97 protein-coding genes and 1 riboswitch (2 of these 98 running past the window's edge) are annotated in these 115,343 nt (G+C 54.8%); of the genes, 40 read left to right on the top strand and 57 right to left on the bottom strand.

Annotated elements, in window-relative coordinates; translation table 11 throughout:
* Positions 1-821 carry the 5' portion of an XdhC family protein gene (locus LVD14_RS10160; RefSeq protein WP_237133972.1) on the bottom strand. Its footprint begins 154 nt before the window's first position, so the window shows 821 of its 975 coding nt (coding positions 1-821); its start codon is at positions 819-821; its stop codon lies beyond the left edge, outside the window.
* A gap of 60 nt (positions 822-881) precedes the next feature.
* Positions 882-2,282 carry an MATE family efflux transporter gene (locus LVD14_RS10155; protein WP_237133971.1) on the bottom strand — a complete coding sequence of 467 codons (1,401 nt, stop codon included), beginning with the start codon at positions 2,280-2,282 and terminating at the stop codon, positions 882-884.
* A 397-nt stretch (positions 2,283-2,679) separates the two neighbouring features.
* On the opposite strand from LVD14_RS10155, the gene LVD14_RS10150 reads away from it, so the two are divergent.
* Positions 2,680-3,690: a response regulator gene (locus tag LVD14_RS10150; RefSeq protein WP_272907269.1), complete on the top strand. Its 1,011-nt coding sequence runs from the start codon at positions 2,680-2,682 to the stop codon at positions 3,688-3,690.
* 12 nt (positions 3,691-3,702) lie between these two features.
* Positions 3,703-4,680, top strand: a complete 978-nt coding sequence (locus LVD14_RS10145; protein WP_237133969.1) for a diguanylate cyclase — start codon at positions 3,703-3,705, stop codon at positions 4,678-4,680.
* A gap of 18 nt (positions 4,681-4,698) precedes the next feature.
* On the opposite strand, the gene LVD14_RS10140 is transcribed toward LVD14_RS10145, so the two are convergent.
* Genes LVD14_RS10140 through LVD14_RS10130 form a run of 3 tightly spaced genes read right to left on the bottom strand, consistent with a single transcriptional unit; the run spans position 4,699 to position 9,279 of the window.
* Positions 4,699-5,199 carry a methylated-DNA--[protein]-cysteine S-methyltransferase gene (locus LVD14_RS10140; protein ID WP_237133968.1) on the bottom strand — a complete coding sequence of 167 codons (501 nt, stop codon included), beginning with the start codon at positions 5,197-5,199 and terminating at the stop codon, positions 4,699-4,701.
* Positions 5,196-7,370, bottom strand: coding sequence for a PQQ-dependent dehydrogenase, methanol/ethanol family (locus tag LVD14_RS10135; protein WP_237133967.1), 2,175 nt, complete (start codon positions 7,368-7,370; stop codon positions 5,196-5,198). The genes LVD14_RS10140 and LVD14_RS10135 overlap by 4 nt, the downstream gene beginning before the upstream one ends.
* Positions 7,371-7,416: 46 nt before the next feature.
* Positions 7,417-9,279, bottom strand: coding sequence for a PQQ-binding-like beta-propeller repeat protein (locus tag LVD14_RS10130; RefSeq protein WP_237133966.1), 1,863 nt, complete (start codon positions 9,277-9,279; stop codon positions 7,417-7,419).
* A 278-nt stretch (positions 9,280-9,557) separates the two neighbouring features.
* Here LVD14_RS10130 and ilvD point away from each other — a divergent pair, with 278 nt between their 5' ends.
* From ilvD to LVD14_RS10115, 3 genes are read left to right on the top strand one after another with little or no spacing between them, the layout of a single operon-like run.
* Positions 9,558-11,237: a dihydroxy-acid dehydratase gene (gene ilvD / locus LVD14_RS10125; protein WP_237133965.1), complete on the top strand. Its 1,680-nt coding sequence runs from the start codon at positions 9,558-9,560 to the stop codon at positions 11,235-11,237.
* A gap of 12 nt (positions 11,238-11,249) precedes the next feature.
* Complete coding sequence (gene corA / locus LVD14_RS10120) at positions 11,250-12,200, top strand: magnesium/cobalt transporter CorA (RefSeq protein ID WP_237133964.1); 951 nt, start codon at positions 11,250-11,252, stop codon at positions 12,198-12,200.
* A 50-nt stretch (positions 12,201-12,250) separates the two neighbouring features.
* Positions 12,251-13,627 (top strand): NTP/NDP exchange transporter, encoded by a 1,377-nt coding sequence (locus LVD14_RS10115; RefSeq protein ID WP_237133963.1) that lies wholly within the window; start codon positions 12,251-12,253, stop codon positions 13,625-13,627.
* Here LVD14_RS10115 and LVD14_RS10110 read toward each other — a convergent pair whose 3' ends face one another.
* The 3 genes from LVD14_RS10110 to LVD14_RS10100 are packed head-to-tail and all read right to left on the bottom strand — an operon-like array spanning position 13,628 to position 17,278.
* Positions 13,628-14,752: a hypothetical protein gene (locus LVD14_RS10110; protein WP_237133962.1), complete on the bottom strand. Its 1,125-nt coding sequence runs from the start codon at positions 14,750-14,752 to the stop codon at positions 13,628-13,630. It lies immediately after the preceding gene.
* A gap of 51 nt (positions 14,753-14,803) precedes the next feature.
* On the bottom strand, positions 14,804-15,946 hold the full coding sequence (locus LVD14_RS10105; protein WP_237133961.1) for a beta-ketoacyl-ACP synthase III: 1,143 nt from the start codon (positions 15,944-15,946) through the stop codon (positions 14,804-14,806).
* 36 nt (positions 15,947-15,982) lie between these two features.
* Complete coding sequence (locus tag LVD14_RS10100) at positions 15,983-17,278, bottom strand: serine hydrolase domain-containing protein (RefSeq protein ID WP_237133960.1); 1,296 nt, start codon at positions 17,276-17,278, stop codon at positions 15,983-15,985.
* Positions 17,279-17,732: 454 nt separating this feature from the next.
* On the opposite strand from LVD14_RS10100, the gene LVD14_RS10095 reads away from it, so the two are divergent.
* Positions 17,733-17,939 (top strand): cold-shock protein, encoded by a 207-nt coding sequence (locus LVD14_RS10095; RefSeq protein WP_237133959.1) that lies wholly within the window; start codon positions 17,733-17,735, stop codon positions 17,937-17,939.
* A gap of 108 nt (positions 17,940-18,047) precedes the next feature.
* On the opposite strand, the gene LVD14_RS10090 is transcribed toward LVD14_RS10095, so the two are convergent.
* The 3 genes from LVD14_RS10090 to LVD14_RS10080 all read right to left on the bottom strand — a co-directional run bounded on the left by LVD14_RS10090 (position 18,048) and on the right by LVD14_RS10080 (position 23,803).
* A complete protein-coding gene (locus LVD14_RS10090; RefSeq protein ID WP_237133958.1) occupies positions 18,048-20,915 on the bottom strand; it encodes a TonB-dependent receptor domain-containing protein in 2,868 nt (955 codons plus the stop codon).
* 336 nt (positions 20,916-21,251) lie between these two features.
* Entirely contained in the window at positions 21,252-23,057 is a 1,806-nt protein-coding gene (locus tag LVD14_RS10085) for an acyl-CoA dehydrogenase (RefSeq protein WP_237133957.1), read from the bottom strand.
* Between the two features lie 11 nt (positions 23,058-23,068).
* A complete protein-coding gene (locus tag LVD14_RS10080; protein WP_237133956.1) occupies positions 23,069-23,803 on the bottom strand; it encodes a TetR/AcrR family transcriptional regulator in 735 nt (244 codons plus the stop codon).
* Between the two features lie 231 nt (positions 23,804-24,034).
* Here LVD14_RS10080 and LVD14_RS10075 point away from each other — a divergent pair, with 231 nt between their 5' ends.
* Both LVD14_RS10075 and LVD14_RS10070 read left to right on the top strand, forming a co-directional pair.
* Positions 24,035-25,087 carry an efflux RND transporter periplasmic adaptor subunit gene (locus LVD14_RS10075; protein WP_237133955.1) on the top strand — a complete coding sequence of 351 codons (1,053 nt, stop codon included), beginning with the start codon at positions 24,035-24,037 and terminating at the stop codon, positions 25,085-25,087.
* Positions 25,084-28,095 (top strand): efflux RND transporter permease subunit, encoded by a 3,012-nt coding sequence (locus tag LVD14_RS10070; protein WP_237133954.1) that lies wholly within the window; start codon positions 25,084-25,086, stop codon positions 28,093-28,095. Before LVD14_RS10075 ends, LVD14_RS10070 begins: the two co-directional genes overlap by 4 nt.
* Before the next feature lie 105 nt (positions 28,096-28,200).
* Here LVD14_RS10070 and LVD14_RS10065 read toward each other — a convergent pair whose 3' ends face one another.
* From LVD14_RS10065 to LVD14_RS10055, 3 genes are all read right to left on the bottom strand, one after another.
* On the bottom strand, positions 28,201-29,841 hold the full coding sequence (locus tag LVD14_RS10065) for a long-chain fatty acid--CoA ligase (RefSeq protein ID WP_237133953.1): 1,641 nt from the start codon (positions 29,839-29,841) through the stop codon (positions 28,201-28,203).
* 242 nt (positions 29,842-30,083) lie between these two features.
* Positions 30,084-30,488 carry a hypothetical protein gene (locus LVD14_RS10060; protein WP_237133952.1) on the bottom strand — a complete coding sequence of 135 codons (405 nt, stop codon included), beginning with the start codon at positions 30,486-30,488 and terminating at the stop codon, positions 30,084-30,086.
* A gap of 306 nt (positions 30,489-30,794) precedes the next feature.
* On the bottom strand, positions 30,795-32,366 hold the full coding sequence (locus LVD14_RS10055; protein ID WP_237133951.1) for an FAD-dependent oxidoreductase: 1,572 nt from the start codon (positions 32,364-32,366) through the stop codon (positions 30,795-30,797).
* Positions 32,367-32,836: 470 nt separating this feature from the next.
* Here LVD14_RS10055 and LVD14_RS10050 point away from each other — a divergent pair, with 470 nt between their 5' ends.
* From LVD14_RS10050 to LVD14_RS10030, 5 genes are all read left to right on the top strand, one after another.
* On the top strand, positions 32,837-35,116 hold the full coding sequence (locus LVD14_RS10050) for a winged helix-turn-helix domain-containing tetratricopeptide repeat protein (RefSeq protein ID WP_237133950.1): 2,280 nt from the start codon (positions 32,837-32,839) through the stop codon (positions 35,114-35,116).
* A gap of 202 nt (positions 35,117-35,318) precedes the next feature.
* The gene (locus tag LVD14_RS10045; protein WP_237133949.1) at positions 35,319-37,856 is read left to right on the top strand and encodes a TonB-dependent receptor plug domain-containing protein; all 2,538 of its coding nucleotides are present in this window, start codon (positions 35,319-35,321) and stop codon (positions 37,854-37,856) included.
* A gap of 68 nt (positions 37,857-37,924) precedes the next feature.
* Complete coding sequence (locus LVD14_RS10040) at positions 37,925-38,560, top strand: c-type cytochrome (protein ID WP_237133948.1); 636 nt, start codon at positions 37,925-37,927, stop codon at positions 38,558-38,560.
* 40 nt (positions 38,561-38,600) lie between these two features.
* On the top strand, positions 38,601-39,125 hold the full coding sequence (locus LVD14_RS10035; protein WP_237133947.1) for a RidA family protein: 525 nt from the start codon (positions 38,601-38,603) through the stop codon (positions 39,123-39,125).
* 138 nt (positions 39,126-39,263) lie between these two features.
* Positions 39,264-39,848: a MaoC family dehydratase gene (locus LVD14_RS10030; protein ID WP_237133946.1), complete on the top strand. Its 585-nt coding sequence runs from the start codon at positions 39,264-39,266 to the stop codon at positions 39,846-39,848.
* A 4-nt stretch (positions 39,849-39,852) separates the two neighbouring features.
* Here the strand turns inward: LVD14_RS10030 and LVD14_RS10025 are convergent, their stop codons facing one another.
* From LVD14_RS10025 to LVD14_RS10015, 3 genes are all read right to left on the bottom strand, one after another.
* The gene (locus LVD14_RS10025) at positions 39,853-40,809 is read right to left on the bottom strand and encodes an NAD(P)H-dependent flavin oxidoreductase (RefSeq protein ID WP_237133945.1); all 957 of its coding nucleotides are present in this window, start codon (positions 40,807-40,809) and stop codon (positions 39,853-39,855) included.
* A gap of 71 nt (positions 40,810-40,880) precedes the next feature.
* Entirely contained in the window at positions 40,881-41,885 is a 1,005-nt protein-coding gene (locus LVD14_RS10020) for a zinc-binding alcohol dehydrogenase family protein (RefSeq protein ID WP_237133944.1), read from the bottom strand.
* A gap of 115 nt (positions 41,886-42,000) precedes the next feature.
* Entirely contained in the window at positions 42,001-42,453 is a 453-nt protein-coding gene (locus LVD14_RS10015; protein WP_237133943.1) for an Hsp20 family protein, read from the bottom strand.
* Between the two features lie 440 nt (positions 42,454-42,893).
* On the opposite strand from LVD14_RS10015, the gene LVD14_RS10010 reads away from it, so the two are divergent.
* Together LVD14_RS10010 and LVD14_RS10005 are read left to right on the top strand one after the other, a co-directional pair.
* Positions 42,894-43,505 carry a TetR family transcriptional regulator gene (locus tag LVD14_RS10010; RefSeq protein ID WP_237133942.1) on the top strand — a complete coding sequence of 204 codons (612 nt, stop codon included), beginning with the start codon at positions 42,894-42,896 and terminating at the stop codon, positions 43,503-43,505.
* A gap of 87 nt (positions 43,506-43,592) precedes the next feature.
* Complete coding sequence (locus LVD14_RS10005; RefSeq protein ID WP_237133941.1) at positions 43,593-45,260, top strand: hypothetical protein; 1,668 nt, start codon at positions 43,593-43,595, stop codon at positions 45,258-45,260.
* Here the strand turns inward: LVD14_RS10005 and LVD14_RS10000 are convergent.
* Complete coding sequence (locus LVD14_RS10000) at positions 45,193-46,611, bottom strand: transglutaminase-like domain-containing protein (protein WP_237133940.1); 1,419 nt, start codon at positions 46,609-46,611, stop codon at positions 45,193-45,195. The two genes, LVD14_RS10005 and LVD14_RS10000, sit on opposite strands and share 68 nt — an antisense overlap.
* Before the next feature lie 19 nt (positions 46,612-46,630).
* Positions 46,631-47,803, bottom strand: coding sequence for a formate-dependent phosphoribosylglycinamide formyltransferase (gene purT / locus LVD14_RS09995; RefSeq protein ID WP_317622730.1), 1,173 nt, complete (start codon positions 47,801-47,803; stop codon positions 46,631-46,633).
* Positions 47,804-48,095: 292 nt separating this feature from the next.
* On the opposite strand from purT, the gene LVD14_RS09990 reads away from it, so the two are divergent.
* Positions 48,096-49,058 carry a D-2-hydroxyacid dehydrogenase gene (locus LVD14_RS09990; RefSeq protein WP_237133939.1) on the top strand — a complete coding sequence of 321 codons (963 nt, stop codon included), beginning with the start codon at positions 48,096-48,098 and terminating at the stop codon, positions 49,056-49,058.
* A gap of 17 nt (positions 49,059-49,075) precedes the next feature.
* Here the strand turns inward: LVD14_RS09990 and LVD14_RS15555 are convergent, their stop codons facing one another.
* The 4 genes from LVD14_RS15555 to LVD14_RS09970 form a co-directional block, all read right to left on the bottom strand.
* The gene (locus tag LVD14_RS15555; protein WP_237134648.1) at positions 49,076-50,845 is read right to left on the bottom strand and encodes a PQQ-binding-like beta-propeller repeat protein; all 1,770 of its coding nucleotides are present in this window, start codon (positions 50,843-50,845) and stop codon (positions 49,076-49,078) included.
* A complete protein-coding gene (locus tag LVD14_RS09980; protein ID WP_237133938.1) occupies positions 50,767-50,997 on the bottom strand; it encodes a hypothetical protein in 231 nt (76 codons plus the stop codon). Before LVD14_RS09980 ends, LVD14_RS15555 begins: the two co-directional genes overlap by 79 nt.
* A gap of 52 nt (positions 50,998-51,049) precedes the next feature.
* A complete protein-coding gene (locus LVD14_RS09975; protein ID WP_237133937.1) occupies positions 51,050-53,473 on the bottom strand; it encodes a DUF5916 domain-containing protein in 2,424 nt (807 codons plus the stop codon).
* Positions 53,474-53,541: 68 nt separating this feature from the next.
* Entirely contained in the window at positions 53,542-55,245 is a 1,704-nt protein-coding gene (locus LVD14_RS09970; RefSeq protein WP_237133936.1) for an aminotransferase class V-fold PLP-dependent enzyme, read from the bottom strand.
* A gap of 171 nt (positions 55,246-55,416) precedes the next feature.
* On the opposite strand from LVD14_RS09970, the gene LVD14_RS09965 reads away from it, so the two are divergent.
* On the top strand, positions 55,417-55,887 hold the full coding sequence (locus LVD14_RS09965; RefSeq protein WP_237133935.1) for an Lrp/AsnC family transcriptional regulator: 471 nt from the start codon (positions 55,417-55,419) through the stop codon (positions 55,885-55,887).
* Between the two features lie 21 nt (positions 55,888-55,908).
* Here LVD14_RS09965 and LVD14_RS09960 read toward each other — a convergent pair whose 3' ends face one another.
* From LVD14_RS09960 to LVD14_RS09935, 6 genes are all read right to left on the bottom strand, one after another.
* Entirely contained in the window at positions 55,909-58,149 is a 2,241-nt protein-coding gene (locus LVD14_RS09960; RefSeq protein WP_237133934.1) for a carbohydrate binding family 9 domain-containing protein, read from the bottom strand.
* A gap of 99 nt (positions 58,150-58,248) precedes the next feature.
* Positions 58,249-59,436, bottom strand: coding sequence for a 2-methylaconitate cis-trans isomerase PrpF (gene prpF, locus LVD14_RS09955; protein WP_237133933.1), 1,188 nt, complete (start codon positions 59,434-59,436; stop codon positions 58,249-58,251).
* Positions 59,433-62,039: a Fe/S-dependent 2-methylisocitrate dehydratase AcnD gene (gene acnD / locus LVD14_RS09950; RefSeq protein ID WP_237133932.1), complete on the bottom strand. Its 2,607-nt coding sequence runs from the start codon at positions 62,037-62,039 to the stop codon at positions 59,433-59,435. The genes prpF and acnD overlap by 4 nt, the downstream gene beginning before the upstream one ends.
* A gap of 1 nt (position 62,040) precedes the next feature.
* Positions 62,041-63,171: a 2-methylcitrate synthase gene (gene prpC / locus LVD14_RS09945; protein ID WP_237133931.1), complete on the bottom strand. Its 1,131-nt coding sequence runs from the start codon at positions 63,169-63,171 to the stop codon at positions 62,041-62,043.
* A 53-nt stretch (positions 63,172-63,224) separates the two neighbouring features.
* Entirely contained in the window at positions 63,225-64,112 is an 888-nt protein-coding gene (gene prpB / locus LVD14_RS09940) for a methylisocitrate lyase (RefSeq protein WP_237133930.1), read from the bottom strand.
* A 40-nt stretch (positions 64,113-64,152) separates the two neighbouring features.
* Positions 64,153-64,827, bottom strand: coding sequence for a GntR family transcriptional regulator (locus LVD14_RS09935; protein WP_237133929.1), 675 nt, complete (start codon positions 64,825-64,827; stop codon positions 64,153-64,155).
* A 179-nt stretch (positions 64,828-65,006) separates the two neighbouring features.
* Here LVD14_RS09935 and LVD14_RS09930 point away from each other — a divergent pair, with 179 nt between their 5' ends.
* From LVD14_RS09930 to LVD14_RS09915, 4 genes are all read left to right on the top strand, one after another.
* Complete coding sequence (locus LVD14_RS09930) at positions 65,007-66,584, top strand: M28 family metallopeptidase (protein ID WP_237133928.1); 1,578 nt, start codon at positions 65,007-65,009, stop codon at positions 66,582-66,584.
* Positions 66,585-66,642: 58 nt separating this feature from the next.
* The gene (locus LVD14_RS09925; RefSeq protein ID WP_237133927.1) at positions 66,643-67,077 is read left to right on the top strand and encodes a hypothetical protein; all 435 of its coding nucleotides are present in this window, start codon (positions 66,643-66,645) and stop codon (positions 67,075-67,077) included.
* 92 nt (positions 67,078-67,169) lie between these two features.
* A complete protein-coding gene (gene mrcB, locus LVD14_RS09920) occupies positions 67,170-69,470 on the top strand; it encodes a penicillin-binding protein 1B (protein WP_237133926.1) in 2,301 nt (766 codons plus the stop codon).
* Positions 69,467-69,967, top strand: coding sequence for a tetratricopeptide repeat protein (locus tag LVD14_RS09915; RefSeq protein WP_237133925.1), 501 nt, complete (start codon positions 69,467-69,469; stop codon positions 69,965-69,967). Before mrcB ends, LVD14_RS09915 begins: the two co-directional genes overlap by 4 nt.
* Here LVD14_RS09915 and LVD14_RS09910 read toward each other — a convergent pair.
* Positions 69,948-71,270 (bottom strand): mechanosensitive ion channel family protein, encoded by a 1,323-nt coding sequence (locus tag LVD14_RS09910; protein ID WP_317622714.1) that lies wholly within the window; start codon positions 71,268-71,270, stop codon positions 69,948-69,950. The genes LVD14_RS09915 and LVD14_RS09910 overlap by 20 nt on opposite strands.
* 192 nt (positions 71,271-71,462) lie before the next feature.
* Here LVD14_RS09910 and LVD14_RS09905 point away from each other — a divergent pair, with 192 nt between their 5' ends.
* Both LVD14_RS09905 and secD read left to right on the top strand, forming a co-directional pair.
* Positions 71,463-71,870 carry a hypothetical protein gene (locus LVD14_RS09905; protein ID WP_237133924.1) on the top strand — a complete coding sequence of 136 codons (408 nt, stop codon included), beginning with the start codon at positions 71,463-71,465 and terminating at the stop codon, positions 71,868-71,870.
* Positions 71,871-71,966: 96 nt separating this feature from the next.
* A complete protein-coding gene (gene secD, locus LVD14_RS09900; protein ID WP_237133923.1) occupies positions 71,967-74,285 on the top strand; it encodes a protein translocase subunit SecD in 2,319 nt (772 codons plus the stop codon).
* Positions 74,286-74,374: 89 nt separating this feature from the next.
* On the opposite strand, the gene LVD14_RS09895 is transcribed toward secD, so the two are convergent.
* Positions 74,375-77,251 (bottom strand): TonB-dependent receptor domain-containing protein, encoded by a 2,877-nt coding sequence (locus LVD14_RS09895; protein WP_237133922.1) that lies wholly within the window; start codon positions 77,249-77,251, stop codon positions 74,375-74,377.
* 602 nt (positions 77,252-77,853) lie between these two features.
* On the opposite strand from LVD14_RS09895, the gene LVD14_RS09890 reads away from it, so the two are divergent.
* From LVD14_RS09890 to LVD14_RS09865, 6 genes are all read left to right on the top strand, one after another.
* The gene (locus LVD14_RS09890; protein ID WP_237133921.1) at positions 77,854-78,234 is read left to right on the top strand and encodes an energy transducer TonB; all 381 of its coding nucleotides are present in this window, start codon (positions 77,854-77,856) and stop codon (positions 78,232-78,234) included.
* A 134-nt stretch (positions 78,235-78,368) separates the two neighbouring features.
* Complete coding sequence (locus LVD14_RS09885) at positions 78,369-78,965, top strand: hypothetical protein (protein ID WP_237133920.1); 597 nt, start codon at positions 78,369-78,371, stop codon at positions 78,963-78,965.
* On the top strand, positions 78,955-79,347 hold the full coding sequence (locus tag LVD14_RS09880; RefSeq protein WP_317622713.1) for a transcriptional regulator: 393 nt from the start codon (positions 78,955-78,957) through the stop codon (positions 79,345-79,347). Before LVD14_RS09885 ends, LVD14_RS09880 begins: the two co-directional genes overlap by 11 nt.
* A gap of 4 nt (positions 79,348-79,351) precedes the next feature.
* Positions 79,352-80,899, top strand: a complete 1,548-nt coding sequence (locus tag LVD14_RS09875; protein ID WP_237133919.1) for a DUF4153 domain-containing protein — start codon at positions 79,352-79,354, stop codon at positions 80,897-80,899.
* Positions 80,900-81,008: 109 nt separating this feature from the next.
* Positions 81,009-81,926 carry a YihY/virulence factor BrkB family protein gene (locus LVD14_RS09870; protein ID WP_237133918.1) on the top strand — a complete coding sequence of 306 codons (918 nt, stop codon included), beginning with the start codon at positions 81,009-81,011 and terminating at the stop codon, positions 81,924-81,926.
* A complete protein-coding gene (locus LVD14_RS09865) occupies positions 81,919-82,260 on the top strand; it encodes a DUF503 domain-containing protein (RefSeq protein WP_237133917.1) in 342 nt (113 codons plus the stop codon). The genes LVD14_RS09870 and LVD14_RS09865 overlap by 8 nt, the downstream gene beginning before the upstream one ends.
* Before the next feature lie 35 nt (positions 82,261-82,295).
* On the opposite strand, the gene LVD14_RS09860 is transcribed toward LVD14_RS09865, so the two are convergent.
* From LVD14_RS09860 to LVD14_RS09850, 3 genes are read right to left on the bottom strand one after another with little or no spacing between them, the layout of a single operon-like run.
* On the bottom strand, positions 82,296-82,619 hold the full coding sequence (locus LVD14_RS09860) for a hypothetical protein (RefSeq protein WP_317622712.1): 324 nt from the start codon (positions 82,617-82,619) through the stop codon (positions 82,296-82,298).
* A 2-nt stretch (positions 82,620-82,621) separates the two neighbouring features.
* Entirely contained in the window at positions 82,622-82,981 is a 360-nt protein-coding gene (locus LVD14_RS09855) for a PH domain-containing protein (RefSeq protein ID WP_237133916.1), read from the bottom strand.
* Positions 82,982-83,014: 33 nt separating this feature from the next.
* Positions 83,015-83,968: a cyclase family protein gene (locus tag LVD14_RS09850; RefSeq protein ID WP_237133915.1), complete on the bottom strand. Its 954-nt coding sequence runs from the start codon at positions 83,966-83,968 to the stop codon at positions 83,015-83,017.
* A gap of 123 nt (positions 83,969-84,091) precedes the next feature.
* A riboswitch (cobalamin riboswitch) is annotated at positions 84,092-84,343 on the top strand.
* A 112-nt stretch (positions 84,344-84,455) separates the two neighbouring features.
* Between LVD14_RS09850 and LVD14_RS09845 the strand changes: the two genes are divergently transcribed.
* Positions 84,456-86,390 (top strand): TonB-dependent receptor domain-containing protein, encoded by a 1,935-nt coding sequence (locus LVD14_RS09845; protein ID WP_237133914.1) that lies wholly within the window; start codon positions 84,456-84,458, stop codon positions 86,388-86,390.
* A gap of 82 nt (positions 86,391-86,472) precedes the next feature.
* On the opposite strand, the gene LVD14_RS09840 is transcribed toward LVD14_RS09845, so the two are convergent.
* Together LVD14_RS09840 and LVD14_RS09835 are read right to left on the bottom strand one after the other, a co-directional pair.
* On the bottom strand, positions 86,473-86,769 hold the full coding sequence (locus LVD14_RS09840; protein WP_237133913.1) for a hypothetical protein: 297 nt from the start codon (positions 86,767-86,769) through the stop codon (positions 86,473-86,475).
* 72 nt (positions 86,770-86,841) lie between these two features.
* Complete coding sequence (locus LVD14_RS09835) at positions 86,842-87,894, bottom strand: energy transducer TonB (RefSeq protein WP_237133912.1); 1,053 nt, start codon at positions 87,892-87,894, stop codon at positions 86,842-86,844.
* Positions 87,895-87,998: 104 nt separating this feature from the next.
* Between LVD14_RS09835 and LVD14_RS09830 the strand changes: the two genes are divergently transcribed.
* Entirely contained in the window at positions 87,999-89,936 is a 1,938-nt protein-coding gene (locus tag LVD14_RS09830) for an acetyl-CoA hydrolase/transferase C-terminal domain-containing protein (RefSeq protein WP_237133911.1), read from the top strand.
* Between the two features lie 100 nt (positions 89,937-90,036).
* On the top strand, positions 90,037-91,173 hold the full coding sequence (locus tag LVD14_RS09825) for a peptidyl-alpha-hydroxyglycine alpha-amidating lyase family protein (protein WP_237133910.1): 1,137 nt from the start codon (positions 90,037-90,039) through the stop codon (positions 91,171-91,173).
* Between the two features lie 84 nt (positions 91,174-91,257).
* On the opposite strand, the gene LVD14_RS09820 is transcribed toward LVD14_RS09825, so the two are convergent.
* From LVD14_RS09820 to LVD14_RS09785, 9 genes are all read right to left on the bottom strand, one after another.
* Complete coding sequence (locus tag LVD14_RS09820) at positions 91,258-94,149, bottom strand: TonB-dependent receptor (RefSeq protein ID WP_237133909.1); 2,892 nt, start codon at positions 94,147-94,149, stop codon at positions 91,258-91,260.
* Between the two features lie 148 nt (positions 94,150-94,297).
* Positions 94,298-94,468: a diguanylate cyclase domain-containing protein gene (locus tag LVD14_RS15660; protein WP_411268274.1), complete on the bottom strand. Its 171-nt coding sequence runs from the start codon at positions 94,466-94,468 to the stop codon at positions 94,298-94,300.
* The gene (locus LVD14_RS09815) at positions 94,449-94,595 is read right to left on the bottom strand and encodes a hypothetical protein (protein ID WP_237133908.1); all 147 of its coding nucleotides are present in this window, start codon (positions 94,593-94,595) and stop codon (positions 94,449-94,451) included. Before LVD14_RS09815 ends, LVD14_RS15660 begins: the two co-directional genes overlap by 20 nt.
* A 66-nt stretch (positions 94,596-94,661) precedes the next feature.
* Positions 94,662-95,213, bottom strand: a complete 552-nt coding sequence (locus tag LVD14_RS09810) for a hypothetical protein (RefSeq protein ID WP_237133907.1) — start codon at positions 95,211-95,213, stop codon at positions 94,662-94,664.
* Positions 95,214-95,246: 33 nt separating this feature from the next.
* Complete coding sequence (locus LVD14_RS09805; RefSeq protein ID WP_237133906.1) at positions 95,247-95,663, bottom strand: ACT domain-containing protein; 417 nt, start codon at positions 95,661-95,663, stop codon at positions 95,247-95,249.
* Entirely contained in the window at positions 95,644-95,928 is a 285-nt protein-coding gene (locus LVD14_RS09800; protein ID WP_237133905.1) for a hypothetical protein, read from the bottom strand. Before LVD14_RS09800 ends, LVD14_RS09805 begins: the two co-directional genes overlap by 20 nt.
* A 39-nt stretch (positions 95,929-95,967) precedes the next feature.
* Complete coding sequence (locus LVD14_RS09795) at positions 95,968-96,591, bottom strand: class I SAM-dependent methyltransferase (RefSeq protein WP_237133904.1); 624 nt, start codon at positions 96,589-96,591, stop codon at positions 95,968-95,970.
* A gap of 273 nt (positions 96,592-96,864) precedes the next feature.
* Positions 96,865-97,326, bottom strand: a complete 462-nt coding sequence (locus tag LVD14_RS09790; protein ID WP_237133903.1) for a methyltransferase family protein — start codon at positions 97,324-97,326, stop codon at positions 96,865-96,867.
* 54 nt (positions 97,327-97,380) lie between these two features.
* Positions 97,381-97,683: a hypothetical protein gene (locus LVD14_RS09785; RefSeq protein ID WP_237133902.1), complete on the bottom strand. Its 303-nt coding sequence runs from the start codon at positions 97,681-97,683 to the stop codon at positions 97,381-97,383.
* On the opposite strand from LVD14_RS09785, the gene LVD14_RS09780 reads away from it, so the two are divergent.
* Positions 97,682-97,990: a hypothetical protein gene (locus LVD14_RS09780; RefSeq protein WP_237133901.1), complete on the top strand. Its 309-nt coding sequence runs from the start codon at positions 97,682-97,684 to the stop codon at positions 97,988-97,990. The two genes, LVD14_RS09785 and LVD14_RS09780, sit on opposite strands and share 2 nt — an antisense overlap.
* 15 nt (positions 97,991-98,005) lie before the next feature.
* Positions 98,006-98,203, top strand: coding sequence for a helix-turn-helix transcriptional regulator (locus tag LVD14_RS09775; RefSeq protein ID WP_237133900.1), 198 nt, complete (start codon positions 98,006-98,008; stop codon positions 98,201-98,203).
* A 13-nt stretch (positions 98,204-98,216) separates the two neighbouring features.
* Here LVD14_RS09775 and LVD14_RS09770 read toward each other — a convergent pair whose 3' ends face one another.
* The 7 genes from LVD14_RS09770 to LVD14_RS09740 all read right to left on the bottom strand — a co-directional run bounded on the left by LVD14_RS09770 (position 98,217) and on the right by LVD14_RS09740 (position 104,632).
* The gene (locus LVD14_RS09770) at positions 98,217-98,951 is read right to left on the bottom strand and encodes a hypothetical protein (protein ID WP_237133899.1); all 735 of its coding nucleotides are present in this window, start codon (positions 98,949-98,951) and stop codon (positions 98,217-98,219) included.
* Positions 98,952-99,039: 88 nt separating this feature from the next.
* Positions 99,040-100,200, bottom strand: coding sequence for a fumarylacetoacetate hydrolase family protein (locus LVD14_RS09765; protein WP_237133898.1), 1,161 nt, complete (start codon positions 100,198-100,200; stop codon positions 99,040-99,042).
* A gap of 97 nt (positions 100,201-100,297) precedes the next feature.
* Positions 100,298-102,121 carry a hypothetical protein gene (locus LVD14_RS09760; RefSeq protein ID WP_237133897.1) on the bottom strand — a complete coding sequence of 608 codons (1,824 nt, stop codon included), beginning with the start codon at positions 102,119-102,121 and terminating at the stop codon, positions 100,298-100,300.
* 139 nt (positions 102,122-102,260) lie between these two features.
* The gene (locus tag LVD14_RS09755) at positions 102,261-102,734 is read right to left on the bottom strand and encodes a GNAT family N-acetyltransferase (protein WP_237133896.1); all 474 of its coding nucleotides are present in this window, start codon (positions 102,732-102,734) and stop codon (positions 102,261-102,263) included.
* 13 nt (positions 102,735-102,747) lie between these two features.
* Positions 102,748-103,065, bottom strand: coding sequence for an energy transducer TonB (locus LVD14_RS09750; protein ID WP_237133895.1), 318 nt, complete (start codon positions 103,063-103,065; stop codon positions 102,748-102,750).
* An 83-nt stretch (positions 103,066-103,148) separates the two neighbouring features.
* Positions 103,149-104,204 (bottom strand): S41 family peptidase, encoded by a 1,056-nt coding sequence (locus LVD14_RS09745; RefSeq protein ID WP_237133894.1) that lies wholly within the window; start codon positions 104,202-104,204, stop codon positions 103,149-103,151.
* Positions 104,205-104,206: 2 nt separating this feature from the next.
* On the bottom strand, positions 104,207-104,632 hold the full coding sequence (locus tag LVD14_RS09740) for a hypothetical protein (RefSeq protein ID WP_237133893.1): 426 nt from the start codon (positions 104,630-104,632) through the stop codon (positions 104,207-104,209).
* Between the two features lie 256 nt (positions 104,633-104,888).
* Between LVD14_RS09740 and LVD14_RS09735 the strand changes: the two genes are divergently transcribed.
* On the top strand, positions 104,889-106,469 hold the full coding sequence (locus LVD14_RS09735; RefSeq protein ID WP_237133892.1) for an ATP-binding cassette domain-containing protein: 1,581 nt from the start codon (positions 104,889-104,891) through the stop codon (positions 106,467-106,469).
* An 80-nt stretch (positions 106,470-106,549) separates the two neighbouring features.
* Here the strand turns inward: LVD14_RS09735 and LVD14_RS09730 are convergent, their stop codons facing one another.
* The 4 genes from LVD14_RS09730 to LVD14_RS09715 all read right to left on the bottom strand — a co-directional run bounded on the left by LVD14_RS09730 (position 106,550) and on the right by LVD14_RS09715 (position 110,398).
* Positions 106,550-108,160, bottom strand: coding sequence for a response regulator (locus LVD14_RS09730; RefSeq protein WP_237133891.1), 1,611 nt, complete (start codon positions 108,158-108,160; stop codon positions 106,550-106,552).
* Entirely contained in the window at positions 108,157-108,690 is a 534-nt protein-coding gene (locus tag LVD14_RS09725; RefSeq protein ID WP_237133890.1) for a methanogen output domain 1-containing protein, read from the bottom strand. Before LVD14_RS09725 ends, LVD14_RS09730 begins: the two co-directional genes overlap by 4 nt.
* Positions 108,691-108,756: 66 nt before the next feature.
* Positions 108,757-109,404 carry a DsbA family oxidoreductase gene (locus LVD14_RS09720; protein ID WP_237133889.1) on the bottom strand — a complete coding sequence of 216 codons (648 nt, stop codon included), beginning with the start codon at positions 109,402-109,404 and terminating at the stop codon, positions 108,757-108,759.
* 85 nt (positions 109,405-109,489) lie between these two features.
* On the bottom strand, positions 109,490-110,398 hold the full coding sequence (locus tag LVD14_RS09715; RefSeq protein ID WP_237133888.1) for a helix-turn-helix domain-containing protein: 909 nt from the start codon (positions 110,396-110,398) through the stop codon (positions 109,490-109,492).
* A 207-nt stretch (positions 110,399-110,605) separates the two neighbouring features.
* Between LVD14_RS09715 and LVD14_RS09710 the strand changes: the two genes are divergently transcribed.
* Complete coding sequence (locus LVD14_RS09710) at positions 110,606-111,289, top strand: DUF975 family protein (RefSeq protein WP_237133887.1); 684 nt, start codon at positions 110,606-110,608, stop codon at positions 111,287-111,289.
* 15 nt (positions 111,290-111,304) lie between these two features.
* Here the strand turns inward: LVD14_RS09710 and LVD14_RS09705 are convergent, their stop codons facing one another.
* Positions 111,305-111,721, bottom strand: a complete 417-nt coding sequence (locus tag LVD14_RS09705; protein WP_237133886.1) for a thiol-disulfide oxidoreductase DCC family protein — start codon at positions 111,719-111,721, stop codon at positions 111,305-111,307.
* Between the two features lie 165 nt (positions 111,722-111,886).
* Between LVD14_RS09705 and LVD14_RS09700 the strand changes: the two genes are divergently transcribed.
* The 4 genes in view from LVD14_RS09700 to selB are tightly spaced (at most 21 nt apart) and all read left to right on the top strand, a layout consistent with a single transcriptional unit that may run on beyond the window.
* Entirely contained in the window at positions 111,887-113,323 is a 1,437-nt protein-coding gene (locus LVD14_RS09700) for a thioredoxin family protein (protein ID WP_237133885.1), read from the top strand.
* Positions 113,320-113,871 carry a UGSC family (seleno)protein gene (locus LVD14_RS15455; RefSeq protein ID WP_272907268.1) on the top strand — a complete coding sequence of 184 codons (552 nt, stop codon included), beginning with the start codon at positions 113,320-113,322 and terminating at the stop codon, positions 113,869-113,871. Before LVD14_RS09700 ends, LVD14_RS15455 begins: the two co-directional genes overlap by 4 nt.
* Positions 113,872-113,892: 21 nt before the next feature.
* The gene (gene selA, locus LVD14_RS09685) at positions 113,893-115,296 is read left to right on the top strand and encodes an L-seryl-tRNA(Sec) selenium transferase (protein ID WP_237133882.1); all 1,404 of its coding nucleotides are present in this window, start codon (positions 113,893-113,895) and stop codon (positions 115,294-115,296) included.
* Positions 115,293-115,343, top strand: partial view of a selenocysteine-specific translation elongation factor gene (gene selB, locus LVD14_RS09680; RefSeq protein ID WP_237133881.1) — the start only. It continues 1,845 nt past the right edge of the window; only the first 51 of its 1,896 coding nucleotides appear in the window; its start codon is at positions 115,293-115,295; the stop codon falls past the right edge of the window. Before selA ends, selB begins: the two co-directional genes overlap by 4 nt.

Raw genomic sequence — 115,343 nt, 5'->3', positions numbered from 1 at the left:
CGATTGGCCGAGGTCCGGTCAGAGCCCATGGCTCCAATGTAGAACGCCGGCGTCTTCAGGGCCTCCATCAACGCCATATCGTCAACACGTGGATCATGTGCGAGAGCAATGATGCCGCTGTAGGGATCGCTGAATCCATCACGCACCAGATCGTCCGGCAACTCTGTTGACAGGTGCACCCCCTCAACGTGCCAGTTATCCAGATAGGCGGGGCGTGGATCACAAAGCGTCACCTCATAGTCCATTACCAGCGCCAGTTCTGCCACATAGCGGGCGACATCTCCGGCACCCAGCAACAGCAGTTTGTAGCGGGGACTCAGACTGTGGATCATCTGTTGCTCATCAACCAGCACCGCCTCGTCCGAGGTTTCAGCAAGTGTCGTCACCGCGCCTGACGCCAGGTCAACGCGACGGCTGATGGGGCGATGGTTATTGAGCGCCTGGTCCAGCGCATCGAAAACCTGGCGCTGTGCGTCGTCCGGCGCCAGGAACTCTACCAGCACGTGCAGTTGTCCACCACAGGGAAGGCGCAGGCGCGCCTGCTCTTCAGCGGACACGCCATAATGAACCACAAAGGGTCGGGGATTTTCCTGGTATTGCTGCTTAAGGGTGCCGTCCCGCAGCTGCTGCAAAAAGTCTTCTTCAATACAGCCACCAGAAATCGAACCTACCAGCTCGCCATCAGGCGTGCAGGCCATCATGGCGCCGACAGGACGCGGTGACGAGCCCCAGGTCTTGAGGATGGTACATAACCATACGGCTTTATCCTGACGAAGCCAGGCGGCGACCCGGTTGATGATGTGGTGTTGACTGCTTTGCATAACTATCCTGACTTTTTGAGTTTGAGCGATACTACGTTCAACGCAGCGATGACGGATTCCTCAGACATAGCGCGTCTTCCAGCTGCCCCGCATGAACAGCACAATGCCCAGAACACTCATCGTGGCATCGGCAATAAAGACAGACCAGTATACACCCTCTGGCCCCCAACCGGCTCCCTGAGAAAGGCTCCAGGCAAGTGGAATCTGCACGATCCAGAAGGCGGTTACGTTCATCCAGGTCGGGGTCATGGTGTCACCGGCGCCGTTGAACGCCTGGGTTACCACTGAGCCTATCGCCAGAAAAACAAATCCATAACTGAGGATGCGCAGGCTCTGGATGCCGTTTCTGACTACCTCGGGGTCCTGGCTGAAAAAGCTCATGACCCAGGATGGCATCAGTATCAGCACCAACGCCACTGCCCCCATGTACATCAGGTTGTAACGCGCCACCTGCCAGACTGTGCGTTCTGCCCGATCTGGTTTTCCGGCCCCGAGGTTCTGCCCTACCAGGGTCGCAACAGCATTACTGAGCCCCCAGGATGGCAGGATCACAAAGAGAATGACTCGGATGGCGATCGTGTAACCCGCCACCGCATCGGCGCTGTTAAGCGACACCAGGCGCATTAAAAACACCCAGCTCGCTGTGGCAATCAGGTACTGCGCGATGCCACCAACCGATATCCGGCAAAGTTGCAGCACAATGCCGAGTCTGAGAACAAGATCTGACAAGGCCACCCGAATTCTGCGGTTGTGCGAGCACAGATAATAAAGCTGGTAGGCAACCCCGACGCCACGCCCGATATTGGTGGCCACCGCAGCACCCGTCAGCCCCATTTCCGGGAAAGGACCCCAGCCGTAAATCAGCATTGGGTCCAGGACTATGTTGATACCGTTGGCCAGAACCAGCGAGCGCATGGCGATACTGGCATCACCTGCGCCACGGAAGATGGCATTGTTGAGGAACAGAAAGACGATCGTAAACGCGCCACTGAACATGATGCGCGTATAGGTTTCGCCCGTCGCAATGACATTGTCACTGGCACCCATCAGAGCGAGTATGCGATCGGCGTAAAAGAACCCGAGCACCCCCACCACGCTCGACACAAACAGACCAATCCAGAGTGCCTGTCCGGCCGCCTGGGCAGCAGCGAGTTTGTTCTGTTCACCAATTCGACGGGCCACCAGTGCGGTTGCGGCCATGCTGATGCCAATCGCGACAGCGTACAGCAGAGAAATCACTGCTTCGGTCAGGCCAACGGTAGCAACCGCATCCGCGCCGAGCCCGGCAACAAAAAAGATATCCACGATCGCGAACACCGACTCCATGGCCATTTCCAGAATCATCGGAACGGACAGCAGGAAGGTGGCGCGTGCGATCGAGCCTTCTGTGTAGTTGATGCTGGCATTACCCACCAGCGCTTGTTTGAACAGGCTCAGACCTGCTTTTAATTTTGCAAACATGTTTCAAATCCGGTAGTCGGACGCAGTCATGTCAGCCGCTGCCGGCATCATTCCGATGTGCTGAAAGCTCTGACTGGTCTGGAATACAAAAGGTCGGGTGCGTGGAACCCGGGTTTAATACCGAAGGTGAAACAATGAGGCGGGGTTTAATGAGAAAGTGAAATGCGTCGATGCGGAGCGATCACATTAAATTCACAACACTCCTTGTCTCACCAGGCTGCTGCTATCTTTAGTCGTACCAGCTTCATGGAAATCTACTCCTGTGTAGTTACTCAATAGAGTTCATCGAAGTATAATCCCGAATTCTGTCGCTTGTCTTTACCTAAATTTGTCACAGTGTGTTACAGTAGAGGGCTTTTGACAGCGATCTCCAGCAACGTATCGGAACCACCCACGGATGACCTTACCCGTATTAATATGTGACGACTCCAGACTGGCACGACGCCAGATGGCGCGTTCACTCCCGGAAAACTGGGATGTTGAAATCACCTTTGCCGAGAACGGCCAGGAAGCCATCGACATGATCCGCCAGGGCAAGGGTGATCTGCTGTTTCTGGATCTCAACATGCCGGTAATGAATGGCTACGAAGTGCTGGAAATCATCCGACAGGAAGACCTGCCAACACTGGTACTGGTGGTTTCCGGCGATATACAGACAGAGGCTCGACGGCGCGTCATGTCCAAGGGGGCACTGGACTTTATCAAAAAGCCCGTAACCGCTGATCAGATTCAGGAATTGCTCGAGCGCTATGGCATCTATGATGCCGCTGCCAATGAAGACGCCCACGCCCACATTGTTGACGGTGACGCGCTGCAATCACCTGACTTTAAGGAAGCTTTCCGCGAAGTCATCAACGTCGCCATGGGACAGGCTGGCAGCCACCTTAGTGACCTGCTGGACACCTTTATTGGGCTGCCAGTACCTGATGTGCTCGAGTGCGCGTATAAAACACTTCCGCGACACCTCAGCTATGCAGATGGTACCGGAATGAGTGCTGTATCCCACGGTTTCAGTGGCAATGGCATCGCTGGCGAGGGTGTGCTGCTGATGAGGACCGACCAGATGAGCGAACTGCGCACACTGGTCGCCAGCGACCTGCCAGCCAAGGCCGATACCGATGCCGGCATTCTGACAGATCTTTCTGAGCTTCTGGTCGGGGCCTGTCTAAAAGGCATCAGCCAGCAGCTCGATCTGGATTTCAACCACAGCTACCCTGCTGTGCTGGGCCACAACCTGCAATGCGCTGAATTACTGGACAGTGAGCACAACGAACAGGATGTGCTCGCTGTCACCATCACCTATCAGATGATGCATCCGGTTCTGGAGTGTCACCTGCTGCTGTTGCTGACTTCCGATTCCATACCCGCACTGACCAGCCGTGTTCAGCTGATCAGTGCGTCTGACTGACGAGACACCTGCATGCCACTTCAGACATTGTCATCCGAATCCCCTGACAGCACCCAGCGCCTGCATCTGCTGATGCAGCTTTTGCAGACACTGGACAATGGCCTGATCCTGCTGGACGAGAATTACAATGTACAGCTGTGGAACAGCTTCATGGAGAACCACAGCGGTATCCCCATCAGCGACGCCCGTGATCGCAATCTGTTCGAGCTGTTTCCTGACCTGCCGCGCAGCTGGCTGACCCGGAAAATTGACTCTGTTTTCAAGCTTCAGAGCCGGGCGTTCTGCACCTGGGAGGAACATCCCAGACTATTTGATTTCAAGAGCACACGCCCGCTGACAGGCCACTCTGACAAGATGTACCAGAACGTCACGCTGATCCCGCTGCACGGCCTCAACAACACGGTTTCACAGGTCTGCCTGCTGATCTATGACGTGACTGAAATAGCCACGCGGAAAAAAGAGCTTGAGGCCGCCAATGACACCCTCAAACTTGTCAGCCGCACCGACAAGCTGACAGATGTCTTCAACCGTGGCTTCTGGGAAGAGTGTCTTGAGCAGGAGTTTCTGCGCTGTAAACGCAGCCAGCGACCTGCCTCCCTGATCATGTTCGACATCGATCACTTCAAGACATTTAATGACACACATGGTCATCAGGCCGGAGATGAAGTTCTTCGCGTGGTTGGCCGTCTTCTGAAGCGATTCCGACGTTCAACGGATACTGCCGGGCGTTACGGTGGCGAAGAATTCGGCATCATTCTGCCCGAAACCCATATCGACCAGGCATTGGTATACGCAGAGCGCTTGCGCAAAAAACTCTCCGATACTGTTATCGAGTGGGAAGAAAAGAGCCTGCGCGTCACAATAAGCCTGGGTATCAGTACGCTGAACCCTGACATGAACGCCTATCAGGAGTGGATAGAGAAGAGCGACCAGGCGCTCTATCTGGCCAAGAAAGCCGGACGCAACCAGTCACATGCCAACAGAAGCTAAGCAAGGTCTGTGGAGCAGCTAACCCAGTAAATCAAATGGCGAGTGCTGCTGTTCTAGCACCAGCAACTGCCGCTTGCAAGCCAGCCCTCCCCCAAACCCGGTTAATGAGCCGTCACTGCCAATAACGCGGTGGCAGGGAATGACTATTGGAATGGGATTCTGCCCATTGGCTGCACCAACTGCACGGCTGGCATCAGGCCTGCCTATCTGCCTGGCGATGTCACCGTAACTGGCTGTAGCGCCATAGGGAATCTGTTGCAGGGCCTGCCAGACCTGGCGTTGAAAATCAGTGCCCTGCGGCGCCAGATTCAGATCAAAAGATTTTAACTCCCCAGCAAAGTAAGCCTGCAGTTGTTGCTTGACCTGTTTGAATGCTTCATTGCGACGCATCCAGTCAGGTTGAGGCTGACGCGCAGCCTTGCCAGAGGGAAAACCAATCAGCGTCAGTGCACTGCCATCTCCGGCCAGCAGCAGACTGCCGACCGGAGACTCGTAGACACTATAGTAAGTAGTGCTCACTGTTGTGAGCGCAGCTCATCTGACAGCGCGATTGCGCGGGAAATGACATATTGCCGGATAGCGGCAGAGTCCGACGGTTCCAGCTGACCGGAGAATGAGACCATGCCGCCGTCCGCCAGTTCACCTTCCAGCACTACCGCATTCCACTCTTCCAGGTCATGCAGGCGCTCGGAATAACGCAGATCAGGGAACACGCCGGCGCCATCACTGGCCGCATTGTTACCGTGACAGACGCTGCAGAAGCGACCGTACGTCTGCTCGCCCTGAGCCAGCATCTCATTGTTGGCAACAAGCGCCGGAGGATTCAGCTCCTGCTCTTCCGCTACCGCGATTTCGGTCGGCAACTGGTGATCACCCTGCAGTGCGTAGACCAGCACACGGGAGTTGTTGCTGGATTCACGCGTGGTAGATCCAATCGCACCCGGTCCAACCTGTGGCAAGGCGCGTGAACCTGTCACTACCGCAACATACTGGGTGCCATCCAGCATGTAGCTGATCGGTGCTGCCACGGTGTGGGATTGCGTGATGTGCGACCACAGGCGCTCACCATCGGTATCGCGATAGGCAACAAATTCGCCAGCCGCGTTGCCCTGGAATACAAGGCCGCCAGCAGTGGACATGACACCGGCTGCTGCAGTTGGCACCAGCTGCGGTTGCCGCCACACCTCGCGCTGAGCTACCGGATCCCACGCCAGCAGGTAGGCACTGCGCTGCGGCGCGGCGTCGCCAGCCGCTGCTACCAGACGTGCGCCTTCAGCCATGTCGGTACCGGTGTTCCAGCCGCGCTCAGATCTCTCAAATTCGGGCTGGGCTACGTAACCCATGTAGTTTTCAGTTGCAGGCAGATACACAAGATTGGTTTTCTGGCTGAATGACATGGGATACCAGTTGTGTCCACCCAATGCACCGGGTGACACGATGACTGGCACACCTGTTTCATTGTAGCGTGCCTCAGGAATTTCGACGGGTCGGCCGGTTTCCAGATCAATATGGCTGGCCCATGTTACCGGCACGAAGTTTTCGGCAGACAGCAGACGCCCCGTCAATGCATCCAGGACATAGAAAAAACCGTTCTTGGGCGCCTGCATCACAACCCGGCGTGTTTCACCGCCGATATTCAGGTCAGCTACGATGATCTGCTGGGTAGCCGTGTAGTCCCAGGTCTCGCCAGGTACGGTCTGATAATGCCAGACGTAACTGCCGTCATCAGGATTGACCGCCACAATTGACGTCAGGAACAGGTTGTCACCGCCGCCGGGGCTGCGCAGTGACTGGTTCCAGGGAGAGCCGTTGCCCACGCCGATGTAGAGCAGGTTTGAATCGGGATCGTAAGCCATGGAGTCCCAGACGGTGCCACCGCCGCCCATGACCCACCACTCGCCGGTCCAGGTATCGGCCGCCCACTCCAGCTCCGGCTGTTCAAACCCATCCTCAGGGTTGCCCGGTACCGTGAAGAAGCGCCACATTTCGTCGCCATTGTTGGCATCATAGGCGGTGATGTAACCACGTACGCCGTATTCACCACCGCCATTACCTATAATGACCTTGCCATCGATGATGCGCGGCGCGCCGGTAATAGTATAGGGCTGGCTCTGATCCGTGGTCACCACACTCCAGACCTGTTCACCAGTATCGGCGTCCAATGCAATCAGGCGACCATCCAGCGCGCCGAAAAAGACTTTGCCATCCCATACTGCAACGCCACGGTTGACCACGTCACAGCAGGCGTCTACGCCTCGTGCACGATCCACTTCCGGATCAAATTCCCAGAGCAGCTCGCCAGTACGCGCATCATAGGCTTTCACCATGCTCCAGGCAGTGGTGACGTACAGCGCACCATCCACCATGATGGGTGTTGCTTCCTGACCACGGCTGGTATCGAGGTCTGCTGACCACACCAGACCCAGGTCAGAGATAGTGTCTTCGTTGATCTGATCCAGCGGTGAGTAGCGCTGTTCCCAGTACGAGCGTCCAGTGGACATCCACTGGCCGGGTTCGTTATCCGCATTAACCAGTCGCTCGGTAGTCACCGACGCCTGATAGGCCGGATAGGATGGCGTCTCTACCGGCGCGCTTTGCGTTTGCGTGGGAGCAGTCTGCTCTGCAGGACCGCAGGCTGCCAACAGTAAGGCGGCAGCGGCCACCAGACCCAAGTGTGTTTGTTTGATCATCTATTCCCCCTGCTCACAGCAGACTGTTTTGTTATTTTTCGAGTTATTATTCAGATCGCAGCTTGAAGACCAGAATCGCATTGCCTGGCATCTGGCTGAATGTTGCGTAACCAGAACTCACTACCATATATTCGCCAGAGAGCACCGGACCGGTGGCATCGATGGAACCACCTCGTGTCTCCACATTATTGATGGTCTGATAGTCCTGAACCGTGTTGAATTCCCAGACCAGCTCGCCGGTCTGCGCATCGTGTGCAAACAGATAACCATTCAGTGAGCTGGCAATCACAACATCGTCACTGCTGGTAGCCGGGCCAGAGTAGGCCTCCATGCAGCCCTGCTGTCCTTCCTGACAGCGCTCAGGTGCCGGTGCATACCAGAGCACTTCACCGGTTTTCATATCTACAGCGTGCAGGCCGGGCATCGGGGTGATGCCGTTGCTGTTCAGACCACCGCGATCAGAAACCGGCACATACAGCACATCACCATCAAAACTCATACCCCAGTGGATGCCACCCAGCGCGCCACCACGTCCCACTCGTGTTGACCACAGCAATTCGCCATTGTTATCGGGATCCAGTCCGACCAGGACTGCACCCTTGGTACCGGCGACCACGATATCCTGCCCGTTGGACAGGGTTGTTGTCACGATAGGTGCACCGATGTCGACATCCGGACCAGCGTCCGGGCAGTTGGGGTGCTCACGCCCCAGCGCACAGGCCATGGTAAAAGCATCATCGGCTGTGGTCTGATGGATCCATTCGATATCACCACTGTCCATATTAAATGCAATCACCGAGTCGCTGCTGTTGCTGGCCGGGCGACTGTAGTTCTGCCCGGTGCCGGCATAGACGATGCGGCGCTCGGGGTCGATACTCGGGGCCTGCCAGATAGGCGCGCCCGACGGAGCATAGAATGGGTTGCCGAGACTATTCTCACCTGCCAGTGTTGCCTCTTCCATGACATAGGTATGCCATAGTTTGATACCGGTATCGAGATCAAACGCCGCAACATTACCGCGGAACGTACAGCAGTGATGGTCAGGTCGACCGGCAGCACTGACTTCAGCCGAAGACACTGGCACAAAGATTTTGTTGTCATAAACAACGGGTGAACCTGTGCTGACCGCGTAAGGATGCGGGTCAACTTCGGCGCTCCACTTCAGCTCTCCAGTCCGCGCATCCAGTACATGCAGCTGGTTCGACACGTCGGCGATCACTGCCAGCCAGGTGTCATGTGTACTGGAGAAAGCGATGGTGACCGCGGCCCGCACTTCGCGTGGTGCTTCAAAGGTCCAGTAGTCACAACCAGTTTCCAGGTCCATGGCGCGCACTTCACCACTGGTGCTGCCCAGGATCATCACATCATTAATGATGGTTGGCTGGGCGCGTGCGACGGATGCGTTTTCCAGCCCGTATGCCCAGACCAGCTCCAGTTGATCAATATTGCTGGCGTTAATGGCGGTGCCCGTCGCAGCCTGGTGGCGGGGATTGCTCAATCCGTTCCCCCAGCCATTCCAGTTACTGGCAAGTGACAGGTCAAATTCTGGCATGGGCAACTCGCAGCGGGACGATGCGACGGACATTTCAGTGCTCTCCTCGCGCATCGGTTCGCCGGCCAGATACTCGGACAGGGCAATACGCTGTTCAGCCGTCAGCGCGGCGCCCTGCGGTTGCATGATACCTTCTGTCAAAGCACGAAAAATGCTGTTCGCGGTATAAGTTGTCAGAGAGTCGCGAGGTGGAGTCCGGTCATCCTGTGGGGCGGTATGACACATGGCACAATACTGGGTATAGAGACTGTCACCATCCAGATTTTCCGCAGCCTGAACACCAGCCACCAATGCGGCATTAACCAGCAATGAGCCAACGAATAGCGATGCGAGCAAGCGCCGACTGTGTTTTAACATACCACTCCCCTATCAACATAAAACGTCATATTAGGCGTACACATTCTTGGTTTACTGTAATCAGTAATGCCCTTCTGAGAACGACCGGCAAGGCATCTGATTTTTCCTTCGATGTTACCGCAATCGCCCATCAAAGCGAACACATGATCGATCTGCCGAGTGTTGGATACGGCAAAGTCATACGCTTCTGGCCCTCGGACAGCCCGATGGTGTATAGTTCGCGGCAAGAAAGTCCCTGCCATAACAAGCACATGCAAGCCCTGAAGGAGTGACAGCCGATGAGTAACGATAAGACACGCAAATACTCCAGCCAGGTTGTCGATGGTGTCGAGCACGCGGCAAGCCGCGCCATGTTGCACGCCGTCGGTTTCACGCGCGAAGACTTCCGCAAACCCCAGGTCGGAATTGCCTCCACCTGGAGCATGGTGACGCCGTGCAACATGCATATCAACGACCTTGCCGAGCACGTCAATCGAGGCGTCGACAGTGCCAGCGGCAAGGGTGTCATCTACAACACGATCACCATATCCGATGGCATATCCATGGGTACCGAAGGCATGAAGTACTCTCTGGTGTCCCGGGAAATCATTGCCGACTCGATAGAAGCGGTATCCGGCTGCATGGGGCACGATGGCATCATCGCTATTGGCGGCTGTGACAAAAACATGCCTGGCTGCCTGATGGGGCTGGCAAGGTTGAACCGCCCTTCTCTGTTCATTTATGGCGGCACCATCCTGCCAGGCAAAAACCACACTGACATCGTCTCGGTTTTTGAAGCGGTGGGCGGTCATGCAGCTGGCAATGTCTCCGATATAGAACTGCGCCAGATCGAGGAAACCGCCATCCCTGGCCCCGGCTCCTGTGGTGGCATGTATACAGCCAACACCATGGCCTCTGCAATCGAAGCTCTCGGCATGAGTCTGCCTAACAGCTCAGCCCAGAATGCCATCTCCAAAGAAAAACAGGACGACTGCCTGAGGGCGGGTGCGGCCATCATGAATCTGATCGAACGGGACATCAAACCCTCCGACATCATGACACGGGCAGCCTTTGAAAATGCCATCAAGGTCGTCATTGCGCTGGGCGGATCCACCAACGCTGTGCTGCACCTGATTGCTATGGCACACACGATCGGCGTGACCATCACGCTGGATGATTTCAGCAGAATCGGAAAAACCACACCAGTGCTTGCCGACCTTCGCCCCAGCGGTCAGTACCTTATGTCCGAGCTGATCGAGATTGGCGGCATCCAGCCATTGATGAAGCGCATGCTGGATGCCGGCATGCTGGATGGCAACTGCCTGACTGTAACGGGTAAAACGCTGGCGGAAAATCTGGCTGATGTGGCGCCCTACCCGGAAGATCAGAAAATAATCTATCCTTTCGACAAACCCATCAAGAAAGACAGCCACCTGGTGGTCATGAAGGGCAACCTGGCCCCCGAAGGTGCCGTCGCCAAGATCACTGGCAAGGAAGGCCTGACCTTTACTGGACGAGCACGCGTGTTTCAGTCGGAAGAAGACTCTCTCAAGGGTATCCTTGATGGCAGCGTTGTCTCAGGTGACGTGATTGTTATTCGTTACGAAGGCCCGCGCGGCGGACCCGGTATGCGTGAAATGTTGAGCCCCACATCCGCCATCATGGGGCGTGGCCTTGGCAAGGATGTGGCACTGATCACAGACGGCAGATTCTCTGGTGGCAGCCATGGGTTCGTGGTCGGTCATGTGACGCCGGAAGCCTTTGCCGGTGGCCCCATCGCCATCGTAGAAGATGGCGACCAAATTACCATTGACGCAGAGACGTGCCAGATCACACTACATATTGACGACAGCGAAATAGAAAACAGATTGAAGAGTTGGCAGCCCCCAGCCCCTCGCTACAAGCGTGGCGTGCTGGCAAAATACGCGCGCACCGTTGCCTCGGCGTCCGAGGGCGCTGTCACTGATCGCGATATATAAAGGGGCTCCAGTATGCTGATTCGATACCAGCTCGATAAACAGCGACATCTGATACCCAGCCAGGGCGAGATTACCAGTGACTCATTGGCCGCGGCGATGTGGCTGGACCTGGTCAACCCGGATGATGATGAACGCAACCTGATCGAAAGCCTGCATAGCCAGCCGCTGCCAGACACTGAAGACGTTGAGGAGATCGAGGCCTCCGCACGCTCCTATCAGGACGAAGCCGGCCTGCACGTTCACTCGCTTTTTCTGCACAAGAGCGATGAGCGCCATCGCAATACCAGCGTTGCGTTTACCCTGACAGACACACAGCTTATTACTCTCAGGGAGCGCGAGATTCCTGCGTTCCGTCTGATGCGTATGCGTGGTCGCCGTCTTCGCGGACTGGCTGAAGATCCGGTAGCCATTCTGCTCAGCCTGTTCGAAATCAAGATCGATGACCTGGCGGATACGCTGGAAGAGGTTTATACCCAGCTTGAGGAAACCAGCAATCTGGTACTGGAAGACAACGACACTGATATCGAGGATGCACTGGACGAACTTGCCCGTCAGGAAGATACCAACGGCAAGGTCCGCCTCTGCCTGATGGATACCCAACGGGCGCTGAGCTTCCTGCTGCGTCGGGGCAAACTGTCAGCGGTCCATGCTGAAACCGCACGCGAACTGCTGCGTGACATTGATTCACTGCTGCCACATAACAGTTTTGTATTCGACAAAATCAACTTTCTGATGGACGCTGCTCAGGGTTTTATCAGCATCCAGCAGAACCAGATCATCAAGACCTTCTCTATCGCCGCTGTGGTGTTTTTACCACCGACTGTGATTGCCAGCATCTATGGCATGAACTTCGACTTTATTCCGGAGCTGGAATGGAGCATGGGCTACCCCTGGGCACTTGGATTGATGGTGCTGTCCGGTGTCGCGCCGTATGTGTTTTTCAAACTGAAAGGCTGGCTGTAACGTAAGAACCTGACGCTATAAATAACAAAAACATATGTGATGGGGTCATCATGAAGTCTACGTGGCACGCGCTGGTCAATCGATCCATCAACATCCGTCAGGGCGAAGGCCCTTCGCTGTTTCTTTCAGCCCTGTATTATTTCCTGCTGCTCTGCGCCTATTACATTATCCGCCCCATTCGCGATGACATGGGCGCTGCTGGCGGTGTCGAGAACCTCGCCTGGCTGTTTACCGGCACGCTGATTGGCATGATGCTGTTGCACCCCGTGTATACCGCCATGGTGGCGCGTTTTACCCGACGGCAGTTCATTGCTCTGGTTTATCGCTTTTTTATCGCCCAGCTGATCATATTCTATTTGGCCTTTCAGGCGCTTGATGGCATCAGTGAAGTCTGGGCCGGCCGCGTGTTTTTTATCTGGGCCAGCGTATTCAATCTGTTTGTAGTGTCGGTGTTCTGGTCGCTGGTCAACGACCTATTCCGCCCCTCGCAAAGTAAACGGCTGTTCGGAGTCATAGCTGTCGGCGGCACCGCAGGTGCCCTGATGGGGTCAACAATTACCTCCATCCTCTCTTCAGCACTGGGGCCGGTAACTCTGCTGCTGGTATCCGCCGCCCTGCTCGAGATCGCTGCGCGCGTCTCACGTTATCTCAGCGACAACGAACAATCCCTTGCCATGGCTGCCATCGATGATGAAGCAACAGGTCAGGACAAAGACATGCGGGATATCGAGAGACCCGATGCCGCCACCCTCACACAACAGGTCAGCGACAAACAGAAAGAAATCATTGGTGGCGGTGTCTGGGAGGGACTGACGCATGTGATGCGCTCACCTTACCTGCTCGGTATTGCGCTATTGATGCTGATGTTTACCATCGTGTCGACCTATCTGTATTTTGCGCAGATCGCCATCGTCAATGAAGCTTTTGGTGATGACCGGGTAGCCCGTACACAGCTGTTCGCTAACCGCGATGTGATTGTCAACTCAATTACACTGGTCGTGCAGATGTTTCTGACCGGTCGCATTCTGCGCTGGTTGGGCATTGGGGTGAGTCTGGCTCTACTGCCACTGGTCAGTTTCGTCGGCTTCGGCATGCTCGCCGTTGCACCGGTGTTACTCGTGGTCATTGCTTTCGACGTGATCAGACGCGCCGGCAATTTTGCCATTCAGCGACCGGCCCGTGAGTCGCTGTACACGGTCGTGTCACGCACTGACAAATACAAGGCCAAAAACTTCAATGACACCTTTGTCTATCGGGTCGGCGATCAGGTCGGCGCCTGGTCATACACCGCGATGGCATGGTTTGGCATGGGACTGACAGGTCTCGCCCTGACCATGCTGCCAGTGTCACTGTTATGGTTTTTCCTTGCGCTGTGGCTTGGTCGCAAATACAAAGATACCTATCAGGAGCAGACTGAAAGTCGCTGATCAGAAGTCGATGACCCCGATCAGCGAAACATTGCTTCTTGAGCGGCGATCGCGTGTGTGATGGTAGTAGTCGTAGAACACCTGCACACGCTTGCCACGTGCCAGCTGTCTGACAATTCCTACCGTCCCTGTCACAACAGAGCGGTCATCAATCGGAAAGGCCATATTGGTATCAAACTGATAGTCGTAGGCCAGCTCGCCAAACATGCTCCAGTCACTTCCCTCACGGAAAGAGCGGCTGACATTAAAGCCGCTGCGCAGCAATGACAGACGCTCGTGGCGACCGAAGGGCTCGGAGGTCTGTCGCCCGAGGCTGTCGGTAAACTGCTCGTAGCGATTGTCCAGCACCTGCAGACTCGTGGTCCATCGCAGCACTGAACGCTCAGGTAGAAATGCCAGTTGATTGGGGTAAAAACGTCCGATCAGGTCTGCTTGCAGATACTGCCGTGTGTATTCATTGTCCCGAGCGATATTAAGGCGGCCAGCAGGTGTATTTACATTGACCTCGCTGTCACCCTGATACTTCAGATGGTCGTATCGAATACCGGCTGACCACACGGGCCCAAAAGACATGCCTGCATCGAAACGTGGTCCGAAAGACTGCCCCCGGGAACGGCCATCGGCGTATAGAATATCCGCTGTCGTCTCTTCGGCGCCCATGCCAATACTGACAAAGGACTGAGCGGTCGGCGCATACACAATACCCAGGTCCAGACGATCACTGCGGCTCTGTACCCTGCCCGGCTCGTCGCGGCCAGCCACTCGAACCAGTACGCGCCCGAACACAGGCCTGGCCACATTATCAAAAATCGGAATCAGGGAATCATTCTGGGTAACCCAGGTATTGCTTCGCGAGCGCATGTCATCAGCGTCAGGTGCCCCAGGACGACCCTGCGCTCCCTGATACAAACGTTGAGCGGTCTGATAGCTGACGGCACGGTTGACGATTTCGCCAAAATCACTGCCGGATGAGTAAAAAGCCCGCAGGCCCGACTCACCCATGGCGGCCATCCATTGACCCCGCTCCTGGGGAGTCGACGCATGGCCTGACATGGCAGAAACACTGGCGAGGCCCACTGCCACCACCAGTCTAAAAAATCTTCTTGCAAACTGTCTCTGGTACATAACAACTACCTGTAGAAAAAAACACCTGTGCAACATGTCATCAGACAGACTTTATGCACACTTTTTCAGAAGCAGGCTTCCAATCGAGTAGCCGGCACCAAAGGAACACAATACACCCAGCTCTCCAGGCAACATGTCCTGATGATGCAGGTTGAACGCTATGATCGACCCCGCCGACGCTGTGTTTGCATAGCGGTCCAGTACGATGGGAGCTTCGTCGCCATCAGGCATGCGTCCAAGCAGTTTCTTTGAAATCAACTGATTCATATTGATGTTTGCCTGATGCAGCCACCAACGGCGGACATCATCCGGCTGGTAACCGTAAAGGCGCAGATGCTCGGCCAGGTGCTCAGCAGCCATCGGACAGACTTCCTTGAACACTGAGCGGCCTTCCTGATGGAAGAGTTTGTCAGCCGTGAAGGGATCCCCGTCGTAGGCGCGTGACATATAACCAAAATTGGAACGTATGTTATTGGAATACAGCGTTTTCGCCTGCGTGCCCAGCACCTCAAACTGATGTTCACTGCTAGCCAGGTCCTTGCGCTCCACAATGACCGCCGTGGCCACATCACCGAAGATGAAGTGACTGTCACGATCGCGATAGTTAACCTGCGGTGACACCAGTTCAGGATTGATAACCAGCACTGCACGCGCGGTACCGGCACGGACCATTTCGTAGGCACGGTGCAGGGCGAAGGTAGCCGCTGAGCAGGCAACCAGCATGTCAAAACCAAAGCCGTTTATACCCAGTTCGTGCTGAACTTCGATAGCAATCGCCGGGTAGGCACGCTGTGTGTAGGCGCAGCTGACAACCACTGCGTCAATATCTGCACCGGTTTTGTTGGCTGCTGTCATTGCCCTGCGCGCGGCATGCAGGGCAATCTCCGCCTGGTGACTGAGCTCGCCGTCAGCGCGTTCTTCTATCCTGGGACGCATACGATCGATATCCAGAATCCCGTCCTTGACGTAGACGTAGCGTTGCTTGATACCACTGGCCTTCTCTATGAAGTCTGCATCCGATTTCATTACCGGTTTGACTTCACCTGCTTCGATACCAGCGGCATGCTGCTGGTTGAACTTGTCGGCATAGGCATTTAGTGCCTCGACCAGCTCTTGATTGGTTACGACGTGTTCAGGTGTCCATAGACCAACACCACTGATCACTACCTGCTCACTTGAGTTAAGCAAACGCATCAAGCTATTCCTTTGTATCTGTTTGGCAAAATTGAATCAGTCGGTGATCGCTGCGTAGGTCAGTGCCTTGAACGTGGCACGCAGAGGAACACGGACATTCATATGCTGGATCATGACAATGCCGATCAGGTCTTCGACAGGATCGATCCAGAAAATGGTACCTGCGGCACCGCCCCAGTAATACTCACCGTCGGAGCCAACTCCACCTGCGGCTGTCTGATCTTCCACCACTGCAAAACCGAGACCGAAACCAGTACCGTTCACAAATCCTGGCAAGGTCTGCGGGTCATGTGCACCCTGATCTCCAAAAATGCCTGGCAGATGGTTCTGTGTCATGTACTCCAGAGTCTTGTTGCCAATGATGCGCGCACCATCGAGCTCACCGCCATTAAGGACCATTTGGGCGAAACGCATGTAATCCTCTGCAGTGGACAGCAGACCGCCACCACCGGATTCAAAGGTCATGCGGTTTACAAAATTGCTATTGGCGGGACTGTCAGCGATTTCCAGCTGACCAGATTGCGGATTGTAACTATGGTTGGTACCGAAGCGGTTCAGCTTTTCCTGTGGTACCTGGAAAAAGGTATCCTGCATCTGCAGCGGCTCGAAGATGCGGGTCTCAAAGAACTCGCCCAGTGTCATGCCTGATACCGCTTCGACAAGCGCACCGAGAACGTCAGTTGAAACACTGTAATGAAAACGAGTACCGGGCTGATACTGCAATGGTATCTGTCCCAGTCGCTCAATGAAGGTATCCAGATCCGGCGCCGCCATGACGTTGGCTTCACGATACTGGCGGTCAACCATGGTGTCGCCGAACACGCCGTAAGTCAGACCTGAGGTGTGCGTCATCAGCATCTGTACGGTCATCGGACGCTGTGGTGCAACCAGAGCACCACCTGGTCCCGCCACGCGAACATTGCGGAAAGCTGGCAGATATTTCTCCACCGGGTCGGTAAGCAGCAGCTTGCCTTCCTCGTACAACATCATCACTGCCAGCGTGGTGATCGGTTTGGTCATTGAGTAGATACGGAATATGCTGTCCTGCTCAACATCCTGACCAGTCTGCTGATTGATATCACCATAGGCATCAAAATGAACGATTTCACCGCGACGGGCAATCATGCTGACGACGCCTACCAGCTCGCCATCGTCCACATATTGATTCAAAACCGGTGCAATACGCTCCAGGCGCTCTGAAGACATACCGACCGATTCAGGCGAACCATAGGAGAGATTGTCGGCTGCTGCTGTGGAAACCAGCGCCAGAGCCGCGCCCAGAAATGCTGCAGCCCTCAGAACCTGTCGGCCCGAGAATGTCTTCAATTGCATACCCCACCCCTTTTCTATTGTGATTCTTGTACGTCGTTATTCGTTTTTTATGAACAGGTTCAGATGATAACTCAGCACCCCGGATATTGTAATACTCTGCTGCAGGCCGGCTGTTCCGACAAGGGAACGCACGGACTACCGCCACACTGAGCCTGAGGAAGTCTTGGTCAGTGAGAAACAGTCAAAATACTCGTTGACATTCCAGGAACCTGCTGTAGACTGCGCGATAAGCCAGAATACCGGCTATATTTATGTCTGCAATACGAAGTGCCGCAATCAGTCCCTCGTTCTGTATCTCATATTTGTAATCGTATTTGAGCTTCGTGCTTTTAAGCTTGATGCTTTAGGTGCGTTTATCCACTTTGACGCCGGGCGTGACCGCCAGGGTCGGACAAAGTGTTATTAATACCTATTTAATACCGCTGCAACATTTGCAGCAACAAGGAAATTCAGTATGTCTACAGTTACCGGCCAGGTGAAATTTTTCAACGAAACCAAAGGTTTTGGCTTCATTCAGCAGGACAATGGTCCTGATGTCTTCGTTCACTACAGCGCCATCAAATCAGACGGCTTTAAGACTCTGGCAGAAGGCCAGCGTGTTGAGTTCACAGTTTCGCAAGGCGCCAAAGGCCTGCAGGCTGAGAACGTCATCGGCCTGTAAGGCATACGCACAGCTTTAGCAGTTCCTTCAGGGGCCAGCCCCTGACAAAAAGGCCCGGATCGCAAGATCCGGGCCTTTTTCGTTTCAATCACGCCTTGTCGGCGAAAATCAGAAGCGTGGCTGCCAGTCTACTGACATCCAGAACTGACGTCCCCACGGTGCGTGCAGACGGCTTTCGAAGCCACCCAGGATCGGCAGCAGTTGCGGCTGCTTGTCGAACAGGTTGCTGACACCGAGACTCAGGCTGATGTCGCTATCGAAATAATCGTCGAACAGATAGGTGTACTGCGCGTTCACCGTATCCCACGCATCGACCTTACCATCAGCGGGTGGCGGTGTACCGGTCAACAGATTGTTGACGGCGTCATCGAAGATCACTTCGTCCTGATAGTTGTAGGTTACAGAGGCGTTATGGTTCTCACGCATCCAACCTACACGCAACTGCGACTTCAGTTCCGGCACGGGCGCTACGATACCTGTGCGAGCATTCTGGAAGCCAAGCGCGTCCACGACATCACCGCCATCAGCGTATTCATACTTGGTGTTGTATGTGGCACTCAAAGTGGCAGAGAAATTACCCAGGCTGGTGTCGAACGAGTAGTTAGCGCGGGCATCGAACAGATCCACCCATACCGTACTGACGTTCTGCGCCTGGCTCACAACACGAGACACGCGCTGAGAGCCCGCTTCACGGGTCACACTTGCCTTGGGTGTACCACCAGCCGCGATCCAGGCATTCGCTGCCTGACGAGTCGCCGAGCCCGGTGTAGGATCGTAGGTGCCTGGGGTCGAACCAATCGCTGCCAGCATTTCTTCAAACTCGATGGCCACGATATCCAGCGTACCCAGGGTACGGATACGGTCAGTGTACTCGATAGACTGGTAATCCAGGCTCACACTCAGATCATCCAGCGGTTCCCAGGTAAAACCAACGTTCCAGATGTCGGATGTTTCCGGTTTCAGGTTAGGGTTACCTGACGAACAGGTTGCACCACCATTGAGTACACCACCCGTGATCGGGTCAGCACCGAAGAAGATCTCACCGCAGTTCTCGTTTGGATCAAACGGACGTGCGTTGGCCGGTGTTGGTGCCAGGAAGCTTTCGCCAACAGAGGCACGGAAAGCCAGAGTGGGCAGCGCTTCCCAACGCAGCGCCACCTTAGGCGTAGTTGTTTCCAGACCAAATGTAGTGAAGTTTTCGTGGCGCACGGCAATCTGGGCATCCAGCGTTTCCAGAATCGGTACTTCAAATTCCAGGTAGGCTGCCTGAACACGACTACCGTAGTTGCGCGAGGTAGGTGGCGTATCAATGATGCTGGTGTTGTAATCAATGCCAGCTGCAGACAGCGGGTTGGCGTAGTTCCATTCCTGGATATCCCGCATCTGATAACCAACCGCCATTTGCGCCATACCGGCCGGCAGCTCATAAAGGTCACCGGTTGCGTTCACTTCGAACACTGTCAGCTCCTGCTCCGAGGTACGGAACGGCACGGTAGGCGCAATCCAGTCGATCAGTTCCTGGCTGTTTGCTGTCACGCTGGCATTGTAGAACGGCGAACGTGGGTCCGCAGAGCCGAAGGGGTTAAACCACTCATTGCCGCCGGGACCACCCTGTCCGATCAAAGCGTTTGCCAGATTGGGCATATTGATCATACGCGCCGTGTAGTCTCGATGGGTGTGCTGGAATGAGTAAGAAGTATTCGCAGTCCAGGTATCGGAGACATCAAATCGTGCTCCCACCTTGTAGCGCTGAATCTTGTCCTCGTAGGTCTGCTTGCGAGCACCCGTCGCTTCATCGGCATAAGACGGCAACGTGCCGGCAGCAGCAAATGGACGCCACAGGAATGGACCGACGTCGCGATTAAACGGGTTAGCCGGGTGCGCAGCGGGTACAACCAGTGCCTCGCGGTTGTTGGCGTTTAGCTGGTAAGTCAGCGTGTTGTGGTTTTCGCTTTCACGGCTGGCCAGTGACATCTGCGCTTCCAGCTGCACGCGTTGATTGAGCTGATAGGTCAGGTTCTGGAATACGTTCGCCTCAGTCTTGCCCTCAGCCAACGGCCATTGCTGCGAATATGGGAAGTAGCAATTGCTGCCCAGCCGAATGCCACTGGGGTTATTGTCGCCCTGGCCAAGATCCGTTACATCATTAAACGTGCCACAGCTTGGATCGACCAGGTTGGAACCAACCTGCCTGCCGCCATGTACCTGGCCTGGGTTGGCGGTGGCACCCTGCAGTTCGCGCCAGACACCTGGATTACCAGAGGTCGCCCAGCCGTAGTCGGCGCGCAGTGTGCGTGGACGCTCAAAGGTCATCAGGGGCGTGGTGCGCGCGTAGTCTGCAGCGACTACCCAGTTGAGGCCATTACGGAAGTTGCGGCCAAACAGGATGCCGATCTTGTTGTCTTCAAACGCGCCGGGATCGTCTCGCTGGTGATAGACGCGCGTGCGCAGACCGTCAAAGTCTTTAACAGGGATCAGGTTGACTACACCGGCTACCGCGTCGGAACCGTAAAGCGCGGAACCACCGTCCAGAACGACTTCCAGACGATCAATGGCGATTTCTGGCAGCAATGTGTTGATACCAGCATCAACAGATCGGGTGCCATCCATCAATGTCAGCGTGCTGTTCTCACCCAGACCACGCAGGTTAAACGTAGTGCCAACACTTGACTGTGTACCACTGTTGCCGGCGTTAACGTTGGCGACCGTGTTGGTGTTCTGGGTATAGGTCAGGTCACGGATGTAGTTGCCCATGTTTGGTGCACCAGACTCAAGAATGTCTGCCTGGCTGACAGTGTCTACCGGGTTGTTCTGGGCAAAGGCACTATTGCGGATAAAGGAACCGGTAACGATTACTTCTTCGATTTCAGCGGGCTCTTCCTGCTGGGCGACCGCCATGGCTGGCAGCGTCAATGTCCCCGCCAGGCAGGCGTGTATGAGATATCGCAACGATTGAGTTTTTCGATGACTAGTCATTACTTTGTATCACTCCGTTTATAATTTTAATTAGTACTACAGTGTTGGCTCTTGATGGCCGCAAAGCAGACGAGTAGCGACAAACGTCCGCTTTCGCACCGCTGGACTATACTTAAGTAATTAGAACTTGAGCGCACTGGTAAAAAAAATCACAATTGCTGTTACAACTCTGATACAAATGACCATGATTCTTTCTGACCGACAGAACGCTCGCGCTATCTCAGCAGACGCCTGAATTTCGGGCACCCCAAACAACTGACCCCTGTGCGCCTTATGGGCTGCACAGGGGTCGTCGGGAAGATTAGTGACACCTTGTGTCACAAATTGGAAACGTCCTCAGAACCAGTTGTCCCGCATATCCAGGCAGGTGCTGTCCAGGGCTGACAGTGTGTCGAGCCAGGGGCCGGTCCGAGTCAGCTCCCACCGAAAGAAGTACTGGCCAGCCTGCAGCTTGCCAAGATAGAAGTCATCGGGTTGCCCAGCCAGTTTGTGACCTTGTGCTACCAGCATCTGCTCCAGCCAGATCCACGCTAAAACAATGTGCCCCATGGTCTCCAGATACAAAGAAGCGTTGGCCAGCGTCAATTCCAGAAAATCCGCCGCATGGAGTTGTCCGGTAACATCCAGCAGTCGATATAGGGCAGCATCCAGCTCAGCAGCATATTCAGCGAGTTCCGGCTGGGCGGCGGCCCTTTGACTGCTCTGTAATATCAGCTGGGTCAACAATTCGAGCGCCGCACCATTGTGCATCACTACTTTGCGGCCCAGCAGATCCAGTGCCTGAATTCCATGCGTTCCCTCATGGATGGGATTGAGCCGATTGTCACGATAAAACTGCTCAACGTTGTAGTCGCGTGTGTAACCGTAACCACCGTGAACTTGAATTGCGAGGTTATTGGCTTCCAGGCACCACTGTGATGGCCAGCTTTTGGCAATCGGGGTCAGAATATCCAACAGCAGTGTGTGCTGATCGCGCTCTTCGTCCAGCGCTTCGCGCTCCAGATCCACCAGTCGGGCGCAATACAGGTTGAGCGCAAGCCCACCTTCCACGTAGGCTTTCTGTGCCAGCAGCATGCGCCGCACGTCTGCATGATCGATCAGTCGAACAGGTTCTTTAGAGGGATCCTTGTTGGTAACAGAGCGACCCTGACGGCGCTCACGCGCGTAGTCCAGTGCGTGCAGGTAACCCGTGTAGCCCAGCGCTGCAGCCCCCAGGCCGACCCCAATGCGGGCTTCATTCATCATGTGAAACATGTACACCAGGCCTTTATGTTCCTGGCCAACCAGGTAGGCCACTGCCCCGGCTTTGCCCTGCGGCTGGAATTTCCCTTCGCCAAAATTCAGCAATGTGTTAGTCGTGCCACGATAACCCATTTTATGATTCAGTCCGGCAAGCACCACATCATTGCGCTCGCCCAGAGAACCATCAGCATTGACCAGCTGACGCGGCACAATAAACAGCGAGATACCCTTGACGCCTGCCGGCGCCCCTGGCGTTCTGGCCAGCACCAGATGCACGATATTTTCGGAAAGGGAATGCTCTCCGCCAGAAATCCACATCTTATTGCCCGTCAATCGATAACTGCCGTCTTCCTGAGGCTCTGCCAGACAGCGCACATCTGCAAGCGATGACCCTGCCTGCGGTTCAGACAGACACATCGTGCCGAAAAAACGACCTTCCATCATGGGTTTCACCCAGGTTTCTATCTGCTCCCTGCTGCCATGCGCCAATAGCAGATTGGCATTACCTATGGTCAGGAAGGGATAGGCTGCCGTGCCCACATTGGCAGCGAGAAACCAGGCAAAACAGGCTTTTTCGACCACCGTCGGCAGTTGCATTCCACCCAGTTCATAGTCCTGCCCGGCTGCGACCAGACCCGCTTCTCCAAACGCATCAAGTGCCACTTTTACTTCTGGAATCATGTGCACGCGTTCGCCGTCAAACCAGGGTTCGTTACTGTCATTGAGTTTGTTGTGATTGGCGAAACGCTCGCTTGCCATCTGCTCACTCAAATCCAGTACGGCGTCAAATGTCTCTCGATTATGATCCCGATATCGGGGCAGCTCGGTGAGCTTTTCAGCATCAAGCCACTCATACAGCATAAATTCAATGTCACGTCGGTTGAGTATCAGAGAGGACATAATGATCAGTACTACCTCTTATCAGAACGGGTCTTCGACTTGGTGGATGCAACAGCCGAACCATCACTATCCGGCAATAAGCTGGCGATGGAGACTGTCAGGCGGTGTATGGTGTAGCGAATCAGCTTATCGGAATCTTCTGAGGTACTCAGCCTGGATTTACCAGAGCGTGTCTGCATGATGACACCGTGCAGTGCGCCCTGAAGGTAAAAAGCGGTCTGCAGGGGATCATCAATGCGTTGCCTGCTGAGGGTTCCGTCTTCCAGGCCATTGACCAGGGCCTGCACCATGCATTGATTGATATGCTCACGGCAAACATCCATTTCTGCGGCCTGCGGGTCTGGTTGATCAGGCTCTGGCAATGTCGAAACGCTGGTCAGCACATCGAAGTATTCAGGGGATTCGCAGGAAAACATGTAATAGGCCTCCCCGATTGCCATGATCTGGCCAACTCCTGAATCGCTGCTGGCAAGTGCACGCTCGAAACGAAGTCGCAGAGCCGTCCCGGCGCGCAGCACGATACCACGCCAGATAGCCAGTTTGTCGGCAAAATAGACATACAACAAGGCTCTGCTCAAGGCCGCGGCCCTGGCTATATCATCCATGGTTGTCTGCTCAACACCCTTTTTGAAAAAAACCTCTTCGGCGGCGTCCAGAATATCGTTATGTCGGCGCAGCCGGTCTCGCTCACGTCGCTTGGCTGCAGCGCTCTGGGGCTCCGCGGGCTCAGAAACTGACTTGGTCATTTTATCCTCAATAATCCTTTCTTCGACATATTGACATTATGTCAATGTCTGACAAACTGTCAATGAAATCGCAGGCCAGTATCCGACCTGTCTGTAAGCAAACCATTATCAAGCAATCGTCGGGGCACAAATACTCTGCAGCCCGACCAAGAGGTGACTTGAATGTGTCATTCTAACTTGTCCCCCCAGCAACAGCGATGTTTGCCGGTAATTGTCAGGATCAAAGCCTTTGTGTTGCCGGCCCTGATGCTGCTGGCGGCATGCGGCGACAGCAGCGAAATCGAAACTCAGGCGGCAGCGTCGGATCGTGTCAGTGTGCGTACAACTGCCGTGCAAACGGTTGATTCTTTGCCTGAATACTATTTCGCGGGCACCACACGAGTCAGACAAAGGGCCACACTCAGCTTTCAGCTTAGCGGTACGCTGGCAGAGCGCCATGTGGAGATTGGCGACCTGGTTGCCGCGCAGCAGCCGCTGGCAAAACTTCACAACCCTCAACTGGTACCGGCGCGGGACGCTGCGCAGGCCCGCTTTGCACAACTGAGCAGCGATCACTCTCAGGCGAAACGCGAACTGCAACGCATCGACGCGCTACACAGTCGGGGTGTTGTAGCAATTCAGGAGCTGGAACAGCAACAGGCCCGTCTCGATAGCCTGCAGGCAGCCATCGACAATGCCAGGGCTGATCTCTCACAGGCTGAGGATCTGCTGATGGAGACTGAACTTCGGTCACCATTTGCCGGCACCATCGAGAACGTTCTGATTGAACCGGGTGAGTACCTGCAGCCCGGCCAGGCCGTGATGCGCGTGTCCTCTAATGATGGGCTCGAAGTGGAGGTCAATCTCCCTCCGCACCTGATTGGTGATTTGCGTATCGGGCAGACGGTGGATGTCCGCCGCAGTCTGGACGGGCGCCGCCTGACTGGCCAGGTGATGGAACTTGGACAAAACAATACTCGCAGTTCGCTATACCCTCTTGTCGTATCACTGGATGATCCCCATTTGCAGACGGGCGAGGCGGTGGAAGTCAGCATCATTCAGCCGCAAGACAATGCATTGGCGTTGCCGACTACTGCCATCATGCGCTCGGCGGAAGGCCTGTCTGTCTTCCGTCTGACAGACGGTCGCGCTCATCGCGTGCCCGTTGCTGTCAGCCAGATTAAGGGCGAGCTGGCCATTCTGGCACCGACACCTGACACAGTAGCACTGACAGCCGGCGACACTGTGGTTTATGCAGGATTGACACGCCTGACTGACGGGGACCTGGTCGAGGTGCTGCCATGAGCAATATTGTGCTGGCCCGGCCACGTCTGGTCATGTTGATCATGGTCATGCTCTGCCTCAGCGGTCTGGCATCCTATGGCAGCATGGCACGTCAGGAAGACCCGCAATTCCCGTCCCGCAATGGTCTGATTACCGTCGACTATCCGGGCGCTACCGCTGATGCCATCGAGCGTCTGTTGCTGGAACCACTGGAAGACGAGCTGGCGCAGGTTGAGGAGATTCAGGAATTCACAGCCACAGCACGCACGGGCGTTGCCCTGCTCTCAATCAGCCTGCAAGAGACTATCTATGACACAGATCCGGCCTGGGATCGGGTCAGACAGGCCATGGATCGGGCACAGAGAGAGTTTCCCGCTGGCACAGGCAGTCCTGAATTAGACGACAGGCTGACCGGTCTGCCGGCAGTCGTGCTGGCCATTGCCGGCTCGCCTTCAATAGTTGAATTGAGTCTCGCTGCCGAGCGACTGAAACGAGGTCTTGCCGGCCTGCCCGGGCTGTCACGGATAGAAATTGAAGGTGATGTTGATGAACAGATCACAATCGCGGTTCACGATGCGGAGTTGCTACGGCTCGGTCTGACACCCGCCTCCATCGCTGGACTCCTGAGCCAGCGCAATGAACTTGTACCAGGTGGTTTTCTTGTCGCAGGTCAGCAGCGTGTCGCACTTCGCAGCAATACCGAGTTTGAGTCAGTAGATGCGCTGCGCCACACTCAGGTCATGCTGGCTGATGGTGGAACACTGCCGCTGGGCAGCATTGCTGATATCTGGCGCGGACCCGTCGAGCCCGCACAACCTGCCACCTACCAGGATGGCGAACGTGTGGTTACCGTCAATATCTATCCCCGCACCAATAGTATCGACGCAATCAATTTCGGTCGTGCGGTCCGGGAGCGAGTGGCTGGGTTGCGCGGGCAGTTGGCCCCTCTGGAAATCCGCGAAATGTTTTTCCAGCCAGATCAGGTTGCCGAGCGTCTGACTGATCTGCAGCAAAACCTGATAGTGAGCATGCTCATTATTACCGGTGTGGTATTTCTGGGCATGGGATGGCGCATGGGACTGCTGGTAGCAACCATGCTGCCAATGGTCACTCTGATCAGCCTGGGCATATACAATCTGGGCAATGGCGTTCTGCACCAGATTGCTGTGATTGGCATGGTCATTTCTCTGGGCATTCTTATCGACAATACAATTGTCATCGTAGAAAACATTCAGGCACGCCTGAACGACGGAGAAACACGAGAGCAGGCGATGCAACAGGCGGTATCGGAACTTGCCGGTCCGCTGGGCGCGTCCACAGGTACAACCCTGGCCGCGTTCACGCCGCTATTGTTATCCAGCGGCGGTACTGCCGACTTCACCCGTGGCATACCGGTCATGATCATGCTGACACTCAGCGTCAGCTACCTGCTGGCAATCAGTGTGACACCACTACTGGCTGGCTGGTTTCTAAAACCAGCGCCCACGCAGCGCAGCCGCTGGTTCGAAACACTGGGCAAACGACTGGGCCAGCTCAGTGAGCGAGCGCCACGTCGCATTATTATTGCAGGTTTGTTGCTTGTCACCGGCAGCTTCATGACTATTTCATTGATCAATGTGCAGTTCTTCCCGAATGCCGACAGACCTCAGGTGGTAGTCGAGTTGTTTCTGCCGGAGGGTACGGACCAGGCCCACACTGACCAGGAGTCGGCGGCCGTCGAACGTCTGATCCGGGAGCAGGATAATGTCACCAGTGTGCATCGTTTTGTAGGTTTCACCGGGCCAGGTTTTTATTACAACCTGCCCAATGCCACACGCGCCCCGAATCGTGCCCGGCTGGTTGTCAACATGACCTCGCTGTCCGCAACCGAACCGCTGATTGAATGGCTGCGCGGCGACCTGGCACCCAGGCTACCGCAGATGGACCTGGTTGCAGGTACACTGGCACAGGGACCACCGAGGGCGGCACCTGTTGAAGTTCGCGTTTATCACGATGAAGACTCCGCGCGTCTGGCCGCCGCCGAACAGGTATTCCGGATGATAAAACAGGCGCCGGGGGCCGCTGATGTTCGCCATGATATAGACCTGGGAACCCCAGTCATCAATTTCACGACTGATGATGCCAGTGCCCAGCGTGTTGGCGCTGACCGCAATGATGTAGCTAGCGCACTGATAGGTCGCAGCTTTGGTATTGCTGCGAGCCAGTATCGTCAGGAGCTGGACCCCATCGCTATTGTTCTGCGTTCCAGTGAAGGTGTCCGCTCCAGTGTGCCGCAGATCATGTCCAGTTATGTCTACGGCTCCAGTCAGGATCCGGTACCAATTGGCATGATTGCAGAACCCAGGGCCGAGTGGCAGGCTGCAGCGATCCAGCATCGCAACGGCGCCAGGTACTACAGTGTGACATCAGGCCTGCAGGCGGACTTCAGTTTCAGCCAGATCCTGGACTCACTAAACCAGCAGCTGGAGGAATCACCGTTGCCAGTCGGCACCCGACTTGAATACGGAGGTGATGCAGAAAGCTCTGGTGAAGCCAACCAGGCAATTCTCAACACGGCTCCGGTTGGTATCCTTCTACTGTTGTTTTTCCTGGTAACGCAGTTCAATTCCTATCGGCGTGTTGCCATCGTTTTGCTGACGGTGCCTCTAGCCGCGGCTGGCATCTTCCCCGGCCTGGTCCTGAGCAATTCACCGTTTGGTTTTCAACCCTTGCTTGGCATCATCGCTCTGGTCGGCATTGTTGTGAATAATGCCATCGTGCTGATAGACGCCATCGATCAACGCTTGAAACAGGGTATGGACATAAACCGCTCCGTGAATGAAGCCGTGACACGTCGCACACGCCCAATACTGCTGACAACCGCCACCACCGTGACTGGACTGCTGCCACTGGCACTGTCCTCTTCAACATTGTGGCCGCCAATGGCCTGGGCGATCATTTCCGGATTGCTGGCATCTACCGTGCTGACGCTGCTGGTTATCCCGGCAGTCTGTAGAATGGTATTGAGGCCGCCAGCTGTGCCCTCATGACTGAAGCAGGTCGGAGGAAACCAGGGGCAAATAGCGGAAACCTGATGGGCAACGGGCAGCTCAATATCGACAAGATACTGTGCTGCCCGCTGAGACCCGATTGGATTATCGCTGATCCGGCAGCTTATAACCGTCAGACTCAAGTTGTGCACGCACAACCTTCTTGTCCATCTTGCCAGTGGCCGTCAACGGGATACTGTCAACAAACAGGACATCGTCAGGCAGCTGCCATTTGGCAAACTTCTGTTCACAGTGGGCAAGCACCTGATCCGCAGTCACATCGACACCGGGCTTCTTGATTACCAGCGCCACCGGCCGCTCATCCCATTTCGGATGCGGATGCGCGACGACACAGGCCTGGGCTACCCCGGCCATGCCGGCAATATGGTTTTCAAGATCCACTGAGGAGATCCACTCACCACCCGACTTGATCAGGTCTTTGGAACGGTCGGTAATGATGATGTAGCCTTCCGGGTCAATCTTGGCAACATCGCCGGTAACCAGCCAGCCATCGTGGAACTTGTCCGGCTGAGGATTGTTGAAATACTCAGAGCAAATCCACGGACCACGTATCAGCAATTCACCAAATGCTTTACCGTCATGTGGCAGAGCATTCCAATTGTCATCAAAAATCTCTATCTCTAGCCCGGGAATCGGCAGGCCGGCTTTAGCCTGATTGGCAGCGCGCTCGGCATCGGACATTTCCAGATGCTTTCGCTTGCCAGTCCGGCGGCTGATGGTCGCCAAAGGGCTGGTCTCTGTCATGCCCCAGCCCTGCACCATTTCAACGCCCAGCTCATTCCAGAACCATTCAATCAATGACGGGGGTGGCGCAGAGCCGCCACAGGTCAGACGAGTCAGCGTCTTGAACTCATATTTGCCAGGATTGGCTTCCATCAGACCTTTAATGCCCTGCCAGATGGTCGGCACACCGGCAGAAATGGTGACATCGCAGTCCCGAATCAGTCGCGCCAGATGATCGGGAACCATGAAACGATGCGGATAGACCTGTTTCATGCCCAGCATTGTGGCAACCCAGGGCAGACCCCAGGCGTTGGCGTGGAAAAGCGGCACAATGCCCAGCAGTGTATCCGTGGCTGAGAGCCCCATGACGTCTGTCATGGCGATGGAGATAGTGTGGAGATAGTTAGCCCGGTGGGTGTACATCACGCCCTTTGGTTTACCGGTCGTGCCGCTGGTGTAACAAAGCCCCATGGGTGAGTTTTCATCAATTTCCGGCCATTCATAGCGGGTCGGCTTGTCTTTGATGAACTCCTCATAGTCGACCGCATTGGGCAGCGAGGTAGACCAGTTTTCAAAGCCTGGCTCAGCGGCGACAACAATTTTTTCAACGCTCGGCATCTTGCCTTCAAGCTTTTCAAGCAAAGGCAGGATGTCCGCATCAACCACAATAATTTTATCCTGGGCATGAGTGATGATGTACTCAAGGTCCACTGGCGAAAGGCGGATATTCAGGGTGTGAACCACTGCCCCCATGCACGCGATGGCGTGGTAGCACTCGAGATGTCTGGCGCCATTCCACATAAATGTGGCAACGCGATCCCCAATCTGGACACCGGCATCATTCAGGGCATGCGCGAGCTGGTGCGCGCGATTACGGGTTTCCAGCATGGTCTGGCTGCGAACGCCAGTTTCGGTGGCCGTCTGCACCTCCACCTCGGGTTGCAGCATGGCGCCCCTGTCCATCAGCCGGTGCATTAATAAGGGAGTCTGTTGCATTGTCATTTATTCTGCTCCTGGTGGCACGATATAGAGATAGCAAGACTAAACCAGGCAGATACGCAGTTCAACAGATTGTGAATCGATTCAATTTGTCATGCAAAACCGCCTGATTCGCTTAAACGCGTCAGACCTCACTTTCGCAGTAACAGCTTGATTTTTTATGCAGTAAATAGCGGCTCTCGCATCAGTCCTGATGCAGAGCCGCCAAAGAACAACCCTCTAAACAGTCAGATGAATAACAACTATCACTGACGCGTATACGTGGAGCTCATCAATACTTCACCGGCCTCATTGGTCTGCACCATCTCCACCTTTGGACTTGTAGGGCCGAACAACCATTTGGCCGTGATATAGACACGATTGAACACGGGAGGAAGGGTCACGTAACCACCGACAAGATTGGTGGACTGCCCCATGCCGACACCATCCCACATGCATGCGGCTTTACCACGTGACTCGACACGATAATAACCGTCGCCAAACTGGGGCTCCGGGATATTGATCTCGGTTATCGTCAAGGTACACTCATCACCTGCATCAGACACATAAACACCTTCGATCTGGGCCAGCGCAACAGGTGCCATCAAGGACAGAGCCACTCCGGCCATTGCACTTCGCCACACGCCGCGCTTGCTTGCATTTTTCATCATGTCTTTCCCCTGCTCTCAGTTGGATCATAAAAATTGCATGGCTTGTCAGGTCTCGCAAAATAATAATTTGCGGACGCACCCGACTGTTTATTCAGTCTTTTTGCTTTAGTTGAAAGGGTGCAGGTGGAATAGTAATCAAGCGCCACGGCAGCGCTTTGATTTAAATCAAATGACGATTGCGACAATTGTACAAGCGCGTAAAAAAGAAAGGCTGCTCCGGCAAACGCCAGAGCAGCCACAAGAGACTACCCATCAAGAGGAACTTCAAGTACTACAGATCTGGCAGGGTTCCCGACCTGCCAGCCATCAAGCGGCGGCTTCCGACCGCACGCGTTGATCCAGGTGTGCCATTGCCCAGTGTGCAGATTGAATCGCACTTTCCATCCAGGCCGACTTACGACTGATTTGATCTCCGATCATGTAGTGACGCCCGGCAGGTTGCTGCAGCAGTGAATACTGCACTTCCCGTTCGGGTGTCATGCTGCCCCAACGCGCAGAACAGCCCAGCATATGATTCATGCGGTGCCAGGCGATGGTGATACCGTGCTCGGCCATCTCGCGATACTGCGGGTGAATCTTTTCACCCTGAGACAGCATCTCTTCAATTCTCTCTTCCTGTGTCAGACGCTGCCAGCGATCACCACCGCCGTAGTCATAGGCAGCGAGCATCACGCCCTTCTGCTTGAGCAGCCCGTGGAAGGGATACCAGATTTGCCGAATCGGTTGATTGGTCCAGGTGATCCCGCCATAAATCTCTTCATCTTCCCAGAAGCGCTGCTTCATCTGGAAGGCACCTTTATAAGCAACACCGCGACGGATCTGTTTCATCGCTTCGCGATATTCTTCAGGGAAGTTATTTTCAATACCAACCATCAGGTGTGCAGGGATACAGTTAAAGACGTAATCAGCAGTGATAGTGTGGCGTTCGCCATTCTGGTCATAGGTCACATCAATGCTGTCGCCATGATCATGCACAGCCATGACCATGGCGTGGTACTGCACTTTGCCCTCAAGCTTGCGCAGGAAGCCTTTGATGATATTGTCCATGCCATGAACCGGCTGCATCAGCATCGGGGCTGTCTCGCCTTCGTTTTCGAGCAGCACGGAACGCAGCAGGCCGGTATCGGCTTTCAGCAGGTCACGGATCTGAATCATTTCTTCCTGCACCGGGTCGGATATAAACCCACCAGAGGCATAGCCACTGCGCAGACTGCCGGTGTAGCGTCCGTCCTGGTCCAGGTCGCCAAACTGACGAATCAGCGTTACGACCTTGCTGGCTTCCTCATCCGTAAAGGGCTGGTCGAGTTCTGCGGCATTAAAGCCCTTGAACATCATCTCGGCCATGAAGCCTTTCAGGTTGGTGCTGATATCGATATTGCGCATGGGCTTGCCGCCATTCAGGTCGGGATCATGCACCAGCGCGTTTTTGTTCTCGTTGATGAACATTTCCAGCTCAACTCCGAGTTCCTTGCAGTAGTTCAGTACATTTTTGTGTGAACTGGGAATTCGGGCAGCACCGCAGTTGAAGTAAAGATGCGGCTCATCATCAAAATTACAGATCTGGGGGTTGCCGATCTCGTCGATCAGGTCTCCGTGGCGAACTGTCATGACTCGTCCACCGCAGCGGTGGGATGCCTCCAGCACGGTGCAGTCATAACCTGCTTTGCCAAGTTCGTAGGCCGTCGTCAGGCCGGAGATACCTCCACCCAGTACAACAACCCGCTTGCTCTGTCCGTTCAGTGGCATCAGGTTCGGCACACTGGCCGAGGTGCTGGCGGGAATCAGACCCAGCGCTCCGCCTACGCCGAGTACGGCAGCGACACCGCCAGTGGCGGCAATTAGATTCAGAAATTCACGACGCGTTACGGGTTTTGACACTTGCGATATCCTCTGCAGTCCATACTTCTACTTCTTGGCCGAGTGGCCGGGCTGGCGTCTATGCACCATTGGCTGATCATCGGTGACACCATTATGCGCATGCCACAGCAAAAAGTCCTGCCCGAAACATACCAAAAACCTACCCGGTTCACCCTGGCAACATTCCAGGCCCAAGCGAAACGCCCTGTTTTAGTGCGCTACCTTGCTATCGGCACCAAATGCTGGCGGCTTGAGTCCGCGCCACACGCGGGACGATCAGAACTCCCGTGTGCAATGTGGCATCATCAATGCGTGGCCTCAATCTTGCATCGTCAGGCGCTGGAGATATTCAGCGCCTGCCTCTCGGCACAGCCATGACCATAGTCACTACGCTGTCAGGGTAAGCCTTGATATAACGCAACATGTGCACGTAAATGCTTGACGTTCGGTGCCGTTTTTGTTTGCATAGATGGATACAAGAAAGATTGCCTATGGCCGATAAAACAACGATAAAAATGCAGGACTATCAACTCGTAAAGGTCGGTGACTGGGAAGTGTCGCCGGGCGCCTGCACTGTCTCGAAAAACACCTCCGGCACCGCTCAAGGCCAGCATAACCCAGCTGGCGAACTCATCGAGAACAAAGTTACGCCACGCAGCATGGATGTTCTGCGCCTGCTCATCGAGAACGCCGGCCAGGTAGTCAGCCCCACTCAGATGCTTGAGAGTATCTGGCGCTCTCCTATCGCCACCGACCACGCTGTCCACAAAGCCATTGCAGAGTTACGCGGCGCATTACAGGACGACGCGCATAAGCCCATATATATCAAGACGATACCAAAACGCGGCTATACTTTGATCGCGCCTGTGACGGCTGTGGCCAGTCACGTTGCCGAGGATGAATCAAGCACTGATAATTCTGACCCACAAACTGCAAATCGGTTCCCGGGCGCGTCTGTTGGCGGGACATCCGCTGACCCGCGATCAATTCACGCCGCACAAAGCACACACACAGAATCTCCCACCGCGGGTGGCTGGTCTGGCGCCCTGTTTGGCTGGCTGGACCATCGCCCGCTCTGGCAACGATTTTTTGCGGCCGCGATGTTGATTGCCATGGTGGTAGCAGCCCCTGTTCTCATCAAGAGCCCGGAATCGACGCCAGCAGCTGACGGCGTTGTGCGACTTGCGGTACTGCCTTTCACCAGCCGCGATTTCAGTGACGAGAATCAGATCCTGGCCGAAGGTATCCGTGAATCTCTGATTCATGGACTGGCAAAACTTGGACATCTGCAGATCCTGTCACGCCCTCGTGGCGCCGAAATGATCAATGCCTCCATGTCTCGGGGAGGCCGCTATGACGATGCCTCGGAGCTATACAATGCAGATCACATCCTGCAGGGCAGTGTCATGATGTCCGAGGGTCATCTGCGCGTTATCGTGCAACTGGTCCGCGCCAGCGATGGGCTGCGCGAATACTCAGATCAGTTCGATCTGCCCATGAACGATATATTCGCTGTCCAGGATCAGATTGTCGAAAATGTGGTCGATGCCCTGCGCATATACCTCAATGACAGCGAACGTGAGCAGATGCGCGATTGGGGTACAACCAACCCTCTTGCCTATGAACGATTTCTGCGCGGCGAGTTCTACAATAACCAGTTCAATCCTGCCGACTGGCAGCGCGCCATGGACTACCACCGTAATGCTATCGAACTGGACCCCGATTTTCTGAATGCCTACCACGGCCTGGCCACAGCCGCCAATAACCTTGCGGTATACAGCGCAGGAGAACGTATTCACGAGCTGCTACAGGTTGTGCTGGACGTTCACCGGGAAATCTCCCGCATAGATCCGGACAGTGAAATACTGGACTCCATCCATGCGATCAAACTACGGATGCGAGGCTCCAGCTATGTACAGCAGGAAATGCAGCTACGCGAACAGATACTGTCCGGCAACCCACCCCGCTTTGCGATGGCGCACTATGCGCTCCTGCTGATTGGGGCTCGTATGTACGACGAGGCCTCCCAGTTTCTGGACCAGGCGTCCGAGGTTGGCCCCTTTGAGATATCTCCCGACGAAGTCTGGAGCTACAGGCACAACGTGATGACACCCTCAGAGGCTGTCATCGCGCGTAAAAACGAATTGCAGCAGCGACCATACCATGTGTCCTATCTGGGATCGGTGGCTGTAAACCTGGCACTGCTGGGGGACTTCAGACAGGCACAGATCTATCTGACCCAGCAGCGCGAGGTCGATCAGGACGGTATCCTGACACACTACAGTGAGTCAGTGATCAACTTTCTGGCAGGCAATATCCGGGCAGATGACAACAGTTATCTAGGCGCCATGCGTGACGAGCCCGACTTCTACTTCAACAACGGCGTGCTGGCCTTTATGGCAGGCGATATCGACACCGGTGTCGCCTACTGGCAAAACCTGCAACCGGTTCATCTGCGTCGTCTCTTCAATGTCACCCACGCGGCGGAAAAGCTTTTTCCCGACCACGTACTTGCATCATCTGACTATCAGGATCTGCTTGAATCCCTGGGAGCGGGTATCAGCTGGCAACACCGGCTGATGGAAGGTGTAATGGCGATGGAATCGATCACAGGCATTTCTCTTAGCCGCCGATCTCGTGACGCCTATGAGAATCAGCAGTTCATGCAGAAAAATAATCTGTGGAATGAGCAACAGTGGGCGGAATACGAGCATCACAAGACCCAGCGTCTGACCCAGGCGTCCACCCTGAACGCTGCTCGAGTCCACTAAGTCAGAATCTCTCAAAAGCCGCGCCATACGTGAGCTGGAGAGTGTTTTAGTAGGTATTGAGAAGGTTTTAGGGAGGACTTTGCACATGCGCTGATCTAATAATCAGACTGCCGTTGGGTCAAAAACCATATAACAACTCCAGCCGGCATGCTCTTACTCGGTTCACGAACAAGACGCACTTACTACATAAAAGGAAATATCAATGAACAAGTCACTAAAACTCTGCACACTGTCATCGTCACTGGTGCTGCTGGGCTCGTTGACTGCTGGCGCTCAGCTGGCATACGGCCAGGAAGCGGCTCCGGAGCTCGAAGAAGTGGTGGTCACCGGTTCCCGCGGTGCACCGCGTACTGCCCTTGAATCAGCAGCGCCCATCGACGTGTTTTCCGCTCAGGACTTCCAGGACCAGGGTACCGCAGACATGAATGATCTGCTGCGCAACCTGATTCCAACATTTAACGTAGACGTTCAGGACATCAACGACTCCAACTCGCTGGTACGCCCGGCGACACTGCGTGGTCTGCCGGCAGACGATACGCTTGTTCTGGTTAACGGCAAACGTCGTCATCGCTCTGCAGCAATCCAGTTCGGCCGTCAGGGAACCCACTTCCCGGACGTCGCCCAGATTCCACCGATCGCCCTGCGCCAGGTAGAAGTGCTGCGTGACGGCGCATCAGCCCAGTACGGTTCTGATGCCATCGCCGGCGTAATCAACTTCCTGCTGAAAGAAAACCGTGACGGCGCCACTTTTGAAGCCAAGCACGGTCGTCTGACTGAAACTGACGACGGCATGCTGAACTACTACGCCGGTAACGTGGGCCTGCCACTCGGCCCGGACGGCTTCGTCAGCCTGAGTTTCGACCTGACTGACCAGCGCCGCAGCGACCGTTCCGTGCAGCGTGGTGACGCGCAGGCGCTGATTGACGCCGGCAACAACGCTCCACGCGTTAACGTGCAGCGCCAGGGTCTGCCCGACTCCGAGCTGGTTAACTTCTTCATGAACTCCGGCATCCAGTTGAGCGCCAACCAGGAACTGTATGCTTTTGCTGGTTATGGCGAGAAAGAAGTTGAGCTGGGTTTCTTCTACCGTAACCCGGAAAACCGGGGTGGCGTATTCACAAGCGGTTCACGTCAACTTTTTGCGGATCTGACCCCCAACGACGGCGTTGGCTGCCCGAATATTCCACGCGGCGTTAATCCGCAAACCGGCGTGACCAGCTCGCTGGCAGCACGTGATGCAAGCGCGGCCAACCCCAACTGCTTCTCATTCGCCGAGTGGTTCCCGGGCGGTTACACGCCTGACTTCGGTGGCACAAACGTTGATACCATGGCAGCTGCCGGTATCCGCGGCGAGCTGGATGATGGCACCCGTTACGATGTCAGCATCAACAACGGCTTTAACGAGATGAAGTACTTCATCTACAACACCGTCAACCCGTCCATGGGTCCGGATTCACCGACTTCATTTGAGCCGGGTATCTACACCACGATTGAGAACACCGTTAACGTCGACCTGGTAAAAGGTTTTGACGTTGGCATGTACTCCGACCTGAACATCGGTTACGGTGCAGAATGGCGCCGTGAGATCTTCAAGGTAAGTAACGAAGATCAGGACTCATACCGCATTGGACCATATGCCAACCAGGGCTTCGGTGTAGGTTCTGACGGCTTCCAGGGTTTTGGTCCGGACCAGCAGGGTTCATGGGATCGTAAGAACTGGGCCTTCTACGTGGATATGGAAATTGACGTGACTGAGCGCCTGTTACTGGGTGCTGCGATCCGTTACGAGGATTTCTACAACACCTTTGGTGACACCACCAATGGTAAGTTGAGCGCCCGTTACCGTCTGACAGATACCATGAACATCCGTAGTACTGTGAGCACCGGTTTCCGTGCCCCGTCGCCCGGCCAGGCCAACATCTCCAACATCTCTACCGGTGTTGTTGATTCCATCCCGGTTACACAGGGTCAGATTCCGCCAACCAACCCGATCTCCCAGCGTTTTGGTGGTACCGAGCTGACACCAGAAGAAGCAACCAACTTCAGTATTGGCTGGACCGCGGAACTCGGACCAGTTGACCTGTCTGTGGACTATTACCGCATCGATATCGACGACCGTATCCTGAACTCCGCGACCTTCGACATTACGCCGCAGATCGCTCAGGAACTGGAAGATTCCGGTATCTCCGGTGCGCGCAGCATCGTGTCGTTCAACTACTACACCAACGACATGTCCACCACCAACGAAGGTGTGGAAGTGGTTGCGTCCTGGGACATGGACTGGCAGAACGCTGGCACCACCAGCTTCAACGCCTCTTGGGCTTATCAGACACAGGAGCTGAAGGAATTCACACCTGGTTTGCTGACCCGCGCCAACGTGGCTGACCTGGAAGACGGCATTCCCAAGAATCGTCTGAACTTCCGCGCCAACCACAACTATAACGACTGGCGTTTCACGCTGCAGGCGAACTACTACGATGAGTACTTCCGTGTGCCAAGCAATGCGAACCCGGCTCGTGACTACTGGGTAGGCGACAAGACCATCTTCTCCAGCGAAGTGGCCTACACCTACGACAACCGCTACACCTTCATCATTGGTGCTGACAACCTGTTCAACACCATGCCAGAGCGGGTACGTCCCGTGGACTTCAGTGCTACCAGCAGTAATATCTACCTGACTGATGGTGCATTCAGCCCGAACGGACGATTCCTTTACGGTCGCGTACAGATCAATCTGTAAGCGTTAAGCGGACCAAATGGGGGGACGGAGCCGTGCTCCGTCCCCTTTTTTAACGAGAGTGGATTTGCATGATGAAAGCCAAAAAAGCAGGATTCTGGGTTAGTCTGGCGCTGGGTGCCGCACTGTGCACAACTGCACAGGCAGCGACAATCGATGGCGTAGAAGTCAGTGACCGGTTCTGTTTGACCTGCCACGGCACCGATGGCCAGGGCAACCAGGGCATTGACGCACCGCGTCTGGCCGGTATGGAGCGCTGGTATCTGAAGCGACAGCTGGAACTGTTCAGGGATGGCCTGCGTGGCACACACCCTGAAGATATCCCCGGCCAGGAAATGCAGCCCATGGCTGAAATCCTGACCGATGAAAGCATAGAGGACATACTGGACTGGGTTGCGACCTGGGAATACAAACCCGCTGAAATTACAATCACCGATGGTAACGCCGAGCGTGGACAGACACTTTATCAACCCTGTGCGGCCTGCCACGGTGCCGATGCCCAGGGTAACGAAGCCATGAATGCACCTGCCCTGGCGGGCCAGAACGACTGGTATATTGTTAATCAGTTAAATGCGTTCAAGAATGGTCACCGCGGCTACGATTCGCGAGACACCTATGGCTCACAAATGGCCCTGATGGCCCGCGCCATTCCTGACGAGCAGGCCATGAAAGACATTGCCAGTTACATCAACACGCTGGGGCGCTGATACAGCTCATTATCCCAGTTATTATTCAAGGAGAACTTCAATGTCAGTGAGCAATCGATTCAAGCGTTCACTTCTGGGACTCTCGCTGGCTATCAGCCTGCCCTTGATGAGCACCCAGACAAACGCTCAAGATGAAAATGTCATCATCCACCCGAACCCCGGCACCTTTCCCATCGCCAATGCCGTTGAAGTGGGTCCTGGCGCGTCCATCATTTTCCATAGTGGTGTCACACCCGCAGCCGCCAACCCCGATGCCGAGCGCGGCACACCGGAGTACTACGGCGACACAAGAACGCAGGCAATCAGCGTCTTCGAGCGTACCAAAGCCAATCTGGAAAACCTGGGTCTGAGCATGGGCGATGTCGTGAAGATGACCGTGTTCCTCGTGGGTGACCCAGCCAACGGCGGCGAAATGGACTTCGATGGCTTCATGGAGGCCTATCGCATGTACTGGGGTACGGAAGAGCAGCCGCGCCTGCCGGCACGCTCTACTGTAGAAGTGGCTCGTCTGGTTGGGCCACTGATGTTTGTTGAAGTTGAGGTCATTACAGCGAAAACCCGCTGATAGTTACAATCAGCTACAACTCGTATACTATCGGGGAATGCGGCATTGTCTGCATTCCCTTTTTAGTGTCCCAACGTATTTTTTCTCAAGCTTGACCTGTTTGTTTAACGCACAATAAAAAATAGAGAATATACAATCATGTCTCTTACAGATTCGCTACAGGACCTGCGTAATTATCTGCATGACTCCGCGCAGATGACTACAGATTCGCAGCTGCGAAATTATGTTAAAACCACGTCGCTAACCCTGGTTGGTGAGGCTCCCCCCTTACGTGTGACACCGGAGCAGGCACAGGCCTATATCGGCCAGGATGTTGGACTGACCAACTGGTTTCTGATATCACAAAGTCTGGTCAATCAATTTGCCGAGTTTTCGGGCGACTTTCAATTTATCCACGTAGATCGACAGCGCGCGGCACGTGAGACCTGTTATGCAGGCACCATCGCGCATGGCATGCTTGTCATGTCCCTGATGCCAACCTTTGCAACCTATGGCAGCCTGAAAATACAGGGAACCCAGCAAAATATCATTTACGGCCTCGATCGCGTCCGCTTTCTCAATCCGGTGCGGATTGGTTCGCGGTTACGCGGCCGCTTCAAACTCCTGAGCGTTCAGGAGCGCAGTGCCAACGAATACCTGTTGCGTCACGCCGTCACTATTGAGATTGAAGGCGAAGACAAACCCGCCTTGATTGCGGACTGGATTGTCGTCGCCGTTCTATAGTGCATTATTGGCAAAGTCTGGAGCGGGCCTCATGGTATTCCCGCTTCAGGCGAGCTACCAGCTCGGCGGTTGATACAACTTCCCGCACGACCCCGATACCTTGACCACAGCCCCAGATATCACGCCAGGCTCGTTTTTCACCGCCACCACCGAAATTCATTTTACTCGGATCCGATTCAGGCAGATTGTCCGGATCCATACCGGCGTTGATAATACTGCCTTTCAGGTAGTTGCCATGAACACCGGTGTAGAAATTGCTGTAGACGATGTCATCGGAGTTGCTTTCGACAATCATCTTTTTGTAGTCATCAACAGCGCGAGCTTCGTGAGTGGCAATAAAAGGCGAGCCGATATAAGCCAGGTCAGCACCCATGGCCTGGGCCGCCAGAATGGCACCGCCGGTGGCAATCGAACCTGACAACAAAACAGGACCATCAAACCACTCACGCACCTCCTGAATCATCGCGAACGGGCTTTTTACGCTGGCGTGCCCGCCTGCACCCGCCGCAACACAGATCAGGCCGTCGGCGCCCTTATCAATGGCCTTGCGGGCAAACACATTGTTGATGACATCATGCAGGGTGATGCCGCCCCAGCCGTGCACTGCCTGATTGACGTCTTCACGAGCACCCAGGCTGGTAATAATGATAGGCACTCTGTACTTCTCGCACAGCGCCATGTCATGGTCCAGCCGGTCGTTGCTACGATGCACTATCTGATTGATCGCAAAAGGTGCCGCAGGATTGTCGGGGTTTTTCTGGTTGTAATCGTCCAGGGTTTCGGTGATTTCTGCCAACCAGTCTTCAAGCTGTTCGGCAGGTCGGGCATTCAGGGCAGGCATGGAACCGATGATCCCGGCCTTGCATTGTTCGATCAGCATGGTTGGATTGCTGATGATAAAAAGTGGTGAACCAACTACCGGTAGCGGCAGATCTCTCAATACAGCGGGCAGGCGTGACATGAACTCTCCCTACGCAAACGAATCAACAGTCAATATTGGTGGTGATGGACGGAATAATCAGAGACTCTTGTTTAGCTCCCTAGCCCCTGCAGAACGACCTTACCCACGGTGTGTTCAGTTTTCATGGCCTGATGGGCCCGCTCCAGATTTTCGGGGCTCATGACACCAAAATTCTCTCCAACCGTGGTTTTTAATTTACCTTGATCGACCAGCTCAGCGACTCGAGTCAGCAGAACATGCTGAGCCTTGATATCTGATGTCGTAAACAGCGGTCTGGTAAACATGAACTCCCAGTGCAGTGACAGGCTTTTCTGCTTCATCAGTTTGATATCAAGCGGCTCTGCAGGATCATCAATCAGCGTCAAACGTCCTTGCGGACGCAGCATGGTGACAAGATCAGCATAATGCTGGTCGGTGCGATTGATCGAGGCCACATCAGTCACATCCTTGAGCCCGGTTGCCTCCAGCTGCGCAGCCAGTGGCTTGCTGTGATCAAGCACGTGATGGGCGCCCAGTTGACTGACCCACTCGCGACTGTGGGCACGCGAGGCCGTACCGATAACGGTGGCAGAGGTCAATTGGCGAGCCAGTTGTATCAGCATGGAGCCGACGCCGCCGCCAGCACCCACGACCAGCAAGGTCCGGTCAGCCGAGGCTTCCCCTTCCTGGATCTGCAGACGATCAAACAGCATTTCCCAGGCAGTAATCGTGGTTAGAGGCATGGCTGCTGCCTCGGCATCACTCAAGGACTTCGGTGCCAAAGCGCAGATACGTTCGTCGACGCACTGAAATTCGGCGTTGCAACCTGCGCGACTGACATCACCGGCATACCAGATTCTATCGCCAGGCTTGAACATGCTCGCCGCACTGCCCACACCCACGACCTCACCGACCGCATCCCAGCCGAGTATCTTTGGCTGGTCATCCGGCGGGGTCACCCGCCCCCGAATTTTGGTATCTACCGGGTTGACAGCAATAGCTTTGACACGCACAAGCACATCATGCGGCCCTGGCTCAGGTTTCTCACATTCAATCAGCGCGAGGGCGTTGGTACCGGTATATCCTACAGCTTGCATAAACGCTTCCTTATTGTCAGATCATCCCCGAGTATACTTGCCTGACAAAAAAAAGGCAGCCCAAAGGGCTGCCTGATAATGGCGAATATTAAAGCATTTAACCTTCCGTGCGGAGTTACTTACCAGCCTCGATCAACTTCTCATTGCTGGCAGAGATCGGGATCTGGCGCGGTTTCATCGCCTCTGGAATCTCACGGCGCAGCTCAATGTGCAGAAGGCCATTTTCCAGCTTGGCACTAATCACACGGACGTGGTCGGCAAGCTGGAAGACCCGTTCAAAGTTTCGGGCTGCAATGCCCTGGTGCAGGTACTGACGTTCGGTGGACTCTTCCGCCTTATTGCCTTTGACCTTGAGAGTCTGATGTTCAGACTCAATATTCAATTCTTCGTTGGTGAATCCGGCCACTGCCATGGTGATCCGGTATTCATCTTTATCCAGCCGCTCAATATTGTAGGGCGGATAACTGGGCTGACTCTGTTCGCGCTGTGCAACAGAATCGAGTAACTGGCTGATATGCTCAAAACCAATGGCTGAGCGGTAAAGGGGTGCAAAATCAATCGTTCTCATAGCTATATCCTCATCAAGCAATATATAAAGTTTGGTTTGTTTGATGCCCATCCTCAGATCTGACATCCGGTCAGCCTCTACGAGCCCTGACCTTAATAACTTATCTGTGGTCAAGGTTTTTTAATTTCAAGGGAGTCTGTGCAAAATTCCGTAAATTTTGTGCAGAGTCAGCAAAGCTGGTCTATAAACAGAATGTGTACAGGGAACGTACACGCCAGTCGTCAGGGAAGGCGGACACCGGAGAAAGCCCCTCGCTTCCTGCTGGATCCGGTGATGCAGTCGGGGTATCGGCCCACTACGGCCGATACCCCGTTTTTTGCCATTTGCCGGGACACCGCCCCCACTCTTCTATACATTCTTCGCTGCATGTATAATCCGTGTCCGTTTATTCAGGTTGTCACGAGCAACCTTCGGTTCAGTATCAAGTACAGGTAAACAGCATGCCACGCAGGACCAAAGAAGAGGCTGAGCGTACCAGACTGCGGATTCTGGAAGCCGCTGTAGATACTTTCTTCGAGAACGGTGTCGCCAAGGCTACGCTGAACGATATCGCGATAAGAGCGCAGGTCACCCGTGGCGCAATTTACTGGCACTTCAAAAACAAGCTGGATGTTTTTGCTGCTCTGCACGAACAGCTGCATCAGTCTGTTTCCGACACCATCCTTGAGGACCTGGAAAACGACCACCCTCACCCGCTCTTGCAACTGGAACGACTGAGTACCGATCTACTCAGAGACCTCGAGAACGATGTCGGACGTTTCAAAATACTGACGATTTTCTTTCTCAAGTGTGACTATTCCGACGAAATGCTGAGCATCCTCCAATACCAGAACAAGAATCGGCGCGAAGGCATCGAACTGTTCTCGCGTTACTTCCAGCGTGCCAAACAGCATGGCCATCTGGCAGCAGACGTTGAGCCTCAGGTTTTAAGTGTTGCGCTTATGGCTTATCTGACAGGGATGGTCTACGAATACCTGACAGACCCTGACGCCATGGCCATGAAAACCGAGGCCAGCAAGTACACACGCCTGTTTTTCCGGAACATTGGCTGAGTTTGCATCAGAGCTTACCGAAGCTGCCGGATTACCCTATAATCAAAACGATTGTTCTGATCCACCAGATTGTCAGGACGGACCTCAGTGTATGCCAGCCGCACACACACAGGGACGGCTCCCAGCCGCTTTTTAATTCTGGTAGCTGTTCCCGCTTCGGCCATTATTCATTTGCTGCTGGCAGCGGCATGGCCGGGTATTGACCTGCGGAACGAGCAGGCTGCGCAATCAGGCCTCAGTGTCGCCATCGATCTGGGAGCCAGTTATTCAGAAATCGCCGCTGTTGCTGGCAACCAGAATTCAAGCGACGCTGCCTCTGCGAGCACACCACCTGCTCCAGCATCCGCGGAATCCCCGCCCATTGAGCTCTCACCTGTAGTTGAAACTTCAAGGCCTGAAACCCTGGCCGAGCCTGTCACTGAGGCCGCAGCCGCCACAGTGACAGCTCCTCAAGAGCAAAACACGCCAACAAGCACTGCTGCCAGTGATCAGCCTGCTGCGATGCAGGTATCAGCGACGCCGATGCCAGCGGAAAGCGCAGAACAGCCAACCATGGAGCCGGCAACAGATCCCCCGCCAGAAATCATGGCGCATCCCGTCACTCAGCCTGTTTCCATGACCACACAGCAGGAACTGGCTGAGGTGATCGGACGACTTCAATCTACCACCGAGGCATCTCTGACAGAGGTGCTGGAGCAGCTGACTACTCAGCCGCCTGAAGGTTATGAAATAAGCGTTTCACAGATAGCAGAATCTGGCCCCACGGCGTTAAGCAGCTACCGGGTGACAATTCAGACCGAACTTGGCGACGGTCTCGCCAGTACGGAGCTTACAATAACTGAACGCCCATTCTCATGGTATGCCAAGTTTATTAATCGCTGGGACAATGATGTGATAATGGCCAACGACCAGATTTTTGGTCGTTTCCACTCGAACAGCCCGGTCAACCTTGAAACTGACTGGCGCGCCAGACCACTCTTCGCAGGCCCTGTCACACTGGCCACGCATCAGTCAATCGGTCGCCGCCTTCGCGAATCGGACATATTCACGGACGAAGTGGAAACCGGCATTGGCCGCATTGATATGCCTGATGCCATTGTGCCAGCAGTTTTCCCGGGACAAGGCAGCGGACTCCAGGTGATCAGCTATGATCAGTACACACAGCTCACCTTCCTGGGTGCAGATGGTTTTAACTGGTATCAGCCCGACACCCAGCTCGGTGGCCACCAGGCATTGACTGATGATGTGCTGATTATTGCCGGCACCGACGACAGCCGGTTTGATGTATCCGGCACCATACATGGGCAGGTCGCCATCTACTCTCCGCACCGTATCACGATTACTGATGATCTGGTTTATGCCGACCAGAGCGCCGGCGCAAATCACCTGCTCAGCCTGACCAGCAACGGCAGCATCGAGATAGCCAATCCCTCAGTCACCGGACCGGGTGATCTGGTCATTCACGGCGCCCTGTTTGCGCGTCAGCGCTTCAGTGTAAGGCGTTATAACACACGCGCGCAGGGGCGCCTGCATATCATGGGCACCCTGGTGGCCGGCTCAATCTCGGCGACCGAGCCTCGCTACACAACGCTGGTTGAATATGACAGCCGTTTCGAATCAATCAGACCACCTGCCTTCCCGACCACAGGCCTGTTCGATATGAGCGAATGGGATCGCGAATGGACGATTACAGCAGTACCTGACGCATTTCCTGAAGGCGCTGATGGCATTGCTCGGCAACCGGCAGACGAATAATGCAGGCCTCAAGAAGAGAAATGGCAACATCCCTTTCTTCGCTCTGCCAGTAGTCGCTGGAGCTATTTAGGTAGGCGGCTTCCAGATTGACCTGAAATACACTGCGGCTGGGGCTCTCCAGATCTTTGCCAAGATACTCGTGATAAACAGATATCACCTGACCCCATTGTTGATTCTCCCAGTGTCTGGCTGCCAGCGACATGTAATATTGCTCTATCGCCTGCAGCGCACCGGCGCGGATCACATGGGCGTCACGCAGTTGATCTGGCGTTTCGGCAAGCAGGGCCTCAGCCAGCCCAAGCCCTTCCTCAACCTTGTTATTGCTCAGCATCCACTCGGCATGATGCGACTGCAAAAGCAGCATGGGCAGCAGCGTATCTCTATCGGTGAAGCGATGCTGCTCGAACAGGGACACCGTTTGCCAGTCAGACAAATAGGGGTCGATTCTCGACATCAGCGCCGTCCAGGCAGCCTCGTCATGTCGCTTCAGGTAGTCAGCCTCCTGGTAGTAATAGACCAGACGGTTATGCTGTGCCACAAGGTCATCCGCCTGCATCAGCCCCTTAAGCTCGGCCATGCGCAGTCGGTCGGCATAGTTCATGCGGTCAACACTGATATGTTGCACCCACATATTCTCAAAGCCTAGTTCAGCAGCGCTGATCTGGCGACGATTTTCATAGTCGCTATAGTCTGCCACCACCAGTCGGCGCTCAGAAAACCATTGCTCGGCCTGCCGCGCAAAAAATTCGGGATCGCGAATTACATCGAATCCGTCTTCGGATGTTGTCTCAACTTCTATTATCTGTCCGTCGTCCAGCATCAGCTGTGCGAAAGCATGGCTGGGCATGATGACGCCACTGGGGTTCAGACCCAGGTATTCCGCCAGCACGATATAGAGCAGCGCCGAACTGATACAGTTATAAACCCCGGTATCCAGGATCTCGGCCATGGCACTCTGATTGGCATCATAGCCGGCGCCAAAAAAATGTCGATGCATCAGCCGCAACAATAGCGCGCCTGTTTCACGCGGACTGTCAGCCTCGATCAGTTCATCGTGGCTGGCCAGGAAACTCAGCAGTTGTTCCCGATAGTGGTGATAGTCGGCTTCTGAGCGGACATTCCCGGATGCCACCAAAAACAGGGCCAGCAGCTCGTCAGCGCTGGCCTGTTGCGCAGAAGCTCCCGTGAACCGGTCAATGACCTGCATCTCAAACGCGGTCAGAGCGGTCCAGGCGGGCTGACCGGGGACAGCAAATGCGCTGCGGTCAATATCGCGCTCATCTGCACTGACGGCCACACTGATCCAGAGCGTCAGCCACAGTGTGCCGAGCAGATACAGTGTTTTTGCCATGGCGACCCGCCTCCAGGTGTCAGACCTTAACCTCGATCGTATTGATAACTCTCAATGCTTTGGCAATAGCTTCATCTACCGACTCACCGTTGGCAAGGGCCACGCCCATCCTTCGCTCACCACGCACTTCCGGCTTGCCAAACAGGCGCAGATCGGTGTCTGGCTCACTCAATGCCTGCGCCAGATTACTGAAGCTCATGCAGTCCGAGTCCCCCGCAACCAGCAGCACTGCAGACGCCGAGGGGCCGCGCTGCCTGATCAGCGGAACCGGCAGGCCCAGAATGGCGCGCGCGTGCAGGGCAAATTCGGACAGGTTCTGTGAAATCAGTGTGACCAGCCCGGTATCGTGCGGGCGCGGTGAAACCTCACTGAAGTAGACCTGATCACCTTTAACAAACAGTTCAACGCCAAAAAGACCATACCCGCCCAGGGCACCTGTTACCGCCTCTGCCACCTCGCGGGCCCGCGCCAGGGCCTGGTCGCTCATTAGCTGTGGTTGCCAGGACTCGCGATAGTCACCACGCTCCTGGCGGTGTCCGATCGGCTCACAGAAACTGGTGCCGTCACGGTGACGCACCGTCAGCAGCGTAATTTCATAGTCAAAATCAACAAAACCCTCAACAATCACCCGGCCTTTGCCGCTACGACCACCGGATTGTGCATACTCCCAGGCTGCATTCATGTCCTCGGGAGTACGGACAATACTTTGTCCCTTGCCCGAGGATGACATGATGGGTTTCACAACGCAGGGAATGCCAACATCCTTGATGGCGTCGAGATACTGGGTTCTGGTGTCGGCGAAACGATATGGTGATGTCGGCAGACCCAGTTCTTCTGCCGCCAGACGGCGGATACCTTCACGGTTCATGGTCAACTGTGCGGCGCGAGCGGTTGGAATAACCTGCCAGCCTTCTGCCTCGAGTAACACCAGCTCCTGCGTCGCAATGGCTTCAATCTCGGGAACAATCAGATGGGGCTTTTCCTGCTCGACGATAGCTCTCACTGCGCGCGCATCCAGCATGTCGATTACATGACTGCGATGCGCCACCTGCATGGCTGGTGCTTTATCATAGCGGTCTACTGCAATTACTTCGCAGCCAAGCCGTTGCAGCTCAATGACTACTTCCTTGCCAAGTTCACCACTGCCCAGCAGCATTATCCGTGTGGCAGATGCCGACAAGGGCGTGCCTATACCTGCCTCACCTGCGCTCGTGCCATGATGTGTGTTGTGTTCTTTGTCTTCAGCTTTGTTCAAAATCGTTCTGCTCTTTCGTTAGTACTATATTGATTCATCAGCGTCACCCAGTGATGCCTGCCCGTCGTCAGCTCACTCGATAGTGGCGCTGTCTTTATCCCTCGCATTCTTCCAGAACGCCTGCTCGGATGGAAGGACTTTGGTTATTGGTTTAAGCTTTGCAGGCAACCTGAAAATCCCGCAGGCTGCATGGACAGCTGCGCATCGCGCTCAAACACGGAAAAACAGCATGACTAGCAGACAGACGAATATCCGGGCCGTTATCCTGGATGCCGCAACACTGGGTTCGGATATCGATTTCTCGCCACTGCAAAACATCACCGATACACTGGAAATACATGATAATACGTCGTCGGATCCGAACTCAGATGAAGTAGTTGCGAGACTGCAGCATGCAAACGTCGCGATAACGAATAAAGTTGTGCTGGACGCACAGGCGCTTGCGGCACTACCCAATCTGCGCTTGATCTGCGTGATGGCCACAGGCACCAACAATATTGACCTGGAGGCTGCTCAGCGCCTGGATATCGAAGTGCGCAACATAACGGCCTATGGAACTGCCAGTGTTGCCCAGCACACCTTCATGTTGATGCTCGCACTGGCCAACCGCCTGCCGCTCTATCAGGACGAGTTGCGACGTGGCCGCTGGCAGTCCAGTGAACACTTCTGTCTGCTGAATCACACAACCATGCAGTTGACAGGCAGACATCTGGTGCTTGTCGGACAGGGCGAACTGGGTTCACGTGTCTCAATGCTGGCCAGTGCCATGGATATGACTGTCAGTTTCGCCGCCCGTCCCGGCAATGAATCGTCAGATAGCCGCCCTCCTCTGGACGCCTTAATTGGCGACGCAGACATTATTTCACTGCATTGTCCCCTGACAGATGCAACTCGTCACCTGATCAATGCCCGGCGGCTTCAAAACATAAAGCCAGGCTGCCTCTTGATCAACTGCGCCCGCGGTGGCCTGATTGACGAACTGGCAGCGCTGACAGCCTTGCGTGAAGGCCGGCTGGGCGGACTGGCTGTGGATGTGCTGCCTCAGGAGCCGCCGCGCGATGGCCACCCGTTGCTGCAGGCGCTGGAGGAGCCTCTCAATCTGATTGTGACACCCCACAACGCCTGGATCTCACCAGAGGCCCGGCAGACCGTCATTGATAAAACCGCAGCCAATATTCAGCGGGGCTGGTAAGCTCTGGCGCCTTGCTGCTATCGGGCCGGCCGAAACGCCAGCAGTATATTACCTGCCTGTTGACGGAAACGGTCATAGCCAGACCCGACGAATAACATGCCTGCGCCTGCCGCAATCGACTGAGCGTCAATCGAACCGCCTCGCGCCGCAACGCCATTGACGGTATCAAAGCCTACCGCCGTGTCATACTCAAACAGTATCTGGCCAGTCTCGGTATCAAAGATGAACAGTCGACCATCGATATTGCCGGCCACCAGCGCGCCATCGATGACCAGTGGCATGGCTGAAAAACCGTAACGCGCGTCACAACCCGGCACGCGTTCATCCCGGCCATTGGCACAGTCCGGTCGCGACAGATAGGACCAGGTCGGCTCACCGTCAGCGAGTTCAAAGGCGTGCACCCCAGCCTTGATGACATCATCGCTGCGACCGCCACCATTCGGATCGCTGATCGGCAACAGCACTTTGTCTCCGGCAACAGCCACACCCCAGTGATTGCCGCCCAGAGCGCCGCCTTCACCGACGCGCTGCTGCCAGACAAGCTCGCCATTGTCCGGGTTCAGGGCCCACAAATGACCTGATTTCTGGCCGGCAACCAGTCGTTCACTGCCATCTGCCAGCGTGACACGAATCGCCGCTCCTCCAAAATCCCAGTCCTTGATAATGCTGTCCTGCTCTGAGGGACAATTGGGTCCGTACTCACGGCCGGTGCATGCCATGTTCCAGACGTCATTGGCGACGGCCTGAAACAGCCAACGCTGCTCGCCAGTGTCCATATCCAGCGCGATGATGGCATTACTGGTTTCAGTCGCCGGCAGTGAGGTATTTTCGCCGGTCGTGACATAGAGCTGTCGACGCTCGGGATCCAGTCCGGGACTCGACCAGATTGGTGCGCCGGACGGCCCACGCAGACGAACGCCAACAGAATTGCGCTCCCCTGTATACTCGGCCGGCGGCATGGTGACATAGGTCCAGATACGCTCGCCACTGGCTGCATCAAGAGCCAGCACCCCGCCGCGCCCATCACAGCACTCGTGAGTAGGCTCGCCACCTCGCTGAACGCCAGAGGCAGAGACCGGTACATATAGACGCTGATCATGGTACATGGGCACACCGGTGAGCCGGGTATGCACACCTTCGTCGATCGTGCCATCAATCAGCCAGCGGCGTTCACCAGTCAGCGGATTCACCGCGTGCAGCCGCGCCCGTTCGTCGGAGACATAAAGAAGTTGTGAGCCATCGTCCAGTGCACCACTGAGCACGGCAGAACCACGTAGCGCGGCACCGGCATCGTAACTCCATTGAACACAACCGGATTCAACGTGTAGTGCCAACACTTTGCCGGAGGCCCCGGCGGGATAGAACAGTGTGTCACCAGCAATGGCCGGGGAGGAGCGCAGACCACCGACACCAGGGATGCCCAGCGCCCAGGCCAGCTCCAGATTGCCCAGATCCTCATGACTCAAGCCGCTTTGTGCAGCGGACAGCTGGCGTGAAAAAGCCAGATCACCTCCGGCATGACTCAGATGCACAGGGCTCAGGCTGATGGTACTGTCATCGGCGGCACACAGATTACTGCTGATCCACTCATCAGACACTTCGGCAATCGCCAGGTAGTCAACCAGAGTATCTCGCTGTTCGCCTGTCAGTTGCTGGCCTTGAATGGCCATGGGGCCTGAAGTCAGTGTGTAGTGAAGCGCCTGCGCAGTCATTGACTGCAGTGCTTCAAAACTGGCGGCACGTGGATCACCACCCTCATGGCAGGCAGCGCAGTAGGTCTGATAGATGTCCTCACCGGGGTGAAATCCATACTGCTTTCCGCCGCAGGCTGAATGACCGGCTCCTGAGCAAGGACAGGCGCCACGCCGGGCAACTCGAGACTTGCACTGGCCAGGAAAACCAGCAGCGCAGCAGCCACTGGCAGTGATAAACGTCGCATATCAGTGATCTCATTATTGTTTTGGTAATGACATCACTGACATTAGCGCAGATCACGAACCGAGTCGATACCGCAGCTTGACGACCAACGTGTCGACCACCGGATCCTGCCAGGACTCGCTTAACAGTCCAGTGTATTCGTCAAAAAGTCCACCCGGTACGTTACCACCGCGCGTATAAACGACGAAGAGATCAGACAGAGGCGCAATTTCCCAGCGATAACGTGCCTGGAAGGTCAATCGGCTGATGACAAAGCTGTCACTCTGGGCATCAGGCTTGGGTACTTCGCGCAACTCTTCCAGACGATCTGGATTCACCTGCAGAAACTTGTTCTCAAACGCCTTCAGACCAGTCCATTGCAGCCCAACCCGGAACTGTTGCCGGGCGCTGATGAAGTAGTCCAGTGTCACTTTGGGAGACCATTGAGTCGCCTCGAAGCTGGTGTAGCGACCGCCACCCTGATAGACGAGCAGGCCCTCACGATCGGTATATGATGCTTCCACATCCAGCGAGAAATTGTCGACAGGTCGATAGCTGATACCGGCTGTGGTTGTCGTGTTTCGTTCACCAAGATCTTCGGTGTTGGCATCGATACCAAGCTTGTAGCGTATCTGTTGCGAGGGGTCAGATTCCCAGGTGCTGACAAATTGCCAGCGTCCCGGGATCTTGTAGTCGCCAGAGCCGCGACCCAGCCGATCCTCAACACGACGCGCGTAATAGCGCAGACTGCTGTTCAGCGAGTGGTTGTTCAAAAATGTCAGATTGAGAGAATTAAATACGCCCTGGCGTACCCAGTCGTTGTTGCCATTCCAGTGATTGAAGACAAACATTGAATACTCACGCGAGCGCAGTCCTTCGACATTTGAACTGTTGTTTGTATAGTTGTAATCAAAGTGACTGAGATCATTACGCGTCAGGAAACCAAGAGTATTCAGATCCAGCGTGTCATCATGATATCCCGCAGCAAAACGGTGCATGACACCGCGCTGAGGCATATAGATGAGATCGCCAATAACACCGTTACCCTCTACACCATCCACATCACTGCGCAGCACCTGTCCGTCGAACAGCCAACGGTTGTTGCCGGAAAAATAGTGGACGTCCACGCCATTGACCGTAGCATCAATATCAGAATGCGAGACGTCGGTCCCCATCCAGCCGATCGATCGACGCCCTGCTGGGCCCGTGGTTTCGTACAACAGGCGGCCTACCGTAAAATCACGGCCTTCAGACTCGAGTGTGACACGTGTCCCGTCATTGAGTGTGCCACGGATTTCCATATCATCTTCCATGGCTGCCAGCGTGCCATAGCGCCAGTTACCACTTTGCCCTGTAAACTTTACTGCACCCAGCAGATCGGTCGGTGCACTCAGGTCTGTGTCCGCAACACGGACGCCAGCCGGCACATCAAAGGAGGCCGAACTGCCGATACGACGTGTGTTGAGCATGGATGTAGGGCCACCAGGGCCACGCGCACTCTGGTTTCTTGGCGAAGTATTAAACACATCCTGCCCTTCCAGGAAGAAAGCCCGTTTTTCAGGAAAAAAGGTTTCATAGGCGGTCAGGTTAACAACGACGTCATCCGACTCGACATTTCCAAAATCCGGGTTCAGGCTCAAAGAGAGCTGCGTATTGGTACTGGGACGCCAGAATACTTCCGCCCCGGCGCGCATTTCAGTCTCATCATCAACACCATCGTAGGTGCCAGAGACGTATGGATAGTAGGTTATCTGGGTTCTTGGCTCGATATCTTCGAGTTCGAACTTCTGAAAGGCAGACAAAAACTGGTTCACTGTAGATGGAAGTGCTGGATTGGACCAGGTTTCGTTAAGGTGTCCTACCTGACGCTCCATGTAGATGCCAATCTGACGATTGTCACCTGAAGCCTGGGGCAATGCGATCATCGACCAGGGGATGAAATACTCGGCCACCCAGCCACCCTCAACAACACTGGTATATGCTTCCCAGGGACCATCCCACTGCATGTTGAACTGGCGCTCAGCCAGAATAGTGCCATCGGTTTTTGAATCGCCAAGATTGACTCGCATCATGTAGCCGTAGAGGCCATCGCCTGAGGCATCAATACTGATCACCACACCATCACGCTCAAGCCTTGTGTCACGCGGCGTCATTCGGGCAACCAGCGTGTCGGTATCCTGGTGATTCATCACACCTACATAAATCCCGCGTTCGGTATAAAAAATACGGGTTTCGGTGCGCAGCGAACTCTCGGCAAGGGTATCGGGAGTCACAACCCGCATTCCGTCAAAGGCGGGTATCTGCTGCCATACTGCCTCGTCCAGGCGTCCGTCCAGTTCGATATTGGCCTGGCCATCAATACGAGTCAGACGGGGAATGACTTCCTGGGCTGCAAGCTGTGATGCAGTCAACTGTGACGCGACGACAGCTGCGACAGTAAATTGCAAACGGGAAGAGCGCGCACGGTTCGCGAGGCGCGAAAAAAGAACTGCTACCATGTGGGTGATCTCTGAATTCTAGTTGTGCCCGGACTATAACCGTAAGTTTCAGAATCACCGATAGCTGGCTACAATTCGTTGCAAAACACCTCGGAGGGCCAGAGAAACCAGCGAATTGCTTCTTGTTCTGGCGGGAGTTTTACCGCTTCCCGATCTTGCTGCAGCGCTTTCGGATCGCGCGATTGTGCCGCAGCTACCGCCGCTTCTATCTGTTTTTTAGCGTTGCTCAGCGCGACTTGTAAACCCGGGCGCTGCGAATTTAATGAACATTCCACATTATCTTCAAACCAGTTGATACCTGCAAACCGGTCACGTGGCACTGCCTCGGAATCACAATGTCGCCATACACCATGCACGGCATCATAATGGTAATACACCAGCATCTGTTCAGCGTGGCGAGCAACCAGCTCTATCGCTGTCATCAGGTAGTCGAATTCTTCGTCAGAAATAAAATAATTAAAGCTCAGACGCACCCAGCCTGGCCTGAGCACACTGGCACCCAGCAACACTGCACTCTCTACCTGGCGACTGTAGTTTCTGTCCATGTGCAACAGATAGTGCGCATAGGGCCCCGCGCAGGAACAACCGCCGCGCGCCTGAACACCAAAAAGATCATTCAACAATGCAACAACAAATCCGTAATGCAGATCCCGCCCTTTTCCGGGCCCTTCCTGATTACTACGAAAGCGCAAAGAAAATATTGGTAGCCGCTCGTTCTCACAGCCACCGAGTATTTCAATATTGTCGATTTTTTTCAGTCGTGCCATGACGCGAGCGGCCATCTGTTGTTCCAGTTCGGCAATTCGCTCAGCCCCAACCTGCTGCTGCAGCGACATGACCAGGCCAGCACGAATCGACTCTACGATGCCGGGTGTGCCGGCCTCTTCACGGCGCTCAATATTCGTCACATAGGCATGGCTGTCCGGACTGACATACACCACGGTACCCCCGCCTGCTGTCGCGGGGACCGGATTGACAAACAGTGCAGCTTTGGCCACAAGTACACCACTACTGCCGGGACCACCCACGAACTTGTGCGGCGACAGAAAAACTGCATCAAGTTCGCTCATGTTAATGGCAGAGTACGGGCCTGCTGCCGCATAATCCCAGCATGCCAGCGCCCCATAGCGCTTCAACAGTCTGGTCACAGCTACGACATCGGTACGCAGACCTGTGACATTTGATGCTGCCGAGAAGCTGCCAATCACACGACTGGCGGATTGATAACGCTGCAATAACGACTCCAGCGCCTGCAGATCCATCTGGCCACGAGAGTCCAGGGGCACAACAACCACTTTGGCGAGACTTTCACGCCACGGCAACTCATTGGAATGATGTTCGTAGGGCCCAATCAGCACTATCGGGCGCTCTTCGGGGGCGGTCAACTCCAGCACCTGGTGCCGTTTGACCGGGTCGGTGGGCAGACGCAGATTCAGCACTTCAACAAGCTTGTTGATCGCGGCTGTTGCACCGTAGCCGCAGAAAATGACCTTGTCGTCTTCGCTACCATTGACCGCCTGCCGTATCGCCTGGCGTGCTGACTCGCGCCATGCGGTAGTATTGGCACCGGTCAGCGTTGTTTCAGTATGGGTATTGGCATAACAGGGCAGCACCTGCTGCTGAATCAGTTCCTCAATGAATTTAAGGCTGCGACCCGATGCAGTGTAATCCGCGTAGACCATGGGTTTGAGCCCAAACACCGTGGTCATGGCGCCATCGCAGCCAATGATATTGCTGCGTATTTTTTCAATCAGACTATCGGGCAAATGCATCGTGAACCTCTAAATCCGGTATCAGCTTTTGATGCGCGTATAGTAACCCTGGATCAAGTAAACATTGTTCCTATTTGATTCACATATGATTAATGTATTGCAACAATGTTTCCCAATATCGTATATTTTCGGCACGATAATCCTTCATGCGCAAAATAATGAGATTACTTCATGGACAAGCTCGACAGAAAACTGTTGCGACTGATGCAACCGGATGCCAGTCTGTCCGTCGCCGAACTCGCGGATGCGCTGGGCATGTCAAAGTCGGCCTGCTGGCGTCGCATTCAGAAACTTGAGGAGTCAGGCGTCATACGTCAGCGCGTCACCCTGCTCTCCCCTGCCAAGCTCGGACTGGGCCTGACCGTGTTTATCAGCATCCGGACAAATCAGCACAATCAGGTCTGGGCGGACAAGTTTCGCGAGGTAGTGCAGTCGATCGCAGGAATACAGGAAGTGTACAGACTGGGTGGCCAGATCGATTATTTGATCAAGGCTGTCGTCACTGACATGGCCGGCTACGACCTGCTTTATCAGTCCCTGATTGAGGCCGATCTGTTTGATGTTACAGCCAGCTTTGTCATGGAGGAGATCAAGTCCACCACAGTGTTGCCGATTGGGCCCGGACAGGCTTTGACTTCCTGACCAGGCCCCACGCGGCAGGAATCAGAATCGAATGGTATAACGGAACTTCACACTCAGATCTGAGGACAGTGCTTCAAAGCGATTGTTCTTGTCGTAATCCTGCACGTTGTAATTGAGTACGATAAAACCTTCCTGGCCAGCGCGCGGTATCCACTGCAGCCGGGTGTTGATGCCTATCTCCTCGGACAGATTGTCGTACTGCACCAGATTGATCCAGTACAGCGTGGATGAGAACGCCACCTGCGTCGACACACTGGTCAGACGCGTAATGAAGTCACCCTGCGGCAAGGAAATATTGTTCCAGTCAAAACTGGTACTCAGCACAAAATTACTGGACTGATTCCAGCTCAACGAAGCACGGATATTGTCGCGCTCACCATTATAGAAATCACCCGTCAGATAAGCCACGCTGCCAGCCAGTTGACGTTGACCACCGGTGGAAACTTCGATCTCCTGCTCCGTGAAGGAATAATCGCCTGGCGCAATGCTGACCTGGCGATCGGGGCTGGAATAGATCGTAAAGGGGCGCTGCACGACTTCCCGGTTATCTATCACGGACACTTCCATCGAATCGCGGCTGTTTGTCTCCAGCTCCAGCAGCCGATAGGTCAACACCTGGGTCTGCAAGCCACCGTCGATGACTTCGATTCGCTGAGCGTCAATACCGGCAAACGCGCTTTGCAGCAAGCCACCACCTGTGAAGAAATGCGTATAACCGACATCCGCTGTCAAATCGCGGATGTTTGATCGATTCACATAACCCATGGCCGGATTAAAGTTGCGCTGAACTTCCTTGAAGCCCATGCGTGACCGCCAGCCAGTGCTGTTGGGCATACGCAGACCAAAACCCCAGGCCACATCATCGCCATGCAGACCAGGTGTATCAGATTGCTGATACCAGGCGTCAGCCTCGAAAGTCCGCCCCTGTGCCAGCTGATTATTGATGTAACGGAAATCGACGCCCGCAACAGAGTTGTCAATGTTGGATGCCGGGTCACCGTCAGTATAGATAAAACCGATTGCCGAGTCCTCCAGCACATTGGCCGAGACCCTGGCGACAAACAGATCCGATGCATCCACAGCGCCAAACTCATCCTGACGAATGGCCAGCGTGCCGATATTCCAGCGCCCTACCCGGCCACTGATCCGGCCACCGTAGTTTATGTCCACCGGCGCACCCGTCTGGCTCAACCCAATCCGACGTGAAAAGAACGGGCGGGCGTTCTCGCGGCTGCCACCCGAAGTAGCATTGTTGCCGCCGGCCATGCCACTGATGTTGCCGAACTGAAACAGGTCCGAGTCGTTCAGAAAGAAGTCCCGCTTCTCAGGGAAAAACAGACTGAAGCGCGACAGATTTACCTGGCGATTGTCGACTTCAGTGGCGGAGAAATCGGTATTGACCGTCAACGCTGCATTCAGCGATGGAGTGAGGCGATAAAACGCATCAAGCGATGGTTCCCAATTCACTTCCGACTCACCTTGCGGTCCGTATACACGTCGGCGATTGACTGCAAGCGATGGCACAATATCCAGGCCGGCCCCGGCGCTCAACCCTTCAAGCTCGGTAATCTGACCCATCACGGTGGGATTATAGGTCCGGTTGCGCGACACCCATGCCATTTCCTCACCACGTCGGCGAATCGCACGTCCAAAGTTGAAACCCCAGTTTTCGATGGCAGGGTCAAACGGAATGGACTTGAAGGGGATTTCGATCTCGGCAACCCAGGCGTTGCCGTCGACATTGGCTGCCACATCCCAGATAGTATTCCAGTCCAGCGAGAATGAGGTTGGACTGGTATACAGGGAGTCATGGCGTGCTGCGTTCAGATTGGTTTCGAAACGGTAACCCGCGCGGCCGGCATTAAAGGGGTCGAGAATCACAACCAGCCGGTCATCAGAGGGCATGCCCTGCCCGTGTCGAATGACTGGTGCTGCAATACGGTCAGGCTCGCTGTCAAACATGCGCGCACCAATGTAGAGCGCGTCATCATCATACAGAACATAAACTTCGGTGCGTTCGGAGGTCGGCGTGCCATTGCCGGGACGAGTCTGGTGAAAATCGGTGATGACTTCAGCCTGCTCCCATACGGGGTCATTGAGATTGCCATCAATGACCGGTGGTACGCTAATGCGGACAGCACGCACCTGTTTCGGTGCATCAGTGACAACAACTGCCTCTGAAGCATCCTGTGCAGAAGCAGTGTGCGCCAGGAACATCCAGGGTGACAACATGGCCCAGCAGGCGGTGACAGCAGATCGCATCGCAGTTCCTCAAATTTAATTGAACGGCGATTTTAATGCCTCATTGATACTTTGTAACGTAATTAAGATATCGACTTTTTGGCAATCTGTGTCAACTCTTTACAAATCCACCGGAGGTACGTAGACCCAGCCGTCCATCAAGGTCCGTGCGCTGCGACTCATGATGGCTTTGGCAACGGTCCACTGCCCGTCTCGCTGCTCGGCGCGGGCCCCCACGCGCAATGTTCCGGACGGGTGACCGAACACGACAGACTCTCGATCACCGCCACCTGCCGCAGAGTTGACCAGAGTACCAGGTATCGCCGCCGCAGTACCGATTGCCACCGCCGCCGTTCCCATCATGGCATGGTGCAACTTGCCCATGGACAGAGCACGGACCAGTAGGTCGATTTCACTGGCAAGCACGCGCCTTCCACTGGAAGTGGTGTAATCAGCCGGCGGTGCCACAAAGGCGATTTTGGGCGTATGTTGCCTCGCCGCCGCTTCTTCAACAGATTTGATCAATCCCATTTTAACCGCAGCCGCAGCGCGTATCCGTTCGAAACGCATTAACGCATCAGTATTATTGTTGATGGCCTCCTGTAATTCCGTGCCACTGTAACCCAGGTCGCTGGCATTCAGAAAAACAGTCGGGATTCCGGCGTTAATCATGCTTACAGCAAAACGACCAATGCCTGGCACGTCCAGTTCGTCGACCAGATTGCCCGTGGGAAACAGCGCACCACCCTCATCAGAGTCGTCAGCCGGATCCATAAACTCAAGCTGTACCTCTGCGGCAGGAAAGGTGACACCATCCAGCTCAAAGTCCCCGGTTTCCTGAACCACACCGCCACGCATGGGGACATGTGCAACAATCGCCTTCCCTATATTTGCCTGCCAGATATTCACACGACAGATACCGTCCTGCGGTATCCTGTCGCTGTCAATCAGCCCTTTTGATATGGCAAAACCACCCACGGCCGCGGAGAGATTGCCGCAGTTGCCGCTCCAGTCGACAAAGGCGCTGTCGATCGAAACCTGTCCAAACAGATAATCGACGTCAAAGCCTGGCCTGGAGCTGCGCGACAGAATGACTGTCTTGCTGGTACTGGACGTGGCGCCACCCATGCCATCAATCTGCTTCTGATAGGGGTCAGGACTACCTATCACGCGCAGCAGCAGCTTGTCCCGGTAGACACCTGGCTGCTGCGCTTCAGCAGGCAGGTCCTGCAGTGCAAAAAAGACACCCTTGCTGGTGCCGCCGCGTATGTAAGTGGCTGGTATGCGTATTTGATGTGGAAAGCTCATGCTGCGCCCTCTGCCTGCAGGAAGTCCTGTGCGAAGCGCTGCAACACACCGCCAGCCTGATACACAGAAGTTTCCTCATCACTATCCAGTCGACAGCGTACCGGCACGGTTAGCTCAGTCCCATCGCGGCGGTGAATGACCAGTGTCAGCGTCGCCCCAGCCCTGGGCTCGCCGCGAACATCATAGGTTTCGGTACCATCCAGCTTCAGAGTCTTGCGTGTAGTGCCTGGCTCAAACTCCAGCGGCAATACACCCATGCCAATCAGATTGGTCCGATGGATCCTTTCAAAACCTTCAGCCACAATTGCCTCGACTCCGGCCAGGCGCACCCCTTTGGCGGCCCAGTCACGAGAAGAGCCCTGTCCATAGTCCGCACCCGCGATTATGATCAGTGGCTGCTTGCGTTCCATGTAGGTTTCTATAGCTTCCCACATCCGGGTAACCTTTCCTTCCGGCTCAATACGCGCCAGTGATCCCTGCTTAATCTCGCCATCCACAATGGCCATTTCATTAATCAGCTTGGGATTCGCGAAGGTGGCGCGCTGTGCCGTCAGATGATCACCCCGATGCGTTGCATAGGAGTTGAAGTCTTCTTCCGGAACGCCCATTTTTGACAGGTACTCACCAGCAGCGCTATCTGCCAGGATGGCATTAGAGGGCGACAGGTGGTCTGTGGTGATGTTGTCACCCAGAATTGCCAAAGGGCGCATTTCCTTCAGGCTGGGCTCGCCCGCCAGCGCGCCTTCCCAATAGGGAGGACGCCGGATATAGGTGGACATCTCGCGCCAGTCATACAAAGGGCTGACCTTGTTGGCTTCGTCACGCGAAATATCAAACATCGGGATGTACACATCACGAAACTGCTGCGGTTTGACGCTGGCCTTGACCACCTCGTTGATCTCTTCGTCCGTCGGCCACAGATCCATCAGGCGAACAGGCTTGCCATCCACCTCTGCCAGAACATCCTTTTCTATGTCAAAACGAATCGTACCCGCAATGGCATAGGCAACAACCAGGGGTGGTGAGGCCAGGAAGGCCTGTTTGGCGTAAGGATGAATGCGTCCGTCAAAATTGCGATTGCCAGACAGCACCGCTGTCGCATACACATCGCGGTCGACGATCTCCTGCTGTATTTCAGGGTCCAGAGCGCCGGACATGCCATTACAGGTCGTGCAGGCAAACCCGACAATTCCAAAACCCAGCTTTTCCAGCTCCTGCTTGAGCCCCGACTCCTCAAGATAAAGCTTTACGGCCTTGGACCCTGGCGCCAGGGAAGTTTTCACCCAGGGCTTGCTGACCAGACCCAGCCGGTTGGCATTACGCGCCAACAGCCCCGCGGCGATCACATTGCGCGGGTTGCTGGTATTGGTGCAACTGGTAATCGCCGCAATGATGACAGCACCGTCAGGCAGCAGTCCCTGAGCCTCTTCGGCACGTGCCTGTTCAAGACCAACGGCGATACCTTTGCTCGCCAGATCAGCCGTTGCAACGCGTGCGTGAGGATTGCTGGGCCCCGCCAGATTGCGCGTGACACTGGAAAGATCAAACTCAAGTGTTCGCTCGTATCTGGCCGTAACCAGATCGTCAGCCCACAAACCGGTATGACGGGCATAGGTCTCAACCAGCTGCACCTGCTCATCATCACGACCAGTCAGGGTCAGATAGTCGATGGTCTGCTGATCTATAAAAAACATCGCGGCGGTGGCACCATACTCGGGCGCCATATTGGAGATGGTTGCGCGATCACCCAGCGTCAGGGCAGCGGCACCTTCGCCATGAAACTCCAGGTAGGCACCCACCACACGTTGCTTGCGCAGGAATTCAGTCAATGCCAGCACCATATCCGTGGCAGTGACACCAGGCTGTAATTTACCTTTCAGTTCCACACCAATGATGTCGGGCAGACGCATCCACGATGCACGGCCCAGCATGACATTTTCTGCCTCCAGGCCACCCACGCCGACGGCGATAACACCCAGGGCATCGACATGTGGCGTGTGGCTATCCGTGCCCACACAGGTATCAGGAAATGCCACTCCCTTGTCGACATAGATGACCGGTGACATTTTTTCCAGATTGATCTGGTGCATGATGCCGTTACCTGGCGGTATCACATCAACATTCTTGAAGGCATAACGTGTCCAGTCGATAAAGTGGAAGCGATCCTCATTGCGGCGCTCTTCGACCGAACGATTGCGCTCAAACGCATCAGGAACATTACCTCCGCACTCAACAGCCAGTGAGTGGTCGACGATGAGCTGCACAGGCACGACCGGATTGACTTTGGCCGGATCACCTCCCTGCTCAGCGATCGCATCGCGCAGCCCCGCCAGATCAACCAGCGCCGTCTGCCCGAGAATATCGTGACACACCACACGCGCAGGGAACCACGGGAAGTCCAGGTCGCGGCGGCGCTCGATAAGCTGATTCAGAGACTCAGTCAGCATATCCGGATCACAGCGGCGCACCAGGTTTTCGGCCAGCACTCGTGAGGTGTAAGGCAGTGATGCCCAGGCACCGCTCTGAATATCTTCTACTGCCTGGCGGGCATCATAAAAGTCCAGCGATGTCCCCGGCAGAGGCTTGCGATACAGTTTGTTCATGTCATCCCCGATTATCTATGGGTGTTACCTGGCGCGGTGCAGGGCCGGTGTATTCAGCGCTGGGTCGGATGATCCGATTGTCGGCGCGCTGTTCCATGACATGCGCTGCCCAGCCAGTCACTCGACTCATGACAAAAATGGGTGTAAACAGTTTGGTCGGAATACCCATGAAGTGATAAGCCGAGGCATGGAAGAAATCGGCGTTGCAGAACAGTTTCTTCTCACGCCACATGACTTCCTCGCAACGCACCGATACCGGATACAGCACCGTGTCACCGACGTCGTCGGACAGCTTTTTCGACCAGGCCTTGATAATGTCATTGCGCGGGTCAGATTCTTTATAAATCGCATGACCAAAACCCATGATCTTTTCCTTGCGCTCCAGCATACCCAGCATTTCCTGTTCGGCATGATCCGGATCCCGGAATTTCTCGATCATATCCATGGCCGCTTCGTTGGCGCCGCCGTGCAGGGGACCACGCAGCGAGCCGATGGCACCGGTGATACAGCTGTGCATATCAGAGAGGGTTGATGCACAGACACGCGCGGTAAATGTGGACGCGTTGAATTCATGTTCGGCATACAAAATCAGGGATACATTCATCACCTGTTCGTGCAGCGGTTTGGGTTTTTCCCCCAGCAACAAGTGCAGGAAATGCGCACCAATCGACTCATCAGTGGTCACCTCATCGACGCGCACACCATCGTGACTGTAGCGATACCAGTAGCAGATGATGGAGGGTAAAACTGCCAGCAGTCTGTCTGCGGCATGCCCCTGATCAGCAAACTTTTCTTCAGTTTCCAGGTTGCCCAGCATGGAACAGCCCGTTCGCATTACATCCATGGGATGGGCTTCTTTGGGGATTCGCTCCAGAACTTCTTTAAGAGCGTTTGGCAATCCACGCAGCGATTTCAAAGTAGACTGATATTCAGTGAGCTCAGCGCGGCTTGGCAGCTCCCCTTTCAGAATCAGATAGGCCACTTCTTCGAACAGGCAGTTCTCAGCCAGATCCTTGACGTCATAGCCCCGATAAGTCAGACCGGAACCGGACACTCCCACGGTAGACAGCGCTGTTTTTCCTGCAACCTGTCCACGCAGGCCGGCACCGCTCAGAATTTTTTTGTCAGACATAATTAAGTTTCCTCCCTGCTATTAAAACCATAGCTGGCATTTGGATGAAAAAGTCAGGATTTTTTCTGCTTGGCAAACAGCGCGTCCAGGTGCTCTTCGTAAACATGGTAATCAATACGATCGTAGAGCTCGGCACGTGTCTGCATGGTATCGACGACGTTCTGCTGCGTGCCGTCGCGCCGGATGGCGGTATAAACATTCTCGGCTGCCTTGTTCATGGCCCGGAAAGCTGACAATGGATACAGGACCAGCGAAACATCCACGCCCGCCAGTTCCTCTGTCGTGAACAGCGGCGTGGCACCGAACTCGGTAATATTGGCCAGTACCGGCACGTTCAATCGGTCTGTGAACCTGGCGTACATTTCCAGCTCGGTAATCGCCTCCGGAAACACCATGTCTGCACCCGCTTCGATGCAGGCCTCGGCGCGATCCAGAGCCGCTTCAAGCCCCTCTACCGCCAACGCATCGGTTCTCGCCATGATCACAAAACTGTCATCGGTGCGTGCATCCACAGCCGCCTTGATACGATCCACCATCTCTGCCTGTGTAACGATTTCCTTGTTAGGCCGGTGACCACAGCGCTTGGCACCCACCTGATCTTCGATGTGCATGGCAGCCGCGCCGAATTTAATCATCGACTTCACAGTTCGAGCCACGTTGAATGCACTGGCGCCAAAACCGGTATCGACATCGACCAGCAGCGGCAGATCGCACACATCAGTGATACGTCGCACGTCTGTCAAAACATCATCCAGTCCGGATATACCCAGATCAGGCAGCCCCAGTGACCCGGCAGCGACGCCACCACCGGAAAGATAAATGGCCTTGAAGCCGGCCCTTTTTGCCAGCAGCGCATGATTGGCGTTGATCGCACCAACAACCTGCAGCGGATGCTCCTCTGCGACTGCTGCACGAAAGCGTTGACCGGGTGTTGTCTGCATGTCCAGGACTCTCCTTTTGAGTTCTTTAACTGATTTTGTCTTATGGCTTTTCCAGATGCTGTTCGATATTGCGACGTGAGGCGCTGATGTGCCGACGCATCAGCAGTTCCGCCAGTTCACCATCGCGGTCGGCAATCGCCTCGATAATACGATGGTGCTCGGAAAACGCCTGCTGTGGGCGATCCGGAGTTGTCGAAAAACGATACCGGTACATGCGTACCAGATGATAGAGATCACTGCAAAGTAACTCATGCAACATGTGATTGCGGCTACCCTGTATGATCAGATAGTGAAGATCCAGTTCCCCTTCCTGCTGATAGTAGGATTCGTTGGTATGCAGGCCCGCGTGCTGCTCGTGTCTGGCCAGCACCTGACGCAGCCCCGCAATTTCCTCCTCGGTCATATGCTGAGCTGCAAGTCGACAGGCCATGCCTTCCAGCGCCTCCCGGACGTAGTACAGTTCAATCAGCTCAGCCACACTCAGCGATGCGACGCGAATGCCCGCGTGCGGAATCCTGACCACCAATCGCCGACCTTCCAGCCGCCGAATGGCTTCCCGCAGCGGGCCACGACCGATCCCGAAGGTATCACTCAGGTACTGCTCACTCAGGCGCGTTCCCGGCGCTATATCCCCTTTGACAATCGCAGTCTGGATGCGTTCAAAGGCACCGTCCGACAGGGTCTGGGAGCTGGATTGATGGGAACTGGAAACCATAGATTGTAGATAATCCTAATCTATTCTGACGATTATTGGCGTTTTCATGGCGAATACTGCGCCTGTTAGCCATCATTGTCAACAATCTGCCAATTGCGCAGTTGTATCACGCCAAGCAAGATAAGCGCTACAATACGCCTTACACGGAAACAATAATCACAATAACAGGATGAACTCCAATGAACCGGTACATTCACGCTTGTTCACCACTGCTCACTCTGATTTGCGTCGGCCTTGTCGGCACAGCACTGGCGCAGGAGGCATGGTACGGTCTGCCACTACCACCGACTTTCGCCCCTCATACCACCCCCGCCATAATTGGTATTCGCGGCCCGGCCCCGGCCGTTGTCCCCACCGAAGAACTCCAATTCAGCGAACTGTCAGGAGACCAATTGGCTTCGGACCTGAAGGCCATTGTGCAATTTTCAAAACAGAGCCTTATTGATCAGGAACTGGGCGGCAATCAGATGTGGGGACGCGTTGCCGGTTTCCCATCACTAACGGCAACTGCCAACTGGGTTTCAGACCAGTTCCAGCAATACGGGATCGAAGATGTCGAGGTACAGCAGGTCTCGCAGAATCCCGACAGCAGCCTGTGGCTGCCGCAACGCTGGGAGGTTCGCCTGCTGGCCAATGAGCATACTGTCGGTGATGATGTGGTGATGTCGACTGCAGTCGCACTGTCTCCATCATATATAGCGGGCGGTTCACTGCAGGCACCGCTGGTATACACGGGCAATGCGCGCCCTGCCGTATTGGAACATATCGATGTGCGCGGCAAAATCGCAGTGCAGCACATCACCCCGCAGGCCCACCTGGTATTCGAGCGCAGTCATGCCGTGCCGCGGGCTCAGGACCTGTTTGCCCGCGGCGCAGTTGCCGTTCTTAACATTATCGATCAGCCTGGCAATGAAATGGCGCGCGATCTGGCCAACTGCGGCGGCCCCTGTTTCAACGTGGGAGGCCGAGATGGTGTTTTCCTCAGCGCCGCACTCGACGCGGCAGCCTCGCAGGGACACAGCGGCACGCTACAGGCCCGGTTAAGCCTGCAGGCACAGGAATACAGCGGACTCGAGGCTGAAAACGTGATTGCTGTCATACCGGGCCAGTCAACCGAGACAATTGTAATCAATGCCCACATGGATGCCTGGTATGACGGGGCCGGTGACAATGGAGATGGACTGGCGGTGCTGATGGCTCTGGCGCAACACTTCTCCCGCGACGATGTCACACTGCAGCGCACACTGGTGCTGGTGGCCAGCGCTGGTCACCATACCCCCGGACTGAATGGCCCCAGTAATGCGGTCGCCATGAACCCGGACCTGTTTGACGAAGCGCTACTGATCTTTAATCTGGAACATGTTGCACAGCGCAACTTCTCGCCGGCCCGCAGCGTCCTGCCCGATGGCTATCGTGAGTTTATTGCTGACTCAGGTGAAGCGCCAATAGTCGCCGGCATCACCAACGAATCGGCTTTTCTTCAATCACTGTTTGATGCTGGCGTACAGCGTTATGGTGTCAACTTTGTGTCTGGCAACTCGGATATGGCCAGCGGCGAAGGCGGCGGCTACCGGCGCGCTAACGTGCCGATTGTCACCACCATGCAGGCACCACCGCTCTATCACACCAGCGGTGAGGTTGAGGAGGTCATTTCAGTGCCCGGCATGGAGCGAATGGCTCGCTTCATGGCCTGGTTTATCAAGCAGGTCGATACCGCCGATCGTGCCCGGATAAACCCGACAGGCAGCGGGGAATAAAGCCCCAGCTGTTCCGTTGACCTCTGGTAACTGACAATTCCAACCTGAGGTCAATGGTATGCAGCAGGAATTTCAATTTAAACGCGCCGAGTCAGGCGTTTATCAATGGCACCACTCGCGCTGGAGGCGGATATGCAGCCCGCTGGAAATCGTCTCATGTATTCGCCTGAATCTGCCGATGGCAACGCCACAGACCTGGCTAACCATCCGTTTTGAACTGCCAGATGGCAGCAGTCGACAGGCGCTGGTGCTCAAACATGTGATTGGCGACGATCACTTCTGGCCATTGCTGGGCGACTTTTATCAGGATGGATTCCAGGTGCAGAAGGGATGTGAGGAGTTGGTACAGCAATACCTGCTGCAGGCAATGGAAAATGTTCATCAATTTGAGCTGAATCACTCACTGCCCAGCAATCCCATACACTTGAGCAGTAACAACGGCCCGGCATGGGCTGGACTGTATCGACAATTTGTTGCTCCAAACTGCAGTTAATAGCGCTGGCTGACCGCCACCTTCAAAAAAATCCCATGGAACGAGTCCGAGCTGCATCGGTTTGCCCCATAGCACTGATATAATGAGCGTCTATGAGCCGTCTCAACACCAAACTCCCCTCCCTGCGCCGCCTGACCTTATGGACGCTTTTGATAGCGACCATTGTGTTTGTACTTTGGTGCATGTGGATTGATCGACAGATTCGCGAAAGCTTCAGCAGCCTGCAGTGGGCGCTGCCAGCGCGAATTTACGCGCGCCCAATGGAGCTTTATCCCGGCGCCAGTCACGCGCTTGATGAAGTACAGACTACGCTGCAGCAGCTGGGGTACCGCGAAGTTTCACAACTGAACAGACCCGGCGAATTTCGCCGCCTTGGACAGAGCCTGCAGATTCAGACGCGCGGCTTTGACTTCTGGGATGGCCCAGAGCCCACGCAGACACTGGCTGTGTTTTTCGCCGGCGACCGCATCACTTCACTGGAGCGCATTGGCGGCGGCGCTGTGCCCCTGGCCCGACTTGAGCCAGTTGAAGTGACACAGTTTAATCCTGATACTGGCGAGGACCGCCTGCCACTGGCGCTTGGAGACGTGCCTCTCGTTCTGATTGAAGCCGTGATAGCCGTCGAGGACAGCCGATTTTACGAACATCATGGTGTCGACCCCAAGGGCATTGCCAGGGCCATGCTGGCCAATATTCGTGCCGGTGGCATCGTCCAGGGTGGCAGCACACTGACCCAGCAGCTGGTGAAGAACCTCTACCTGCATCGCGACCAGACATTCAGGCGCAAGATAGAAGAAGCGTTGATGGCCGTAGCTCTGGATTTGCGATTCAGCAAAAATCAGATTCTGGAAGCTTATTTGAATGAAGTTTACCTGGGCCAGGATGGCAACCGGGCCATTCACGGCTTCGCTCTTGGCGCCCAGCATTATTTCAGCCGCCCCCTGACCCAGCTCAGTCTCGACGAACTTGCCCTGCTGGCAGGCATGCCGCGAGGCCCTTCTCTGTACAATCCGCGCCGCAACCCGGAGCGTGCAGTCAGCCGTCGCAACACCGTGCTGGCAAGAATGATGGAGGCCGGATATATCACCGAGGAGCAGCGGACGCAGGCGTCTCAGGCAGAGCTGGCGGTTACGCCACGACCAGCATACCGGGGCAATGGCTACCCCGCCTTTATGGAGCTGGTACAGCAGAACCTGGCCCGTGACTACGATTCAGCAGCACTGCGCACCGAAGGCCTGCGCATCTTTACCACGTTGGATCTTGCCATGCAGACCACGCTGGAAGCGCGTCTGGACAAAGCCGTAGCCGCAGTGCAACCAGCTGACGGCGACAATGGCCCGCTGGAAGCCGCTGTGGTGATTACGGATGCTACCAACGGTGATGTTCGGGCACTGGCGGGCGGACGCCGGGCGGGATATACCGGCTTCAACCGCGCGCTTAACGCTCGCCGTCAGATCGGCTCGCTGGTAAAACCGGCAACTTATCTGGCGGCACTTGAATCCGGTGCCGGTGACTATTCGCTGGCAACTGTGCTGTCTGATGCCAAGCGCGAGATCGAACTGGACAATGGCACTTACTGGTCGCCCAGCAATTATGAAAATCGCTACTACGGCGACGTCTATCTGTTTGACGCACTGGAGCGCTCTCTAAACCAGGCAACTGTCGACCTGGGGCTGAAACTGGGTCTGCCGGCAACCATAGACATGCTGCGCAGGCTTGGCTACAACGGCGACGTGGCAGCCTACCCCTCGCTACTGCTGGGCGCTGTGGATATGACTCCGATTGAAGTCGCACAGATGTACCAGACACTGGCCAGCGGCGGTTTCCGCACGCCCCTGCGCGCGGTCGAGGCCGTCATGACCGGCGACGGCCAACGCCTGCAGCGCTACGGTCTGGCGATTAAACAGGTCGCCAGCCAGCGCAGTATGTTCCTGCTGGAGCATGCCCTGCAGGGTGTGTTCAGTCGCGGCACTGCACGGACTGCTCAGAACACCATGCAGGCAAACCTGCCGCTGGCCGGAAAAACAGGTACGACCAATGACCTGCGTGACAGCTGGTTTGCCGGTTATGGTGATGATCTGGTGGCGGTAGTCTGGCTTGGTCATGATAACAACGGCACTACAGGACTCACCGGCGCCACAGGCGCGCTAAAAGTGTGGAGCGATATCATGAGCTCCCTGCGCATAGAGCCCAGAACAACAGCGCCACCTCCGGACATTGAGTGGCGCCAGGTCTCTCAAAATGCGGTACGCGACCCTGCCTATCGCCAGTGTCAGGACAGTGTGCTGCTGCCCTTTGCTGAAAGCCGCCCACCGGACCGTGCGGTTGATTGCGAGGATAACGGATCTTTGTTTAACAGAGTGCTTGATCGCTTCAGGGTGTTCAACCCATGAACTTACGTTCTGGCCTGTTGATCGGCACCCTGTTACTCGCAGCCTGTGCATCACCCCAAAGGCAATCGCCTGCACCTGTGGAGCGCAGTCAGCCATCATTGACGGGGGCATCGGCAGCAGATTCGATATCTGAGTCACCCGGCCCGGTCCGTTCAGGAGACGGCCAGGCAGATTCCCAGGGTGGTTTTGTTGGTCCCACACCCCCTGCCCCGTCAGACACTCGTGCCACTCCCACATCCACACTGATGGCCGGCATTAACAGCGCAGTAGACACGGGAGAACTTGAGCGTGCCGCAGCGATTGCAGAGCGCGGTTTAAGAATTGATCCGCGCGACGCCAGCATTTGGCTGAGTCTGGCAAATGTCCGGTTACTACAAAACCGGACTGCCGAAGCAACTGCACTGGCGCAAAGAGCGCTTCGCGAAGCCGGCAACGATATCCGCCTGCGTCGCGAGATTCAGGACTTTCTGGATCGGGTCACTGACGATCGTCGTTGAGTGACTGCTTATTTAACACGCGCACTTCGCGCTGCGGGAACGGTATGACAAAGCCATGTTCGCGCATGGTGTCATAGATCAACAGCATCAGATCGCCACCGACACGGTTTCTGCCGTCGTCGATTCCTTCCATCCAGAACTCAACAAACATGTTGACGCCTGAGTCTCCAAAGCCATCAATCTCACAATCGGGTCGCTCTTCAAGTGGAATGTCGTCACCACTGAGAACCTGAGGATGACTGGCCACTGCCGCCTTGATGACCTCCACCAGCTTGTGAATATCGGAGTCATAGGCAACCGAGAAATCGACCCGGTATCGCTGTTTCTGATTCTTGTGCGTCCAGTTGGTGAAGCTTTCGGTAACGAACTTTTCGTTGGGCACCATGATGTCTTTGCCATCATAGGTTTCCAGTGTGGTTGACCTGAGTGTCAGCTCACGAACCACACCGGTACGTCCGTCTTCGAGTTCAATGTAGTCACCCAGTGAAATCGAGCGATCCAGCAAAATGATGATGCCGGAGATAAAGTTGGAAGCAATGGCCTGCAGGCCGAAACCGAGACCCACACCTACCGCACCACCGAACACCGCCAGCGCAGTCAGGTTGATGCCCATGATCTGCAGCAGCAGCAGGAAGATGACAAAGAAGATGGTCACCTGCAGCAGTTTGGCAGCGACTTCCTTGGCCCGGAAATCAAGCTTCTCCTGACGGCGGATGATTTCCTGTCCGGTATTGTTGGACAGACGTCCCAACCAGAACAGAATGGAACCGAATAGCAGCACGCGGACGACGCCGTAGGCAGAGATCTGAATGTTGCCCAGCGTTACCTGCATGGATTCAAGAATCGAAATCAATGGCCCCAGCCACTCCACTGAATACAGGAACACCAGCGGCAGTCCGGCCCAGCGGAACACAAAGGCAATGAATTCATTGCGAACATGATCACGAATGATGGCGTTGTAGACCAGCAGCATGGCAATGACCAGTGCCACTTTTACCAGCCAGGATTGACCAATCAGCGACGCACTGAGCTCAACAGCAAATCCCAGTGCCAGGATGCTCAGCAACGGGAACATCAGGTTACCGATATGGCCTGCAGCGCGACGCAACGGGCTCAGTGGAGCATCTGGTGGGGCTTCCGCAAATGCAGGTAAATAGGCACGCAGACGGTTGGCAAAAAAGAATGCAAATGCATAGATCAGCATCACCAGCGCGAGCTGCGCATAGGTTTCTGTTTGCAGAAGAACCAGCAGTATCTGGTCACTAAGCGTGATCAGACGCTGATAGATTGATTCGAGATCCAAACGATAGGCCCCATCAGTATGTACGAGAGATTAAAATCGACAATGAAATCTAACCAACCTGGCTCAACTAATCAATCGCCAGCGCAGCGAAAGCCATTGGCGAAGGCAGCTGTACAACCAGGTGTGCGGCGACAAAAATTCCGACCATGGCTCTTGCTGTTCCTTCGTGACAGGCGTATAAGGAGGCTGCAAGTGTCCGTGATGTCTGGCATTGTGCCAGTCGGTCAATGGCAACCTGCAATTCAGGATATTCGTGCTGTGACTTTGCTCCGCCACATGTTGTCTGTTCAGCTGTTGATCTGCTCGCTGCTATTGTCAGTGGGAATCAGCCTGCCTGCTGCCGGCAGTAACTCGATCGAACGCCAGAGTGGCGACACCCTGGAGCGGCTGACTTCGACACAGCTGGCGATCTCGCCAAACGCTCGTACTGTGCTGTCCGGCATGCCCGGCGATACAGACAGTGACGACAATCCGGCCACGCTCGACCAAGCAGCACTCAGCTATCTGAGAACCACTACTGCTGGTTTCGTCGCTACCACTGCTGCCGATCGTAGTCGTAACTCCTCTTCTCAACAGGCGCGCGCGCCGCCAATCCGATAACCCTGTAAACATCTTTTTCTTCTTTGATGTAACCGGCTGCCGTCACAGTTGTTGATTCAGTTCAACTGCGTTTCGCGTCAGCCACAGGAGTTATCCATGACTACTTCGCTTCACAAGCGCACCCTGTGGTACGCATTTATCATCATACTGGGCCTGCTCAGTGCCCTGCCCAATGTATTGCCTGAGTCGGTGAGTAATAGCCTGCCGACTGCTTACCAGAACAACACAGTCAAACTCGGCCTGGACCTGCGCGGCGGCTCTCAGCTGCTGCTGGTAGTGGACACCCAGGAGATCTACAGCGACCGCGACGAGCTTAGCGCTGATGCGCTGCTCGATGATGTCGTTAACCAGAGCATTGAGGTCATTCATCGTCGGCTGGATGAGACCGGCATGGTTGAACCCAGCATCACCCGACAGGGACGTGATGGCATACTGGTGCAGCTGCCGGGCGTTGAAGATCCGCAACAGGTCCGTTCGCTGCTGGGTACGACGGCACAAATGAGTTTCCATTGGGTGGCCGAGCCGGGCAATAGAAATGTAATGACGCTGCCTGATCAGGCGGATCCCGCACAGAACTATCGCCTGGAACGCAAAGTGGCGATGGAAGGCAAACATGTGCGCGATGCGCGCATGGCCATGCAGCCACAGACCAACCTGCCAGTTGTCAACTTCACACTGGACCAGGAAGGCGGCCGCATATTCGGCGACATGACACGTCAGAATGTTGGCCGGGCTCTGGCCGTTGTGCTCGACGGTGAGGTTGTGACTGCACCCGTCATACGCTCCCCCATCACGGGTGGCAGCGGGGAGATCAGCGGTCAGTTTACGGCCGTGGAGGCGGGTGAACTGGCCATGCTGCTGCGTGCTGGCGCCTTACCCGCGGCGCTGGAAATTGTCGAGGAACGCACTGTAGGCCCCAACCTGGGCAGTGACGCCATCAGCATGGGTATTGTTGCTGGCATCTTCGGTGCCGCACTGGTGCTGGTGTTCATGTTGTGCAGCTACGGCAGCTGGGGTCTGATTGCCTGGCTGGGACTGGGCATCAATATGGGACTGGTGTTCGGCATTCTCAGCCTGCTGGGAGCCACACTTACGCTGCCCGGTATTGCCGGCCTGATTCTGGTGCTGGGCATGGCTGTCGATGCGAATATTCTGATCAACGAACGGATCCGCGATGAGGCACGTCAGGGCAAAGGTGCCTGGCTGTCTCTGGATAATGGCTTCCGTCGCGCCTACGGCACCATCCTGGATTCCAATATCACAACGCTGATCGCCATCAGCCTGCTGTTCATGATGGGCTCTGGCCCGATACGCGGATTTGCGGTCACCATGGGCATAGGTCTGCTGACATCGCTGTTTACTGCTGTCGCTGTAAACCGCGTCATGATGGAGTGGGTAGTGCGACGCAGGGCGCGACAAGCTTTGATCATTCGCGGACTGCCGATGCTGGATAAATTTGGTGATCAGTTCAGCAGTGGCCGTCGTGTCATCCGCTTCATGAAGGCTGGTACCACCGGACTGATAGTGTCAGCCGTCCTGTCCATTGCCTCTCTGGGGCTGATGGCCAAACCTGGCCTGAATTACGGTATCGATTTCAGCGGTGGTGCATTGCTGGAAATCCGAACTCCGGACACCTCCATCGAAACCCTGCGTACGCAGCTGGCTGACGCCGGCCTGGTGGATATCAGTGTTCAGGCACTATCGGGAGACCGTGAACAGTCGTGGCTGCTGCGACAGGCGATACATGAAAATATCGACGGCGGCAGTCAGATGGAAACACTACGGGGCACCGTCAATTCAGTCCTGCCTGAGGCAAGCATTGACCGAGCGGAACTGGTGGGCCCTCGCGTCAGTGGCGATTTCACTGACATGAGTATTCTCGCGGTAATGCTGGCAGGTGCCGGCATGTTGCTGTACCTGTGGTACCGCTTTGAAAACCACTTTGCCATGGCTGCTGTGCTGACAATTGCGCTGGACCTGACCAAAACTATCGGCTTTTTTGTACTGACTGGCATTGAGTTCAACCTGACGGCTATCGCTGCCCTGCTCGCTCTGATCGGCTATTCGGTCAACGACAAAGTGGTGGTCTTCGACCGGATGCGTGAAAGTATGCGTGCCCGTCCTGATCAGCCGCTGGAGCAGATTGTGAACCGCAGCATCAGCGCAACGCTGACCCGGACTACTTACACCTCACTGAGCACACTGGTGGCTGTTCTGCCGATGGCAGTAGCAGGTGGCAGTGCAGTAGCCAGTTTTGCGGTGCCCATGCTCTTCGGTATTGTTGTCAGCACCAGCTCATCAATATTTATAGCAGCACCTATCGTGTTGTTGCTGGGACGTCGCAGACAGCGATTGGGTCTGCCGCAGCTACGTCCACTGGAGTCGGCACGCACACAATTGCCGCATCAAGTCTGAGTGGCTCGACCTGTCATGTAAGGGCCCAGAACGGTAAAAAAAAACCCCGGCAGTGCCGGGGTTTTTTTTGCTTACTGGATGCGATCCGCTTAGAAGTTAGGCGTCCAGTCCAGGCTCAGCCAGAATTGACGGCCGAACGGTGTCTGCAAACGTGTTTCCATACCACCGAGTTGCGGCAGCGGCTGGGCACGCTTGTCGAACAGGTTGGTAACACCCAGGCTGAGAATCACTTCACTGTCGTAGAAATTGTCAAACGCATAAGAGTACTGCGTGTTGAACAAGGTCTGCGAAGAAATGTAATCCGGGGCTGTCAGGCCCGTGGTGTACGCGAAGAACGAACCATCGGTGCTGACACGGTCCTGGAAGTTGGCTGTCAGGGACGCACTGTGTGCTCCCAGGAACCAGTTCAGTCGCATATTGGCTTTCAGCTTGGGCAGTGGTGGCACAATACCGCTGTCACCGTTCTGACGACCACGGGCATCGCTCACCTGACCAGACAGATCCACGTACTCATACTTGGTAAAGTATGAAGCGGTAGCCGTGGCAACAAAGGTACCGAAGTCGTCCGTCGGGATGCGGTAGCGCCCTTTCACGTCCACCAGATCGATCATCACCTCTGCTACGTTTGCGGCGTTGCGAACGGTCTTGACGATCTGCTGGTTGTTCGGATCACGCTGGATGCCAGGACCAGTCAGCGAACCCTGTGCGGCCAGCCATGCATTGGCAGCCTGACGCGTTGCAGAGCCAGGTGTCGCATCGTAGCTGCTTTCAGTTTCGCCAATCGCATTCAGCATCTCGGCAAACTGCAGCTCAACTGCATCTACTGTGCTCAGCTCACGAATACGGTCTTTATATTCGATGGTCTGATAATCCACACTCAGGCTCAGCTCATCAGTTGGTTCCCAGGTAAAGCCTGCGTTCCAGATTTCTGATGTCTCAGGACGAATGGCCGGATTACCTGATGAGCACGACTGCGTGCCTGCCAGACTGTTACCAGTGATCGGGTCAGTTCCGGCAAAAACTTCACCACAGTTCTCGTTCGGGTTGAACGGACGATTGGTGCCCGGCTCTGGAGCCAGGAAACTTTCGCCCCAGGACAGACGGAAAGCCAGATCGTGACGTGCTTCCCAGCGCAGTGCCACTTTTGGAGTTGTCGTCTCGATGTCCTGATCTGTAAACTCTTCATGACGGGCAGCGATCTGAGCGGAGATGGTCTCGTAAAGCGGTACTTCAAACTCTACGAATGCTGCGTTTACGCGATCATCGTAGTCAGTCGGCTCAGGCGGTGCATCCGTGATAGAGCTGTTATAGTTCTGCCCCAGCATTGAGAAGGGGTTCGGAGTTGTGCGGACGCGCGCGTCACGACGCTGCAGGCCGACCGCCGCCTGTGCAGGACCGAATGCCGTCTGGAATATCTCGCCTGTCGCCATGGTCTCAAAGATTTCCAGGTTGTTGCGGCTGACTTCACGCTGATTCTGGATCTCATACAACCAGTCAACCAGTTCCTGACTGTTATCTGTGACACCTGCCTCATAGAATGGCGATCGTGGATCAGCTGAACCGAAGGGGTTGAACCATTCATCACCATTTGGACCACCCTGCCCCAACAGTGCTGCCTGCAGACGTGGCAGAACCATGGTACGGGTATCCACACTGCGACGCGTTTCCTGGTGCGTGTAGTAGGTATAACCTGTCCAGGTATCGGTCATGTCATAACGCGCGCTGAACCGGTTGGAGTCCGTGTAGTAACGGTAATCCTGCACCTCACGACCGTCGTCTTTCAGGAAGGAAGGCTGTGTGCCGGCCAGACCATTGAAAGGACGCCAGTTGCGCGGTACCACATCAAAACCCCATGGGTTGGCCGGGTGACTTTCTGGCACCAGCAGTGCAAACCGGTTGTTGGTGGTGTTTGCCAGGCTGGCAGAGGTGTTATAACGCGACTCACGGTAGTTGTAGCTGGACTGCCACTCGAGCTGAAGCCAATCGTTGGCGTCCCAGGTCAGGTTGTTAAACAGCGTGTAGTCGACATTGCCACGGGCATAGTCATGCTGAGGACCGTAGTGGTAGAGACAGGTGGTTGAACCCAGCGGCTGACCACTCGGGAACGCACCAGGCTTGGTCTTGTCGGTATTACCCTCATTGAAGGTACCACAAGACGGATCACGCAACAGTCCACCAACACCGGCATCACCGATCCCACCTGCAGCACGCTGGAAGGAGCCAGGTGTACCTGTGGATGTTTCCGAAATGTCGTAGTACAGGTATTCAGGGCGTTCGGTGCGCAGAACTGGTGTCTTTTTGGATGCTTCGAAGGCCGCTACCCAGTTGACATCATTTCGGAAAGAACGACCAAACATCAGTGCCAGCTTGGGCTCTTCGTAGGAGGTTTCTTCGTCAGTCTGGTAGTAACTGCGAACGCGCAGACCATCAAATTCTTTGATCGGAATCAGGTTGACAACGCCCGCCACGGCATCAGAGCCATACAAAGCGGAACCACCGTCGAGAACGACTTCCAGTCGCTCCATGGCAATGTCGGGCAGCAAAGATGCTACAGCACCATCGTTTACAGAGCGTGTTCCATCAACCAGCGTCAATGTGCTGTTCACGCCCAGGCCGCGCAGATTGAAGCGCGCAGCATTGGAATCCTGCTGACCGTTTTGAGTTGAGTTGACGTTGGCGACAACGTCAGTATTTTGAGTATATGGCAGGTCTCGAATGTATTGACCCATGGCCGGTGCACCGGACTCAAGCAGGTCAGCCTGAGTAACAGTGTTGACAGGAGAGGCGCCTGCAAACGCGCTGTTCCTGATATAAGAGCCAGTTACCACAACTTCTTCAAGTTCCGGTGCGTCAGACTGCGCCGATGCCATCAGAGGCAATGCAGATGACGAAGCAATACATGCAGCGATCAAATGCCGGAGTGCATTTTTTTTGCTGCGCTTGAAATCATTCTTGAAATTATACATGGCTTCTCCCTAGAAAGATGACTCCGACTGCTTATGGGACAATGACCCATTTCCAATCGAAGCGCGGGATTTTAGCCAGAGAGCAAATCTTTTCAAGCAATGTATAAAATCGTAACGAATTCTCCTGAAAATGGGTAGATTTTGCCACTTATACCGACACAGAGAGTATGTCCAGACACTGACTGACTCGGTCTACCGTCGTGTAAAAGGTATATTGACAAACGCCTGATAAACGGCTAAACAGATAGAAAAAGTCCAAAGGAGACTGGACCTTGAACAAGCCAAGGAAGTCAGGCCGGGGACGCTACATCCTCACTCTGGCGCTGCTATTCGCGGCACAAACGGTAATGTCGACGACCTCTTCAGCTGACGCTGATCAAAACGTCACATCTCCAGCTCACATCGGTGAGCACGCTGAGTTGATTGCCACCCGACTCTCCCGTTTAAAGTTTGAGTATGACGAAAGCCTGCTCGTCCGATGCGCTGGGCGCGTGCGTACTTCCGGACAACTCGCGAATCTTGTTTGCTACCCAACCGATGAATCACCGCACACTGCGCGACGAGTGATTCGATTGATAAACACTACCATGCAAAACAGACGCATGACCGCTGCCCGTTTGAATGGGCAGCTTGTAGAGGTGTGGGTGAACTTTTCAGTCCTGCTGGAGAAGACCGGCAATAATCAAAGCGCTCGGATTTATAACCACCATTTTCTAAACACCAATACTCTGGGCACTGAATATATCTCGGCCCAGCGGGTTGCCACTGAAACATGGTTCTGTTTTCAAAGGCGTTTCGCTGAAGTCGTCAGGGCACGTGTTGACGCAAACGGCATGGCACATGATATTGATATATCGAATGGTTCTCTCAACGACGCCTGCAAACGCAACGTGCTGTCAGCGGTTGATCAGAGCAGATTCATCCCTGCTTTTGTGGGCGACACAGCAGTTTCCTCCCACTACGTCGAAGTATTTTATAACTAATGGACTGGACAGGATCTCTCAACTGAATCCTGGACCATTCCACAACACTCCCCAGCCCTGATAACAGATAGCTCTTGCGGCCATTAACTTTATACTATAAAGTTCTTTCATAGCTTCCACTCCCAAACGCTATCATGACCAAAACAGTGAAATCCGGTACGCCCACCCGCCTCGCCGACCACGCTGAGGAAAACCTGCGATTCATCCGATCAACTATCGAGCATGCCGGTGTTTTTACCGGCATTTCCGGCATTGGCTACCTGCTGACCGGATTGACAGCACTGGTTGCGACGTGGGTCGCTGCCCCTTATGCGCCAGAACCTCGCGTCAGCATCTGGATGAGTGAACTCCTCATCGCTACCTGCCTGGCGACCACATTCACTGTCGTGAAGACTCGACGTCAGGGCCGCTCTTTGCGCATGGCCACTACACGCAAGCTGTTGGGCGCTTTCTTACCAACAATGATTGCCGGCGGATTGCTGACACTCGCAGGCTATATCCACGGTTTTCATGCGCTGTTGCCAGGCATCTGGCTTACCTTGTACGGCGCTGCGGTGATGACAGCGGGGGCATGGTCCGTGCGTGTACTGCCACTAATGGGCAGCCTTTTTATTGCGCTGGGCAGCGTTGCACTGCTGATACCAGACGCCGGCAATACACTGATGGGTACAGGGTTCGGCGGCCTGCACTGCATTTTTGGTTTTATTATCTGGAGGCGCTATGGCGGCTAATCGAAAACAAAAACCTGTCAGCGATCAAACAATCGGCCCTATCACGACATCCCGTGCCCATTCATCTGCAGCAGGCAACGGCGCCGCTGCAGGACAACTGGACAACCTGATTCATGAGCGCAGTCGTCTGGCCATCATCAGTACACTGGCTGTCCATGACTGCTTGAGTTTCAGTGAATTGAAAGAACTGCTGGAGCTATCGGACGGCAACCTCAGTGTGCAGGCTCGAAAACTTGAGGAGGCTGGATACCTGAGCTGCCACAAGCAGTTTGTTGGCCGTACACCGCGCACCGAGTTTACGCTTACAGACACAGGTCGTACCGCATTAAAGCGCTACGTATCTCACATGGAAGCCCTGATCCGGGCAATGAAACAGGAGTAGCGACATGACAATTCTGGATCCCACAGGTTCAATGTCAGCCAAATACGGCTCTCCGGTCACAGGTGACTCGCGCCAATCAAGAGACGCACGATCATCCACGTCCGACATGGTTGCGCTTCTGAGCGCCGGCCTGGTATGCGGCCTGGCACTTCACTGGCTGGTCTGGGATCAACTCCCGGGTGGACTGGGCCTGCCTGTGTGGAGCGCGCTGGCCAGTGCGACCGTATGCTGGCTCAATCGACACCAGCCAAAGGCGTGGCGTCTGGAGCTTGGCATTTGGTCTGTGGTCATGGTGTCAGCGGCAGGGCTGGCTGTGTTGCGGGCATCCCCTGCAGTCATTCTGCCCATGTATCTGGTCATGCTGCTAAGCCTGGGGCTGGTGTACTACAAGACACATGTTGATGCTCTGGCTAATGCAAGACTGCCAATGCTAATCAAAGCTGCCTGGCGATTTCCGGCACAGATTGTTATGGGCATCCTACCACCCATCGACACGCTTTTGCACCAGTCACATCATAACAACCCGCGTGTTCGGGCTGTGCTGCGCGGCGCACTGTTTGCCGCTCCGTTGCTGATTGTTTTTGTCATGCTGTTTGCCTCCGCCGACGCACTAGTTGGCCAGCAACTGGAAAAGCTGACGGCCCGGCTGGGTCAAATTACACCCGTTACCCCTTTTGTCAGTCTGGTACTGATCGTGCTGACAACTGGCGTTCTCAGTTGCACGCTGTTACGCGATCAAAACAAATCTTCAGGCGCCGCAACGGAATCCGTGCCTGGCACAGCACACAGCTGGTTGCGACTTGGCGCGGAAGAAACAGCAATCATCATGGGCTCCATTGGGCTATTGTTTATCGCCTTTGTGGCCCTGCAGGCGTTCTATCTATTTGGCGGATATGACGTGATTGTAGAACGCGCCGGGCTGACACTGGCCAGTTACGCACGTCGCGGTTTTTTCGAACTGCTGCTGGTTGCAGGTCTGACACTGGCGCTGCTGATGACCATGGCATCAACTGAGTGCCACCAAACCCTGTTTCGTCGTTTCGGCGCAGTGCTCATTGGCTGTGTCCTGCTTATGCTGGTATCCGCACTGCTGCGCCTGTCACTCTATATTGAACATTTCGGGATGACATTGTCGCGTATGATGGCGCTCGCCGCGTTGGGATGGCTGGGGGGAGCACTGATCTGGTTCGCCACGACAGTTCTGCGCGGCAATTCACGGCACTTTCTGTCAGGATTGCTCTATGGCGCCATTACTATCATGTTGCTATTCGCCGCATCCAATCCCGCCGCTCGGGTTGCTCATATCAATATTCACCTGGCCCATGAGCGGCGGGTTCCGCTTGATGACGGCTACCTGATGCGACTCGGCGCAGATGCGTTACCCGCATACACCCGTTATCTGGAGGCGACCATCGCGCCCCGTTGGGCATCCTGCTCAGTTGCGGCTAACTGGCCAGCGTATCTGGATCCGGCGGCTGGTGACTGGCAGGAATGGAATCTGGCACGCGAGCGAGCCCAGGGGATTATCAGGACTGCCCAGAACAATTGCTGAGCCTGTGCGCAACTCAACCCCAGCTAGAGCTATCGAATCCAGTCAAAGTTTGCAAGCCTGCGCGCCAGCCGTCACACTGTAGGCAGCTGGCACGTAAGAGGATGCACCCATGGATACTTTGCGTTATGGCTGGCGGCTGTTGATCGATGCCGGCAAGTTATGGCTGGAATGCAATGCTTTCAGTTACGCCGGTTCACTGGCCTTTTACACACTGTTCTCACTGGCACCCACGCTTATCATCGCTGTATCGGTCGCCAGTGTCGTATTGGGTGAGGCGGCTGCTCAAGGACAGATCGTTGCCGAATTTCAGTCTGTCATGGGCGACGATGCGGCCAGTCTGGTCGAAGAAGCAGTAGCCAATTCACGTATTGAAGCAAGCGGCATATTGCCAACGATTGCCGGTATGGCAGCGTTGATGGTGGGTGCCACAACTGTATTTGCGCAGCTCCAGTATTCGCTTAACGATATCTGGGGCGTCAAACCCAAACCTTCGCGTAACAGTTTTTTCCTGTTTCTGCGCAAACGGTTTTTCTCCCTGATGCTGGTCGTCTCGATAGGTTTTATCCTGCTCGTCTCCCTGGTGCTGGGGGTAGTGCTGCGCGCCATGCTGGATTTTACCGTGCAGCTTCTACCAGCTGTGGAGATGCTGATCAGCAGTGCCGAGGCGGTGCTCTCATTTGTAGTTATCACGCTGCTGTTCGCAGCCATATTTAAAGTTCTGCCTGATGTCGTGCTGGGGTGGCGCCAGGTGTTGATCGGAGCAGTCGTCACTGCGCTGCTGTTTTCACTCGGTCGCTTCGGTATTGCAAGCTACCTGGCCTATCAGGCTCCTGACTCTACTTACGGTGCAGCAGGCGCCATTGTGCTGATTCTGATGTGGGTCTACTATTCCTCGCTGATCCTGCTGTTCGGTGCCGCGTTCAGTCGCGTGCATCTGCTTGCCAGGGGGCAGGAAATAAAGCCGCGCGCGGCCGCCGTGCGCATCAATTCTGATACCAGTCAACCAGGAAGCAGTAGCGATGTCTGAAGCATTTCGCAAGCTTATGGCGGCCCGCCAGCCAGTGCCAACGGCAATCACCGTGCCGGTTGGTGTCATGTCCCTGCACTTTCAGCTTTATGGTGTCAGTGATTTAAAAGAGAAGCGACGCGTGTTCGCGCCAATGCGTTCGATCTGGGGTAAACAGCCCGAGGTGGCCGTTGCCGAAAGCGGCGATTTTGATGCCCTGGACAGCGCAGTATGGAGTGTTGTTACTGTGGGTGGCACTCCCTCTGAAATCAATGCACGCCTCGATCAGATCGAAAAGGCAATTGCCCAGCACATAGATGCACCCGTGCTGGAAGTGCACCGGGAAATTCTTTAGTGTATCGAGCTAATGATGATCGACTGAGAAATGGCCTAGAAAATCCAGGCAATCATCAACCACAAAATGAGGAAAAACAGCAAAAAGCCAGGCATCACAAACTGCACTTCCCCGATCAGTCCATCCCCAGACGACAGTGTAAACACTATCATCAGTACGACCGACACAAAAAATGCAATGATTGCTGCGGTGCGCAGTCCCACACCCGGAGCCAGCTGCGTCGCAACAATATCAGAAAGACTGGGCAGCAGTAACAGCACACCCACGGCCAGCACGATAAGCAATGACACCAGCACAGCAGCAATACGCCGCGACTCCTTTTTATCTTTGTTATCCGTTTCACCCAGAGGCGCTCTCATGATCAGACCAGCTCTCTGACTTTGTTCGGATCGGGCATACCCTTTGCGATGATCTCGGGGTTATCTCCAGCTGTGTAGATAGCGATGGTGCCCACCCCAAATATACGATCGAAGAAACTTTGTTTGACACGCACCGTGCGAATACTGCTGAGAGTGACCTCCGAATGTTCTTTGTTCAGCAACCCGGTTTCATAAATGATCTCGGTATCTGTCACTGTCAGTCGCGCTGCCTTGGTCTGCAAATACCACCACAGCAGAATGAGGATGCCGACGCCAAACACCGGAATCAGCAACACTGAGATTACAAAGCCAATCGGATTATTCTTGAACATTGCCGGATGGCTTGAATATTTCGCGGTCATCTAGGTCTCTCCAAATAAGTTATGACGATCAGCTTAGCGTATGGCGATCGGATTCACCACCACCTGCACAGCACCTTTGAAGCGCGGCTGACCCAGGACAAACATGAACTCCTGCACGCCATCCGCAGCAAGCTCCGCGGTATTCATACTTTCCAGTATGTACACACCTTGCTTGGCAAGCAGCGTCTGATGCACCGCAAAAGCACGGGCCGGGTCTTCAAAGGGAATGACCTCCAGAGCCGGGGTATCCGCCCCTATGGCAACAACGCCCAGACTGGCCAGATATTCCGCACCTTCAACTCCGGGACCGGGCTGGGCAGAGATAAATCGCTGGTCATCCACACCCAGCAGCCGCATCCAGCCAGTGTGAAACAGCACAACATCGCCCTGGCGTATCTCTATGCCCTGTGCCGCCGCAGCCGCCTCGATTTCAGAACGATTGAACGCCGTACCCTCGGTGACCATATCGACGCCAAAGTGCTCTGTCATGTCCAGCAGTATGCCGCGTGTCACGATAGGCGGAACTGTATGGGTGCCCAGTTGCGACAGACCGTCGTCTGCAACAATCTGCTCGGTGGTCAGGCCATTGTAGTACTGGTGGCCGATCCCAAGATGGCCGAGACCATCAAGTTGCGAACCAATACCAAAGCTGGTGCTGACACGTTCATCGTTGGAAGTGACCACATCGGCACCGACCGGAATCTGACTGTTAGCGCTGACGATGTCGATGTTGTAGCTGCGGTTGCCGTAAGCTGGGGAGTTTTCGGCAGTTTCCACACCCAGTGAATAGACTTTCCCCGTACTGACCAGCTCTGCAGCCTGCAGCACCAGTTCATCATTCAGAAAATTGGCAGCTCCAATGCGATCATCGGCACCGAAACGCGACGGCACCCAGTCCTGGGCCATGACGGTGGATGCAGCCATTAATCCCACCAACAGGGCGATTGATCGCGACACGCCATGCATTAAGATGTTGTTATTTTTCATGCTCTCTCCGACAGATAGGTGAACATTCAGTTTCCGATGCCAACCGGATGGACGTCAAGCTTAACGCCTCTGCCAGCGCCAGTGCATCTACGATTCAATTTGCCTAATGCGCCGCATTCACCTAACATTGGCGCCGCTTCAGGTGTTCCGTGGTCCTCAGTGACCCCGGAATTAAACGGGAAGTTGGTGCGACGCACAATCAGGTCTATGCCAACGCTGCCCCCGCAACGGTAAGCAAGTAAGCTGTATCACAATGCCACTGTCAAAAGTGCCAGACGGCGATAATGACGGGAAGGCGATACTGCTTGATAACGTTCTGTTTCGAACGATTATGACTTGCAAGCCCGGAGACCGGCCTGATGCCAACGACACGCTGCGGAGGGCAGTGCTGCGGAAAGACGCTTCCCCCGGCCTGCCCGTGGTTCTTTCTGTTGCCGCCATCTCTGCCTGCGTGATTTCACATGACGCACTCGGGTGAGATTGCACAATGATTTACAAGAACACGCCTAAAAAGACTCCTCAAGACATCACAGCTACCATTCAATCGCCGCGCAGCGCTGCCGCGCTTTTGCGTTACGCTGGTCTGCTGTGTACCGCACTGCCGCTTGCGACAATCGCCTCTGCCAGTCAGGAGACTCCCGCTAACGAGTCCGCTGATCAAAAGACTCAGGAAGTGATAGTCACTGCCAACCGCATGAACCAGCCCCTGAACGAAACACTTGCTGCCAGCACCGTTTTTACGCTGGAAGACATTGAAGCCTCGCAGGCACTCAGCCTGTTTGATCTGCTGAGCGGCTCACCGGGCATCCAGATGGCGCGCACCGGCGGCCAGGGGACACAGACCAGCCTGTTTATGCGTGGTACCAATTCTGATCACACGCTGATACTGATTGATGGGGTCAAGGCCAACACCGCCAGCGAAGGATTCGCCAGGTTGGAGAATATTCCGGTCGCGCAAATTGAGCGCATTGAGATCGTGCGCGGACCACAGTCAAGCCTGTATGGCGCCGATGCGATTGGTGGTGTTATTCAGATTTTCACCAAGCAGGCAGCCAATCGATCCGTTGACCAGGGGCTGCATGGTAGTGTCAGTGTCGCAGCAGGCACGGAATCTACCTTAAACACCAATGGCAGTATCAATACCCGAGTCAACAACACATCGTTGTCACTCAACATTGCCCATCATGAGACTGATGGCATTCGTCCCATCCACACGCCAACGCCGAGCGCCCGTCGTAGCGCTTATGACAATGACGCTGCCGACGTTTCAATCGCCCACGAATTTACCGGCGGCGCCACACTGAGAGGTGGTTATTATTGGACGGAATCTGAGCTGGTCTATGACGGCGGTATCAATAACAGCGATGCCCAGTCCGCCAGCGTCGGACTGAGCCTGCCGGTCACAGAGCAATGGCAAAGTGATGTACAGCTCGCGCGTTTCGAGGATGAGAGCATCAACCGGAGTACGTTTGGCTCGCAAAGCCGCACAGAGCGGGACTCCTTCAATTGGCAAAACCATATTGAGCTTGGTGAACATGCTTTGGTGTTGGGTGCTGACTTTGAGTCAGAAGAGCTGCTGTATCTGTCCAGCGGAGCGACACAAAGCGACACCAGTCGCGACAACAGTGCCGCATTCGCCGTCATTCACAGTGAATTCCCGCGCGACAGCAACAGCCTGCACACAACATTTTCACTGCGCTACGATGACAATGAACAATTCGGAGGCGAGACAACTGGCAAAGCTGCAATAGGCACAGACCTGGGTGCAACGATGCAGCTCTGGGCATCCTACAGTACGGCGTTCAAGGCCCCGACACTGGTAGATCTTTACGTCGATTTCCCGGCGTTTTTCTTCTATGGAAATCCCGATCTGCAGCCTGAGACGTCACGCAACATTGAGCTTGGCCTGCGTGGCGCAAATTCCAGCATGAACTGGTCCGTCAATGCTTTCAGAAATGAAATCAAAAACCTCATCGCAACCGACGCGAGCTTTACAACATTAGCAAATGTTGAACGCGCTCTGATCAACGGACTGGAACTCAGCCTTCAGGGCGAATGGTTGGGCTGGCAGGCCAATGCGGCGCTGACACTGCTGGATCACGAGAACCGCGATACGGGTCAGGAGCTGTTGCGCCGACCCAATCAAACCCTTAGCGCCGGTATTTCACGAAGTTTCCAGAAGCTTGAAGTGGGACTGGACTGGCATCTGCGCGGCAAACAGAAGGACGTTGATCCAGTGACATTTGGCACGTCTTCGGTAGACAGCAATGCCGTTTTTGATCTTGTGATGGAGTATCAACTGATTGATGATCTGCGTTTGCAGCTCAAGATCGGCAATCTGTTTGACAGGGACTATCAGGTCGTCGACGGCTACAATACCTACGGTCGCACTGCCCTGCTGACGACGCGGTATCAGTTCTAGTTTTCAGGCTAATGATTCAGACTCAGCCAGAGCAAAAGATGCTCTGGCTGAGCCGCAGAATTATCAATTCAAACATTGCATATTATCGCGATCTGGCTCCTGCTGCGTTCTCACGGCAGAACTCATCACGCGTCTTGGCAGTACCATCTTCGTTATAAAACGTGTCCATGGCATTGTAGCGCACATAGACGTCACGATTGTCTACGCCGGTACAAATAACACGATAGCTGTCGTTGTCCCACATGGTGGCATAGGATGGCGCCTCAAGGTCGTCACTGGACGAGGCGCAACCGGCTAGACCGACACTCAGAATCAAGCCTGCAAAGGCATTTAAACGATTGCGGTGACTTTCCCAACTCTTTTGCAGCAAGTTGCTCATAACACCTCCTTACTTCATTAATCCTACGCTCACTGTGTAACATATCCATTGCGGCAATGCGAATTAGGAGGATCAGCCGAACTGTTCCAGGTGAATCTGAGCGCCAGGGTTTCCTTTTATTTCCAGGCTGCAGTTGGCCCAGGATGCGGGAATCCGGTATTCCGCACCTTCGCTAAATTGAAAAGTCTGTATGTTATGAAGACATCGCAGTTTGATTTCCGTGATGCCACCGTCAGGGCTTTCAACGTAGAAGCCTCGCTTGGCTAGCATAATATTCCACGAGCCGCTATCCGGCACTACATCTGCGACTGCATAAGCGGAATCATCCCGGGTGAGTGCAAGGATACGATCCGACGCCGTCTCGAACTCACTCACATCCTGCCCTCCCTCCAGCATTAACTCATAAGTCTTCAGTGCCTCGACATAGCGGCGATTGTTGACCTGAAGCATGAACAAATTCCGACGTGCCGTGGCAAGAACATCAACTGGCATGGACTCAGCAGCCAGCTCCATTGAACTGCGCGACCGGTAGCTGGACTCAAAAAACAATGCCGCATCCAGGTATTGCATAAGTTGCAGCTCACTACCGCCGTATCTTCTGTAATAGCTGTAACGAGTGAGATTCAGAAGCACGTGCTCAAAGTTAGTAGCAACGGGGTAATTCTCAAGTTCTTCCAACAACTGCGCCGCCTGTTGCTGATTGTCATCTGCAATGGCGGCTACCACCGCATCATAGCGACGCCGAAATGCAAAATTAACGGAAGGATCCTCATCTGTGTCGTAGAAAATCGCCAAGTAAAACGCTGCGTTCATCACTGGCTGGCCATCTTTTACCGCCGGCCTCCAACGACTGGATGCTACTGCCTTTAACGCTTCCTCCTGAAAGGCGGGGTGGCCTGTCGACCGATAGATGCTTGGCTCAAAAACCTTGCCCTCCTGATCAACCATATATCGTACAAGCACCATGCCCTCCTCATCCTGGTTCTCTAGTGAAGGAGGATAACGAAGTACAGGGCGAAGGGTGGATACCAGCCCGCTATCCTCCTGGGCAAAGATAGCCGCGCTACCAACCGTCAGCAGAATAATAGAGATTAGCTTCAAAGTTTTGTGTATCAGGGCAGACATCCCTCTTTCCTCATTGTTATAGTTCTTAATACAGACGCAAAGATACTCCAAACCAGTCAATATCGGCTACTGGCCAGTCGGCTTATTCAACACGGGAGCACGGAATGACATCAGCAAGGCCCCAATGGTCACAAGATGCCGAGGCCGCTGTCGACGCAGTCCTGGAACGCGTTGGGCATCGCGTCGTGCTCGGGCTGCCACTGGGCATTGGCAAACCCCTGCATTTTGCCAACGCCATCTATCAACGCGCATGCCGTGACTCCAGCATCTCCCTGCATATTGTCACCGGTCTCTCGCTACAGGCACCGAAAGCGTCCTCATCCATGGAGCGCCGCTTTCTCGAACCTTTTTTAGAGCGTCTTTATGGTGACATTCCCGAACTGGAATATGCGCGCGACGCTGCCACGGGCAAGCTGCCGGACAATGTCAGGGTGTCCGAATTCTTTTTCCAGGCGGGCAACTTTGTTGATCAGCCGCAGCAACAACGTGATTACGTGTGTACTAATTACACTCACGCGGTCCGCGACCTGATGGCACAGGGCATGAACGTAATTGCGCAACTGGTGTCACCCGACCCATCAGGCGATTCCGAGGCATTCAGTCTGAGTGGCAATCCAGACCTGACACTGGACCTGATTCCCATGCTTAAACAGCGCGCCCGGGATGGCACGCCGACCGCATTGGTCGCTGAAACAAACCGCGAGCTTCCGTTCATGTCCCGTGATGCTCTGGTCAACCAGGATCAGTTCGATGTTGTAATTGACTCGCCGCAGTATGACTATCCCCTTTTTTCTGTACCCAATATGGCACTCAGTGCCCAGGATCATCTCATCGGTTTTTACGCCAGCACCCTGCTGCGCGATGGTGGCACTCTGCAGCTGGGTATAGGCTCACTGGGGACAGGTCTCATTTACCAGACGATCCAGCGGCACAGTAATAATCAGCAGTGGCTGCAGTTATACCAGACTCTAGAGGTCGACCAGCGCTTCCCCTTTGCCTGCGACGTCGGCAGCAGTCAAGCTTTCACGGCAGGTCTCTATGGCTGCAGCGAAATGATGACGGAGGGATTTTTCGATCTGCTTGATGCAGGTGTACTGAAACGTGAAGTCGCCAGCCGTGAATCTGATGACGCCGGCTCCACGCTAATGCATGGCGGTTTTTTTCTGGGTACCCGTCGTTTTTATCAGCGTCTGCGCGAGCTTCCTGATGAGCTGCGTGAGAAAATCTGCATGACCAGCGTCAACTTCATCAACGATCTTTTCGATCATCGCCTGGGAGATCAGCGGCTGAAGGTGTCGCAGCGCGAACATGGCCGGTTCATAAATTCCGCCATGATGTGCACATTAAATGGCGCGGTTATTTCCGACGCACTTGAAGATGGTCGCATTATTTCTGGCGTCGGTGGTCAATACAATTTTGTTGCGATGGCGCATGAGTTACCCGGCGCACGATCCATCATCACACTGCGCAGTACCAGGCAGCACAAAGGAAAAACAGTTTCAAATATCCTGTTCAACTACGCTCACTGCACAATTCCAAGGCACCTGCGCGACATTGTCATCACCGAATACGGCATTGCTGATCTGCGCGGCCAACCCGAGCAGGATGTCTATACCCGGCTGATCGGCCTGGCCGATGCGCAATTTCAGAGTGAACTGCTGCAAAAGGCCAAAGACGCTGGCAAGATTCACGCTGACTTTACCCCACCACCACATTGGCAGGGTAATACTCCTGAGGCAATCAAGGCACTTGCTGAAGATCAATCCCTGGAAGGCCTGTTCCCACCCTACCCGTTTGGTCATGATTTCACCGATGAAGAGCTGGAGCTAAGTCGAGCGCTGCAGACGCTCAAGTCCGCGACCGATACTACTGCTGGCAAATGGCAAACCATCGCAGCGGCTTTGATGCGACCAGCGAATCGTCCGCACTGGCAGCCACTGTTGCGACGGATGGGTCTGGAAAAGCCACATAGCATAATGGACAGGCTGGAGCAGCGACTGTTGCTATGGGCCCTGGAACATTCCTCAACAGGGCGCCATTGACACGATTGGGTTGACCCGTACACCGGGGATAGTATGCTTGGGACTTCATGGCAGTACCCCACCCAATCAATGCAGGACACGATAATAACAAGGAGCACCCATGACAAACCCCATCAAGCCGGGCCTTGCGGGCGCCGGTCTGGCACTGGCCCTACTCACCGGCTGCACCAATCTCAGCACTAGTTATGACAATGCAATCACTGGCGAAGGTCTGCCCAACCCCAATCCTGTGCTGACGCGCAACTGGGGTGAGTTACCTGCCGGGCGCGAATGGGGGTCTACCGCAGGCGTGGACATTGACCCCTTTGACGGAAACATCTGGGCCTACGAGCGCTGCGGGGCCGGCAGTTTCGGGTCAGGTGTGCCGGTCAACTGCCATACCAATCCGGTCGATCCCATTTTTAAATTTGATCGCCACACCGGTGAAGTTCTTGCCAACTTTGGCGGGGGCATCATGGTAACGCCGCATGGTATTCACGTTGACGATGATGGCAATGTCTGGGTTACAGACTTCGCTACCAACGATGAAGGTACTAAAGGCCAGCAGGTGCATAAATTCAGCCCTGCTGGGGAATTGCTGATGAGCCTGGGTACGCCCGGACAGACAGGCAAGGATGGCCAGCACTTTAACCAGCCAAACGACGTGGTGGTTGGTCCTGATGGCAGCATCTATGTGTCCGATGGACATAGCGGCCAGGGTATGACCACCAACCAGGCCATGGCCGAAGGCAGAGCCAATGGTCAGACAGCACGTGTCATGAAGTTTGCGCCCGATGGCACGTTCATCAAACAATGGGGACAGATTGGGGTTCGCCACGGAGAATTCCGCACGCCACATGCGCTGGATTTTGATTCCCAGGGCCGATTGTGGGTGGCGGATCGCGGCAATCATCGACTCGAGATATTCGACCAGGATGGCAACTACCTGGAGTCCCGATACATGTTCAGTCGGGTCAGTGGTATTTTTATCACCGATGACGACATGCTTTACGCGATTGATTCCGAATCAAGCCCGACCAACCACGTTGGCTGGCGTAATGGTGTCCGTATCGGCCATATCGATCACGATCATGTGACTGGATTCATCCCACCATTTGAGCGAGAAGACCGTGTGTATCAGGGCACAGCAGGTGAAGGTGTGGCAGTCGATGCAGATGGCAATGTCTATGCTGCGGAAGGACCCAACTCATTGAGTCAGGCTGGCGGTGCATTCACCAAGTATTCAGTCAATCCCTGATCAGCCAAATCAAGTAAGCAGCGCCCAGCCATGGGCGCTGCTTTCTTGATGACGGATCAAGGCTGATCTCTCAAGCTGCGACTATCAGAACTCGTAACGCACACCCATGGTGTACTTACGGCCAGAAAAACTGGCATCCTCAACAAACGGACGGTAGCCCTGATAGGAGACCTGAGGCTCATCAGTCAGGTTGCTGCCGGTGAGAAAGGCCTGCAGATTGTCTGAGAAGCGATACTGCAGTTCAGCATCCACGCGATCTTCAGCCGCGTAGAACTCGTCACTTTCGATATCGCTGCCCAGTCCTTCGATGTAGTCATCACGGTAGGTATAGTCCAGTCGCGCACTAAGATTGCCCCAGGCATAGTCCAGAGTGAACGTGTACAGCAACTCTGAAAATCCTTCCAGTGGCAGATCGCGGTTGTCCGTACGATTTGGATAGGTCGCGTCACTTTCAGTCAGTGTGGTACTGGCAGCGATGCTCAGCCCCTGCAGTGCACCAGGGAGGAAAAACAGATTCTGTCGGGCAATCAACTCCAGACCGTAGTTGGTAGCAGATGAGCCATTGACTGGACGCTCGTATTCCAGATCGCCGTTTTCCGCTGGCACCGGAATACCATTACTGCCCAGCGTGTCAAAGTCGTAAGTTTCGGTGTAGGTAAAGTCCTCGATATCCTTGTAGAACACACCTACCGAATACAGACCACCGCGATCGGTGTAGTACTCAAGCTGGACATCAAAATTATCCGAAAGCGCTGGCTGAAGATTGGCGTTGCCATCTTCTATATTACCGTCGTCATCAACCCAGCGCCCACGAGACAGCTCAGTCAGGCGCGGTCGCGCATAGCTGCGATTGTAGCTTTCACGCAGGATAAGGTTGTCAGTAAGCGCGTGACGGAAGTGAACCCCTGGCAACCAGAAGCCATGACTGTCTCCACTAGTGCCTGGTGTCACGGAAGGCTCATCGTTAAGGTAGCTGACGATTTTATTCTGGTTGTCCCATTCGTAGCGCTCGTAACGCACGCCAGCAATCACTGTGTGAATTCCTGTTTCATAGGTACCCATCAGATACGCGGCCGAGACAGTTTCAGTGGCATCGTAATCTTCAACGTTGCTGTCCTCCAGTGAGTCGTCTTCGACAAACTCAAACAGTTCCGGATTGCTTTGCAGCATGGCCAGGCCGATCTGTGGTTGCACATCAAAGTACTTGGGCTTGCGGAAGATGACCTCATTGGTCGGAATCAGCACATCCGCATAAGGGAAAGCATCATCCATTTCATACAGATCAACCGTCATATCGCGGAACTGCGAACTACGGCGATACTTGGCACCAGTCTTGAAGGTAAACGAACCACTGGCCAGTGTCATTTCACGCTGCCAGTCGATGCGACCGCTCAATACTTCATCTTCCTTGCTACCGAACACATCTTCCAGTTCGCCTTCAGTCATCAGGCTAAGATCTGTGGAATCCACACCATTGACCACATCAACGCGGATGTCACCGTTGGGATCAAACACTTCATACTCAAAGATGAACCAGGGATCATCCGGCTCCATCAGCATGTTCAATTCACTGTCGTCATGTATCTGGCTTTTGTTTCGAGAGTAGGAAACATCATAGGTCAACAAGTCTGCATCGTATTCATGTTTTGCACCAACAGACAGTGAGAACAGGTCGTTGTCCTGATCTTCCAGCGTGCCGATCCAGCCGCGAGACGCTTCGCTATCCACCGTGCCACGACCATAAGTGGGAGTCAGTTCGGCGTAGGTTTTGTCGCCGCTTAGACTATTGCCGAACGCAGTGTCGATATCGATATCGGTTTCGTATTTTGTGCCCTGGCGAGAAAATGTGCTGACCATCGGTCGCACATAGAACTCGTGATTGCTGCCTACACGAAAATCAATAGAACCACTCAGCGTATGCGTCTCAGTCGTGCGCGTGTCGTGTTCAAAGTGTGTGGACTCCATGAACCACACTGGCTCGTTATATCCGCCGAGATTTAACTGCGGGTTAGTTTCAGGTGTCACACGCACCCAGTCCTGGTCGGCATTGCGCGAATAGCGATCAGTATCATAGGTGCTCAATGTAAAGCTGATACCCAGATTGTTTTGCTCATCCCCAACGCTGAAAATATCAGAGAATGAGAATTTGCCGCTGTGCCCCCAATTGCCGGGCTCTTCATTCAGTTGTGCTCCGATATCAACACTCATTTCGCGACCCGTACGCTGAAACGCACTTCGCGATAGCAGATTGACGATACCGCCTACCGCATCACCGTCACGGTCCGGTGTTGGCGACTTGATCACTTCAATCTTGGTAACACCATCAGCAGCCAGCTGCCGGGGATCAAAGGTATTGCTGCTGCCAGAGGACGGAACACGATTGCCATCCATCTGCACAGAGTTGAACTCACCGGACACACCACGGATGTTGATGCCACCGTGCGAGCCGTCCTGGGCAAGATCCACACTGAGGCCTGGCAGACGTTGCATAGCCTGACCGATATTGCCATCCAGCATGGCACCGAACATCTCCTCGGAGACCACATTGACGATACCGGCTGCGGTTTTCTGCTCATTAATGGCACGATCGATACCGGTGCGGGCCGCGCGTACAGTGATGGTCTCGATGGCGTCGCTGCGCTCCATAGACACATTCAGGGTAGCGACCTGGTCGGCAGAAACAGTGATGGTACTTTCCACTGGCGCAAGGCCAACGTATGTGATGGTGACAGGATAGGTGCCAGGAGGCACGTCTGCAATCGAGAATCGACCACTGGCATCAGTAAAATCACGGAACCTCTCGTCCGCTACAGTGACGATTGCACCTTCCAGTGAGCGACCGCTGGCGGCCTCGGCAATACGACCAAAAACGGCGCCATCACCACCCTGGGCGAAAACAAGGGTGGCGCTGTTTATGGCAAGGAAAATGCCAAAACAAAGCCTGGTGGAACGACGCTTGAAATGACCGGTGGACATAAAAATCTCTCCAGGGGCTGCTTGTGATTGTTGATTTAAAAACAGGCAGCCTACGCCCAGACTATGACCAGTCGGTGACGATTAGATGAGGGTTTTATGACTTTCGCGTCACATTCGGATGACAGGCAGGGATTGATGGCGAGTCGTGTCAGACCGGTTCTGAGATTAACCTGTTGCGTCCAGCCCGTTTGGCAGCATATAAATGCCTGTCGGCCTCAGTGACAAGCTGATCAGCATTTACGCAGTCCGTGTGACCGCGTGCAAGCCCGGCACTGATCGTAACTCGACCGTGGGCGGACTCAGGGAATGGAATGTTCATTTGCACAACGCCCGCCAGTACGCGCCTGGCCGGCTACAACCAGGGCAGCTGCCAGCATGATGCGCCCCAGCACGCTGCGCATCAGTGACCGGGAAGAGCGCCACTTTGGGAGATCGTTGTTATTCACGGGGAAAATTATAACGACTGAGGGCGACAAGGACACCTTTGCAGGTGCCACATCGGGTGATACATACTAGTCCTCATCCTTGCCTCGAAGCTGCCTGCGACGGCTGACTCTCCGAACCAGTTCTGAAAGGCTATGCAGGCTTTCTGTCTCTCGCGCCAGGTGAATACCAAACAGATATCCCGCATAAGCAACCAGCACCCAGACGACAATCTGCTCGCCGCCCCTTCCATCGGGCCAGTAGCCGAACCACATGAACGCCTGAACGATATTGCCAACCTGTGACACGATGAAATTGACAATCAGCGCCACAATGCCATTGGCAAAAAGCCCAGGGAGATCAAAGTTGGCAATAAAACTGATCAACTCGCCAGTCTCCAGCACCAGCAATGTCCAGAGTACCGCCAGTCCGTAGAAACCGCCGCCAAAAAACAGCCATTGCTTGTACAGGTAATTGCCACTGCGGCTTTTGTTGGTCTTGTGATGCTTCTTTAGCTCCGCAAGGCGATCACGAATCGCCTTGTGCCCGGCATCACGAGGGAGCTGGCCGGCACCATATAACCAGTTAAACATCAGCCAGCTCAGCGCTGCCATTGGCATTCCCAGCTTTATTGCGGCCATTAACCAGACAAGAATAGACATAGTTGTGTAGCGCTAAATGCGCTGGAGTAAACGTAAGGCGACGTCAGCCTTGTCGCGAGGCACAAAAATATGATCGTGATAATAGCCCGCCAGTATGTTTGCAGCAATCCCATGATCAGCCAGCAGGCGCGATACAGCCGCAGTCAGACCAACTGCCTCGAGACTGGAATGCACTGTCAGCGTAATCTGCCGAAAGACGCTGCCAACCTTAAAATTCTCACGCTCTGCGATAGCCAGGGGCAGTACCAGAGTCAGCCCCTCTTCCTCCCGAATCGTGGCCAGAGGTTCTAATCTGATGTATTCAGAAAGGGACCCGGAGACACTGCAGAATACAAACTCGGTACCTGTGAGACTTGGCTGCAGGGACTGCAGCAAGTCATCCAGATCTGCGATTCCCAGCTGGTGTCCGCTACTGTTCTGAGCTTTCATAGCTAATGCCACCAGTACGTCTGGCAACCAGATTATACAGCCAGGCCATCACCGCCACGATAAGGTACGCAAACACGAACTGCATCAATGGCATCACTATCATCATGACAGAGAATACCGAAGCCATACCCTGTCCCTCTGCCTCGACAGGTATGAGTGCGAACATCAGTATCATCGGAATCATCATGACTAGCGATGCGATCGCTACAACTACAGCAACAGTGAACGCAGTTTTATGAGGTGCAATATAAGTAATGGATTTCATTTAATCACTTCCCTGAGTTTATTGGATCTATGCTGGATATCAGTTCACTTTCTTCCTTGCAACAATGAACAACGACGCCTTGGCTGGTTGCCATTCATGGTCAATAGTAAACCCGTTCTTGGTCAGCATGCCGATCAGCTCATCTTTGCTGAAACTGTCTATGTGCGGCGCGAGACCGATAAACTGCATCACCGGTATTAAAAGTCGCCAGTGCAGCGACACTTCTCGCATCAATGCGTTACTGGACACAAAAATGCCGCCCGGCTTCAATAGTTGGTTCACGCGATTGATGGTTTCATCCACGTTGGGCAGCAGGTGCAGAATATTCAGACCAAGCACGGCATCAAAACTTTCGGGGTTCAAAGGCAGGCTGTCGAGCGTGCCCTGCTGAAAGCTGATATTAGTGATGCCCTGAGCCTGGGTTTTCTGTTCGGCAATTGCGATCATCTCATCGGAGATGTCAGTTGCCAGAATCTGTTTGACATACGGTGAGTGTACGATAGCCGTACTGCCGGTACCGCAGCCGAACTCAAATACTGACCAGTCTGGCTTGAAATAGGATTGCGTGATTTCCAGCTTTTTCTGGTAGGTTTTTTCGTCACGCACCGGGCTTTTGGCATAGCGCGGCGCCAATTTGTTCCAGAACTTTCTTGGGTCTTTCATATGATGTCCTTATTCAAATTTTGTGCCCTTTTCAGCTATCGATTCTGCCCCATTAACGGTCAAAATTAAAGTTCCTGCCTGCGGCGCGGCACCATGGTTCACAACGAGTGTCCAACGACGGGAACCCAGTCACCGTCACCATCGGCCCGCTGGTGTGAAACTCTCTGCTTAGGCCAGCTTCGACAATGCTTCGCGCCGCGGCCGACAGCGGTGTCAGGATCACTATTAAAAAAACCATGGATCGCGAGAGCATTGACGAAAGCAAAGAACGCATTAAAGCCACCTCCGAACTCGCGCGCAGTAATTGGTATAGTCATTCCCGAACAGACTGGTCAGCGCACGCTCTTCTGGTAAAATCTGAAAGCGATTCATGTACCAGACAAACACAGGCAGCAATAGCAATACCGTCAGGTTACCCAGCAATAGCGCCCAGGCCGCAAGCAGTAGCAGGAAGCCCAGGTACATTGGATTGCGTGCGACCCTGTAGATTCCAGACACCACCAGCGCACTGGAGCTTTCAGGATTCAGGGGGTTGACCGTTGTGCTGGCTCGCCTGAAAGACGCAACACCTGCCAATATTATCAAGACAGCGAGTGCACTGAGAGTGGCCACCAGCACCTGACGCCACGGCACTGCATAATTTAATCCCGGGGTCAGTCGCGCAAGAAGCCACATCAGGCCTGCGAACAAAACGACCAGTGCCAGAGGTGGTATTTTCAGTTCCAGTGATCGCATGCTTTTTTGCCTCGGACAGGCCCTGCTATTTAGCGGTCAAGATACTACGGTTCGTCATTCAGTAATACTGAGATGAACACACCTCAGGAATATAGTGCAAAGTTTACTTGTCATTATCGCCACATTATGACAAGCTAGCTTTACATTTTGACCAGTATTGTTTTCACCTAACGTCTTATAGAAGAAATTGGAGGTTCCCATGACCACCCTGAATATCCGAAAAATAGGAAGCTGCGCGATTTGGTTATCGCCGGTAATTATCGTACCTGTGACATTTTTAGCTGCAACACCCTGGCTTGAACAACAGCCTGATGCCCTCACGCTGTCTTTAGCCGCAGCCGCCGCATTATTTGTCATGGCCTACAGCCTGTTCCTGTCTGCCCGTGTCAATCGCCAACTGGATGAAGTACAGGTAGCTGGCCAGCGCTTTTCCAGCACCTGGGGCATGACGGTCGGCAGTGTCGCCGCTGTCATTGTCATGATGATTCCGCCATTGATGAACGCCCTTGCCGATGCAGCGTTGCGGCTGGGAACCGAGTCACCTGAGGAGTCCGTCAAGCTGGGCATCACATTCGGGTTTATGTTGGTAGTGGTTCTACAACTCATTGGCACCGGCGCCGTCTCACTCTGGTGGACCCGGCGACTGGGCAAGTCATCAGACTGATGGGCGAGTGCTGACATGAAGAACTTTATTCGCGTGCTACGCGCTGAAAAAGGCTGGAGCCAGGCCGAATTGGCTGAGCGTGTACAGGTTTCCCGTAATTCCATCAACGCCATTGAAAACGGGCGGTTTGACCCATCCTTGCCGCTGGCGTTCAAGATTGCAGATGCGTTCAAACTGTCTGTCGAAGAGGTGTTTGACAAAACGGATGTCTGATTGAGCTAATTAGCTACCGTAGCGCTTGCACCTGTTCATGCACGCGTGCTCTTTGCGCCTCCAGACCGGGTGTATTCTCGGTGAAATCAAGCCAGGCTTCGTAATAGGTAACTGCCGCAGGCGCCTCGTTAACTTGTTGATGTAATTGTCCCAACGCCAACAGAGCGCGCGCATTGATATCCGGACGCAGATCGCGCACCGTCAGCATTTTTGAAAATGCAGTGATCGACTCCTGCCACATCTCCAGCCTGATCAGAGTATTGGTGTAGAAATTCAGCAGCGTCATCTGCTCGAAAGGTGTCAGGTTTTCAAAGCTGGCGTAGAGTGCATTCAGTCCCATCAGCGCCGCTTCCCATTGATCAGCCTGCTGCATCCGCTGCGCTTCTTCAATTACATAATAAACGCGATCGCTCATGGCGGGCGCGTCCGCGTTGTCGCTGATTGTAGAGAGTGTGCGCGTAGATCGTTGCGGCTCGGCTGTACTATCGCCACTTCGATCGGAGGCTCCAGGTTCTGTTGCGTCTGTCGGCGAACTCTCATCTGATACAGACTGAGATTTGGCTGAATCGTTGACCGCCGCAGCCTGACCTGGGCTAGTCGTAAGGCCGTCATCGACCTGCTGCGCCTCCGCCACAGGATCAGCCATTGAATCAGCATTCTGTTCCCGCTGATTAGTCCTGCTGTTGATAAACAACCCCGCCACTACGACACCAATCACCGCAGGCAGTATCAGTTTGCGCATTGTCATGGCCGTTGTTCCTTATCTCACTCAGAATAAAGCCCCGGCACCACTACAGGTGCCAGGGCTCTTTATTCATTCATGCAATCGAAAAGTATTAGTAAGTGCTGGTCGGCGGCAACTGCGAACCTGACAGATCGTCGGGTACACTTTGTTCGCGAACCACACGGTGTGTCAGGGTACCGATACCTTCAATCGTTGCGCTGATGGTTTCACCATCGATCAGATAACCCGACCCTGTCGCACGTTCAACACGGCCGGCACCTGTGCCACCTGATGTACCACTTTGCAGCACATCACCCGGGAACAAGGTGATCAGCGATGAGGCGTATTCAATCAGCTCAGGGATGTTGTGGATCATGTCGCCTGCTTTGGCTTCCTGCACGGTAACACCATCAACAACCGTGATCTGGTGCAGGCGGTCCATAGGGTCACCATAAAACTCTTTGGGCACAATCCAGGGGCCGTGCGGTGCAAAGGTATCGTGACCTTTGCCCACAAACCAGTCCAGACCGGAGCTGAAGCCACCTGGTGGACGGCCACCACGGTCTGAAATATCCATTGCCACCATGTAACCAAAGACATGGTCGTAGGCACGCGAAGCAGAGATGTATTTGCCAGAACGACCAAACACGATGGCCATTTCGACTTCGTATTCGATCTCATCACGACCGTAGGGCATGATCACATTTTCACCGTCACCGATGATGGCACCACGCGTTGGCTTCAGGAACAGATAGGGCACGCCACGGTTTTCGCGACGCTGGCGGGTGCGCTCGGCCAGTTCCGCCTCGGTGCATCCTTCACAGGCATGAGTGTAGAAGTTGACCGCCGCGTTCATGATCTTGCTGGGATACTGGATTGGCGCACGGATATCCACGTCTTCAACAGCATGGATGTAATCAGGCATGTTGCTGCCATTCAGCATGCCGGACTCTACCAGCGCATTGACTATTTCATAGACCCGGAACTTCAGTCCGTATTCGTAGCCTTCAATCAGACCAAGAACATCATCAGGCATGTCAATCGAGGGGTACTCTGGCATCAATTCCAGAGCCTTGTTGGCTTCGACCAGATCCACGATCAGGCTGTCATCGCGCATGACCAGACCGGAGAACTGCTCATTGCCTACCGCGAAGGTGCCGACCTTGAAGGGTTCTGCGGGCTGGATATTGGGTTGGGCCAGCACGCTGGCAGGCATGGCAAGCAGCGACACGAGGGCCGCAACTGCCAGGGTATAGAGCGATCTTTTTCTCATTGTTCGACTCCCGGGACTTGCATTATTGTTGTAATTACAGTGAGACACGTTAACGCCAAATGCGGATTCTGTCCAACATCCTGACTAGCGATGCGCCTTATTCGTCTACCGGTTCAGCACTGATCACGCGGAATCGCATCGGATTACTGTCAGGAACCAGAACCAAGGCCACATCGAAGAAAACCGTATCAGTCGGGAACACAAAGTACGCCAAGCGTGGGATCTGCAGGATCAGGTTTTGCACATCGTAGACAGCAGCCGGCTCGCGGCTGTACTCATCCATGATCGAGACCAGTTCCAGAATCAGCTCGTCCTTGTCAATTACCCGGAAATTGACCTGATAGGTCTGGCCGTCTACATCAACCGAAGCGATGAACAACTGTCCGTAGCGGAAGTCGACCTCGTCTTTGCGGCTCAGGGCCTGGGTGTTTCCAGGTCGCAGCGAACTCCTGACCAGCCAGGTACCCATACCGGCGTACTGGGTCGCATAGAATGAATTGACAGAGAACATGCCAGTCACTCCGAACGGGCTGCCGCTGGTGTTTTGCTGCCAGATGCCGACACTGACGGTCTGGCGTCCAGGCTCTGGGAGCTCAGATACCATACCTCGCGCGTAGCGAGTCGTTCCACCGACATGGATAGCGTCCAATGTCTCGCCCACCAGGTCCAGCAGACTGCCCGTAACGCCATGCAGCGCCTGATTACCTGCAAACAAGGCATAGCGAGGATAATTCAGCTGCGAAGCATGAACATGGTTCATAAACAGTGTTCTGACTTCCTCCAGGCTGGCGACAGAGTAACCTTCAAAGCGCCCGCCCACGCGCGTCTCGGCCACCACCCTGGACAAAGACATGCCCTGACTTTCTGACAAAGGGAGCCAGTATTTGTGAGTGTTCGGGTCCTTGATGACGGTTCTCGGTGTCGGATCGTCAGACATCATACGCACCAGCGGCTCTCTTGACGGGATCGGCGGATAGTCGGCAGGTGTGTTCTCAATGCCCGCGTGCGTGACTGCGACGTGTATGTCGTCGGCATATACGTATGCCCGGCGGCCCAGACTGTCACTGACAATTGCGTGCGGATTCAGTATCTGCAAAGCGCCGGAGAAAAGCGTATCTGCCTCGTAGTACATTTGACGAAACAGCACGTCAACGCTTTCGCCCGCAGACAGTGGGAAAGCCCCGTTATATGAGCACTTGAATTGACAGAAGATCTGATTATAGGAAGTGACATGATTGCCGAGGTGACGACTGGAGCCCAGAGTAAAAATAGAACTGATCTCCGAGCTGTCATGATTGCTCAGCGTACCTGTCACTTCTATGTGGCTGCCAGCGCTAACGGTTGGCGGGTAAGCCAGATTGAGCGAGGCGTTGATATTGGCGGAGCCCGCCTTTGCATTTTGCGTGCTCTGTGCATTGAGTTGCGATATCGAGCCCTGCCCTTCTCTGACCACGATGGCAACAAAGTCACGCTGCAGGTGAACATCATTCAAACGTCGATCGTTTGCGTCGGTCAATCCCAGATTTATATTTGAAGCGCGAATAAGGAGGTTCTCAGGCGCACTGGGACTGACTTTGAGCGTTTGCCAGTAGAATTGTGCCGAGCTCCCGGGGGGAAGTGGAAAGCTCCGCGTCGGGTCAACCGGACAGAATATCTGTTGACATGAAGAAACGTCGGTGAATTCGTAATTGGACTCAGCCAGCGGGGTAGCGCTGTAACCGACACCACTGAATCTTTCGATAGTTCTACCCGAATCGGCAGGATTGGTTATTTCCACCACCAGGGTAATCTGGCCGCCAGGTGCAATAAAACTTCTGTCGGTAAGCAGATCAGCGGTGACAGTGCCCTGAGCATGTGAAAATACTGGCAAGAACACAAGTGCAAAGAAAACACTAAAGCAGTTCCATCTAACAATCGACATAGGACTCCCTCCCTGACACCGTTGCTTTTTGGGGACACTATCATGCAAATACTGGCCGGGAAAGCATTACTCATTCCGACCAACCTTGGACTGGAGCGGCCTGACGCATGCTCTGCTCGCGCGGTTCTGTTCAGCCTCCTCAGACTGAAGAGCAGATATCGCGCTCCATCACCAGCACCTGAATGCCCTTGTTATTGACCTGTTCAACTGGCCGCCAACCCAGACGCCTGTACAGACCGCCATCTAGTTGTTCGGTTTGCAGGTGCAATGTTGGTACTACCAGACGGGCAGCCACCTCTAATGCGTGTTCAATCAATTTTCTGCCGACGCCCCTGCCACGATAATCCGGCCTGATATACATGCCGCCCAGCCAGTGCTCCTTTTCTGGATACATCGCCATTTCGCGGTATTTCAACTCGACCACACCAAGCAGGTTGCCCTGATCCATGGCCAACAGTACCAATGGCAGTTTGTCGGTATTCAGACTTTTCTCCAGATTGGCCGCGATGATGGCAGGACTCAGGTCCGGGTTGGACGCGCCCCACTCCTGGTAATACCAGTCGGCGACAGTGGGGACGGCCTGGGGGAGGTTGGCAAGAAATATGAACTGCATAAACCGGCGCAGCTCACAATTCAAAACGAAAAACGTGCTGGTAATTCGGCATTTCTACGGCGACACCATCAACCACTCTTGGTTCGTATCTAAACTGTTCGATCGCTCTAATGGCGGTCGAATTGAACATGCCCCAGGGGTCAGCGTCAGCGATTTCAATAGAGAGTGGATCAACAGTTCCATCAGCCATGATTGTGAACTTTACCTGAACCCATCCCTCTATACCTCGTGCTACCGCCCGTGCGGGGTACCGCGGCTCAACTTCATGTATCAGCCTGGGCATTCCTTCCAGGTCCAGTTCCAGCGATAGCAGATCAGACTGTGCGAACACATGTGGCACCAAACTAAGAACTAAAATGACAGACAAACTCAGTTTTAATACCTGCATTTTCTGAAAGCGAAATGAAATCACCATTATTCGGTCTCCAGTCTTCGCAATTGCATCTCCCTATCCTGTCGAGCCATGGGTGACTCAGTCTGATCAATGACATCTCTTAGAATTAGCTTGTGCGCGCTATTCAGCGCAGCATCAGCGCTTTCGGCATGATCGGGGATAACACCGGTACCTTCCCAGTTTTCACCCGTGACTGCACTGAACGCACGACCATTCGAAATAAACATATGATAATGATCACCGATCCGAGCGATGGCGCCAGGATGTGCACCGCCACGCGTCGTTTCACCAACAATTGTCGCGCGATTGTTTACCTGCATGGCATAGCTGAAAGCCTCCGCAGCCGAAAAGGTTGCTTCGCTTGTCAGGATGTATACAGGACGCGTCGTGCCATACCAGGCACCTTCAAGATCAGTGCTGGTCCAGAACTCTTCCGTTGTGTCGGTTTTGCGCCAATAAATTGAATCCACGTGGACAGATTCCGGGCCTAGAAAATAGCTCGCCAACAAAGCAACCGTTTCAGGCATGCCGCCGCCGTTCTGTCGCAGATCAATAATCAATCCGCCTGTATGCTGAAACAGATCCATGGCATTGCCGATCGCACGTTTAGCGGGCTCAGCATCTACGAATGCAGCCAACTCAAGATAACCTATATTGCCGTCCAGCCAGCTCACTTCGCGGATGGCATAATTGTCATACTGGAGAAATCGGAGATTCTGCTCCTGCATTTCTTGCGTCGGATTCATCATCTCTTCTTCAGTAGGCAGATCTCCTTCCATGTAAAAGATAAACAGGTGCTGATCATTACTGACCTCCACCATATCTTCGGTCAACTGCTCAGTGAACTGCTCAGAATTCGTCACATCATCGTAGTGCCCGCTTTCCAGCCTGATCATTAGGGCCTGGGCCATGGCCTGTCCGACGTCGGGCAGGACATACTCTTGGGCCAGCCTTTCACTTACCTCAGTAACGACCTGCCGTTTGGATTCAGGCGTCAAATACTCTGCAGAGAAAACCTGAGATGAAAAGGCAAGTACCAGCAAGAACGTAAAAATGGCTTTTGAAAACGTAGTCATGACTACTGCTCCACCGACTCTGAACCTGTTGTCCCATGCGTCCTCCCTCGCCGCAACTCAAACCCACGTACAATCACATAGGCAATCAGCGCAACCACAAATACCACCAGATACATCCAGGCGATGCCCTGCAGACAGGCGATCAGCGTGCGATAGATCTCCAGCACCCAGCGCTCCAATGTCAGTTGCAGGATACCCATGTCGCTGATCTGCGGACTGATATACCGCTCCAGTTCATAGATACGAACGCCAGAGGAGATGCCCACTACGTAGGTGGCAAACATCACGTAGCGCTGCCATGCGGTGCTGATTTCGTCCTGAATGATGCGCGTGAAGATGGCGCCGATGGGCTTGCGAAATACGCGGGCAGCCGTGTAGGAAACGGCCAGGGACAGGCTTAGTGTAAGGGCCAATAGTGTGAAAAACATATTCGCTCCGTGAATCTGTGTTTTGAGGCAACCATACTACGATTACTCGGGACTGGGTAGCCTATTAAATATGCTGTTATCAATATGACCTTTTGCTCTGAGCAATTGAGTTTTTGATCAATAGTCAGCATTGCTGTTAAACTAATCGCATTGGGTGATACCTATCCGCGTTTCTTTCCAACAGTAAGCAGGAGCCAGGCCAATGAAGCAAGCACTCTAAACCCCCATTTTTTCTGGTGTGTTAGAGGAGCTGTTTATGGCCAAGGCCTGTATTTCCGCAACGGGGCTTTCCGTTGCATTCGAACCCAATCCCCCGGTTTTTCACTCTCTTGATCTGCATCTGCCTGACGAGACTGTTGCATTGATCGGCCCCAACGGCGCCGGCAAAACGCTGCTGGGCGAATGCCTGGCAGGGGTTCGCCATCCGCACGCTGGACAGGTACAACACCATGTGCCGGTCGCCTATCTCTCGCAGCACGCCGCAGAGCATCTCACGCGGGACACTGTGGCTGCCTTTCTGGGTGTTGAAGCGGCGCTTGCAGCACTTCAGCGTCTGCTCTGCGGCACCGGCCGGGTCGATGACCTGTCTTTGCTCGATGAACGCTGGACCCTGAAAGAGGATCTGATCGGCGAGCTCGTCCGCTTCGAACTGCCCGCCAACTGCCTAATGGTCCCGATAAGCTCGCTCAGCGGCGGACAGCGTACGCGTTTACATTTGTTGAGACTGTCACGTATCCGTGACGCATTCCTGATCCTGGACGAGCCGAGCAATCATCTGGATCAGGCCGGTCGACGCTGGCTGAGTGAGTGGCTCAGCACGCGGCCCGGTGGTGCATTGGTGATCACGCATGATCAAACGCTTTTGCAATCGTTCGGACGACTGCTTGAACTGCGCAATGGCGCCATTCAGTGGCACGGCCTTGGATTCGCGGCTTATCTGCAAACCCGGGAGCAATTGCTGGAAAAGGCCCGGCATGACCAGCAGCATGCACGTCAGACGATAAAAAATGAGCTTCAACAACAGCAGACAGAAAAAGAGCGTCACGAACAGCGCGTCAAAAAAGGCCGAGCCAAAGCCAGCAAAAAGGACATGCCCAAGATCCTGCTGGACGCTCGCAAACAACGCAGCGAAGCCACCGGTGGGCGAATCGCTCAAAAGCACCAGTCCGTGCTGCAGGAGGAACAGCTGCGCAAAGCCGGCGCCGAATCAGTACTGGGCAGAGAAACTGTTTTGGGTTTCCCGCTTACCGAGCCGACACCCATTTCCGGCCACCTGCTGCACCTGGATAAAGTCATTCTGCCCTGGTTGAGCAGCCCTCTTTCGCTTGATGTTCAAATAAGGAGCGGTGAGCGCTGGTGGCTGCGCGGCAATAATGGCAGCGGAAAATCAACACTGTTGCGAGCGATCAACGGTGACCTTGCACCACACTCGGGACAGATTCATCGCCGTGGCTCGGCGCTCAAACTGGACCAGCACCTGAGCCTGTTGGACGACACGGAAAACGCGCTGGAAAATTTCCGCCGACTTAATCCCGGCTGGACTGAAGGGCAATATCGCGACAGGCTGGCTCTGGTGCGTTTGCCGGGCAATCAGGCTCTGCACCCGGTCGCTCAGCTAAGCGGCGGCGAGCGCCTGAAAGTGGCGCTGGCCTGTACATTGATGGGGCCGAAAGCCGCCCAGCTCATACTGTTGGATGAACCCGACAACCATCTGGACCTGGAGAGCCAGACCCTGCTCGCTCAGGTGCTGAGATGCTATCAAGGCACTCTTCTCGTCGTGACCCACAGTGAGGTTTTTGCCGAACAGCTCGGTCTGGACAAAATCCTTAATCTGTAATCAGTGCCAGTTCTAATACAATACCCGAAATGCCATATCACCTGAGCATCTGCTGTCTTGATCTACAACTTAACCGTCGACTAAGGCTCTACTGCAGCTTTGACCACGTCACGCAGCTCAGCCAGGCGGAATGGCTTTTGCAGGAAGCCGGCCAGCCCCTTGCCGGCAAACTGTGTATCTATAGTCTGTTCGCCGTAGCCACTCATCACAATAACCCGGACTTTCGGATTGATACGACGCAGCTGGGCAAATGCAGCCGCCCCGTCCAGGTGTGGCATGGTGAGGTCGAGCAAAACCAGCGGATTACTGGCGGCCATTTCCCGGTACACCTCGACCCCTTCGCGGCCATCAGATGCTGTGGCGACATCAAAACCCATACGCATTAACATGTGGCGCGCCAGCGCACGAATACTCTCTTCATCGTCGATAACCAGCGCAGTGCCAAACCCCTGCCATTGTTCAGTCTCACTGTCTGACTTGGCTGACTTTGGCTCCACGCCCGGCGCCGCCGGCAACAACACCTTGAACGTAGTACCTCGCCCTGGTTCGCTGTAGACTCTGATCGCTCCCTTATGCCCACGGATTACACCCAGCACTGCCGCCAGTCCGAGGCCGCGCCCGGTAAACTTGGTGGTGAAGAATGGATCGAATATGCGTGTGCGAACATCAGCAGTCATACCTTTACCGGTGTCCGCCACCTCCAGATGCACGTAGAGACCTTCTTCCAGGGTGTCATTAATAAAGTTTTCCGCCAGATAGTCCTGATCGCACCAGGCGGTGCCGGTCGTTATTGAGATGACGCCGCTTCTGTCTCCGATTGCATCAGACGCATTGATGATCAGGTTCATGATCACCTGCCTGAGCTGCGTAGCGTCGGCCATGCACGCCGGCAAATCCTCTGGTAGCTCAAAGCGCATGACACACTTCTTGGAGATCGAAACCTCCAGCAAACGGGTGATATCCTTGACCAGCCGGGACAGCTGCACCGGCTCCACTATACGCGAACCTTTACCCGAGTAAGCCAGCATCTGCTGGGTAAGCTCTGCTGCGCGGCGAGCACCAGTCACAGCCGCGTCAACAAATTCTCCGGCAGCCGAATGCGGTGGCAACTGAGCGCGGGCCAGTTCTGAATAGCCGATGATGCTGGTCAGCAAATTATTAAAGTCATGCGCAATGCCGCCGGCCATGACACCCAGACTTTCCAGTTTCTGGGATTGCAGCATCTGCGCTTCAAGCTCACGGCGTTCTGCCTCTGCACGTTGCTGCCGATGCAGGGCCGCAGTAACTTTTGCTACGCGATCGGAAAGTTCCTTGAATTTTGTTGGTGCGCTGTCTGCGTCACGCAATTGAAGTACCAGCTGCGCGGGTTTTTCTTCAGTGGCGGGCGTCAGCAGGTGCATCGCGCTGCGAACCCGACGCGGCTGACCATTCTCACTTTTTAAAACCAACACGCCCGGCAGACGTTCTCGCGTGCGTGATCCGTCCCGGAGGAGCTTGAGTACGTCCGCCTCAGCACCGTGCGAGAATGTCAACAATGACTGACCATCGATTGATTGACCAGAATTAGTCAACAAGCGTCTTGCAGCACGATTCGCGCCCAGAATCAGGCCATCGCTGGCAACCACCAGCAAGGCATCCTCCAACAGCTCAGCGGCTTGCAGGAAGGATATGTCAGAACTTTTGCTGCTCACCCGCGAAAATACTCTCGGCCAGTAACCTGCTCATCCGCAGGCAGGATGAGGTGGATGACAACTCTGCAGCCCGGGGCGCCATCGGCAATGGTTTCTTCAAGATCGACCCGCGCATAGCCAAGGTTTTCAGCAGTAATATTTCCGAACACATTGGATGTCATCATGCACAGTGCGGGACGACCCTCTACCTTCTCAGCAAAAGGACAGCGGGTATTGCTCAAAACGATGCGTTCGTCGTTCTGCTCGACAATTGAAAAACCGCCATTGATGCGTCGTTTCAGATCGACGAGAACATCCGCGACCTGCTCTCGACTCAAGCGCCGCTGCGAAAGTGCCTCGCGATAGCTATTATTGAGTTGATCACCGATGCGCTGTCCGACCAGGCTGACGAAGCCTGCCGCCTCCTCCATGCCAACAACATCCTGCAGCGCGCCTGCCAGTTCACGCAACATTGAGCGCATAAATACGTCTCGCTCCAGCGGTATCTCAAGCTCTTTCACCGGAATCTTTGACTGATCAGACTGAGTCATAGCTGGCATCCTGCTTGTTTTTGTCAGATAACAATACCACAACTTCGGCCTGTCGGGTGGCCTTCGTCAGGCCACTTCCGCGCTGATATCTTTAAAGGCTTTCACCAATACTTCAGGATCCTGCGCACCGGAAATCAGGTATTTCTGATTGATGATAAAGGCCGGTACTGAGTTCACGCCTGCGCGCTGGTAGGTAGCCTCGTCTTCGCGGACTTCGTCAGCAAATTGCGCCGACGCGAGTACCTTGCTGGCCGCTGTCACGTCCAGGCCGACAGATTTAACGCAATCCAGCAGCACATCATGGTCGGACACATCCAAGGCGCGCCCAAAGTAGGCCTCGAACAGAATCTGTTTCATCGCGGTCTGCTGCCCCTGCTCTGCCGCCCATTTAACAAGACGATGGGCATCGAAGGTATTGGCCGTCCTGCGCTCCTGTAACTTTTCAAAGTTGATTCCCAGCTCTTTGGCAATGCTCATCATATTGCCCTGAGCTTCACGCATTTCGTCCTCACTGCGCCCGTATTTGCGGGCCAGCGCCGGCAGGATGGGTTCGCCCTGCCCGCTCTGCGTGGGGTTCAGTTCAAAGGCATGCCAGTTGACCGTAAACTTGTGCTCGGTTTCCAGCTGGGCCATGGCGCGCTCCAGACGTGCATAACCAATGGCACACCAGGGACAGGCAATGTCGGAAACTATGTCGATCTGGATGTTTGTCATGTCAATATCCTCGCAATTCAGACAATGGCCGTATGCTAACACGGCAACTGGCTTGTCAGAGGATGATGAAAGAGCGGCGGCTGCTTCAGGCTTCCTGACTTTCACGCACCAGCGCCATCAGCTGCGCGCGATTTTTTACGTAAGTCTTCTGATAGATGCGTGAAGAGTGATCCTTCACCGTCTGCAGCGAGATAAACAGCTCGTCGGCGATCTCCCTGTTGGTCTTGCCAGCGTAGATGCCCCTGAGTATGTCAGCTTCGCGCTTGCTGATACCGTGTTTGACCAGAAAATCATCCAGCGACAGCTGAGGCCGCATCAATCCCTCGGTGGCCTGGTAGGTGTAAACCACAACCAGCGCGGTATTCAGCAGATAGAAATACAGCACGAATACCGTGTCGAAGTGCTGGTAGTCAGTCAGCGAACTGAATACGGTCAGATGCATAAAGCCAGCTGCAGCAGCGAGCGCTATCAACAGCCGACGCCCCTTGTCGGTGACTATTGCCTGCTTGCCAGTCGCAAGAGTTGCCGCTACCACCAGCAGACTGACCATTGCCAGCGAGGAGCAAAATACCCGGATTCCGTCCATCAGAGGTCCCGCCCACAGGTACTGCCCAGCAAAAACGGCAGCTCCTCCGGTAATGCTGATGCCCAGCAAAAGCGGCCAGGACCGCTCCTGCACGCGCGCTACCCATAACAGAACCATGATCAGGCTGATCAAAAGAAAAGGGGCACCCATCTGCGCCACCAGGGTGGCCACACTCTCCACGTTGTCCATTTGCAAAAACCCGGACAGCAGAATATCACTCCACAGGCTGTAATAGCCGTACACATACAACAGAATGAGGAAGTACTGCAGATAGTGAAAGCTATTACTGTTGCGGATCTGGCGAAATCGAAAAAGCACCAGCAAACCACCCGCTGTGATGGACAGGCACAGCATAAAGCTGATCCACAGAGGCAGGCTGTTGATGTTGAAGTTATTAAAAAGACTCATTAGCGCTCAAGGAATCTGGCCCGGGCAACTTGTGGTCTGGAATATAGCACCAGGCCATATTTCTGACCCCCTACCAAAGTAGTAAATGGCAAAAAAACACAAATCACTACTTTGGTAGGTTTGCAGTATTGCGCATCAGACCTAGTGTTGGCATCACGAGAGCCCTTTCACTCTCCCTGCAAGACTCAACCAAAGGTGGAGATCGCCATGAACGATGAATTACACGACAACGTGAGCAAAGAGGACTTCGAACTGGGCGTGGGTAATGCACTTGGGCGCGGCTGGTCCGAGATGCGGGAGAACTTCCTGGTATTCCTGCTGGCCGTTCTGGTCCTCACCGTTTTTATGATGCCGGTCAACATTGATGGTGACGACCATGGCGACGTCTCAGCCCTGATAGGTATCCTGGAGACGGCATACCTGGTTTTGCTGTACCCCATCATCAACTACGGCGCTGACATGATTTTCCTGCGAGGAGTGCGCGGAGATCGGGTAGAAGTGAAAAGCATCTTTGATGGCTTCGAGAATTACGTAAATGTCATTCTCGCATCATTGCTGACGGCTGGTCTGATTGGCATTGGTCTGGTGGTTTTTATCATACCTGGCATTTATGTCGCCTGCCGCCTGGCGTTTGTCTCCTACCTTGTGATGGATGAAGACCTGGATCCGATCGCTGCTGTGGAAGCCAGCTGGCGTCTGACCCGAGGACACACCTGGCGGATTTTCCTGCTGGCCATTGTGTCGATTTTTGTATTCGTTCTGGGCCTGGTGTTGCTGATAGTGGGTGTTTTCCCGGCGCTGATCTGGATCAAGGCCTCTTTCGCGGCACTATATCTGGCAATCACCGGCGAAGAGGAATTGCTTGAAACTGTCAGCGAAGACCAGCCTTGACGGCGTTAGCCCCGCCTAGCGCCGCGACGACTGTTGTCTGGACTCGGCGGGGCTGCAGGTGCCAGCCTCGCAATGTTCCCGCCCGGTGAGCAGGCTTGAGATACGGTGCCGGTGTCGGGCGAAAAACAGATACACTCGATCAGCCACGGGACGAACCAACGGCCAGCGCAACCAGTTTACCCGCCAGCCTTTACCCGCCAGGTGCCAGGCTCGCGCAGTCACATCAAGGCCGTACAGCAGGGTCCCATCATCCGTTTCGCCATGCAGAATACGATCGGCCGCCACCGGATCGATATGCGGAAAACGCTCACTGAAGTCCGGCCGGGTAATATCCTGGAGCTCCACCTGGCCGTGGCGATCCGCCGCAGCCAGCTGCTTCATTTCGGCTGCACAAAGCGGGCAACTGCCGTCGTAGAACACACGCAATTTCATGCAAATCTCCGCATTCAGGTCTGTTATGTCATTGTACGTCAGGAACCACGATCCCGATCAGGACGCCAGCCAGCCTGTTGCGGCTGGACAATTCCCCGCGCCGGCGCTACCTTTCTGGGTTATTGAACCCGTAAAAACTATAATTTTTCTTGATAAGGCAGCTCCATGACTTCACTACCAGCCGATGGCCTCGTTGTTGTTGCCAAGGCAGACTGTCCTACCTGCCGACTGATCGAACCACTGCTGACTGATCTCGCCGCCGCTGGCCCGCTTCAGGTGCTCGTCCAGGATGACCCTGCATTTGCCGCCAGCCTGCCGGGCACTCACTTCGACCAGAGCCTGGAACACTCGTGGCGTCTGACCACCGAGTTTGTCCCAACCCTGATTCGTTTTGAAAATGGGCGGGAAACAGCGCGCACTTACGGCTGGGACAAGGCGGAATGGCGGGCGATCAGCGGGCTCACTGACCTTGGTGAAGAGCTGCCAGTCATGCGCCCCGGTTGCGGCTCTAAAACGCTGGAACCTGGCATCGCGGAGAAGCTCGAACTGGCGTTTGGCGATGTAAAGCTGCAATCGCGCGAGATTGATGTCAGCGCCGAAGATGATGCCATAGAAGCCTGTTATGCTCGCGGCTGGAGTGATGGTCTGCCAGTGGTGCCGCCAACAGCGGTGCGCGTCCTGCGCATGTTAAAAGGCACTCAGCGTGACCCACAGGAAGTCATTGGCATCATGCCGCCAGACCTGGTCCCGTGCACCGTTGAAAAAGTCGCCATCAACGCCGTCATGGCAGGCTGCAAACCCGAATACATGCCGGTGCTGCTGGCAGCGCTGGAGGCGGCGCTGGATGATGACTTTGGCCTGCATGGCCTGATCTGCACCACCATGTTCGGCAGTCCCATGATCATGGTCAATGGCCCGATCGCCAAAGCCATCGGCATGAATTCCGGCAATAATGCCCTGGGACAGGGTAATCGCGCCAACGCAACGATTGGCCGGGCGCTACAACTGATCATACGTAATGTCGGCGGCGGCCGACCCGGGGAAATTGACCGGGCCACACTCGGCAATCCCGGCAAATACACCTTCTGCTTTGCGGAGGCCGAAGACAGCGACTGGCTGCCACTGGCGCAGGAACGCGGTATTCCAGCCGGCCGTTCGGCTGTCACCATCTTCCCCGGCGAGGGTGTGCAGGGCATCATTGATCAGAAATCCCGCGACCCCGAGTCGCTGGCCCGGTCTATCGCCGAATCATTGCGGGCGGTGGATAATGTCAAACTGGCCATGGCGGGCGATGCCGTGCTGGTGGTGGCACCCGATCATGCCCGTATTTTTATTGAAGCTGGCTGGTCCAAACAGCGCCTGCGAGAGCGGCTGGAAGAACTGCTGCTGGCACCCGGTGAGAGACTGGTCATTGGTGCCGGTGGCATTGCCGAGGGAATTCCGGAAAAATTCAAAGATAAACAGGTCCCCAAGTTTCGACCGGGTGGCCTTTTGATTGTCCGCGCCGGTGGCACAGCCGGCCTGTTTTCTGCGATCATCGCTGGCTGGGCCGCCTCTGGCCCGGTAGGCTCTTCACCTGTCACACGAGAGGTCACATTATGAACGATACCATCCTGCTGGATCCGACGGCCGAGAACGCCCCGGCCGAGCGGGCGAGACTGCCAAGACCTGATAATCTGGAAGGCAAAGTCGTTGGTCTGCTGGATATTTCCAAGCCGCGCGGCAATGTCTTTCTTGATCGTATCGAGGAACAGCTGGCGGCAATCGGCGTTTCGGTAAAACGCTACAGTAAACCCACGTTCACCCGCCCCGCCCCGACTGAGCTCAAGCAGCAGATAGCGGGCGAAGTGGATGTACTGGTAGAAGGTCTGGCTGACTGAGGATCGTGTACGTCGTGCTGTATGCATGACATAGCCGATCTGGAGTCACGACAGATTCCGGGAGTTGGAGTTGCCTCCACTGAGTTTATTGATGCGGCAGCTGCACAATGCAAAACGCTGGGTTTCGATCCTGCCATGGTATTTGTGCCGCACCCGATACAGAACCGCACCGATGCGGAAATGCGCACCCTGGCCGACGAGGCTTTGGGTGAAATTCTGCGCCTGCTGTGTGCAGATCAAAACCTCGACGGGACAACCGGGCTCAGCTGATCCAGAAACGGGGGCGTGGATGTGAGTAGCGCCCCCAGTTCACGCCCACCTTCGGTGGACAAAACGCTGGCCTGGCCAGGTGTTAAAGATTTGATCGCCTGCCATGGCCGCACGCTGGTTCTGGGTGCACTGCGCTCAGGATTGCAGCGATGGCGCGACGGCCTGATTCATGATGAACAATCCCTGCTCTCTGATGTTCGCGCCCGCCTCGAAGGCTGGCTGACGCCCTCCTTCAAGCCGGTTTTCAATCTCACTGGCACTGTCATTCACACCAATCTGGGACGCGCGCCCCTGCCGCCAGAAGCCATCGAGGCAATGACAGCTGTCGCCATCGGTGCGAGCAACCTGGAGTATGAGCTGGACAGCGGCCAGCGCGGCGACCGCGACGCTCATGTCGAAGACTGGATCTGCCGTCTGACCGGCGCCGAAGCTGCTACCGTCGTAAACAACAACGCTGCGGCAGTGCTGTTGGTACTGAACGCCCTGGCATTGCGGAAGGAAGTCATTGTCTCGCGCGGGGAACTGATCGAAATCGGTGGTTCATTCCGCCTGCCGGACATCATGGGGCGCGCTGGCTGCAAACTTCGCGAAGTCGGCACCACCAATCGCACACATAAACATGACTTCGCCGATGCCATTGGCAAATCGACCGCACTGCTGCTTAAAGCACATACCAGCAATTACGCTGTGCAAGGCTTCACCAGCAGCCTGAGCGAATCGGAGCTCGCTGCGATAGCCCACGATCATGGCATCCCCCTGGTGGTGGATCTGGGCAGTGGCTCTTTGATCGACATGCAGGAGCTGGGACTGCCGGCCGAACCAGTGGTTCGCGATGTACTGGCCCAGGGTGTCGATGTGGTCACCTTCAGCGGTGACAAACTGCTCGGCGGACCACAAGCCGGCATCATAGCCGGGCGCGCAGACCTGATTGCCCGTATTCGAAAAAGTCCGCTAAAACGCGCACTACGCTGCGACAAACTCACGCTGGCCGCCCTGTCCGCCGTGCTCAGACTTTACGCCAACCCGGAGACACTCGTCCAGCGAATCCCGGTACTGCGACTGCTGTCCCGGGAACAAACTGCCATCCGGGCGACAGTTGAAGCTCTTCTGCCTGCGCTAAGGTCCTGGACCGGCAACAGCATCGACGTTGATCGAACTGATACGCTCAGCCAGATTGGTTCCGGTTCCCAGCCCCTGGACCGACTGCCCAGTGCTTCACTGCGCCTGCGCAGTCAACAGGGCAACAAACGCGCCCGCAGTCGGGAGCTGCGCGAACTCGCCAGCCAGTTGAGAAAGCTGCCTGTGCCAGTCATAGGTCGCATAGCCGATGACAGTGTGCTGCTCGATTGTCGTTGCGTTGAGGAACCAGATACCCTTGCCAGCCAGTGGCGGTCACATCGTTATGTCCCGGAGACAGCGGCGTGATTATCGCTACCGCAGGTCATGTCGACCATGGCAAGACTACTCTCATC

This window comes from Pseudohongiella sp. O18 (assembly GCF_021729085.1).
Classification (GTDB): domain Bacteria; phylum Pseudomonadota; class Gammaproteobacteria; order Pseudomonadales; family Pseudohongiellaceae; genus Pseudohongiella.
The sequence above is the reverse complement of the archived record's forward strand: the minus strand, read 5'-3'. Positions and strand labels throughout refer to the sequence as shown.

Excerpts from the sequence above, each read along its gene's own strand:
- LVD14_RS10155 (WP_237133971.1), bottom strand. The coding sequence starts at position 2,282 with ATGTTTGCAAAATTAAAAGCAGGTCTGAGCCTGTTCAAACAAGCGCTG.
- LVD14_RS10150 (WP_272907269.1), top strand. The coding sequence starts at position 2,680 with ATGACCTTACCCGTATTAATATGTGACGACTCCAGACTGGCACGACGC.
- LVD14_RS10145 (WP_237133969.1), top strand. The coding sequence starts at position 3,703 with ATGCCACTTCAGACATTGTCATCCGAATCCCCTGACAGCACCCAGCGC.
- LVD14_RS10135 (WP_237133967.1), bottom strand. The coding sequence starts at position 7,370 with ATGATCAAACAAACACACTTGGGTCTGGTGGCCGCTGCCGCCTTACTG.
- LVD14_RS10130 (WP_237133966.1), bottom strand. The coding sequence starts at position 9,279 with ATGTTAAAACACAGTCGGCGCTTGCTCGCATCGCTATTCGTTGGCTCA.
- ilvD (WP_237133965.1), top strand. The coding sequence starts at position 9,558 with ATGAGTAACGATAAGACACGCAAATACTCCAGCCAGGTTGTCGATGGT.
- corA (WP_237133964.1), top strand. The coding sequence starts at position 11,250 with ATGCTGATTCGATACCAGCTCGATAAACAGCGACATCTGATACCCAGC.
- LVD14_RS10115 (WP_237133963.1), top strand. The coding sequence starts at position 12,251 with ATGAAGTCTACGTGGCACGCGCTGGTCAATCGATCCATCAACATCCGT.
- LVD14_RS10110 (WP_237133962.1), bottom strand. The coding sequence starts at position 14,752 with ATGTACCAGAGACAGTTTGCAAGAAGATTTTTTAGACTGGTGGTGGCA.
- LVD14_RS10105 (WP_237133961.1), bottom strand. The coding sequence starts at position 15,946 with ATGCGTTTGCTTAACTCAAGTGAGCAGGTAGTGATCAGTGGTGTTGGT.
- LVD14_RS10100 (WP_237133960.1), bottom strand. The coding sequence starts at position 17,278 with ATGCAATTGAAGACATTCTCGGGCCGACAGGTTCTGAGGGCTGCAGCA.
- LVD14_RS10095 (WP_237133959.1), top strand. The coding sequence starts at position 17,733 with ATGTCTACAGTTACCGGCCAGGTGAAATTTTTCAACGAAACCAAAGGT.
- LVD14_RS10090 (WP_237133958.1), bottom strand. The coding sequence starts at position 20,915 with ATGACTAGTCATCGAAAAACTCAATCGTTGCGATATCTCATACACGCC.
- LVD14_RS10085 (WP_237133957.1), bottom strand. The coding sequence starts at position 23,057 with ATGTCCTCTCTGATACTCAACCGACGTGACATTGAATTTATGCTGTAT.
- LVD14_RS10080 (WP_237133956.1), bottom strand. The coding sequence starts at position 23,803 with ATGACCAAGTCAGTTTCTGAGCCCGCGGAGCCCCAGAGCGCTGCAGCC.
- LVD14_RS10070 (WP_237133954.1), top strand. The coding sequence starts at position 25,084 with ATGAGCAATATTGTGCTGGCCCGGCCACGTCTGGTCATGTTGATCATG.
- LVD14_RS10065 (WP_237133953.1), bottom strand. The coding sequence starts at position 29,841 with ATGACAATGCAACAGACTCCCTTATTAATGCACCGGCTGATGGACAGG.
- LVD14_RS10060 (WP_237133952.1), bottom strand. The coding sequence starts at position 30,488 with ATGATGAAAAATGCAAGCAAGCGCGGCGTGTGGCGAAGTGCAATGGCC.
- LVD14_RS10050 (WP_237133950.1), top strand. The coding sequence starts at position 32,837 with ATGGCCGATAAAACAACGATAAAAATGCAGGACTATCAACTCGTAAAG.
- LVD14_RS10045 (WP_237133949.1), top strand. The coding sequence starts at position 35,319 with ATGAACAAGTCACTAAAACTCTGCACACTGTCATCGTCACTGGTGCTG.
- LVD14_RS10040 (WP_237133948.1), top strand. The coding sequence starts at position 37,925 with ATGATGAAAGCCAAAAAAGCAGGATTCTGGGTTAGTCTGGCGCTGGGT.
- LVD14_RS10035 (WP_237133947.1), top strand. The coding sequence starts at position 38,601 with ATGTCAGTGAGCAATCGATTCAAGCGTTCACTTCTGGGACTCTCGCTG.
- LVD14_RS10030 (WP_237133946.1), top strand. The coding sequence starts at position 39,264 with ATGTCTCTTACAGATTCGCTACAGGACCTGCGTAATTATCTGCATGAC.
- LVD14_RS10025 (WP_237133945.1), bottom strand. The coding sequence starts at position 40,809 with ATGTCACGCCTGCCCGCTGTATTGAGAGATCTGCCGCTACCGGTAGTT.
- LVD14_RS10020 (WP_237133944.1), bottom strand. The coding sequence starts at position 41,885 with ATGCAAGCTGTAGGATATACCGGTACCAACGCCCTCGCGCTGATTGAA.
- LVD14_RS10015 (WP_237133943.1), bottom strand. The coding sequence starts at position 42,453 with ATGAGAACGATTGATTTTGCACCCCTTTACCGCTCAGCCATTGGTTTT.
- LVD14_RS10010 (WP_237133942.1), top strand. The coding sequence starts at position 42,894 with ATGCCACGCAGGACCAAAGAAGAGGCTGAGCGTACCAGACTGCGGATT.
- LVD14_RS10000 (WP_237133940.1), bottom strand. The coding sequence starts at position 46,611 with ATGGCAAAAACACTGTATCTGCTCGGCACACTGTGGCTGACGCTCTGG.
- LVD14_RS09990 (WP_237133939.1), top strand. The coding sequence starts at position 48,096 with ATGACTAGCAGACAGACGAATATCCGGGCCGTTATCCTGGATGCCGCA.
- LVD14_RS09980 (WP_237133938.1), bottom strand. The coding sequence starts at position 50,997 with ATGCGACGTTTATCACTGCCAGTGGCTGCTGCGCTGCTGGTTTTCCTG.
- LVD14_RS09975 (WP_237133937.1), bottom strand. The coding sequence starts at position 53,473 with ATGGTAGCAGTTCTTTTTTCGCGCCTCGCGAACCGTGCGCGCTCTTCC.
- LVD14_RS09970 (WP_237133936.1), bottom strand. The coding sequence starts at position 55,245 with ATGCATTTGCCCGATAGTCTGATTGAAAAAATACGCAGCAATATCATT.
- LVD14_RS09965 (WP_237133935.1), top strand. The coding sequence starts at position 55,417 with ATGGACAAGCTCGACAGAAAACTGTTGCGACTGATGCAACCGGATGCC.
- LVD14_RS09960 (WP_237133934.1), bottom strand. The coding sequence starts at position 58,149 with ATGCGATCTGCTGTCACCGCCTGCTGGGCCATGTTGTCACCCTGGATG.
- prpF (WP_237133933.1), bottom strand. The coding sequence starts at position 59,436 with ATGAGCTTTCCACATCAAATACGCATACCAGCCACTTACATACGCGGC.
- acnD (WP_237133932.1), bottom strand. The coding sequence starts at position 62,039 with ATGAACAAACTGTATCGCAAGCCTCTGCCGGGGACATCGCTGGACTTT.
- prpC (WP_237133931.1), bottom strand. The coding sequence starts at position 63,171 with ATGTCTGACAAAAAAATTCTGAGCGGTGCCGGCCTGCGTGGACAGGTT.
- prpB (WP_237133930.1), bottom strand. The coding sequence starts at position 64,112 with ATGCAGACAACACCCGGTCAACGCTTTCGTGCAGCAGTCGCAGAGGAG.
- LVD14_RS09935 (WP_237133929.1), bottom strand. The coding sequence starts at position 64,827 with ATGGTTTCCAGTTCCCATCAATCCAGCTCCCAGACCCTGTCGGACGGT.
- LVD14_RS09930 (WP_237133928.1), top strand. The coding sequence starts at position 65,007 with ATGAACCGGTACATTCACGCTTGTTCACCACTGCTCACTCTGATTTGC.
- LVD14_RS09925 (WP_237133927.1), top strand. The coding sequence starts at position 66,643 with ATGCAGCAGGAATTTCAATTTAAACGCGCCGAGTCAGGCGTTTATCAA.
- mrcB (WP_237133926.1), top strand. The coding sequence starts at position 67,170 with ATGAGCCGTCTCAACACCAAACTCCCCTCCCTGCGCCGCCTGACCTTA.
- LVD14_RS09915 (WP_237133925.1), top strand. The coding sequence starts at position 69,467 with ATGAACTTACGTTCTGGCCTGTTGATCGGCACCCTGTTACTCGCAGCC.
- secD (WP_237133923.1), top strand. The coding sequence starts at position 71,967 with ATGACTACTTCGCTTCACAAGCGCACCCTGTGGTACGCATTTATCATC.
- LVD14_RS09895 (WP_237133922.1), bottom strand. The coding sequence starts at position 77,251 with ATGTATAATTTCAAGAATGATTTCAAGCGCAGCAAAAAAAATGCACTC.
- LVD14_RS09890 (WP_237133921.1), top strand. The coding sequence starts at position 77,854 with ATGACCGCTGCCCGTTTGAATGGGCAGCTTGTAGAGGTGTGGGTGAAC.
- LVD14_RS09885 (WP_237133920.1), top strand. The coding sequence starts at position 78,369 with ATGACCAAAACAGTGAAATCCGGTACGCCCACCCGCCTCGCCGACCAC.
- LVD14_RS09880 (WP_317622713.1), top strand. The coding sequence starts at position 78,955 with ATGGCGGCTAATCGAAAACAAAAACCTGTCAGCGATCAAACAATCGGC.
- LVD14_RS09875 (WP_237133919.1), top strand. The coding sequence starts at position 79,352 with ATGACAATTCTGGATCCCACAGGTTCAATGTCAGCCAAATACGGCTCT.
- LVD14_RS09870 (WP_237133918.1), top strand. The coding sequence starts at position 81,009 with ATGGATACTTTGCGTTATGGCTGGCGGCTGTTGATCGATGCCGGCAAG.
- LVD14_RS09865 (WP_237133917.1), top strand. The coding sequence starts at position 81,919 with ATGTCTGAAGCATTTCGCAAGCTTATGGCGGCCCGCCAGCCAGTGCCA.
- LVD14_RS09860 (WP_317622712.1), bottom strand. The coding sequence starts at position 82,619 with ATGAGAGCGCCTCTGGGTGAAACGGATAACAAAGATAAAAAGGAGTCG.
- LVD14_RS09855 (WP_237133916.1), bottom strand. The coding sequence starts at position 82,981 with ATGACCGCGAAATATTCAAGCCATCCGGCAATGTTCAAGAATAATCCG.
- LVD14_RS09850 (WP_237133915.1), bottom strand. The coding sequence starts at position 83,968 with ATGAAAAATAACAACATCTTAATGCATGGCGTGTCGCGATCAATCGCC.
- LVD14_RS09845 (WP_237133914.1), top strand. The coding sequence starts at position 84,456 with ATGATTTACAAGAACACGCCTAAAAAGACTCCTCAAGACATCACAGCT.
- LVD14_RS09840 (WP_237133913.1), bottom strand. The coding sequence starts at position 86,769 with ATGAGCAACTTGCTGCAAAAGAGTTGGGAAAGTCACCGCAATCGTTTA.
- LVD14_RS09835 (WP_237133912.1), bottom strand. The coding sequence starts at position 87,894 with ATGTCTGCCCTGATACACAAAACTTTGAAGCTAATCTCTATTATTCTG.
- LVD14_RS09830 (WP_237133911.1), top strand. The coding sequence starts at position 87,999 with ATGACATCAGCAAGGCCCCAATGGTCACAAGATGCCGAGGCCGCTGTC.
- LVD14_RS09825 (WP_237133910.1), top strand. The coding sequence starts at position 90,037 with ATGACAAACCCCATCAAGCCGGGCCTTGCGGGCGCCGGTCTGGCACTG.
- LVD14_RS09820 (WP_237133909.1), bottom strand. The coding sequence starts at position 94,149 with ATGTCCACCGGTCATTTCAAGCGTCGTTCCACCAGGCTTTGTTTTGGC.
- LVD14_RS15660 (WP_411268274.1), bottom strand. The coding sequence starts at position 94,468 with ATGAACATTCCATTCCCTGAGTCCGCCCACGGTCGAGTTACGATCAGT.
- LVD14_RS09810 (WP_237133907.1), bottom strand. The coding sequence starts at position 95,213 with ATGGCCGCAATAAAGCTGGGAATGCCAATGGCAGCGCTGAGCTGGCTG.
- LVD14_RS09805 (WP_237133906.1), bottom strand. The coding sequence starts at position 95,663 with ATGAAAGCTCAGAACAGTAGCGGACACCAGCTGGGAATCGCAGATCTG.
- LVD14_RS09800 (WP_237133905.1), bottom strand. The coding sequence starts at position 95,928 with ATGAAATCCATTACTTATATTGCACCTCATAAAACTGCGTTCACTGTT.
- LVD14_RS09795 (WP_237133904.1), bottom strand. The coding sequence starts at position 96,591 with ATGAAAGACCCAAGAAAGTTCTGGAACAAATTGGCGCCGCGCTATGCC.
- LVD14_RS09790 (WP_237133903.1), bottom strand. The coding sequence starts at position 97,326 with ATGCGATCACTGGAACTGAAAATACCACCTCTGGCACTGGTCGTTTTG.
- LVD14_RS09780 (WP_237133901.1), top strand. The coding sequence starts at position 97,682 with ATGGCCTACAGCCTGTTCCTGTCTGCCCGTGTCAATCGCCAACTGGAT.
- LVD14_RS09785 (WP_237133902.1), bottom strand. The coding sequence starts at position 97,683 with ATGACAAATAATGCGGCGGCTGCGGCTAAAGACAGCGTGAGGGCATCA.
- LVD14_RS09775 (WP_237133900.1), top strand. The coding sequence starts at position 98,006 with ATGAAGAACTTTATTCGCGTGCTACGCGCTGAAAAAGGCTGGAGCCAG.
- LVD14_RS09770 (WP_237133899.1), bottom strand. The coding sequence starts at position 98,951 with ATGACAATGCGCAAACTGATACTGCCTGCGGTGATTGGTGTCGTAGTG.
- LVD14_RS09765 (WP_237133898.1), bottom strand. The coding sequence starts at position 100,200 with ATGAGAAAAAGATCGCTCTATACCCTGGCAGTTGCGGCCCTCGTGTCG.
- LVD14_RS09760 (WP_237133897.1), bottom strand. The coding sequence starts at position 102,121 with ATGTCGATTGTTAGATGGAACTGCTTTAGTGTTTTCTTTGCACTTGTG.
- LVD14_RS09755 (WP_237133896.1), bottom strand. The coding sequence starts at position 102,734 with ATGCAGTTCATATTTCTTGCCAACCTCCCCCAGGCCGTCCCCACTGTC.
- LVD14_RS09745 (WP_237133894.1), bottom strand. The coding sequence starts at position 104,204 with ATGACTACGTTTTCAAAAGCCATTTTTACGTTCTTGCTGGTACTTGCC.
- LVD14_RS09740 (WP_237133893.1), bottom strand. The coding sequence starts at position 104,632 with ATGTTTTTCACACTATTGGCCCTTACACTAAGCCTGTCCCTGGCCGTT.
- LVD14_RS09735 (WP_237133892.1), top strand. The coding sequence starts at position 104,889 with ATGGCCAAGGCCTGTATTTCCGCAACGGGGCTTTCCGTTGCATTCGAA.
- LVD14_RS09725 (WP_237133890.1), bottom strand. The coding sequence starts at position 108,690 with ATGACTCAGTCTGATCAGTCAAAGATTCCGGTGAAAGAGCTTGAGATA.
- LVD14_RS09720 (WP_237133889.1), bottom strand. The coding sequence starts at position 109,404 with ATGACAAACATCCAGATCGACATAGTTTCCGACATTGCCTGTCCCTGG.
- LVD14_RS09715 (WP_237133888.1), bottom strand. The coding sequence starts at position 110,398 with ATGAGTCTTTTTAATAACTTCAACATCAACAGCCTGCCTCTGTGGATC.
- LVD14_RS09710 (WP_237133887.1), top strand. The coding sequence starts at position 110,606 with ATGAACGATGAATTACACGACAACGTGAGCAAAGAGGACTTCGAACTG.
- LVD14_RS09705 (WP_237133886.1), bottom strand. The coding sequence starts at position 111,721 with ATGAAATTGCGTGTGTTCTACGACGGCAGTTGCCCGCTTTGTGCAGCC.
- LVD14_RS09700 (WP_237133885.1), top strand. The coding sequence starts at position 111,887 with ATGACTTCACTACCAGCCGATGGCCTCGTTGTTGTTGCCAAGGCAGAC.